We start from the raw sequence: 115343 nt of genomic DNA on the forward strand, positions 1-115343 counted from the left end.
TGAGTCTTAATGAAGTGAAAGTAAAATCAATTTTGTATTACTTAATTTCCAATTTAAATTAAGTGAAATTGATTTTACTTGAATGAATTTTAGACTAATCATCCTAAATTTCTTAACGAAGAAATGCTTGCTCAGCCATCTCGAAGCTACACTTTATATAGATTATTCTTTACTCTTCACACACCGCTACCATCAAATAATATTTTTCATCCGCTTTAGGTTTTTCAATTATATCATCACGTTGACAAAATATTTCTACTTCCGTAAACGATGACAACAAATCACGAAACTCTTCTTCAGTATACTGACGATAATGATAAGGATTAGAACATTCTTCATCTCGTCCTTCTCCAAACGGAGTAGAGATAACTAAAGTACCATCCACTTTTAATAACTTTTTTAAATTATGAACAAATTGATAATCATCTTTTATATGCTCTACTGTTTCTATACTAATTATAGTATCAAACTTACCTAAGTTTTGAATTACTTGTTCATCAGTAGCCTCTCCCACAAAAAAGTTAGTTTGAGGATAATCATAAGTAACTCGAGCATATTCAATACTGCGAGCATCTATATCTACCCCCACTATTTCTTTAATCCCTTCTCCCATAGCTAATAAAACTTCTGCACCATATCCTACACCACAAGCGAAGTCTAAAACTCTTCCTTGAGCATATTTACTAGCAAATTTATAACGAGCTATATGTTCAATTAATAGCCCATTTTCAGGATGCATTTTTTTAGGAATTACTCTTTCTTCTGTTAATTCAAGATTCATTATTAATTTCCTTTCTTTCAGGCATTAATGCTTCAATAGTATAAATACACTTTGGATTCCATAATAACCAACTTGATATATTTTTATCCTCAACGGCTTTAATTTGAGCTTTGATTTCTTTCTGACTATAGATATGATATATAGAAAAATCCTGTAACCAAGGTCTAATCTTCTTCGTATTGGCTCCTAATTTTTCTTGAGCATCAGTTAAACTATTATAAATAATTTGATAAGGATTAGCAGCTGGGTCTTTTATTCCATAAATTCCTTCACTATAATGAGAAGGATACAACATCGGAGAAATATAATCTACTTCTTTAGCTATTTTCTTAATATCTTGACCAATTCCTAAATCATCATTAGCAGTGGTAGTTAAACCAAATAAATCAGCCGAAATAATAATATTATATCTATCTAAGTCTTGCTTAGCCTTTTTCAAGAAGGATACAATAGCTTCTACCCTCGATAATCTGGGGTCAGCCCTAAACACCAATTTACTATTATTACTTAAAGTAGGAAATCGAATATAATCAAATTGAATCTCATCTAATCCTAATCCAGCCATTTCTTGGGCAATATTTATATTATAATTCCAGACTTCTTCAGAATAAGGATTAGTCCATTTAGTACTATCAATAATACTAAATTTTTCTCCGGCATCAATAATATATTTTAAAGCATAATTACTATTTTGTAGAGCTAAGGCCCCATCCTTAAAAACTGCTATTCTACCTATCACATAGATACCTTGTTTTTGCCAATTACTAATTAACGTCTTCAGTTCTTGGCTATTTAAATTATAAGAAAATTCTTTTAAAGGTGCTGAAGCAAACGGAGTATAACCATTAATATCTTTAAGGTCAATAACAATCGAATTTAAACTACTCTCATTAATTGCTTTAATTATTCTCTTACGCTTTTTAGGATGACTTAAAGTCCAAAAATTAATATAAATTCCTTTTACATTTTTAGAGTATTCTTTCTGAAGTGATTTTAATCGCTTATAATCCAAACTATAGCTAGGCGATTTAAGATACATATCCTCTATTGTTAAATGACTTTTTACACCAAGATTTTCAGCAGCTAAAATTTTGAATCCCCATAGAAAATTCAGGATCAATAATCCTAATAATAAAATTATCTTTTTTCGATTCATTTTATCCCCCTCTTTAACAAGAGTACTTATATTATATCCTATCTGTATGGGGATTATTAGACTTAATTATTGTAAAAAAAGAAAAATGGAGGAATAACTCCTCCATTTTTGCATCTATTTTTCTGGTCTTAAATGTGGGAATAAAATAACTTCTCTAATTGATTGAGAATTTGTCAATAACATAATTAAGCGATCAATACCAATTCCTAATCCGCCTGCTGGAGGCATTCCATATTCTAAAGCTCGTAAGAAATCTTCATCCATCCGATGTGCTTCATCATCACCAGCTTCTCGTTGATCCATTTGTGCTTCAAATCTTTCTCTTTGATCAATTGGATCATTTAATTCTGAAAATGCATTAGCAATTTCATTACCAGCGATAAATAATTCAAATCTATCAGTGAAGTCTGGATTATCCGGATTTCTACGTGCTAATGGAGATACTTCAACTGGATATTGAGTAATAAAAGTAGGCTGAATTAATTGATCTTCTACAAATTCTTCAAAGAACTCATTAATAATAACTCCTAACTCATCTTCTTCTTCATATTCTACACTTTTTTCATCTGCAATTTCTTTAGCTTCTGCAACATCATCAATAGTACTGAAATCAACGTCTGCATATTCATCTATAGCTTCAACCATAGTTAAGGTCTTCCAATTGCTTAGATCAATATCATAGTCTCCGTACTCAATTTCTAATGTATCTAATGCTTCTTCAGCGACATCTTTAATTAAATTCTCAGTGATTTCCATAATATCTTTATAATCAGCATAAGCTTGATATAGCTCTAAAGAAGTAAATTCAGGATTATGCTTAGTAGATAACCCTTCATTTCTCATATTCTTTCCAACTTCAAAAACTTTTTCAAATCCACCAACAAGTAGTCTTTTTAAATAAAGCTCAGGGGCAATCCGCATATATAGCTCTGTATCTAGAGCATTATGATGAGTAACAAATGGTCTAGCCTCAGCTCCACCAGGAATTTCATGCATTAAAGGAGTTTGTACTTCTAGAAAACCTTGGTCTTCTAAATTTCTCCTAATACTATGTAATACCTTACTGCGGATTTCAAAAGTTTTCTTAACATCATCATTTACAATTAAATCAACATATCTCTGCCGATATCGTTTTTCAACATCTTTTAAACCATGCCATTTTTCAGGTAACGGACGTAATGACTTAGCAAGAATATCAAAGTCTTCTACCTGAATAGTTATTTCACCTTCTCCGCTTGTAAAAACTAATCCCTCAATTCCAATTTGATCTCCTATATCTAAATCATCAAAAATTTCAAATCCTTCTTCTCCTACATTAGATGCTTTAACATACAGTTGCACTTCACCTGACATATCTTTTAAATCAGCAAAAATAGATTTACCATGGTTTCTCACAGCCATAATTCTCCCTGCTGCTTTAACCATCACACTATCTTCTCTTAATTGATCATAATTATCTATTACTTCTTGGGTACTATGCTCTTTATTAAAATCTGTACCGTAAGGAGCAACTCCCTCTTCTTTTAACTCTTCCAAATTTTTACGACGATCTTTCATTAATTCATTCATTTCTGTATTTTCATTTGTCATTTCACTGATACCTCCATATTAATACTATTTTCTAATACCTAAAATTTTATACTCTACTTCCCCCGCCGGAACTTCTATAGTTACAACTTCACCAACACTATGACCTAACAAACCTTTACCAATTGGAGATTTATTAGAAATTTTACCTTCATCAGGATCAGATTCTGTCTGTCCTACAATTTCATACTCTACTTTCTCATCAAATTCTTCATCATGTAATGTTACAGTAGTCCCAACATTAACTTCAGTTGTATCAATACTATCTTCATCTATTACTTCAGCATGCTTTAATTTTTCTTCTAATTCTCTAATTCGACCTTCGATAAAAGCCTGTTCGTTCTTAGCATCTTCATACTCCGAATTCTCACTAATATCTCCTAACTCCCTAGCTTCCTTAATTCGCTGTGAAATTTCTTTCCTTCTTGGCCCTCTTAAATGATGTAGTTCATCCTTTAACTTTTTTAATCCTTCTTCAGAAACAAGAACTTTTTCTTCTTCCATATTTAAAACCCCTTTTCTTTATTATAATATCCCACTTTCAATTTATATAAATTTTATATATTTTAAAATCAGCTAGTACATCATTATAATTAAATTTGCAAATTTTGTCAAGCTTAAGTTACTTAAATTGTTCTCTATATCCCTGCAAAATAGCAGTCATTTCTTCCAAACTTTCTGCATGATTTACCTTTTCTTTTACAACAGTACAATTTCTTAATCCTTTTAAATACCAGGCAGCATGTTTTCTCATTTCTCTAACCCCAACGTATTCTCCTTTATATTCTACTAATTTTTTTAAATGATTTATTGCTGTTGTGATTTTTTGTTCTGGCTGAGGTGGAGATATAATTTCACCACTATTCAAATAATGAGCTACTCGCTTAAAGATCCAAGGGTTACCTTTAGCTCCTCGAGCAATCATGATTCCATCGCAATTAGTTAGCTCTAACATTTTCTCTGCATCTTCCGGGCCAAAAACATCACCATTACCGAAGACTGGTATCTTTAATGCTGCTTTCACCTTTTTTATAATCTCCCAATCTGCTTGGCCCTGATAAAATTCTTCCCTAGTCCGACCATGAACTGCCAAAGCTTGTGCACCATTTTCTTCAGCAATCTTAGCTACTTCAACTGCATTACGCTGGTCTTCATCCCAACCTGCCCTTATTTTCACAGTAACATGTGTATCCACTGCTTGGTCCATTGCAGCAACAATCTCACCTAACAGCTCCGGACGCTTCATCAACGCAGAACCATAACCACTACTAACAATTTTAGGCGCCGGACAACCAACATTCAAATCTATTATTTCCGGTTGTGCCTCATTCTCAACTATTTTAGCAGCTTCAGCCAAATCTTCTGGAGCATCCCCAAATAATTGTAGAGCAACTGGCCGCTCATCATCAGCTATTGTTAATAACTGTTTAGTTTTATCATTTCCATGGATCAATCCTTTAGCACTTACCATTTCTGTATAGACCAACCCACAGCCCTGTTCTTTAACTAAACGCCGATAGGGCAAATCAGTAACCCCAGCCATCGGAGCTAAAGCAACCGGCGGTTCAACTTTCACATCTCCTATTTTTAACAACCCTATCACCTCACTTTACTAATTGATAATAACCAATGGATAATTGAAAATTAGAATTCAAAAACATAAATTCAAAATTTAGACTTGGCAGTGCCAAGTCTCTACATACAATATTGGAAATCTATTGCTGTACTTATTGTTATTATTTTAACTTTTCTTCACTCTTCACTCTTCACTCTTCACTAATTACTATACTTTATCTAATTTCGTTCTGATATAATTCTTAATCCTTCTAATGTTAAAAACTGATGGTTAATATTTATTTCTTCTGTCGCAGGACTAATTAAATCAGACAAACCACCTGTAGCAACAACTTTAGCTTCTGGGGCAAACTCTTCTTTCATACGTTTAACTATTCCATTCACTAAATCTATGTAACCATATATAATTCCAGATTGTAAACTATCATGAGTATTTTTCCCTATCACATTTTCAGGTACTGCTAATTCTATTTTAGGTAATTTAGCAGCTTGAGAAAATAATGCCTCAGCTGAAATATTAATTCCAGGGGCGATAGAACCACCTAAATAAGCTCCATCTTCTGAAACAGCACAGAAAGTAGTTGCTGTCCCGAAGTCAACTATTACAAGTGGCCCATCATAAAGTTCATAGGCAGCAATAGCATTAACAATTCTATCTGCTCCAACCTCTTTAGGATTATCAACTCGAATTTCCATTCCAGTTTTAACACCTGGACCTACTATTAAAGGTTCCAAACCAAAATAACGTACTGCAACTTCTTCTAATATATTAATTACAGGTGGTACTACAGAAGAAATAATCATCTTATCTACTTCTTCCAACTCTAAATCTTCACTAGAAAATAAATTAAGTAATAAGATCCCGTACTCATCAATTGTTTTCTGTTTATCAGTCGAAATACGCCAATCAACTATTAATTCTTCTCCTTCATATAATCCTAGTACAGTATTTGTATTCCCAACATCAACTGTTAATAACATATTTTCACCGTCCTCTTCAGTTAAACTAATTTTGATGCCTCAGCGAGACATCACCTGAATAAACCTTTTTCTCTTGACCATCCACTTCTAAAATCAAAGCACCATCTTCAGCTATATCGATAGCAATACCTGAGATTTTATTTCTTGCACTGCTAACTACTACTTTTTTACCAATTGTATAGGCATATTTCTTCCACTCTTCTAACAAAGCATTAAAATCATTAATTTGCCGGTAACTCTCTTCAATAAACTTTAATAAATACTGAACAAATTTAATTCTATCTATCTTCTGCCCTAACTCGTGATAAAGTGTAGTTGCTCTATCTTGCACTTCAACTGGCAGATTCTTTTTATCAATATTAGCATTAATACCAAGACCAACAATTAAATAATTAATTTGGTCTAATTCAGCCCCCATCTCTGTTAAAATACCACTTACTTTAGCCCCATTCAACAGTACATCATTAGGCCACTTTATTTTAGGATCTAAATTAGTTAATTCAGCAATAGTTTTAGCTAAAGCAAGAGATGATAAATAAGTAGCCCTTGTAGCTAATACAGGTTTTAAATCTGGTCTCAAAATACACGATAACCAGATTCCACCTTTAGGACTAGAAAATTTACGGCCAACTCTTCCCTTAGCAGCAACTTGTTTTTCTGCTATCACAACAGTACCTTCTTTAGCATTATTCTCTGCTTGTTCTTTAGCTAATTGATTAGTCGAATCAACTTCATCATACTGAATTATATTTTGCCCCATAAATTCAGTATCTAATCCTAAATCTATTTCTTCTGGTAATAGAATATCCGCTGATTCTACTAAACGATAACCTAATTTAGAAGAAGACTCTATCTTATACCCCGCTTCTTTAAAATAATTAATATACTTCCAAATACTTGTCCGTGAAACCCCTAACTGCTTACTTAATTCTTGACCAGATAAATAATCAGCAGAATTTTTATGTAACAATTCTAAAACTTTAGTCCGCCGTAGTAATTTTTTTCTCATAAAATCCCCTTCTTTATTTAACTATTATTCTACAACACTTAATATCATATAATATCCTCTAGCAAAAATAAAATTTTATCACAAAATATATCTAAAATCATAATAAGGCTAACGAAAGTTCGCTAGCCTTAAAAATTATTATTTAGTCAACCTCAACAATTATAAACTACTAATGTCGGCTCTTTTTAAAGCTTTAACTACAGCTACTGTGATTAAAGATCCTACAATAATTTCTGGTAAACCATGAGTAACTGCAGTCACCCAAAATGTTTCAACATTAGGTAGATAACCTCGCCATAAAGCTAAAGATAAAACCCCAATTGTATTAGTAACAGTTCCTATAATTGCTGCAAAAATCACTGAACCCATTTTAGTAATCATATCTTTAGTCCATAAATAACTATATGCTGCTGTAATTCCAATTAATATCCGTGGTAAAATTGCTACTAAAGGATCACTAAAAAACGCCGCTCCCCTAATAAAACTTGCTAAGCCAAAAATTAATCCAATCAATGCTCCAACAATTGGCCCCTCGATAACTGCTCCAATAATTACTGGAATATGCATAATTGTAGCTGACCCTGCTGCAGTAGGCACTGGAATAAAACCTAAGGGAGTAAAACTCAACATAATTGCTATTCCGCCTAAAATCCCCACAATCGCTAGATCTCTTGTTTCAAAATTCATTTTTTATCCCCCTTACATAAGCTCATTATTATCATTAACCATTACAATTTTTGGATTTAGCTGCTTAGCTTTCTTATCATCAAAGCAACTATAAGAAATAATAATTACTTCATCCCCTATTTCAGCCTTTCTAGCTGCCGCTCCATTGAGACAAATCACACCTGAACCTCTTTCGCCTGCAATAACATAAGTTTCTAATCTTTGCCCATTATTATTGTTAACCACCTGCACTTTTTCATTAGGCAAAATATCTGCTGCTTCTAACAAATCTTGGTCAATAGTAATACTTCCAACATAATCTAAATTAGCTTCAGTAACCACCGCACGATGGATTTTAGATTTATGCATTATTCTTTTCATCACTAAACCTCCAGCATTAAATTATCTATCAATCTTGTCTGACCAATATAAACTGCTAAAGCAATTAATACTGAACCTTTAATTTCACTTAGATTTTTTAAAGAATTCTGTTTTACAATCTCTATATAATCTATATTATCTGTCTCCTCTTTAATTAAAGAGCTTATTTTTTCTTTAACTACTTCTACTCTTCTTTCTCCTTCATTAATTATTTCTTCTGCTAATTCTAAAGCTCGATATAATACTGTTGCAGATTCTCTTTCTTCATCATTTAAATACTGATTACGAGAACTTACTGCTAAGCCATCAGCTTCTCGTACAATAGGAATAGTTCTAATCTCTACAGCAAAATTTAATTCTGCCACTAGCTTCTTTACTACTAAAACTTGTTGAGCATCTTTTTGGCCAAAATAAGCCCGGTCAGGATTAATAATATTAAATAATTTACTAACAATTGTACAAATTCCTTCGAAAAAGCCAGGTCTAGAAGAAGCACATAAATTTTCAGTAATTCCTTCTATCTTAACTACAGTTCCATGGTCAGGATTATATATTTCATCTACACTAGGAGCAAAAACAGCATCTGCCCCGCCAGTTTCAGCTAGTTTAGTATCTCTCTTTAAATCACGCGGGTATTCTTCGTAATCCTCTCCGACTCCAAATTGAGTTGGATTCACAAAAATACTAACTATTACTAAATCATTTTCTTGTCTTGCTTTTTCCACCAAGGCTAAATGTCCTTGATGCAAATAACCCATTGTCGGCACAAACCCAATACTACCTTCTTCTTTATTTATAAATTCTCTCATCCCAGTGATTGTTTTATAAATTTTAATTGTAATTCATCCCCTTTATAAATTCAAGTTTGCTTATTTAGGAAATTTTACCTTAAGAAAAACTTTCCCCTGCAGTAGGGAATTCCCCTTGTTCTACATCCTGCTTATATGTTTTAATAGCCTTCTTCACTTTTTCACCTAAATTATCATATTCTCTTACAAACTTAGGTACAAACTGATTATTAATTCCTAACATATCATGAACTACTAATACTTGCCCATCACAACTTCTACCTGCTCCAATTCCAATCACCGGAATAGATAATTGATTTGTTACTTTAGCAGCTAAGTCTCTGGAAATACACTCTAAGACTAAAGCAAATACTCCAGCTTCTTCTAAAGCTAAAGCATCTGCAATTAATTTCTCTGCTGCAGCATCAGTTTGGCCCTGAACTTTAAATCCTCCAAATTGATGCACCGATTGAGGAGTTAATCCCAAATGTCCCATCACTGGGATTCCAGCTCTAATCACTGCTGCAATTTCATCAACTATTTCTCTTCCTCCCTCTAATTTAACTGCTTCTGCTTTAGCAGTTTTAATTAACTGCCCCGCATTCTTTACTGTTTGTGCTATATTTCCTGTTTTATAAGTCATGAACGGTAAATCAGCTACCAATAATGCATTTTCTCTACCTCTAGCAACTGCCTGAGTATGATAAATCATATCATCTAGAGTAACTTCTAAAGTGGTATCATAACCTAAAACCACCATCCCTAATGAATCTCCTACTAAAATAACATCTATTTCTGCTTCATCTATTAGTTTAGCAAATTGATAGTCATAAGCTGTTAGCATAGTAATCTTTTGATTATTATCCTTTTTATTTTGCAAACTATTAATATTAACTTTACTCTGCAATCTTTTCACTCCATCATTCTTCACTAATCGCTTAAAAAACAAAAAATCCTTCCCCAATCGGAAAGGACTACAAAGCTAACTAGACATAGTTAACCTTAATAATTTCTCTCGTCTCAGTCCAAATTGTGGATCTAAGCGAATAGTATTTGATTTGTTTTTTATTATACTATTTCAAGTAACAAATTGCAAGAAATGATAATTTAAAGAATACCTCCTGCAGCCTTTAAGCCACAGAAGGTAGTTCCTATTAGAATAAACCAGTTATTTTTCCATTTTTATCAATATCTATCTCTTCAGCTGAAGGTTTTTTAGGTAAACCAGGCATTGTTAGCACATCCCCCGTGAGAGCCACTAAAAAACCAGCCCCAGCTGAAACATTAATTTCTCTTACTGTTACTTCAAATCCAGTTGGGCGTCCTTTTAAGTTTGGATCATCGGACAAAGAAGCTGGGGTTTTAGCCATACAAACCGGCATATCATCAAATCCAGCTGCTGCCAATTTTTCTATGTCTTTTTGCGCTCCGCTAGTAAAAGTAATACTATCAGCACCATATATTTCTGTAGCAATAGTTTCTATTTTATCAGCAATCGAATCTTCTACATCATATAATAATTCAAAATCATTAGGCTGGTCAATAATCTCTAATACTTCTTCGGCTAATTCTAAACCACCAGCTCCACCTTTGGCCCATACTTGTGATAAAGCAACTTTTACTCCTCGCTCTTCACAATATTCTCTAATCATTTCAATTTCAGCTTCAGTATCACTATCAAATTCATTAATCGCAACTACCATTGGAGCTCCAAACTTCTGCACATTTTCAATATGTTTACCTAAATTCTCTAATCCAGCCTCTAAAGCCTCTAAATTTTCTTCAGTTAGATTATCTTTACTAGCACCACCATGCATCTTTAAAGCTCTAGCTGTAGCTACTAATACTACAGCATCAGGTGTTAAATCAGCAAACCTACACTTAATATTAAAGAATTTTTCTGCTCCTAAATCAGCTCCAAATCCAGCTTCTGTAACTACATAATCAGAAGTATGTAAAGCTAATTTAGTTGCCATAATACTGTTACAACCATGAGCAATATTAGCAAATGGTCCTCCATGAATAAAAGCTGGAGTATTTTCTAGAGTTTGCACTAAATTAGGTTTAATTGCATCCTTTAATAAAGCAGCCATTGCTCCTTCTACCCCTAAATCTTTAGCTGTAATTGCTTGGTCATCATTCGTGTAAGCTACTATGATAGAACCTAATCGTTCTTTTAAATCAAGAATATCTTCAGCCAAACATAAAATAGCCATTACTTCTGATGCTACAGTAATCATATAGCCATCTTCTCTTGTCTGGCCGTTCTTGCTTCCTCCTAACCCTACAACTATATTTCTTAAAGCTCGATCATTCATATCAACTACTCTTTTTAATAATACTTGACTTGGATCAATCTCTAATTCATTACCCTGCTTAATATGATTATCAATAGTAGCAGCTAATAAATTATGAGCAATTCCAATGGCATGAATATCCCCAGTAAAATGTAAATTAATATCTTCCATTGGTACTACCTGAGAATAGCCTCCACCAGCTGCTCCACCTTTAATTCCCATACAAGGTCCTAAGGAAGGCTCTCTTAATGCCACGGCAGTCTGCTTATCTAATTGATTCAGCGCTTGTCCCAATCCTACTGTAGTAGTTGATTTACCTTCTCCAGCAGGAGTAGGATTAATCGCTGTAGTTAAAATTAATTTTCCTGCTTCATTCTCTTCCAATAACCGTTGATAAGTTTCTAATTTAATTTTTGCCTTATAATCTCCATATAATTCAATATCATCTGCACTAAGATTTAAATCTTTAGCCACATCTTTAATTGAATCCATTTCTGTTTCTTGAGCAATTTGAATATCCTCTTTCATTATATGTAACCCCCTATTTTATAATTAAGATTTGGCACTGCCAAATCTATATATATTATATTCTTGACCTTTTCTTTAAACTATATTCTTAATTTCAATATTAGCAATTAGTTTTGTAATTTGAGCTTTTAACTACCCACTGACCACTAATTTCTAATAAAAAAAACCGCCTGAGCAAATAGTACTATCAATACTATCTGCCCAGGCGGTCGGCTAAAATACAGCACTATACTCCATTATGGTTGATTCCATATTGCTCCGCCAGTTGTATAGTACCTTATATTTTATTTATTCTTCTTTCTTAGATTCATCTTCTGCAACATCAGCTACTGAAGTTTCTTCTTTTGCCTCTAACTCTGCAGTTTCATTTTCTTCACTTGAAGAATCTTCTACTGTTGTTTCTTTATCAGCAGTATCTTCTTCAGATGAAGATTCAGCTACAAAAGTTCTATCTTTGTCTTTTTCTTCATCATCTTCCTCATCATAAAAGTCAGGCTTGTAATGAGTGATGATTTCTTTAATATCATCTTTTTCTAATGTTTCCTGCTCTTTTAATCGAGCCACCATCTCTTCAACCATCTCTTTATTATGATCTAAGATATCCATAGCTCGTTCATAAGCAGATTCTACAATATGCTTAATTTCTGTATCAATATCTGAAGCTACTTCTTCACTATAATTTCTACTTCTAGAAATATCTCGACCTAAGAAGACTTGGTCATTATTCTTCTGACCTAAAGTTAATGGTCCAAGCTTTTCACTCATTCCATATTCAGTAACCATACTGCGAGCTATTTTAGTAGCTCTTTCTAGGTCATTTTGAGCGCCTGTACTAATATCTTCTAAGAAGATTTTCTCGGCTACTCTACCACCTAATAAGGTAGTGATTTTATCTCTTAATTCTTCTTTAGTAATAAAGTCTTTATCTTCTTCCGGTAGATTAATTGTAAATCCACCAGCACGACCACGAGGAATAATCGTTACTTTATGCGTAGGGTCTGAGTGTTCTAAAAGCTCTCCTAATAAAGCATGACCAGTCTCATGATAAGAAACTATATTCTTTTCTTTTTCATTAATTACTTTACTTTCCCTTTTTGGTCCAGCAATTACTCGGTCAACTGCATCATCGAATTCTAACATAGAAATATATTCTTTGTCTCGTCTAGCAGCTAAAATAGCTGCTTCATTAGCTAAGTTCTCCATATCAGCACCTGTAAAACCAGGAGTTCTACGTGCTAAAACCTCTACATCTACATCATCATCTAGAGGTTTGTCTTTAATATGGATTTCTAAGATTCCTTTTCGAGCTCTAAAATCAGGTTTATCAACAATAACTTGTCTATCAAAACGTCCAGGACGCAGTAATGCTGGATCTAATACATCAGGTCGGTTAGTAGCAGCCATTAAGATGATACCTTCATTAGGCTCAAAACCATCCATTTCAACTAATAGCTGGTTTAAAGTCTGTTCACGTTCATCATGACCTCCACCTACACCGGCACCTCTTTGACGACCTACAGCATCTAACTCATCAATAAATATAATACAAGGTGAATTTTTCTTACCTTGTTCAAATAGGTCTCTTACTCTTGACGCACCAACACCAACAAACATTTCAACAAAATCAGAACCGCTGATAAAGAAGAAAGGAACTCCTGCTTCTCCTGCAACGGCCTTAGCCATTAAAGTTTTTCCGGTTCCTGGAGGACCTAGTAGCAAAACTCCTTTTGGAATTTCAGCTCCTACTTTTGTAAATTTCTCTGGGTTCTTTAAGAATTCTACTACTTCTGTTAATTCTTCTTTCACTTCTTCATAATTAGCAACATCATCAAATGTCACCTGGTTTTCTTCATCTTCTTCATGCATTTTAGCTTTATTTTTCCCAAACGACATCATTTTATTGCCGCCACCTTGCATTTTGTTCATAATAAACATTAAGGCAGCAATTAAAATAACAGTAGGTAATAAATAAGCAAATAATCCAGTCCACCATGGTGGTTCTGGCTCAGGTTTAGTCTCAATTTGCACTCCATTATTTGTTAAAAGTGTTTCTATTTTGTCTATTGTTCCGGGGATATCTATTTTAAACTGTTGACCAGTCGTTGTAGTCCCCTCAACTACAGTTTGACCTACAATTGTAACTTTTTTTACCTTATTTGTCTCCACTCGATCAATAAATTGACTATAGTTTAACTGTTGCTGTGTTTGATTTGGCCCAATTACATATTGAGCTATTAAAACACCTACAGCAATAATAATTAAATAAAATCCAATACTTTTAGAGAATTTTTTCAACTAATAAGCCTCCTTCCTAATATTCTATTTGCAGTTATTTGCAAATTATTAGCAACTTTGCAGGTTAATATTATATCACACTTTATTAATTGTAGCAAATATACTCTTATTCCTGATATAATTCTGGCTTAGGGACAAAAATATATGGAATATTACGATATTTTTCTTGATAATCTAAACCATAACCTACTACAAATTTATTTGGAATCTCAAACCCATTCCAATCTACTTTTACTTGTTTCTCAGTTCTTCGTTCAGGTTTATCTAACAAAGTACAAATTTTAATACTAGCTGGGTCTCTAGTTTCTAACATTTTAATTACATGCTGTAAAGTTAATCCAGTATCAATTATATCTTCTACAATCAATACATCTTTTCCTTCAATACTTTCTTCTAAATCTTTAATAATTCTTACATCCCCAGTAGTCTCAGTACCCCCCTCATAACTAGTTACATCCATAAAATCAAGTACTACTGGCAAATTAACTTCACGAGCTAAATCAGCCATAAAAATAAAAGCCCCTCTTAAAACACAAACCATAATAATATCATCACTTTTGCTATATTCTTTAGTAATTTTTGCTCCTAATTCTTTAATTCTAGACTGTAATTCTGCTTCATCAATTAGTATCTCTTTTGTAATTTCTTCAACCACAATTTAGTCCTCCTTTAAATTCTTAATTTCTATCATTAAAATTTCATCTGTTTTATTTGTTACTTTATATTTCTCATCAATTCTTAATTGACTAACCCAAAATATATCTCCTGTTGCAGTTGTAAAAATAGGAATCTTATCTCGTTTATTCCGCTTTATCTTCTCGTCAATAAAAAAATCTTTAAGTTTTTTAGTTCCTGACATTCCTAAGGGTTGAAATAAATCACCATCTTTTCTTTGCCGAACCTCAAATTCAAAACCTACCTTATTTAAATCAAAAAAAGATTTATTAATTTGATCCAATTCTTGACGCCAAGGATAACTTGAATTTAATACTTTAGAATTTATTACAATATTCAAGTCAGAAATTTCTTTTTCTTCCCCTACCTGCAATCGATAAGAAAATGATTCTACCTTATTTTCTGCAGTGCCCAACATAAAAATAATCTGTTGATAACTTAATTTTACTAAAACCCCTTGGGGTAATTTCTTCTGAGTGCCAGTTCCTCCATTTTTAATCAATTGCAATATTTCTTCAACATTATAAAAATAAAGATCTTTATAACTTTCAGTTAATCTTTTATAAATTTCTCTAATTATCCTTCGCTGCAAAGCAAAATGTACATTCAAGAATTCATCTTTGGCAAGTATTAGTCTATTATTAGAACTATGAATTATAATATTTGTTAATTTTTCTCTAGCTTTAACTACTAAAAAGTCATTTTCCGCCCTAAAAACTTGACCCATTTGATTTAAATTATTAATTAAATTTTCATTATACTCCTCTATTAATTGAGGTAACAAATTCAATCTGACTTTATTTCTAAAACAGATCTCTTGTTGATTTGTCTCATCAATTCTCCATTTCAAATCATGATTAAAACAATATTGCTTTAACTCTTCTTTTTTTACTTCAATCAACGGTCTAATAATTTTTTCTTGGTCAGGTTTAATTCCACCCAATCCTTTTAAACCTGCTCCCCGCAAAAACTTCATCAAAATAGTCTCTGCTTGGTCATTAGCATGGTGAGCTACCGCTAACTTATCAAAATTTAAATCATCTAATAAATTAAAGAAAAAATCATATCTAACTTGTCGAGCAGCATTTTCTAACGAAAGATTATTTTCTTGTTGATAGTTTTTCACATCACGAGATATAGAAGTAATAGGAACATTCAATTGAGTCGCAATCTTTTCCACAAACTTAGCATCAGCAGCTGAATCTGCACCTCTTAATTGATGGTCAAGATGAGCAATATGTAACTCTAAGTCGTAATCAGTTGCTAATTTTTTTAATATATGTATTAAAGCTACTGAATCTAATCCACCCGATACCCCTACTAAAACTTTATCTCCAGTATCTAGTAATTGATACTTAGTGATCGTATCCTTAACTACCTCTAGTAATTTCATACTATCTAGCTCCTCTTAAATTCATCTAACAGGATTATTCCCCCTTCTTTTTTATTGTTTATTTGTATTATATCTTAACATTTATCTACCCTAATTACAAGTACCGTCATATCATCATTATTATTACTATTTTGTTGTGCTTTTTGTAAAATATATTGAGCTAAAGAATTAGGGTCATCAATTAAATTGTTTTTCAATAATTTAATAATCCATTCCTCTTTAATCATTAAATTTTCTGCACTTTCTAATATCCCATCAGTAATCATAATTATAAAATCTCCATCATGTAATTGAAGTTGCGTCGGTTCTACTTCAATTTGATTCAAAATACCAATCGGTAAACTAGTCGATTTAACCATATTAATCTCTTGTCCTCGTTTAATAAAGCTAGAAACTGAACCTACTTTCGAAAATTCAGCTTTAGCAGTTACTAGGTCAATACTTAGCAAATGTCTCTTCTGCCGATCTAATTCCTAAAATTGAATTAATAGTTTTTAAAGCAGATTCATAATCCAAACCAGACTGCAGCATATTTTTCAATAATGTTACTGCTCCTTTACTCTCTTTAAAAGCTTTAGAACCAACTCCCATTCCATCACTTAAAATAGCAATGAATTTATCTTCCTTTAATTTAAAAAATGTATGATTATCACCAGAAATATCTTTTTGAGAACTAGCAGTAGCTACTCCCTCTACAAAACAGTATTTAGGCCCTGGAGCTAACTGACAAATACAGCTTGGCTCATCTAACTCCAACCCACATTCGCTCCATACTAAATCTAAATCATGACCTAATTTATTATTAAGTAGCGGTAACATCTTATTAATACAATCTCGCCCTCCATTACAACTTCTCTTCCTAATAGTAAACTCTAATTTTTCATTATTATAATTAGTAACTGAAATATCCTTTATCACTAATCCAGCATCTTTTAAAATAGTATGAGTTTTAGTCTTTAGGTTTTGCTCCGGATGAATATCAATTGTTAATTCATTTGATAGATCATCAATAATTTTTGCCATTCCTGATAACTGCTCTAATAAAATTTTCTTATTATCTTTTAATTTAGATTCCCAATAAGAATTCAACTCATACATTCTAACAAACTGATTAATAGCAGCAGTCAACTTTATTTTCCTAAAACAACTGCCCGGCATTACTTTTTCTAAATCTTTAATTTTAACTTCTCCTCTATTTTCTGCAATAGCTAATAATTCAAACATTCCTTGGTAAGTATCATAAAAAGATTGATACCAACAAGATTGATAAAGATCACATTTCTTACATACTTTATCTGTAATCAAATCTAAAAAAACTCCAATATTTTTTTCTTCTTCTTTTTTAGTAGTAGCAACTTCAGTAAACGCGATAGATAATTCATTAAATAAATGAGAGAATCTTTTAATCCGTTGATTAATAAATGAATTCAATTTTCTATCTTCAAGAGTATAATCAAAGTTATTTTGATTTTCAAAAATATCAAAATAAGAAATCATATTTTTTGGAGTTAGCAGTAAAAATAATGAGGCTAGTACACTTTCTTTGACTAATGCAATAATATATCCAGGTTCTATTAAAAATATTACATAAATCAAATTACTGATAATAAATCCTAAACTAACCCCTAATTTATTCTGCTTTTTAAAACTACCAGCTAACAAACCTGCTAAAGCATAATTACCTACTAACGGCATCATTTCTAAATGAGAGAAACTATAAAATATCCCTGTCAAAACTCCAGCACTTGTAGCTGTAGTAACTCCTCCAGTTAAAGCTACTAACATAATCAAATAAGAACTAAGCACCCTTAGCAAATTAATCCCCCACAAATTTTCAATTGCTAGGTCCCCTAAAAACAAACTAAATAGTAGTCCAATCGAGATTAAAGCAATTAAAAAGGTATCACTTTTATCACTTAAATATCCAAACATTTCAGAAGCCATTCTTAACAATAATAATACTAATAAAAAAACTAATAAAAATTCTGCTAGCAATAAAATAGTATTAATTTTAACAAAAAAATAAATTTTAAGTGCTTTGAATATTAAAAAAACCCCGCCTACTATTAAAGAATAATTAATTATCTTAATTTCTTTGGATAAATAATTAATTGTAACAAACCATAAACATAAACTAGTTAATAAATAATTAGAGCCACCCCAACCTAAATAACTTAGATACCCTCCATTAACTGCTACAAAAATTAAAGCTAATTTCTTTTGTGATACAAGTCCTTTATTACTAAAATAAAGAAAAATAGCAAAATAACTAATCCCAAAGGGCATTAGATTATTTAAAATGCTTCCTCTACCTAATAACCATCCTAAAATAACTAAGGCAATGCTAATCATTACTACACTATTAATAATTGTAGAAGAATTATTATTTTTCTCACCTTCTAATTGATTTTGCCGCTGATAAATAGGTAAATCTAATCCTTTCATTCTAAACTACTCCCTTCTATTTACAAAAAATGTAATCTAAGTTATATTATATACTACTCCAACAATAAGATTTGTCAAAAAAAGAAGAGAGCCGTAACTAATTTTTAGACAATTATCTATATAAAGTTGCACTTTCAGTGCAACTTTATAGTGACGAGTAAAAAGAAATCAGTAATGAGTAAAAACCTTAAAGTCAAAACCTCAAAACCCATTTAAATTCCTTTGAAATGAAAGGTTTTGAACTTAATTTTGACTTTGTTTTTGATTTTCTACTCATCACTCTTTTCTCATTACTTGTTACTATAAAGCTTCACTTACAAAGTGAAGCTTTATATAGATAATACAAAAAATAAAATAGACACCTATTAAAATAGGTGTCTAATAATAAATATGGTAGCGGCGGAGGGGATCGAACCCCCGACTCTGCGGGTATGAACCGCATGCTCTAGCCAGCTGAGCTACGCCGCCTCACTATATATTTATTATGGTTGCGGGGATCGGATTCGAACCGATGACCTCCGGGTTATGAGCCCGACGAGCTACCAACTGCTCTACCCCGCGCTAATATTAAATTCTTAATTTGAATAAAAATGGTGCCGGAGGTCGGATTCGAACCGACACGGGTATGAAAGCCCACCGGATTTTAAGTCCGATGCGTCTGCCAATTCCGCCACTCCGGCAATTTATTTTTGGTCCCTATCTCTCAAGCGACATTTAGTATTATATTATAAGACCCCCGTTTCGTCAATCTCAAAAAATGGTCATATAGTCTATTAAAATAAATTAGATGGCAAATACTATTAAATACTCTCTGTAAAACCTTTATTTAAGATTATTATAGATTATTCCTTCTAAGATGCCAAAATCACTAACTTTTAGTTCTTTAAGACTACATTTTTCCATTATAGTCAATAATATAATTATTCCGGGAATTATTATATCTGCTCTATCCTCAGATAAGCCAGATATATTCTTGCGGTCTCTTAGCGATAAATTCTTTAATTTTTTTAAAATTTTCTCTATTTTGCTGATGCTTAGTTGATAATTTTGAATTTTATGCGGTTGATAGTCTTCTAAGCCTTGATCTATAGCAGCCAAAGTAGTAATCGTACCACCAACTCCAATTATCATTTCAGCTGTAGTATCGCTTAAGATTTTTTTAACTTGTTTTTGCGCTTCAAAATTCATAGCCTCTAAATTTTGTCCCAGACTCTCTTTAAGCCTCACAGCTCCTAAATTGATGCTATGATACTCAGTTACACCAGCTTCGGTACCAAACACAAACTCTGTACTTCCTCCACCAATATCAACTGCTAACATATTATCTTCAGTCTTGTTTAAACCATTAGTAATTCCTAAATAAGATAACTTTGCCTCTTCTGAACCATTAATCACATCAATTTCAATTTCACTTTCTTCTTTAGCTTTACTAAGAAATTCATTCTTATTATCAGCATCCCTAATTGCACTAGTAGCTACTGCCCTATAATCAGCCTGATAATCTTCAAGCATTTTTTTATACTCTGTTAATACTTCTACTGCTCTCTGTTGAGCTTCAGAATTAATTACTCCATTATTAATACCTTCACCAAGGCGAGGTGTCCTTAATTCATTGACTAGCTTATTTAATTTTCCTTCATTAAATTCAGCAATTAATAATCTGATTGAATTAGTACCAATATCAATAGCAGCAAAATTCATCATTATCCCTCCAATTGACATTTTTCTTTACATTGTTCTGGATTCAATTCAACATACTCATTTTTCAATAATTGTTCAGTTAATCTACCAACAGGATTATTTTGATTTACTAAATAATGAGCATAATGGGTATGGAGACATTTAATACCTTCAAAATCCATAATCCCCCCTACTCCTGATTCTTTAATCACTCGATACTGCCCCTGATTTTCACCCTGCAATTCATTTAATTCTTCATCAGTTAATAGGCCAACTCGATAATTAGCATAATCTTCATGGGCCTTTATCAATTCTTCTTGCAACTGTGCATCTGCATCGATTTTTTCTTTTATTCTAGTCACATAACCCTGGTCTTCTAGTTGAGCTATTCGATAATTCAATTCAGGACAAGTAAGCCAAAAAGTAGTTGGAAAAATACCATCACTATCTTCTAAAATTGGAGCAGTCACAATTACTTGAGGAAATCCTGCCGCACATCTAACAGGAATATCAACTATATTCCTCGGCTCACGGTCTAATTGTTTTTTTAAAATTTCTTTTTCTTCTTTATCTATCATCTGTATAACCCTCACCTTCTTTTATAAATTAACAATGAAAAAGTAAAAGAGAAAAATTTAAAACAGAACAAAAAGCACAATCAAAAAATAAGCAACTTCATAATGGTCCATTCTCTGCTCCTGCTATTAAAGTAAAACTATCATTAGATGCCTGAGCAAGTTACACTTTACATAGATTAAATACTAAAAGCACCTCCAAGTAAGGAGGTGCTTATCGTTCAGCCATATATATTTATTAACGACCTGTTTTATTCTCTAAGTTCTGTTGTAAATCTTGTTGTCGTTCTTTACTTTCTTTCATAAAATCAGACATCATATCATCAAAAGATTTCTTAGGGGCCTTAGTAAATTTAGCCTTTTTCTTATCTTTAGACAATTGTTTAATAGACAAACCAATCTTGCCGTCATCATCAATAGAAATAACTTTTACTTTTACTGTTTCACCTTCTGACAAATAGTTACTAACCTCTTTAACATAAGTATCAGCCACCTCAGAAATGTGAACTAGTCCCGTTTCACCTCCATCTAATTCAACAAATGCACCAAAATTAGTAATCCCAGTCACTTTACCTTCTACAATGTTACCCACATCAATTGACATACTTAAAAAATTCCTCCTCATAGAATTTTATAGTTACATGAATTGCTTACATTATACTATATCTACTATTATGTGTCAACTAAACTAAAAATCTTTAGACAACGCAATTCTTTTACGTTGTTTATCGATTTCTAGTATTTTCACTTTAATTATATCACCAATTGCTACAAAATCCAAGGGATCTTTAACATATTCTTCACTTAATTCAGAAATATGGACTAATCCATCCTCTTTAACACCAATATCCACAAAGGCTCCAAAGTCTACTACATTTTTTACAGTACCATAAACAATTTGTCCTGGTTCCAAATCATCCATTTCTAATATATCGTCTCTAAAAATAGGTTTTGGCAGATCTTCTCTAGGGTCTCGACCTGGTTTTAATAAAGCATCTTTGATATCTTTTAAAGTCGGATAACCTGCTTCTAAATTTTGAGCTAATTTTTTTATATCTAAACTTTTTAATTGTTTTTTCAAATCCATCATTTCATCATCAGACTGCAAAGAATTAATATCATGTCCAATTTTATTCAATAATTTTTTAGCTAAATCATAAGATTCAGGATGAATTGGAGTCTTATCTAAAAGATTTAAACCATCTCTGATCCTTAAAAAACCCGCAGCTTGAGTAAAAGTCTTTGGTCCCACACCATAAACATCTTTTACTTCTTGCCGGTCTTTAAATTTACCATTCTCGCTTCGATAATCTACAATTTTTTGGGCTACCGAAGAAGATAAACCTGCTACATGTTCTAATAATGACTTAGAGGCTGTATTAAGATCTACCCCTACATAGTTAACTACTGATTCTACAACTGTCTCTAAAGCTTCATTAAGATCTGAAGACGAAATATCATGTTGATACATACCTATCCCTAAATGTTCTGGCTCTATTTTAACTAGTTCTGCTAACGGGTCCTGCAAACGCCGCCCAATTGAGACCGCCCCCCGCATTGCCACATCTAAATCTGGAAATTCTTCTCTTGCTACAGCAGAAGCTGAGTAGATTGATGCTCCTGCTTCATCTACAATAACATACTCTAATTTTTGCTCTACTTCAGAAATTAACTCTGCTAACAGTTTTTCTGTCTCCCGGCAAGCAGTACCATTTCCAATACAAGCTATATTAATATTATACTCTCCTATCAATTGTTCTAGTTCTTCTTTAGCAGTCTTCCATCCTTCTTGAGAATTATGAGGATAAATTACAGTAGTATCTAATACATCACCAACTTGATCAATAGCAGCCACTTTACATCCCGTTCTAAAACCTGGGTCTATCGCTACAACTTTTTTATCAGGCAGTGGTGACTGCAGCAATAGATTATTCAAATTCTCAGCAAAAACATCAATTGCATGTTCTTCAGCTTCCTCAGTTAGTTTACTCCTCACTTCTCTTTCAATAGCCGGGAACAGTAATCTATCATAACCATCTTGAATAGCTTTTTTAATCTGTTTTGTAAATTTAAATTCAGCTGCAATAAATCTATTTTCTAATCTAGAAATTATTTTTCCATCTTTAGTTTTTACTTTAACCTGCAGCACATCTTCGGCTTCTCCACGATTAATCGCTAAGGTTTGATGGGGCTTAACTTTATCAATAGAACTTTGATAATCATAATAAACATCATAATCTGTACTTTCTTCAACTTTAGCTTTCGTAACTAACTTCCCATCTCTAAAAGTTATTTTCCGAGCTAACTTTCTACTTTGTGGATCATGGGCCACTTTAGCAGCAATTATATCACGAGCTCCTGCTAGTACATCTTCTACTGTTTCTATCTCTTCTTCAGGGTTTAAAAACTTTTGAGCAAACTCCTGCAGTGAATCTATATTTTGCTCTTGATTTAATAAAAACTCTGCTACCGGCTTTAAACCTTTCTTTTTAGCTTTATTAGCCCGAGTTCTTCTCTTTTGTTTGTAAGGGCGATATAAATCCTCTACTTCTTGTAATTTAGTAGCCTGTTCTATCTTGTCCTCTAATTCTGTAGTCAATTTATCTTGTTCAGCAATAGCATTAATAACTGTCTCTTTCCTATCTTCTAATTCTTTTAAATATTCAAATCTATCTTTCAATTCTCTTAATTGTACTTCATCTAATTTCCCCGTTACTTCTTTTCTATATCTAGCAATAAAAGGGATTGTATTCCCATCTTCTAATAAATCTATAGTCCTTTTTACTTGTCCAATTTCTAAATTTAATTCTGAAGCTAATTGTTCTGTAAAATCTAAACTCAATTTTTTACCCCCCAGTTTATTCTTCCACTATAACATATAAAAGTTCATCTTCTTTTACTAATCCTAATTCTTTTCTAGCTATCTCTTCAATTGATTGATTAGAATTAATATACTGAACCTTTTCCTCTAATTTTTTAGTTTCTTTATTTAATTCTGCAATTTGTCCATCTAATTTATTCATTTTTCTCTCTAATTTTTCAACTTTTTTATGACCTTGATACAAATTACTAAAAATATTAAATATGAATAGCACTATTATTCCTAAAACAACAAGTGTAATCACTCGCTTAACAGTTTTTTTAGTATCAACTTGAGACTTTTTAGGCATAAATAAAACCTCACTTTCAAGTGGTAAATAATTTTTTTAGCAATTACTTCAATTTAGTTATTATTAACTTAACATAGCCTAGAATTTTTAAAAATATTTTTTTTATTTTATAATAAACCTTTAAACTAGAATCAGTCATAATCATTATATTTTTAACAGCAATTTTACTAATACTAAAATAATAAATTATATTTCCTACAATGACCCCTAAAAAAATATACCATCTTACTTGACCACCATTTAATTGTATCAATCGCACAAAAACAATAAAAGTAAAAATAAGAAAAATAAGAAAATCAAATAAATTGCTTAAATAGACCGAAAAAATCATTTTTCTTTTTAAAACTCTATAAAAATCAAATATAAGACCAATTATGCCTCCTACTAATATCATATTCAAAAAGGTAAAAAATTGCAAATATGAAAAAGAAATTATTCTCATCCCCTCTGATTTTACTTAAATAATCGCTTGAAAAATCCATTAGCTTTAAAAACTTTATCATATTTTAACTCTCTTACATGCCCCTTTATAATCAACTCTTTGCTATCTAAATCCAGATGTTTCATTTTTAAATCTGAACCATCAATAATTAAATTACCTAAATTAGTTTCTAATCTGACCTTATTTTCATCAAAATCAATTACCTCTTCCACCCCTGTTAATTCTAATAACCCTCTATCCACCAATTTTAACTCTTGCTCTTCATTATCCCTCATTTAACTCCCCCCTAAGAGGTCAAAGCTCAATTCAGATCTATTATTTTTTATCATTGATCTTATTTTTTCGCTGTTCTTAATACTCTTCACTTCTTTACTATTTAATCTTTACTGTTTTCACTGCTTTTTCTCTTTTCTCTTTTCTCTTTTCTCTTTTCTCTTTTCTCTTTTCTCTTTTCTCTTTACTCTTCACTCTTCACTGTTTACTCTTCACTATTCTTACTTCATATATATGTTTTTTATCAAAAACTATACCTTATATTCTCTCAAATTAAAAAAAGGACCTCAATTGAGGTCCTTTACTTTATCTACATATATTTTATATAATCGCTTCTTCTGTTTCAGCATCAAAGATATGCATCTTATTCATATCAAAAGCAAATTCCATTTCATCTCCTACTTCAGCACCACTATTTACATCTACAACTGCTACAATACTTTCTTCTGCTCCTACATCAAGATATAAGTTGATTTCAGAACCCATAGGTTCTACTACTTCTACTTGAGCATCAATTAAATTATCAGCATCATATTCATCATCATCATGAACAGCAGGGTCAAGAATGTTCTCAGGACGGATACCTAAAGCTACTTCTTTATCAATATAAGTCTGTAAATCTTTCATAGTTTTAGCCATATCATCAGGAATAGTTACTTCAAAGTCTCCTTTTCCAACTAAGACTAAGTCGTTTCCTTTTTCTTTGATAGTAGCTTTTAAGAAGTTCATAGCTGGACTACCAATAAATCCACCTACAAACATATTATTTGGTTCACTGTATAAGCTAATTGGATCATCAATTTGCTGGACAATACCGTCTTTTAGTACAACAATTCTATCTGCTAATGTCATAGCCTCTACTTGGTCGTGTGTAACATAAATAGTAGTAGTCTGTAATCTTTCATGTAACTTACTTAATTCTGCTCTCATCTGAACTCTTAATTTCGCATCTAAGTTAGATAATGGCTCATCCATCAAGAACACTTTTGGTTCTCGAACAATTGCTCGTCCCATAGCTACACGCTGTCTCTGACCACCAGATAATTCTTTAGGTTTTCTATCTAATAATGGTTCAATATCTAAAATCTTTGCTGCTTCTGTAACCCGCTCATCAATTATGTCTGGATCAAACTTTCTTAATTTTAAACCGAATGCCATATTATCATATACATTCATATGTGGATATAAAGCATAATTCTGGAATACCATTGCAATATCTCTATCTTTAGGTGCTACATCGTTTACTAAATTATCACCAATATATAACTCACCACTAGTAATTTCTTCTAAACCTGCAATCATTCTTAAAGTAGTTGATTTTCCACAACCAGATGGACCAACTAATACTACAAATTCTTTATCTTTAATATCAACATTTGCATCTTCTACTGCCAATACGTCTCCTTCTTCATTACTGTGATACACCTTAGTAATATCATTTAAAGTTACCTTAGCCATTAAAATAGCCTCCTTTAAGATTTTAAGTTGATTCTCTAATTATTAATTCACTCTCTAAAATTTCAATTTCTTCTTTTATTTCTTCTTCATTAATTAAATTTAACAATTTTTTAGCCGATCGTTCTCCTAATTCATACATCGGTCTTGTAACTGTAGTCAAAGGTGGGTCAATTACAGAAGTCACCACCGTATCATCAAAACCAACAACAGCAATATCTTGAGGAATAAAATAACCTCCCAATTTAATAGCTTCTACAACTCCAGCAGCCATTAGTTCATCAGCTGCGAAGATAGCTCGCGGAGGTTCTTCTAATTCCATTAACTCTAAAAAACCTTGATAGCCACCTTCTCGCGACCAAGACTTATGTATAACTAAATCTTGGTCATACTCTATATCTCTATTTTTTAAAGCCCGCTTATAACCTTGTAATCTATTCTGTGCCTGCCAACTATTATTAGGGCCAAGTAATAAAGCAATTCTGTCATGACCTTTATCTAGCAAATGTTCTGTTGCCTTTAAAGCACCAATAGTATCATCAATAATTACTGAAGGAAGTGGTACTTCTTCTACAAGACGATTAGCTAACACTATAGGATAATCTGTCAATCCTAATTTAACAATCTGATTATTAACTAATCCCCCACCTAGAAAAATCATCCCAGCTACTTTGTTACTCTGCAGCCAATTCATATAATTGACTTCTTGCTCTTTATCATCGTCTGTATTACAGACTATAACCTGATAACCTTGACTAGTAGCATAGTCCTGTACCCCTCGCGCAACATCAGAGTAAAAAAGACTAGCAATATCAGGCAATAACAAACCAATTACATTAGTCTCTTGTTTAGCTAAATTTTGTGCTAAACGATTGGGTTGGAAATTGTTTTTTTTAGCAACTTTTAGTATTTCTTTTCTTGTTTCTTGCCCTACTCCCTCTTTATTATTAATAGCTCGGGAGACAGTTGATTCAGAAACTCCAACAATTTCAGCAATGTCTTTCATTGTAATAGTCATACTGGATTGTTAACTCCTCAAACAATTCCACTCAAGTTTACTCAAGCGCTTGAGTAAAATTAAAAATTAATAACACACTCCTGTGTGTTAGATCTTATATTAAATTATATTTATTATATTCTACTACGAGTATAACAAACTTATTCTTAAAAATCAAGAAAAAATAAAAAATAGGCTGAGCTGTTTGCTATGAGCTATTAGCTTTGGGCTAAATTAAAAATCTGAAATACAGATTCAATTCTTTAAGCTACAATGAATTTTTTAATCATAAAAAAAAGCTAGCTCGGAACCGAGCTAGCTTTAATCAACTCTATTCTACTAAATTCATTACAGATTCTTTTACTTTTTCTAGTTTGTTTTCAGCAGCTTCTTCACTATCTCCCACTACAGAGAAGTAAAATTTAATTTTAGGTTCTGTACCAGAAGGTCTTACTGTTACTAAAGTTTTATCTTCTAATTCAAATTGTAATACGTTAGACTCAGGTAAGTCAAGTTTACTTTCTGCACCTGTTTCTAAATTATAACTTGCACCTACTAAATAATCCTTTTTAACAACAACTTTTTGACCATTAATTTCTTGAGGACTATTTTCTCTTAAATCTGCTAACATAGCATTGATCTTTTCTTGTCCTGACTTACCAGGCATTCTAATTGCCTCTAAATCAGCTTTATAATAGCCATATTCTTCATACATTCTCATTAACTCTTCATAAATAGAGCTATCCTGAGACTTATAATGAGCAGCCATCTCTGCAATTAACATCGTAGAAACTATTGCATCTTTATCTCGAGCATGAGTTCCATATAAGTAACCATAACTTTCTTCGAAGCCAAAGATATATTCTTTATCATATTTACCAGCTTTAAACTCTTTAATCTTTTCGCCAATATATTTAAATCCAGTTAAGGTATTCATTACATCTAAATTATACTTTTCAGCAATTGGATTAATCATTTCTGTAGTAACTATTGTTTTAATCACTGTTCCATTTTCTGGGATTTCTTCTAGGGAATTTACAATATACTCTGTTAATAAAACCCCTACTTGATTCCCATTTAAGAAAGTCCATTCATTATTGTCATCTTTGACTGCAATACCTACCCGGTCTGAATCTGGATCAGTAGCCATAATTAATTCAGCGCCTTTTTCATCAGCTAATTCTATTCCTAATTCAAATACATCTGGCTCTTCAGGATTCGGATATCCTACAGTAGAGAAATCTTCGTCTGGTTCTTCTTGTTCAGGAACAACATGAACATTCTTAAAGCCTAATTCTTCTAACACTCTTTGCACCATAACACTTCCTGTCCCATGCAAAGGAGTGTAAACAATATCAAGTTCTTCAGTTACTTCTTTAATTGAATCTCCATTTAATGATAGGTCTTTTAAAGTCTTAACATATTTATCATCTAAACTAGAATCAATAATTTCAAATAATCCTTCTTCTTTAGCTTTATCTTTAGATATAGTTTTTACTTCATCGAAACTAGCAATCTCATTGACCTCAGAAATAATACCTTCATCATGCGGTGGCACTACTTGCGCTCCATCATCCCAATATACTTTATAACCATTATATTCAGGTGGGTTATGGCTAGCCGTCACCATAATTCCAGCAGTAGTTCCTAGTTCTCTTACAGCATAAGAAAGTTCAGGGGTTGGTCTCAAATCATCAAATAAATAAGCTTTAATTCCATTTGCAGCCAACACTAAAGCAGCTTCAGTAGCAAATTTTCTAGATTTGCGGCGATTATCATGAGAAATTGCTACTCCTTTTCCTTTATCACCATTCTCTGCAATATAATTAGCCAAACCTTGAGTAGCCTTACGGATAGTATATTTATTTACACGGTTAGTTCCTGCACCAATAATTCCCCTCATACCACCTGTTCCAAAGTCTAAATCAGTGTAAAATCTCTCTTCAATTTCTTCTTCATCATCAGCAATTGCTTTTAATTCTTCTTTAGTTGCCGCATCAAAATAATCATTTGACAGCCATTCTTGATATTTTTCTTTATAATCCATTTTTATCCCCCCATTAAATAAGTATTCATTCCTAAATTTAAGTAAGTATTCACTTCCCACAAATAAAATAATTCATTTATAGCCTAAATAAAGAGATTAAAACATTTAATTTACATTACAAACAAATAGAGGTGGTTACTATTATTTTCTCATATTTATCTATAATAGTCAAAATAAATTAGTCATTAATCTGGATCCAGATTAATGACTAATTATCCTAATAAATCTTTTCTATCTTAACCTCCTTAAAATAATGATTAATTATTTCTTTAGGTTTTTTCCCTTCTTGGCCAATTTATAAGCTCCCCATTGGCTTAAGCCAACTCCATGTCCATATCCCTGACCTTTAAAAACAAATCCATCACCTTTCTTAGTGATTGTTTCTACTTTAGTTGATTTCAATTTATCGGGACCAACAGCCATTCTAAAATCCGCTCCATGCATCTCTGTAGTTCCCTGATCATGATTTATTTCCAATTTCTTAATCCGACCTGTTTGGTCCCGATCCTTAATCTTTAGTTCTTGAATTTGCTCAGCAGTTACTCCTTTACTCTGCAGAGCATTCTTTAACTCCGCAGTAGAGATGCTAAGTTCCCAATTTTGAATATCTGCTGGAGCTTCATCGTCAGGGGATTGAACAGATTTAATATATTTAGGTTCTGCTTTTTTATAGTTTAATCCTACTTTAGCACTAGTTGTTTCACCACCAGCACTAGAATGAAACCAAGCTTTAATATATTCTCCATTATAGGTCACCACTTGACCTTTGGTCATTTCCACCGCCGACCTAATCTCATCTGTAATATTTTCCGGCTTATAAGCTTGTGCTTCTTCATGCTGAGCACTAATTGTATTATCAGCTGTATCTTCGATTTTTCTTAAAGCAAAAGTTCGGGCCTTAATTGCTTGAGCTCCATAAGCATTTTCCGGCCAATCTTTTTTCATTTCTCCTGCTACAACTCCTGCTACATACTCTTCTAATTTCATCTCTTTAGTCTGACCATTTTCTAATTCTACTCTAATAGTTGGCTCGTCTTCTAATTTATCGCCCTCTTGAGCCCCTTTCATCTTACTCTCTTGTTTTTGACTACAACCTAACAAACCCACAATTATAAAAACTATTAAGATGAATAAACTATAATTCTTTTTTAATCTCATAATTTTCCCCCTTCATCCTTTTGTACTTTCTGCTAAATCAATTATTAATATTATACCCAAACTTAGTATTATTATTGCATTAAAGCTAAACAAAAAAGAAAAAGCAGCTTATAACTGCTTGAAATATAGGCAACAGTATTGCTAATAAAAAAAAGGCCAACACCACATAGACCACCCTCAAGTAGTCTAAATGATGTTGACCTACATTCGACTGGTATAGTCATACCCCTCTACTGTCTGCCAACTAGATATTTATTTTTATAAACTCTATTTTAAAATCATTAAATAATTTCTTACTCTTCAAAATCATTGTCTCCATTATATCGAGATCAAATAAACTTGTCAACACTTCTTAAAAAGAAGAGAAACAGCTTAATTTTTAATCAATATTTCATCTTCTAGTTCTATCCCTTTTGTCTGAATCACACCACTAGCCAACTCTATCACCTGCTCAGATTCAACTACAAAGGGAGAAATTCGATTAGGCTTTAAATTTTCAATTAGTTCTAAAACTTGTCCGTGCCCATCAATAAAGACCAAATCAATTGTAAAACTCATAAAAAAAGTATGAACTATCTGACAAGGTTTAATAATTAAACCTTCATTTTCTTTTAGTTCTTTATGTCTTAACAAACCAACTAAACGCTGCCAAAATGTATTAGCTACTCTTACTTCATTAACTATTATATTATTTTTACTAGCATTAATTACTTTCATAACCCCCAACTCCTTAATTCATCCCTGAAAAAGAATTCATGATTTTAATCACAGCTGGTCCTAATAGAACAATAAAAATAGTGGGAAAGATGAATAAAATTAGAGGTAATAACATTTTCACTGGTGCCTTCATAGCAGTAGCTTCAGCTCGCTGCCTTCTCCGCTGTCTAATTTGGTCTGACTGCACTCTCAGGACTTTTCCGATACTAACTCCTAATTTATCAGCTTGGACAATAGAAGTAATAAATTTAGTTAAATCATCTACATTAGTTCTTTTTCCTAAATCTCGCATGGCATCACGACGAGGCTTACCCATTCTAATTTCTTGTAGTAATCTCTCAAATTCTTCGCTAATTGGCCCTGAAACTTTATCTACTACTTTTACCAATGCCGCATCAAAACCTAAACCAGCTTCTACACTAACAGTTAACAAATCTAATACATCTGGCAAACTCCTTTGAATCTGAGATTGTCGTTCTGAAATCTTTTTACCGAGTAAGAATATAGGAATTATCAAAGCAGAAATAGCTGTCAATAAAGAAAAAGTGAAAAGGACTTTAGCTTCTGCCCCTAAAAAAAATAAAGTAATAAATAATCCTCCGGGTAAAATTAATATCAAACTACCCTGTAAGGCTAAAAACTCTTTCACTCCTAAACCAAGAGGATTACCAGCTAAAATTAATCGTCGCCGCAAATTATCTTTAATTCCAGACGGGGTAAATTTAATAAAGAAAGTAGATACTTTTTCCACAACAGGTTTGAGTACTCGTTCCCAAAATGATTCGTCTAATTCTTCTTCTCTGAGCCGTTTTTCATCTTCACTTCCTGTATACTTTTTTAATCTATCATCAACTGTCTCATCTTCTTTAAATAAATACATAATAGCCAATACAAATATAGTCACCATAACTCCTAAAGAAGCTGCTATGACAAACATAATTACCACCTCCAGCAAAATAGAAGCTCTCAACTATTCACACTTTTATTTCAATAATTTTTTTAATCAAGAAAATTCCTATCAACTGCGAAGAAACTCCCATTATCAGCATTGCTCTTCCTAAATTACTAGTAAACAATGGAGTCATATAATCAGGATTAATTACAAATAATAAAGCTCCTAATCCAATTGGCAGCAAAGCTACAATAAACCCTGAAGCACGACCTTGAGCAGTTAAAGTTTTAATCTCCCCTTGAATCCTAATTCTTTCTCTAATTGTATCAGAGATACTATCTAAAATTTCTGATAAATCACCTCCTACTTGCCGCTGAATCAGCACAGCCGTGACTACTAAATCCAAATCATCACTATCAATTCGATCTGTTAAATCTCTCAGCGCTTCTTGCGGAGAAGCCCCTAAATTCATCTTCTTTAATACCAGTTCAAATTCTTCCGAAATAGGTGCTTCCATCTCTTTAGTAACCATTTCTAAAGCTTGAAAAAAACTATATCCTGCTTTTAATGAATTAGAAATAATAGTTAAAGAATCATTAATTTGATCATTAAATTTATCTATGCGCTTTTTCTGACTATATTTTAAATAAAAATAAGGAAATATTAATCCAAGTAATAACATTACTCCAGTTAATACTATATTTTTAAGTAGCAAAATTCCTATTACAGCAATTAATAATAAAATCATTATAATTGAAATTATAAATTCAGAAGCTTTAAATGGCAAACTAGATTTATCTAACTCTTTATCTAAGCTATTAGTTACAGAAAAAGAAGTGAAAAATTGATTTAACCGTAACATTAACCTACTGTTATTATCCTCATTTTCATCTTCTGTAGTAGAGACCCTTTCTAAAGCAATAGTTTCTCTATCATCATCTAAATACTTATCTAAACGATTATTAATTACATCTTGTTCAGAAGTTAATAAACTATAAATTCCTATAATCAGAAAAGTTACAGTTAAAAATACTAATAGCATAACTACATATATCATAGCTGATGCCCCCCCTTTTAGCAAAACCACTACTTTAATAAGACATAAATAAATCTGACGGCAAATCAAGACCTGATTCTTTAAAACGATCCATAAACTTAGGTCGAATACCAGTTGCTTTGAATTCTCCTATCACATTACCTTCTTCATCCCGTCCTTGTTTTTCAAAAACAAATAAATCTTGTAAAGTAATAACTTCCCCCTCCATGCCTTGTACCTCAGTTATTTTAACTACTTTTCTGCTACCATCCTTAAGTCGCGTTTGCTGTACAATCAAATCTACAGCAGAAGAAATTTGGTCTCGGATAGCTTGGACTGGCAATTCCATTCCAGCCATCATAACCATTGTTTCCAATCGAGATAACATATCTCGCGGGCTATTAGCGTGACCAGTAGTTAAAGACCCATCATGACCAGTATTCATCGCTTGTAACATATCAAGAGCCTCACCACCTCTTACCTCCCCCACTACTATTCGATCTGGACGCATCCGCAGGGAGTTTTTAACTAATTCACGCATTGTAACTGCACCTTTGCCTTCTACATTAGGTGGACGAGTTTCTAAAGAAACTACATGGTCCTGGGCCAACTGCAGCTCAGCAGCATCTTCAATTGTAATAATTCTTTCATCCCCCGGAATAAATGATGATAACACATTCAAAGTAGTTGTCTTACCAGAGCCAGTACCACCAGAAACGACTACATTTAATCGCACTTCTACACAAGCCTCTAAAAATTGGGCCATTTCATCAGTTAAGGTACCAAAACCAACTAAATCATCTACTGTAAAAGGATCTTCAGAAAATTTTCGAATCGTAATTGTAGGACCATTCAACGCTAAAGGAGGGATAATAGCATTCACCCGCGAACCATCAGGCAATCGAGCATCAACCATAGGACTACTCTCATCAATCCGACGCCCTAAAGGAGATACTATCTTTTCAATAATATGAATTACATGTTCATCATCTCTAAATTTAACATCTGTTAAAACTAAGCGACCATTTTTCTCTACATAAACTTGATCTGGTCCATTAACCATCACCTCTGAAACATCGGGATCTTCTAACAAACCATTAATCGGTCCAAAACCAATAATTTCATCAATGATATCCTTAATGACTTGTCTCTGTTCTCCAGGAGAAATAGCTACATCTTGCTCTTCAATTACTTCTTGCGCCGTCTGTTTAATATCTCGCTTTAACTCTTCATTATCTGCCTGTTCTTCTGGATCAGAAAAAATATCAAAATCAAGCTTTTCAATTAAACGATTATGGACATTAGTCTTTAATTCACGATGAGGGTCTGTATCTACAGTAGTGGTTTTTTTAGCTTTAGACTTAGTCTTAGCTTTGCTTTTATCTTCTTTCCGTTCTTCTTCTTTTTTAGAATCACTATCTTTATTCTGTGATAAGCGATCTTTTAAAGACATAACTCATCCCCACCTTAAAATCATTTTAATAATTTTGTTATTTTATCTAGCCAACCTTCTTTTCCCGCAGCTTTATTATTTTCATCTCCTGTTACTAAATTGGCTAATTTAATTATTTGCCGAGCTAGGTCAGACTGTGGTTTAGAAACTACAAATGGTTGCCCAGTATTAATAGAATTAACAGTCATTTCCCCATGACTTGGAATCTTTAAATCAACATCATAGCCTAAAGTTTTTTCTAAATCTTCAATATTAATTCCTATTTTTTCAGAATAACGATTTAAAATTAACTTAATACTATCTTTAGGATAATCTAATTCTTCCATTACTTCTAAAGATAGTTTTACATTTTTAATTGTAGATAAGTCTAACATAGCAATTAGTAGAATTAAATCTGAATTATCTAAAGCAGTCAATACTGGTTCAGAAAAAGACTGTGGAGTATCAATAATAATATAGTTAAATTTTTCTTTTAAAATATCTATTAAAGCTTCAAATTCTTGCCCCCCAATCATTTCTGCTTCCTCGGGGCGCAAGGGAGAATTTAAAACATGCAACCCATTATCATAACTCAATAAATAATCATCTATATTGTCAGGTGTTAAACTTGCTAATTCCTTAACTGCATCAGCGATAGTTATTTTGGGGCTTAGGTCTAATAAAACATCAGCATCTCCAAATTGTAAGTCTAAATCAACTAACACAACATCTAAATCTTTTTGCTGCTGTAAAACAACAGCTAAATTAGTTGCTAGTAGTGTCTTGCCTACTCCCCCTTTACTACTAAAGACAGATACAACTTTTTCTTGGCGCCCCTGTCTTTCAAGAAGGCTTTGCTCTTTTTTAGCATCTAATTCATACACTTGTTTAATTACATTAATTAATTCATCATCACTAAAAGGCTTAATTAAGTATTCTCGAGCCCCAACCATCATTGCTTTACGTAAATAATTCTGTTCTTCTTGTACTGACATCATAATAATTGAAGACTCTGGAACTTCTCGATTAATAATTTCAGTAGCTTTAATCCCTTTTATTTTAGGCATATTAATATCCATTAAAATAATATCAGGCTTTAACTTTTTGGCCTTCTCAATTACATCTTTTCCATCAACCGCTTCAGCAATAACTACTATATTTTGCTCTAATTCTATTAATTTGCGTACATTCTCCCTTGTTTCAGCCACATCATCAGCCAATAAAACTTCTATTTTTTCAGCCACTAACAACTCACCTCTCTTTCCCTCACCACTACTTATTTATTAGTTCCTTTATTTCTTGATTTTAAATTGAACTCTAATTTTTTCTTCTTTTTAAATACATTATCAACATCCATCAAATCTTTTGCTCCTTGATCTAATTTTATAATTCTAGGCGTCACTAAAACCAACAGTTCTGATCTCCGCTCTTGATATGCTTTACTTTTAAATAAAGACCCTAAAATAGGTATCTCACCTAAAACAGGAATCTTTTTAATTGTTTCTGATTTGTAACTTTGGATTAAACCACCAATAGCTACTGTAGCTCCATCTGGAATCACTACTTTCGTATTAACTTCACTACTTTTAATTGCTGGCAATTGACCATTACCATAATCCACTGCATTGGCCCAATCCAATCTACTGACTTGTGGATGTAGAGCAGTATCTAATTTTCCGTTTCTTGTGACTTGAGGATTGATTGTTAACTTAACTCCATATTGACGCCAGGTTACAGTCTGTTTCCCTTCTGCATCAGTAGTCACAATTGGAATTTCTCCACCTACAATAAATTTAGCTTCTTCTCCGCTTTTAGTCACTAATTTAGGTTTAGCTAATAATTTAGCATCTCCTTGGTCTATTAAAGCCTGTAATTTACTTTAAATTTTACTAATTCTCTCAAAAGAACCTATACCAAATTTAGTTCCCTGTGGTAAATTTTCATCAAAAACTGCAGTTCCTGACTCTAACTTAGTTCCCGCTTGAGCGCCAACACCATACCAATCAATTCCTAATTGATTATCAACTGTTTTATCAACTTCAAATACTTGTGCCTCTAATAGCACCTGCAGTGAATTTTCTACTTGGATATGATTTACCACTTGTTCACCAAATACTTTAGCTATCTCTTCCACGCGTTGACTCTTATTTCGATTATCAAGTTTTCCACTTAATAAAATAGTATCATTCACTTTAGCTACTTGTACTGTTTTATAATTAATTAACTGTCGCAAACGATTTAAGACAGTAGATTGTTCTTTAGTAATTTTCACTTTATAAAGTTTAAGTCCTTTTTGGTCCCAAATATGAACTGTTGTTGCTCCAGGACTACGACCATTAATCAATAACTCTTGATTAGAAATCGCAATTACATCAGCAATTTTAGGATTCCCAACTGCTACTCGACCTAAATTATCTATTTTAACTAGTTGAGATTCCCCATTAGGAATTTCCAATCTCTTAACTTCTTTAGCATAACTTATAGTTCCAATTGTAACAACAAAACACACTAATAATCCAACTGTGAGGAGGCGATTATTATTTCTCATTCCTGTCCCTCCTTTTCCTTGATCAATATATCTTCATAGACCTTTTTAGTCCCTCTAATAATCTCGACCTTCTTACTTATTTCTTCTTTTTTTGTCTGCTCTTCTTTTTCTTTTATTACCGTCTTTTTATCCTGCTCAGTACTCTCTTGCTCTGTTGTTTCTGTTTCTTCTGCATCAGAATTATCTGCTGTAGCTTCTTCTTTACGTCCTAATAGTTTATTTAAACTAAAACCAGTACTTCCACTTTTTATTTGATTCTTAGGAGAACGTAAAGCTAATCTAATTTCACCTTCTCTATCAGCTAAAGCTAATCTTTCTGCTTCTTCAAGTCCCACTGCTAAAGTAACACTCTTTTTAACTTCTGGCTTCATTCCTTGATTAGTTGTCATATCTTGAGCCACAGCTAAAACTTTTACATTCTGCAACACCGCCTTAGCTACTGCATTATCTGCATCAGAAAAGACTGCTACTACATCTACATAATCTCCAGGCATTAAAAATCCTGCCACTCCAATTACTTCATTAACTGCTACAGTTACAGCTCTTTTTTTAGGACCTAAGTTAAGAGCTAACATTGAATTCGTCTCTTCCTTACTATATAAGCGAGACTTTAAAACTTGTTCTCCGGCAACAATTTTAGCAGAAGCATAGCGCCCTTTAACTTTATCTACAGATTTAAAAGCTTCGAAATGAGCTTGCTTCTCAGGTATCTCTTTTTCATTTAACATTTCAGCAGTTATCTTTTGACGCGGGTTAATATTTTCTTTAGCCACTACTACTGCTACAACTTTTTTTGCTTCTTGTTCTTGAAGATCTGGAGTACCTAACATCGTATAGACTAATACTGAAGTAATCAAGCCTAAAATAATAGCTATTGCAACTACTACTTTTGCTTTCATAAAATACCATCTCCTTCATCCCAAGCAATATCTACTTTTAATCTATTAACTTTACTTTACGCAAGCCGAAATTTTGACCATCGGACCCCATTTCAGCAGAATCAGCTAACCATTTAATAAATCGTCCCTCTACATATGAATTTCCTTGTTCCTTATCCATTCCTTCTAAAAAGAAAGCAGCAAAACCTACAACTTCAGAGGTACTACGTCCATTACCTAAGTCATCAATAACTGGTACATAGAGTAAGCGAGGACAGTCAGGCTTAACTGTGTCATAACTGCACCCCGGCACATGGTTACACTGATCAACTCGGTATTCGACTCCTTTTCTAGTCGGACCAGACATATTACCCGGTTCAGTTGTAACCTCATCCCCTACTTTTAATTGGCTATCATAACCGTGTTTAATATTATCTTCATAATTTTTAGCTCCCGTTCCATCTAAAGCTAAAGCACCAAAATTACCATTTAACCCCTGCGCATTAGCTGGATCTCCTGCACCATACTTCAAATAATAGCTTTCACCATAAACGAAATTCTGTTGAACTATACCAAAGGGGACTATTCCAGTTACTGCGTTGACCTGACTGATTTGAGCTTTAGACGTACTCGTTATTTCTACTTCTTCAATTCCAATTGCAGGAGCAAAATTCATAGCAACATTTTCTTTTCCTGTAGCTTCAATCTGATTACTAGCAATTACATTAATAGTCACTTGTCCACTATCTAAACCATTATTAGCTGCATACTCTTGAGCTATATCTTCAGCAGCTAGGGGATCATCTGGTAACTCCTGCACCCCAGATAGGACTACAGCATCTAATGTGTTAACTAATTCAATTCTTTCTAAATAAAGCATTCCTACATCAACTACTAAAGCTAGTAGAACTAAAAAGATAAGCATTAAAAAAGCAACTAACACAATTACAGTTCCCTTTTCTTCATTCACTCTGTTCATACTTTCACCTTCCTGCCCATCCTATTCTACTCTCATTACCATTGTACTACTAATGGGAAACGGATCTGGTAATAAATTCGTTATTAAAGGGACAAAGAGATCAACTCCATATTCTACTTCTACTGTCAAGGAGTCACCACTAGAACGATTTGACTGACTAGGAGTAATATTAATATTTAAACGATTAACATCAAAATTACTAGGTGCTACTGCATTATTAACAGCAGAAACAATTTGACTATCATTATTTTCAATAGCACCCACCCTTGCTCCTACTCGAGCAGCATTAGCAATCACCAAATAAGAATGAAAAATACGACCAAATTCTACTATGCCAAATAAAACCAGCAATAACACTGGTAATACCAGTGCTAATTCAACCATTGCCTGCGCTGTCTCATCTTTAGCTAATTTAATAAACATTTTCTAACACCCCATCATATGGGCCACATGTTTAATTCACTTAACAACAAAGAACACCAAGTTCCAATTACAATTGCTACTCCATAAGGAAAAGAGTTAACATTTTTTTGTTGCTCTAAGTTTTCTAAGGGAATTCGATAAACAAGTTTATTAAATAAACTTGTTATCTGCTCTAATTTATTTTCTTTTAATAAAATCAATACAGAAATTAACCCTCCAACTATCGCAACAACTAATGAATTAATAAATATAAATCCAGGTCCTTTAACTGCTCCAATAGCAGCTATTAATTTAACATCTCCGGCTCCTAAACCTCTAACAATAAAAGGGATTAAAAATAAAAACAAAGCTAATAAAAAACCACTAATACTTGTTAATAGTCCTGAAAAACCTGTTAAATAAATATTAATAATCAGTCCAACTACTAGTAACATTATAATAAAATAATTAGGTATAATTCCTTCTTTAATATCAAAGTATAAAGGCACAAGCAAAATTAAAGCCAGCATTAAATCTAACATTTTTTAACCTCTTTCATAAAATTAATTTTCTTGTTCTAGACTTAAAGCCCTACCTGATTTCACTCAAGTAGGGCTTTAAGTTTAATCATCGCCGTATTAACTTAGCCATATATTATATATTAACTTCCTCCACCACTGCCACTAATTGCATCCTTAATATCTGTGAAAATATTGCTAAGTTCGTCTCCCATGGTAGTCAAAATAGTAATTACAGCCACTGCAACCAAAGCTAATATTAAGCCATACTCTACCATACTTTGTCCTTCTTCTTCATGAATTAATCTTTTTAAAACTTCCAACATACTTTTCACCTCCCAGGTACATTTTAAACCTGATTTTTATTTAGGTTTTTAAAGGGATTTCAAGAATAACTTTAGTCCCTTCTTTGGCTTGAGATACAAAATTAACAGAACCACCTAATAACTCTGCTCTTTCTTTCATACTAAATAACCCAAATGATTCTTGCTGAGCAGAATCTTCAAGAGCTTCTTCAACATCAAAGCCTTGTCCATAATCCTTAATTACTACATTAGCAATTTTAGGTCTTAATTCTAATTTGACATCTACAGTATTAGTTTTAGCATGTTGATGAGCATTATTTAAAGCCTCTTGAATAATGCGATAAATCGCTACTTCAAATGATGACTTCAATTCTGTTTTATTAGCTAAAATTTTGAATTCTATCTCTAAACCTGTTTTTTCTTGGAAATCCTCAATATATTTCTTTAACGCCGGAACTAAACCCAAATCATCTAAACTCATCGGTCTTAAATCAAAAATTATTTTCCTGACATCTTGCAAACTTTTCTTAACTGAACTTTTAAGGTCTTTAACCTCTTTTTTGGCTTCTTCTACATCTTTTTCTACTACTTTATCAAAATATTCTAACTTAAATACAACATTAGCTAGTAATTGCGCTGGACCATCATGGATTTCTCTAGCCACTCTTTTTCGTTCTTTTTCCTGCGCTTTAATAATTTGAATTCCCATGTGCTCTTTTTGCTTTAATTCTTTAAATTGTGAACCTAATTCTTGTAAATCATCAGTTAAATAATTTTTTATAATTCCAATTTGGGAAATTAAGTTTTCTGCTTTATCTACTGTTCCTTCTAATTTTTTGAGCCTTCTTTCCAAATCATCCCGCTTTTGCCGCAGCCTTTTCTCCTTCTCACGCAACAGAGATAACTCCAATTGAGTATCTTTAGCATTTTCATAAGCTTCTTTAATATCAACTTCACTATAATTACTGATATCGTTACTTACTTCCATTAAATGTTGTCTAGCTTCTCTATCATCTTTTTCTAATTGATCCACCTTTTCAATTACTTCAATTGTCTGCTCTCTAATTTCTTCCAAATCTTCTTTAGTCGCCTCATATTCATTCCTAGCTGCTTCAGCAATAGAAAAAACCTCATGTTGACTGTTCTCAATACCTTCCATCATTTTTTCAATTACTTCATCTAAAGAAAAATCTTCTAATTGTTTATACATATTTTTTTCTCCATTTAAACCTAAATTAAATAGTATTGTTAATTTTCTGACATTTCAACAAGATTAATAAATCCCAGAAGAAACTAACTTTTTTATAGTTTATTCTGGGATTTTAACTCAATTTCTATACTTAAATTGTACTAATAATAGTGAAAAAAGTCAATTTAAAATTTATTCTAATAGATAAAATCGAATTAAATCTAAATCTGGTTTTTTAAGCTCTTATTTCTTAAAAAATCCCATGATAAAATCCTTCAGCCACCTAAAGATGCGAACAAAAATATTAGCTTTTTCTACATTTTTAGTAGCTACTAATTCAACTTCTCCTAATGGATTTTCAGGGTCATCTTCATGTACAAAAACTATCTTACCAGCCTTATCTCCTTTTTTAACTGGAGCTTCTAACTTATCTGTTACCTCTACTCTACGCTTAACTAATTCTTTTGTGCCCCGTTTAATTACTGCTGAAAAACCTTGAGCAGTTGCTACTGGAACTTCTAATTGCTTACCACCTTTAACTGCTACTTGACTAATTTTATTTTGCGGGCCAATTAAATTAGCTTTATAAAATGCTTTAAATCCATAATCTAGCAATTCAGCACTCTGCTCTACTCTAGCATTTTGACTATCTGTTTTCATCACCACACTAATTAATCTCCGTTCACCACGTTGAGCAGTACCAGCCAAACAATACTCAGCTTTTTCTGTCCACCCTGTCTTCAAACCGTCAGCTCCTGGATAATGTCCAACCAGATTATTTGTTGTATAAATTCTTAATGATTCATTTTTAATATAGTCTACACGATTAGAAGACCACTCTAATAATTTCGGATAAGTTTGAATTAATTCTCGAGCCATAACTGCTATATCATGAGCACTAGTATAATGTTCCCCATGTTCAACCGGCAAACCAGTTGTATTGACAAAATGAGTATGTTCTAAACCTAAATCCTTAGCCCTACGATTCATCATCCGCACAAAGTTTTGTTCTGTACCACCTATATGCTCAGCTACTGCTACACAAGCATCATTAGCTGAAGGTAAGACTACTGCTTTTAATAGATCTTTTAACGGATAAGTTTCTCCTTCGGCTAACCAAGCTTGAGAACCTCCCATTGATTCAGCAAAAGAACTAACCTCAACTTGATCATCTAAACTAGCTTTCCCCTCTTCAATTGCTTCTGCAGTTAACAATAAAGTCATAATTTTAGTAATACTAGCTGGAGGCAATTCTAAATTTTCATTCTTTCTAAATAAAATTTGTCCAGTTTCAAACTCCATCAGTATTGCAGACTTAGCCTCTACATCAAAACCTTGACTTTGTGCAAATACAACATTAGTTGAAAATAATATTAAGACGATTAATAATAAACTTATATTTCTTTTCAAATTAAGCATTTTTATCTTCACCCTCCTGTAATTCTTTAGCTTCACGCCACCATTGCTCCATCTGCTCTAATGAAATTTTATCTAATGCTTTTTCTATTTCTTGGGCTTGGTCTGTGATATATTTAAACCGCTGTTTAAACTTATTAATAGTTTCTCTTAAATTTGTTTCAGCATCAACCTCTAAAAATCTAGCTGCATTAACTACAGCAAATAATAGATCTCCTAATTCCTCCTGAGCAGCCTGGGATTGACCTGTCTCAATTTCTACTTTCAATTCTTCTAATTCTTCCTCAATTTTAGCTACAGCACCCTCAATTTCAGGCCAATCAAAACCAACTTCTGCTGCTTTAGCTTGTACTTTCTGAGCCTGTAATAAGGCCGGGAATTCACTAGGCACTTCTGTTAAAATTGATTTATGAGATTGCTCTGATTTTTCCCTGTCTTTAATCTGCCGCCAGTTTTCCATAACTTCCTTAGCAGTTTCTACTTCTTCTTCTCCAAAAACATGGGGATGACGGCGAATCATTTTTTCTACAATTTGAGTAATCACTTCATAAATATCAAAGTGTCCTTCTTCACTCCCAATCTGGGCCAAAAATACTACTTGCAGCAATAAGTCACCTAACTCTTCAGCTAACCCAAAGTAATCATCTGATTCTATCCTCTCAACTACTTCATAACTTTCTTCAATTAAATGTTTTTTCAAGGAATCATAATCCTGTTTTTGATCCCAAGGGCAGCCTTGATCACTACGCAATATTTCCATAATTTCTACTAATTTATTAAGTTGAGTTGGATTAGATTCATCGGCTGGAATATAAACCGTAGTTAAATGATCTAAATAATCTAAGCGATCTAATTTATAAAGCGGCACCTCTTCTATAATTTCTTCATCTGCTACTCCTATACCTCTAAGAACTTTAATATTAAATTCATCACGATACACCTTCATCAACTCTAACTTTATTTCTGAAGCCACACTCTTATTATAAACTTGACTAATAATCGTTGCAACTCCTGGTTCTAAATCACGGCTACGGAAATTTAAACCATCTAAAACTTTGACTCCTTCAATCGGGTCTAAATTCAACTTAGCAAAAATAGCATCTAAAAAACTGGGTCCAGCAATAATTTCATATTCATCATCCTCTAAGCGAGCAATAATCTGTTGCACGGAATCTTCAGCTACAAGAGGATGACCCGGTACAGCATAAACAAGGTCTTGCTCTGACATTAAATCTATAACATTACTGGCTATTTCTTCATAAATAGCAGCAAATTGTTCTTTACTTTCATAAAGTTCATCAAAAGATTCAAAATTAACCCCTTCTGCTTTTAAATCATCTACAGCGGGATGATGAGCTGTTCTTAAATATAAATTTTCAGCCTCTTTCAAAGTTCGATAAGCTCGCAAAGTTAACAAATCCAAATCACCAGCACCTAATCCTACTATCTTTAACATATCTATCCCCTCACTAAACCTAGTTTAACTAATACATCAGCTAACTGATTTCCTACTTTAGGAATCAATCGCAAATCTTCTTCCTTTAAACCACCCGTCACTAACAATAATAAAAAATAACTAATTACTCCTGCCAAAACTGCTGCTAAAGTGCTAGTTAGCAGTCCTACTAACTTATTTAAGCGATAATAAACAAGTAACACAAATCCAGACATCACTCCACCACTAATAGTGGGTAATAATAATAACTCTTTATAATCAAACTCTGGTTTTGTAATCTTAAAAACAGAAATTATATTTAAAACTGCTGCTAAAGTAAATCCAGCTAATGTCCCTAAAGCTGCGCCTCGAATACCTAAGGCTGGATTAGCAGTTAAAAAATAATTTAATACTGCATTTAATAATGCTCCAAAGAATAAATTCCGCGCTGGCAATTTAGGTTGGTCAAAACCTTGTAAGATACTTGCAGTCATCTGCTGCAAACTAACTGCTACTACACCTAATGCCACATAACGCAAAGATAAAGCAGCATTAGCATTGTCAAAAATCATTACGCACAAAGGTCTAGCTAAAATGAATAATCCCATAGACGCAGGCAAAGAGACATAAATAGCTAATTTAAAAGCTTTACGAATCCTCCGCTTAGCTAGCTTATCTTTATCTAAAGTATAAGCTTCAGAAATAGCAGGTACTAAATTAACTGCTAAAGAAGTAGCAACTACTGTAGGAAAACGCACTAAAGTCATAGCCATACCATTAAATTGTCCATATAGACTAGTCGCCACTTCATGACCAACACCTGCTACCTTTAAACGCCTAGTAATCATTGAAGCATCAATAAATCTCATCAAAGGCAAAATCAAAGCCCCAATTGTCACTGGAAAAGCTAGAGAAAAGATTCTATTCATCACTTTTTTAAAATCAGGAAAATTTTCTGGACTAGTTTCTTGGGCTGGAGAGTTATTTTTTTGATAGCGATAATATATAATTAAAATAATTATTAATCCACCTATTGCCCCCCAAAGAGCACCAGAAGCAGCTCCAGCAGCTGCAAATTCTACTCCATATGGTAAAAGGAAATAAGCTAGAGCAATCATGGTAGTCATTCTAATTAATTGTTCTACTACTTGAGAAATTGCTGTTGGCATCATATTTCTACGCCCTTGAAAATAACCACGATAACTAGCCATAATAGAAACAAGAAATATAGCTGGAGCAATAGCTATAATTGAATAATAAACATCAATATCATCTAAACCATAACGAGCTATCGGTTTAGCTAATAAAATTAATACTATGGTAGCAAGTAATCCAAATACAAAGTTGATCTTTAAAGCAGATTTAAAAATATAATCCCCTACTGCAGCCTTATCTTCTGCTCTTTTTTCTGAGACTAACTTAGAAATAGCTACAGGAATTCCTACAATTGCTACAGTTAAAATCATAGTATAAATCGGATATACTTTCTCATATAATCCCAAACCTAAATCTCCGATAGTTCGCGATAATACTATTTTATAGATTAAACCTAGAAATTTACTAATAAAAGCTGCTGCAGCTAAAATAAAAGTTCCTTTCAATAATGTATCTTTCTTTTCGCCCACAAGTCTGCCCCCTTAAAAAACACTTCAATTAATAATTTTATCAAAAAAGAAAAAAATATTCTACCCTTTTTTATTAATAAAAAAATGGCAAGCTTTTAACTGTGAACTATGAGTCAATAATGAAGATTTATCTCTCACATAATGAGCGGTGGGCATTATGCCCACCACTTGTCTTATTTATCCATTTGCTTAGCTAAAAATCCAGCAGCTGTATTGGCTAATTTTTCTTCCAGCTGTTCCATTTGTGCTCTTTCTTGTTGCGAAGCTAAAACTACCGCTCCAATAGCCTCTTCAGCAACAATAATTGGTGCTAACACTTGAGCAAAAAATTTACTGTCCTCTTCATCATAAATCCCTTCACAAAATATATTATCAGTTTCTTGATTAATAATTTTAATTTCTTGCTCATCAATCACTTTACGGGCCATATCACTAATTGGCTTATCGATAAATTTGCTCTCTTTTGTTCCTGACACAGCTACTACTGCATCATTATCTAAAATACAAGCAATATGACCTGTGACCTCCGTTAGAGAATCTACATACTCCTGTCCAAATTCTCCTAATTCACCAATAGGAGAATATTTTTTTAAAATCACTTCTCCATCACGGTCTACAAAAATTTCTAGTGGTTCTCCTTCTCTAATGCGCATTGTTCGTCTGATTTCCTTAGGAATTACTACTCTACCTAAATCATCTATACGTCTTACTACTCCTGTGGCTTTCATATTTTATTAGTTAATATCCAGAAGAATATTAACTAATTAACCACCTCCTTAAGAATAAATTAAATTACTATCTTGTTCATTATTAGTATATAGTTAATTTAAAAAATTTATTCTTAGGATAGCAATTAATGGCTTCAAAGAAAGCAATTATTCTTTTAAAAATTTCAATAATCTAATTATTAACCTTAGTTTAGCATTATCTGTCAGATTAGAAGTAATAATCTTAATAGTCGGTGGTTTATCAGCAGAAAATTTAACGCGCTTAAATTCAGAGCCTAATTCTAAGACCTGTTCTCCAGAGAGAGAATGCTGCTCTGAAAACTTAATCATAATCGCCTGTTTCTTTTCTTTAATTTTAGTAATTGCTAATTGTGCTGCATAAACTTCAATTTTAGCTACTTCTAGTAAATTACTCACAGGTTCAACTAAGGCTCCAAAACGATCTTCTAATTCTTCTTCTAACTCTGTAGCTTCCTCTAAACTAGAAACTTTTTTCATCTTTTTATAGACTTCAATTTTCTGCTTAGAATCAGGCACATAGTCTTCAGGGATAAAGGCATTAACTTCTAATTCTACTGCAATATCTTCCTCTTCTTCTACCCCTTCATTCTTTAATCTATTAACTGCTTTTTCTAAGAGCTTACAATACAATGAGAAACCTATTGCTTCAATATGACCATGCTGTTCAGGGCCAAGAATATTTCCTGCCCCACGAATCTCCATATCCCGCATAGCAATTTTAAAACCGGAACCTAGATTAGTAAACTCCTTAATAGCCTTTAATCTTTTTTCAGCCACTTCTGACAATACTTTATCCTGTTTGTATAATAAATAAGCATAAGCTATCTGACTACTTCTTCCTACTCTACCTCGCAATTGATACAATTGAGCTAAACCCATCTTATCTGCCTGATCAATAATAATAGTATTAGCATTAGCAATATCCATTCCATTTTCTATAATAGTAGTACAGACCAATACATCATATTGACCATCTAAAAAGCTCATCATTAATCTTTCTAGCTCTTTTTCTCTCATTTGTCCATGGGCCACTGCTACTTCAGCTTCAGGAAGCAAATTCTTAATTTTAGCAGCTACTTTTTTAATATCTTTAACTCGATTATGAACATAATAAGCTTGACCGCCTCTTTTTATTTCCCGCTGCAGGGCTTCTTTAATTAATTCATCCTCCTCTTCTCCTACATAAGTTCGAATTGGATAACGATTCTCCGGCGGTGTCTCAATTAAACTAATATCTCTAATCCCTACTAAAGACATATGTAAGGTTCGTGGAATTGGAGTAGCTGTTAAAGTTAATACATCAACATTCTCTTTTAACTCTTTTAGCCGTTCTTTTTGCGCTACTCCAAAACGCTGTTCTTCATCAACTACTACTAAACCTAAATCTTTAAACTCAATATCTTTTGATAATAAACGATGGGTCCCAATTACTAAATCTACTGTACCTTCTTCTAATCCAGCACTTATTTCTTTCTGTTGACTAGCAGTTCTAAACCGGCTTAACATGCCTACATTAATCGGATAATCTGCAAAACGCTCCACTAAGTTATTGAAATGCTGCTGGGCCAAAATAGTTGTAGGCACTAAAAAGGCCACCTGTTTACCATCAATAATTGCTTTAAACATCGCTCTAATTGCTACTTCAGTCTTGCCATAACCTACATCTCCACAAATCAGTCTATCCATAGGCTGTTTAGATTCCATATCTTCTTTAACAGCTTCAATAGCTTTAAATTGATCAGGTGTTTCCTCATGAGGAAACGCCGCCTCAAACTTCTGTTGCCACTCACTATCTTCACTAAAAGCATAACCTTCTTTCATTTCTCTTTTAGCATATAAATCAAGTAACTCTTCAGCCATTTCCTCCACTGATTCTTTGGCCCTAGCCTTCGCTTTCTGCCATCTATCACTATCTAATTTATGCAAACGAGGTGTTTTGTCTTCTAAGGCTACATACTTTTGTATTAAATCAACTTGATCTGTAGGGACATATAACTTATCATCACCAGCATATAAGATTAATAAATAATCGCTATGATTACCATTAACCTCTAGGGTTTCAACACCTAAATATTGGCCAATTCCATGATTCTCATGAACTACATAATCTCCCTCTTTTAGATCAGTAAAGGAAGATATCTCTACCCCTTGTTCAATATTCTTAGTTCTCTTTCGTTTCCGTTTCATTTTCTTAAATAATTCATTTTCAGTATAGAGAATAAATTTGTCCTCTGGTAATATAAAACCATTACTTAAATTCATTGCCGTTAAAATAATATTACCAACTTTAATTTGGTCTTTAATTTCTGACACCACAACAGCTGGTAAATCTTCTTCTCTTAATCGTTTTTGTAATCTTTTAGCTTTGCTAATATTATCTAAACCAATTACAATTCGATAATCTTCAGCTAAATATTTTTTTATATGTTTAATAAACTTTTTAATTTTGCCATTAAATTTCTCTAGCTTACGAACAACTACTTCTTGATTAAAATCTAAATCAATCTTATCTAATTTTTTCTGTAGCGGCGATAGATAGAGTTTCAGATCTTTAGATTGGTAAATAACTTTATTAAAATCTAAAAAATGTTCCTGATAACCTTTTAAGGTATCTCCTGAATTAATTAAAGTATTAATCGTTTCATATATATCTCGACTAAATTCAATTGCCTGCTGTTCTACCCGCGGCCAATTATCAAATACAACTGTCCCCTTAAAATAATCAAATAAACTATTAGCATTATAAAAATATTTTAGATACTGTCTCATAGTGGGAAAGATTATTCCCTCCGTTAATCTTTCTATATCATAGTTCACTTGCTCTTTTAATTTATCAGCTGCCTTAGAAGAAAGATCCTGTATTGTATCTTGTAAATCTTTTCTAATCTCTTGAATTGATGCTAAAAAATTATCTTGAGGCAAGATGAATTCTGTAGCGGGAGGAATAATTACTTGCTCTAATCTTTCTTCAGAACGTTGATCAACAATACTAAATTTCCTAATAGAATCAATCTCATCCCCAAATAGTTCAATTCTGACAGCCTTATCAGCAATAGGAGAGAAAAAATCAATAATCCCGCCGCGAATACTAAACTGTCCTTTATTTTGCACTTGAGTTACCCTCTCATAACCCATCTGTACTAACTGAGTACTGAATTTTTCAGAGGCTAATTGATCATTTAAACTCAATTCTATTCTATATTGACTATAAAGTTCACAGGGAATAACCAGCTCTAACAAAGCCTGAATGGGAGCTAAAATAATTTGGCCCCTAGCATTACATATACTCTCTAACGTTTGTAATCTTTCTACCTTAACTGCCTCCTCAATTTCTAAAGCTTCATGGGGGAAAATTTCAAACCTCGGAAAAAGAGAAATTTTATCTTCAGCAGTAATCCGGACTAAATCTTCATACAACTCGTCTGCCTTAGTAGAATTAGAAGTGACTACTAATACATTCTCTTTAGTCTGATCTGATATATTAGCTATTGCAAACGATTTACTACTATCTTCTAATCCTATTAATTGTCCACTATCAACATCAGCTTCAGATGACACCTGCGGTATTTTTAAGATATTAGTTAAACTATTGCCCATTTTCAATCTACTCCTTAAACATCAATATAATCTTAATATTTCATAAGAAAAAAGGTCTCAGGTTAACCTAAGACCTCTTATTATTCAGTGGATTTCTTTCATATATATTAATTCTTCCCAATTATACTGTTCTAAACATTGATTACAAGTTAAATTAATATAAACTTCTTCTTCCTTGACATCAATTATATCTTTTTTTTCCTCCTCAGTCAAGATATTGAACCCTAAAGCCTGCTCATCAAAGGAAGCTAATTCCAAATAATCAATTACCTTTCCACATTCAGAACATCTATAGATTAATTTCATAATTTACCCTCCTGATTGAATAATTCCAGACTGTATGAACTAAAGCTGCTATTACTATCGCTATTATTAGATTATTACTTGATGTCCAACAATAAAAAGTTAAGCTCCCCAATAATAAATGGGTTAACACAGCTAATACTACTGCTAACTTATTACTGTGAAAAAAATCAAACCCAGCTTCTAAAACACCAAAAATCAGATGAGTCATAACTAAATTGGCCCCTAAATAATAAGCAAAACCACTTTTAAATATTTCTTCTCCTATCGGAACTAAATAAACAATAGTCCAATCCCCTAACTTAGAGAATAGAAATCTATTGAAAAGAAAAGCTAACATTGATGCTATCAATCCTGCTAATATACTAATCATGTTTTTCTCCCGTTTTATTAATATTATTAACCAATTTAAATTTTATATACAAAAAATAAGAAAATGAGCTAACGCCCATTTAGTAATTAGTAATGAGAAAAGAGTAAAGAGTAAAATCAAAATCTAAGACACAAAAAATAAGAAAAGTCGCCTAGTCGGCGACTGAATTATGTTAGCTCAAATTTAATTGTATTTATTCATTGCTTTATCAAGATTATCAGCTATAAATAGTTCAGCTGCTTTAACTCCTTTGGTCAAAGTATCATCAATTTCATCTCTTTCATCCGCACTAAACTTACTTAATACATAATCTTTAACTGATCTATGCTCAGGCCTTCCAATACCAATTCTAACCCGGGCAAAATTTTTAGCACCAAGGCGATTAATTACAGACCTCAAACCATTATGCCCACCATGACCACCTTTAGGTTTTATCTTTAATTGACCAATCTCTAAATCTAAATCATCATAAATAACTAAAATATCATTCATATCTAAATTATAATAATCAGCTAATGGTTGTACTGCAGCACCACTTTTATTCATGAAGGTTTGCGGTTTAGCTAAAATAACTTTTTCACCTTTAATTCTTTCTTTAGCCACTACTGACTTTTTTTCTTCTTTACTTAATCTAGCATTATATTTATCCGCTAATCTATCGACTACCATAAAACCAGCATTATGTTTTGTATCTTTATATTTACGACCTGGATTACCTAAACCTACTATCAATTTCATACATTTACCCCCTATTAATAAAAAAAGGCGTAATCAACTAAGATTACGCCTTTACTCTATCAGTTATCCTTGAAACTCTTCTTCTCCTTCTTCTCCTTCTTCTAGTTCTTCTTCTCCTTCTTCTGGCTCTTCGCCGATAACTTCTGGTTCTTCTAATTCTTCTTCTTCCTCTTCTTCTTCCTCATCTAATTCATCAGGAAGAACAACAGTAGCTACTGTTTCACTAGCATCAACTCTAACATCAATATCCTCACCAACATCTAAATCAGATACATCAACAGAATCTCCAATACCTAATTCTGATACATCTACCTCAATCTTTTCTGGAATATCAGTTGGTAGACATTCAATCTCAACTTCACGTAAAATCTGATTTAATAAGCCACCTTCTCTTTCACCTTCTGCTTGTCCGACAACTTCAACAGGAACATCAACAATAATGTCTTCATCAAGAGCGATTTGATAGAGATCAATATGTAATAGATCTCTTGTAATTACATCTCTCTGTACTTCTTTAACCATTACTGGTTGAGTGCTTCCATCATCTAAAGTCAAGTCAATAATTGCATTACCACCTAATACATCTTCAACTTCCGTCGCTTCAGCTTTAACACTAACTGTTTCTCTGTCACGACCATATAAAACACCAGGCACTATGCCTTGTTCTCTTAGTTGTTTTACACTTGCTTTACCATTTCCTTCTCTTACTTCAGCATCAAGTTCTAAACGCTGTTGCATCATACCCTCTCCTTTTTAAAAAATTGTTCTCATAATTTAAATTATAACATCTTTACTTCGAAGTATCAATCCACTTAGTCAAATAATACACTTACTGATAATGCTTCATAAATTCTCTCAATTGCAGAAGCAATTAATGGTGCTACAGATAAGGTTGTAAGTTTATCTATTTTTTTCTCTTCTGGTAATGGAATAGTATCTGTAACAACTAACTCTTTAATTGGAGATTCCTCGATCCTATCAATTGCTGGTCCAGAAAACAATGGATGAGTACAAGTAGCATAAATATCTCGCGCTCCCTCTTCAGCCATTGCATGAGCTGCTTGAGTAATTGTCCCAGCAGTATCGATCATATCATCAACTAAAATAACATTTTGCCCTTTAATCTCTCCAATAATATTCATTACTTCAGAAACATTAGCTTTAGGTCGTCTCTTATCAATAATAGCAATAGAAGTATTTAACTTTTCGGAGAAATCTCTAGCTCTTTTGACCCCTCCAATATCAGGAGCAACTACAATAGTATTTTCTAATTCTTTTTCCACAAAGTAATTACTTAACAATGGAGCTCCAAATAAATTGTCAACTGGTAAGTCAAAGAAACCTTGGATTTGACGAGCATGTAAATCAATAGCAACCACTCTATCTGCTCCAGATTTACTTAATAAATTAGCTACTAATTTTGCTGTAATTGGATCTCTAGCTTTAGCTTTTCTATCCTGACGGGCATAACCATAATAAGGTGTTACAGCTGTTATTTCTCCCGCAGATGCTCTTTTTAAAGCATCAATTATAATTAATAGTTCCATCAAATTTTCATTTACAGGAGGACATGTCGGTTGAATAACAAATACATGGTCCCCTCTTACACTCTCATCAATTTCAACACCAATTTCTCCATCACTAAACCTATTAATTGTAGTATTAACCAAATCAATATTTAAACTATCAGCAATTTTTTCAGCTAATTCTGGGTTTGAATTACCAGTGATTACTTTTAAGCTCTCCCCCTGTGTTCCCATTAAATATTAACCTCCTAATAATGATAAAATAAATTATTTGTCTTTATCTCTTGCTTTAGCTGGAACACCAATTACTACTTCATTTTCTGCCACATTTTTTGTTACAACTGCTCCTGCACCTGTACAAGAACCTTTAGCTAATTTTAGTGGAGCGATCAAAGTAGAATTACTGCCAATAAAGCAATTATCAGCTATTTTAGTCTGATGCTTATTTTCTCCATCATAATTAGCTGTAATAGTACCTGCGCCAACATTGGTATTCTCACCAATCTCTGTATCACCAATATAACTCAAATGTGGAACTTTTGAACCATCACCTACAGTAGACTTTTTAATTTCTACAAAATCTCCTACTTTAGCTTCTTTGCCAATTGTAGTACCTGGTCTAATATAAGCATAAGGGCCAACTACAGTTCCAGACTGAACTTCGCTTTCTTTAATTGTAGAATGTTCTATTTCTACTCCTTCACCAATTGTAGAATCAATGATTCTACTCTGAGGACCAATTACAACATCAGAAGCAATTTTAGTATCTCCCTCTAAAAAAGTTCCAGGATAAATAATAGTATCCCTAGCAATTTGAACAGTACTATCAATGTAAGTATTATCAGGGTCAATAATAGTAACTCCATTAGCCATATGCTTTTCGCAAGTTCTAGCACGCAGTGTTTTTTCTGCTTCAGCTAAATGAGACCGAGTATTGACACCAATAGTTTCACGAGTTGAATTAGCAGTTACACCTGCTACAAAATGTCCAGCCCTAGCTAGAATACCAATTACATCAGTTAAATAATATTCTCCTTGAGCGTTATCAGTATCTAAATCATCTATAGCAGACCACAGTAATTGACTATCAAAACAGCAAATACCAGTATTAATCTCTTGAATCTCTGCTTGGGTAGGAGTAGTATCTTTATCTTCAACAATCTTTTTCACTGACCCATTTTCATCCCTAACAATTCTACCATAACCACTAGGATTTTCTAATTTAGTCGTTAAGATCGAAGCTGCAGCATCTTCTTGCTGATGCTGTTCTACTAATTCTGATAGAGTATCTTCAGTTAATAATGGCGTATCTCCATATAATACTAAAACAGTACCAGAAAAGTCAGCTAATTTCTCCTGAGTTTGCATTACAGCATGACCAGTTCCTAACTGTTCTTCTTGAGTAACAAAATCTAAGTTACTACCAGTAATACTACTTTCTACCTTATCAGCCTTATAACCAACAACTACTACATTATGTACAGGAGATAATCCTGCTGCAGTATCAACTATATGCTGCGCCATACTTTTTCCTGCTACTTGATGCAGTACTTTTGGTAGTTCAGATTTCATTCTAGTACCTTTACCAGCAGCTAAAGTAATAACCGCTAAATCAGTCATTTACATCCTCCTTCAACAAAATTGAATTAAAACTAATCTCTTTTTGAGCCTTCTCTTTAACAACTTTATCTATAGTTAACTCCGATTTTACTTGCGGTAATTTACCTGTCATAAAATATTCTCGGGCATAAATAGGGTAAATAGCATCTTTTAAACCATATTCTACAAACAAATCTAAATCACGATAAGCATTAAACAATCCAATTGTATCATCATAAAATATATTAGTAATTATATCATCTAAACTAGCTCCGCGAATGATATTTTCTAAATTACTTTTTTTAACCATATCTAAAGTGTCATCATAATTATGCAGTGCAGGTAAATCTTTTCTATAATTATCTTCTAAAACTCTAATATCACAACTAAAGTCATGCCCGACAAATATATCCGGATCATACTGAGCAATTAAATCTTCTAAATGTTTAATTCCTGTTTGAATATCAACAGCAGGTGCTAAATCAGAATTAGTAAATATAATTCCAACTTCCCATTCATCTGCCTCTTTATAAGCATATTGAATGGAGTCTAAATCACTCTGCAAATATTCAGTATCAACACACATTATGGATTGGGCTTCAGGATATGAGCTTAGCTCTTTACTAAATTGAGGATTAGTCAGTTCTTCATAAGTTTCATCTAAACTTTTTAATTGTTCTAATATCTTGGATTCTTGGTTATTAATTCCAATAACATCTGCAATTTTCTGCATCGAACTCTGCTTAAAACTATTTTTAGTTGGAAATTCCTGCAGAACTCTCTTCAATCTCTTTCCTCTACCTAAAATAACAGCTAATTTATGTTCGTACAACTCAGTTTGATATAATTCATCACGATCAAGATAAATCTTCATACTTGCCCCATCCCTAATTAAATATTTTTATAAAAACAGGCAATTTTATACACAATCACAGCTATTTTAACAAACAGTATATCTGCTGTCAAGATAATGTCAAATATATAATTTAATATCTTAATTATTTATCATTTTCACCTTTATTATTTTTTAATATTTTTACTAATTGAGCCCGATTAGAAACTGGATAGAGAGAAGATAGCCCTTTTTCTGATCCACGATTAAATTTATCTAAGGGACGACCATCATAAGCACTTTCTACAGCTTTCTTAGCTTCTTCAGTTTTTTTAGATTTTTTAGCTTGGTCCTCTTCGGCAGTTCCTAGCTGTTTTTTTATCCCTGCTATTTTCATACCTTCAGCCAGTAAGTTTTTAATTTTTTTCAACTTCTCAATATCATTTTCTGAATAAATTCTTTGATTCCCTTCTGTACGAGCTGGTTTAATCAATTCAGCTTCTTCATAATATCTAATCTGCCGACCAGATAAATCAGTTTCTTCTTTAACAGCACCTATTGAATAAATTGGAGTATCTGGATCTATATCAACCATGTTTTATCACTCCTTTTCTTCTACTTGGTTTTGATTTATTATTAGACAGACTTGGCACTGCCAAGCCTCTACTTTCACTCTTAACTGTTCACTGTTCACTCTTTACTTTTTTATAAATTTATAACCCAATCGCTAGGGTCAACGATAATTTCTTCCTCTTCTTCATTAATCTTTTCTAAAACAGCTAATGAAGTATAATCATCAACTAACTTTTGCGTTGGATTAGCAGTTTTGATTAAAACTCCTATATCTAATACTTCTGCTTTAAATTCTCCCATTAAATCAAGCATTCCCTTAGCTGTACCACCAGCTTTCATAAAATCATCAATAATTATAACTTTAGACTCTTCTGGTAAAGCACGACGAGATAGAGACATTGTTTCAATTTTCTTTGAAGATCCAGTAATATAATTAATACTAACCACAGAACCTTCAGTGACCTTACTATCTTTTCTAATACTTACTAGCGGTAAATTCAAAGCCCGAGCAGTCATTAAAGCAATAGGAATTCCTTTAGTCTCCATCGTAATAATATATTCAGCATCTAAATCAGCAAATTTAGTCGCAAAAATCTCTCCTATTTCAGACATTAATTTAGGATCAAAGATCAAATCTGTCATATAAACATATCCCCCTGCTAAAATTCTATCAGGGTCAGATAGTTGATTACATAAATTTATAATAGTTTCCCGAATATCCTTATTTCCTTTATAAGGAATAAAACGAACTCCACCAGCTGCTCCAGAAACAGTTTCTATCTTGCCCATCTTCTCTTGTTCAAAAACATCTTTAATAATTGCTAAATCCTCACTAATAGTTGATTTAGCAGCATCAAATCGTTCAGTAAATTGATTTAAAGAAATCAATTTATAAGGCTTATCTGATAAAAATTTAGTAATTGCTACAATCCTTGAACTGCGACGCATCTTCATCTTAAACCCTCCTTCAAAAAAACTACAAAAAACTAATAAATCTATATTAAAATAATTCTACTCCTGTATTAACTGTAGTAGCACTAACTATTTTATAGTTAGTATCTAATTTCTGCTTTAAACTTGCGGCAGCTTCTTGAGCTTTAGACTTACTATTGACAAATCCTAAAATAGTAGGTCCACTACCCGACATTAGAACTCGGTCTGTTTCAGCAGCAACAATTTTTTTAATTTCTTCTATTTTAGGATAACGATTAATCGCCACTAATTCAAGTAAATTTTCTAAATTAGATAAAATATCTCGATAATCATCTCTTTTTAAAGCCATCATTAATTTTTCTACTTGGGGATGGCAATTAATTTCAGCTAAATTCAAATTCTTATAAATTTCAGCCGTCGACACTTCAAAAGGAGGATTAACAACTACTAAATCTAATTTAGGGTCAAGCTCTAATTTTTCTAATTCTGTTCCTGTTCCTGTAGCTAATTGAGTTCCTCCAGCTAAGCAAAAGGGAATATCAGAACCCAATTCAGCACCTCTCTTCTCTAATTCACTAGTATTAAGACCTAACCCCCATAATTTATTAACTGCTACTAGTGTAGCAGCAGCATTGCTACTGCCTCCCGCTAATCCTGCTGCAACAGGAATGTTTTTTTCTACTTTGACCTTTAATCCACTTTCTACAGCAAATTCATCCCTTAATAATGATGCTGCTTGATAGATTAAATTTTTTTCTCCACTTGGAACTCCTGGATGTTTACATTCAATATTAATCCCTGAGTCAATTTTAGTAAAAAAAAGTTTATCATATAAATCAATAGTTTGCATTATCATTTCCACTTGATGATAATCATTTTCGTATTTACCTAGTACATCTAACAATAAATTTATTTTAGCGTATGACTTTAACTGTAGTTTATCTGCCATTAATCTCACCTCTAATTAACATATTCATTACTTTATTTATTCATTCAAATTAAAAATCCTTTATATTAAAGAGAAATAATTGAATTATTATTAAGCTTTAAATATCAAAACAACTAATTAATCGGCATATTTGACCTATTAGACTCTTCTGATAATACCGTAGTTAAATTTTCTAAAATAGACCTCGTTACAAAAACAGGAATTTCAAATACAAAAGCTGCAGCAACAGTAAATAATAATCCTAACATAAGTTCAGAATCTTTTTTTATCATTGGAGTTAGTCTCTCTAATGCAATCACTGGTAGTTGATCTACTCCATCAAATATTACTAAATTATTTTCAGTCGTAAAAACTGCTGGTTGATGGGACTTAATTTGATGTTTTAAAACTAAATTCTCCGGATTTAAACTGCAATAAATTATCTCTTTTTCTTCGCAGTGATTCAATAATTTAAGATTAGATCTTTGGTCAATATTAATTGCTATTAAATTACTATTTAATTCATTTAACTTTAGCAGCGAATTAGCAAAAGTTAAATCTTGCTCAGAACTTAACTCTGTTATAATCAGCAATTCACTCTCGCGATATGGTAAATCCTGTTCTGTTAAATCCTGCTGCATAATACCATGAACAATTATCTCAACTTCTTTATTTTGTAATAATAAACTTAAGTTATAACTTCTTTGGGAAATTCCTTCCTGATTATGAATAACATTATTAACTGCAATTCCAGTTTTGAGTCCTACCTTTTGTAAAATACTATCAACTAAACTTACAATTACCTCATGATTATTACCTACTACTGTAATGATTGGTATCCTTGCTGGAGCATAATAATCTATTAATTCTCGACTCATTTTTTCTAAATCAATCAGTTTTCGATATTGACTTAAGTCAGGGGTGATCTCTATATCACTAATCTCACCCCAATTCTCTACTGGCATTGTAATATCATCTGTCCACACAGATATTTCTGCGAGATTCAAATTATATATTTGGGTTAACTTCTCAATTAACTCTTTACTCTCTTTAGTTAATTGAGATAGTCTGTTGACTTTTCTAGAACTGCCAACTTCTAATACAGCTTTCAGTTGCTGATTAACTACTAATAATTTATAATTTTTTTCTACTTTTAATGGATTATCAACTTTAATTTCTAAACTATCTAATAAGCTATTAATTATAGCTGGTCTTTTTAAACTAGAAAAAACTCCTGATGATTTTTCTGTTACCAATCCCTTAAATAGAACACTATATCTACCATAACCTAATTGGAATAAATCATGCTCTGGGTCTAATTTTAAAATAGGGATTTGATTTTCCCTAGCAACTTTCATTAATAACTTAGCATTATTAGAAAAAGAATAATCAATATTATTATTTTTTAACCCCTTCACTTCTTTCATAACCTCACTCCTTAATTAATTAGTTCCTAAATTATTATAACCATATTTTGGATAATTATTCTTGGCAAGAACTTCTTAAACTAGCAGTGAATATATTAAATACAGGGGTGAATAAAAATGGCTAATAAAATATTAATTATTTTAGAACAAAAACAGTTGCATTTTTATAACAATGGTCAATTAGATAGGAGCTTTTCAGTAGCAGTCGGTAAACAGAACACACCTACTCCTACAGGAAACTTTTCTATCATTAATAAAATTAAGAATCCTTATAATCCCACTTTAGGAACTAGATGGCTGCAGTTCACATCTAGAATGCACGGTATTCATGGCACTAATCAACCTCATTTGATTGGTCAAGCAGTATCAAAGGGCTGTGTTAGAATGTATAATCGAGACGTAGAATATATCTTCCCGCAAGTATCGATCGGTACTACTGTCCAAATTAAAACAACTACTGCACAAGAAAATGTTGAATATTTTATCTATACAGTTCAAGTTAATGATAGCCTTTATCACTTAGCCCGTAAATTTGAAACCACTATTGCTAATATCATAAAAATTAATAACTTAGAAAACAAAAATTTAATTTATCCTGGTCAACAGTTAAAAATTCCTTTGTAAAAAATAAAAAAATCGCCTAATGGCGATTAGTATTACTTATTTAATAAATTAAAAGGCTGTAGGAAATCCTACAGCCTTAAAAATTAGCCTTTACAATCTCCAATTATTTTACGTGGAATTATTATCTTTTGCCCCACTTCAATATAATCAGGATTAGCAATATTATTATACTGTGCTAAAGCTTCAATTGTTGTTTTATAGCGGCAAGCAATCTTATATAGAGTATCTCCCGGCTGTACAATATAGACAATCTTAGCTGGCTGTTCACAATCCGGCTCATCAACTACTGAAGAAACCTCAATTATATCAGTTATAATTTCTAGTTCTTTTAAATCAGTTACTCTAATATCCTTTTGTAGAGTAATTGATAATCTAACTTGGTCTACTGCTACTTTACGACCCGTCACTCTCTTAACTTTTACATCTACATCACATTTCATCCCTGGCTTTGCCCCAGGTACATTAATATATTTAGTGTAATTGATAGTGTTATGGAAATAATGAACTGGATTAATATTATCATCTATAGTTTGATTTGCTATATACATAACACCAGTATTATAAGTTCCGAAGATTTTCACTTCATTTTCTTCAGCTTCACAATCAAAAGCTAAATAATTAATATCTGCTTCTAAAATACCACCCGTCTTAATTTCAGGTTTCTCTGGCGGTACATCAGCAGTAGCAGTAAATGTATGCGTAATAGTCTTATCTTCAATAATCTCATCTACGCGAAGCAACTCTGTTTCAATTTCAATCTTCTTACAATCAACACCTGTAACAACTGTAATATCTTTCAATTCAGTAACTGTAATATTAATCTGCACCATAGCATCGACTTCTATTTGCTGTCCTCCATTAGTAGAGCTTAATTCATAAGTCCAATCTTTAAGAGTTAAATCTACATAAACTTGATTATCTTCTGACAATTCAGGAACTGTAATATTTTCAGTAATTTCAAATGTTCCCGTTGCTACATGAACAGGTTGATCACTACCTCCAGCAACATAAAGTACTCGTACTTGAAATTCACCTTTTACTGTAACTACATCTCCATTAATTTCAGGTTCTTTAGTTTTTATAATAGCTCCATCTACCTTTAAAACTCGCTCTACTTCTTCATCAATTTCTAAAATATTATCTCTAGATTGACGATGATAAGATTCTTCTGAAACTATATCTTCTACTAGCAAATTTTCTGTCATAATTGAACTAGGATCAAGCCCTTCAATACCAGTGATTATTTCAAATTCTTTATGGTCAATTACTTTCACAGTCACTTTAATAGTTAACTCAACCATAACTTGGTCTAAAGCAGTATCACTAGCCATAGCTTCATAATCAACTTTAACAAAATCAACATTTACCTCTACATCCATACCCGGTTCAGCATCTAAAATAGTAATTGTTTTAGTTAAGTCACTAAGATTAATATATTCACCTGTATCAGCACTACTAAAATAATGCACCGGCTGTGGAGGATCCTGTTCAGCAGCAACATAAGTAACTCCTAAACTAATTTGGCCCCCATTATTATTATCAAATTCAATTATTCCATCTTCTCCTACTGTAGCTGATACTGGAGCAGTCAACTCAGGTGTTACATCTAATACACGTTCAATAAATGGTTTATTGCTAGGTACATTAAGAGTTGTACTCACAGTTTCTACTATTGAACCTTCACCTACAACATATTTGACCTTAACCTTTTCTTTCGTCACATGAATTCCCAAACTTTTTCCCCCTTTCTAAGCAAAAAAACATTCTTATTTATACTATATGCAAGCTAAACAAAAAATGTTCATAATTTTATCTAAAACATCTTAAAAAAACTCCATTTAAATCTTATTTTGATTAGTGTGAAGTAGTTGATAATAGACTAGGGCCTATTCAACTCTAAGTAAATATGTCGTTTTACAAAGTTTAATATCTTAATTTATTAAAAAGACATATCTGAAATTATAATTTCAGATATGTCTTTAGCGTTTAAATGAGTTTTGGAATTAACCTAAATAAAACTCAGAATTAGCATTAACTTTATTTCTACTAATTTCTTGACTTCCTGCAGTAATGATACCTTCTACTGTCTCTTCAGTAAATTGACCACTTCCCACTAAATCGCTAATATCAAATAACGCTATCATTTCTTGCCGACTTGGATTAGCTACCTTTTCCGCTCTTACCCCTTGCCCCGAAATAGTATCCCCAGGCTTACTAACACCAAAAAATTTAACATCTTTAGCTTGCAGAGGACAATTATTAATTTTAACCGCCAAATATCCTGGAATTTGATTGGTATTCTCTTCAGGCAAATGACCAATACCTATTTTGGCTTCAGCTTGTTCTATCCCTACACTATAATCTTTGACATTACTTTGACCCTCTCTTGATAGTTTCACTAACATCCCCCTCTAATAGAAGTATTATAATTTATAAATCTTTGCAAATTAATTGCCTATATTATTTTAAAAAGTAATTAAACTTTATCCTACTTCTTATCATATGTAACTAATAAAATAAATATAATAAAAAAATTAAACTGCTTGCAATTCTTTCTCACTCTTTTCTTTTAGCACTTTATTATTTGGGGGCTCAGTATTCACTTTAGAATCATTATCACTTCGCTTAATATCTTTTTTATTTTTCTTTTCATTATTGATTACCTTAATAGCAGCAATTTTATTAATTTTAATCTTAATTAAATCATTATTTTCATCTAATAAAATTATAAAATCATGATAAACCCTAAATAAATTACCTTTTAACTCACAACAATTACTACCAGATTGAATTAAAACAGTTATTAAATCTAAAGTTTCAGCATGCTCTCTTAAATCAGATTTGAAATTTCTTTTTACTTTTTTCTTTTGAGGACTACTTTCACTTTTGCTTTTCTTTACTTTAGTTTGTAGTTGATTAATTTTATCTTCCCTAGCTTCTAATTGCTCCTGTAAATCACTTAAGATATTCAAAATCTCTTCTGCTTCTTCATTAGTAATAACTATCTCTTGGTCATTTAAATCAGATTTTGAAAAATCATTTAATGAGGGAGTAGGTGGATTAGACTTTTGTTTGCTATAAGTTAATAATTCAGTAGCTACATCCACAAAGCTTTCTAAAAAATGCTCTTCAACTTGATTACTACTCATAATTCCCCCTCCAATAAGAAAATTAATAACTGAGGAGAAAAAATAAACCTCCTCAGTTATTATCTAAATTAGCAACAACAATTTTTCTTAATAACTGCTGCTATAGCATCAACAGGAATGAATATTTTATTTTTATCATCTAATAAAGTAATAATTCCACATTTTTTATTTACATCACAAACCATTCCTTCTTGCTTACAACAGCAAAAACAGTCATCACACTCACCGCCAGATTTTAAAATTATGATCACTGTTTCACATTCAAATTCTTCTAACAAATCTAAAATACCATCTTCACAGCCACAACCACAGCTCTCGTTTCGTACTTGAATTTCTTCATCCATATAAATGGCCCTCCTCTCTATTTCTTAGCTATTATATAATATGACTAATCACATAAAACTGTTAATAGATATCAAAAAAACAAAAGCCGCCTTACGGCGACTTAACTTCAAAAACTAATCTCTAAAGCATTAATTACATTTTTAATATTATTACATACACTGCTTTTTTCTGACCCTGCAAATAATAGTCCCACTGCTTGGTTACGGCGATCAACCACTAAAGCTCCGCTATCTCCAGGTTGTGAAAAAGGTTCAATGATTATTTGGTCAGTAAATAAAGCTGTATCATCTTCAGATAATTGCACATTTATAGTAGCATTAACCGCCTTTACTTTAGCAGTTGTAATCCCACTAGTTCGACCACTCTTTTTAACTTTCATACCTGGCTGTGCCTGAGAAATATCAGTCACTAATCCAATCCCTAATATTTCTTCTGTAATCAAATCTTCTGATTTTGGTTTAGCTACAGCACAATCTACTTTATTCTCTAAAATAATTGGTTTTACTCGATATGGCAAGTTGAAAACAGAACCTAAGCCGCCCACTACTTTTTCTACTCCAGCAATAAAGGGACAATTATTAGCTCGTTGATCATAAACAGGAATGAATCTCTCTAAATGAGCAATTATACTATTATCTTTTTCTCCCCCATCATAACTTCCCGGCTGTAAAATTGCATCTCCTCTTTGGGCCCGACCATCTTTTCCATCACTAATATTTGCTAAAACATGATTATTGGATAAGATTAGTTTTTCTTGAGTTCGCTTATCTTTAACTACAGCCCCAAATGTACCTGCTGTAATTTTATAATGACCTATACTAACACCTGGCTGAGCTGGACGAAGTTCAGTAGTTCTAACCTGGTCTCCAGCAGCTAAGAGTTCAACTTTTCCAACCTCTATAACATCTGTTTGCTGTTCTTCAATATTCTGCGGTACAATATGTTCTTGAGCCAATTCTTCTTCACTTAACTTCTTCTCTACTAATACTACTATACTCTCTTCATCAGTTAATTTATTTTGAACTTGTTTATAGCCACATCCTACTCCCACAACATTATCTAACTCAAATATTTTTTCTTTATATTTCTCTATTATTTGTTTGATTTTTTCCACTTTATCCCTCCTTCCACTTACTGCAGTATATTCAATCACTACTCCAGTTCGTGAAAGGAAAGCAACAAAAAATTAAAAAACCCCTCGCAAGGAGGAGTTAAACGCTAATGCAGCCAATTCTCATATTATTTTCTTTAATTTTTACTTCAACAGTTTCAGTTAGTACATCAGCATAACTATATGACATTCTACGTGGGGTTTGATCATCGTTTACTTTAACTACGAATACATTGGGATAAGTTTCTAATAAGATGCCCTCTTTTTCAATAATTTTTCTGCGCCCTTGATTCGCTTTTAATTCCACTTCTTTACCTACAAAAGAATCGAGATCACTTTTGATTTGGGTGAGAATATTATTTCCCATTTCAGCCCACCTTTCATTTCAAATTACTTTGTCTCATTATATCACAACGATATTACTATGTCAAGATATGAATTATACCAAAAACAAATTAAGATGTCAATAACTATTTATGGAATAGTTCATATATTTTATTACTTAAAGTAGCAAATTGTTCTAAACTTAATTTTTCTGCCCTTCTTCTTGAATCGATAGCAACAGATTCTAAAGCTTCATCTACTAAATCACGACTTAAATTTATATTTGCTGCTTTACTCAAAGAATTTCTAATTGTTTTGCGTCGCTGTTGAAACCCTGCATTAACAATTTTAAAGAAAAACTCTTCTGAAACTACTTCTACTGGTGCTTCTTCTAATACATCTAAAGAAACTACAGAGGAATGAACTTTAGGTTGAGGAATAAAAACATCAGGTGGTACATCAAATAATATCTCAGCTGTAGTATGAAACTGAATCCCAATTGATAAAACTCCATAATCCTTACCTCCAGGGTCAGCAACCATTCTTTCTGCAACTTCTCTTTGTACCATAAATACTATCTGCTCTACATTGAATCCTTCTTCTAATAACCTCATCACAATTGGCGTCGTAATATAGTATGGTAGATTTGCTACAATTTTATACTCACCATCTACCAAGTCATCAAAATCAACTTCTAAAGCATCGTCAAAAACAACTTCTATATTATTATATTCATCTAAAGTTTCTTCTAGAACTTCTTCTAATCTCTGGTCTACTTCTACTGCTACTACTTTAGCTGCTTTCTCTGCTAATTTTTGTGTTAAACTCCCAATCCCCGGGCCAATTTCGATAACAGTATCTTCTTCATTAACATTAGCTAAATCAACAATCTTATCTAAAATATTATTATCAATTAAAAAATTCTGTCCTAAACTTTTTTTCAATTCTAAATTATGTCGTCTCAATAATTCCTTCGTTTTACTTGGCTTTGCAATATCCATTATTAACTCTCACCTCTAGTCACTTTTTCTAAGGCAGTTATTAATTCCTGCCTAGTAATTCCATAATTATTTAATCTATTTAAAAACTGTTTAGCATTAGCATACCCAATCCCTAACTCTTGTCCCAACTTTTTTCTCAATTTTTTAGAACCAGGAGCTCCTAAGAGACCTAATTCAATTAGATTCTGTTTTTTAAACTCTTTTCTCTGCTTTTGATAACTGACTTTAGCTTTAGATAAAGCTTCTCTAATTGATTCCGGCTTGGCATTTTCTATACCAATATCATCATTTTCAATAGCTTGAGCTTGTGATAAATAAGCATCCTTACAACCAGAAATATTCTTCTTTATTTGTTTGCGAATTAAATTACCTGCATGATCAGGGTCAGTAAAAATTATTACCCCTTTATTTTGCTGAGCTAATTTTATTTGTTCTAATACTTCATCACTTAAAGAAAATCCTTGCGTTACTATCAGTTCAGCATCTACAGCTCGTTTAACAGCTTCTAAATCATCTCTACCTTCTACTACAATCACTTCCTTAATCAAAGTACCACCTTAACCTTTTTTTACTGTCTGTATTCTAACCATTTTTATTGTATCTTATAATCTAATAAAAAACAAGCAATATAAAGCTTCACTTTACAGTGAAGCTTTATAGCTAGAAGTAAGTAGCTAGGAGCTAGTAGTTAAAAACATAAAATCAAATTCAAAGCTGTGGACTGTTTTATGGTTTTGAATTTACTACTAGCTACTAGCTTTTATCTACTAGCTAGTGGCACTGAAAGTGCCACTTTATATAGAAAAAACCACAGGCTCTCGCCCATGGCTTCCTCAGTTACTATAATATTATTTATCCTTTCACACTTCCTAATGTTAATCCTCCTACCAAATAACTAGATAAAATCAAAAACATAATAACTACAGGAATCATAATCATAATCGATCCCGCTGCAAAAGTTGACCACTCTGTATTAAAGCGACTTGATAAATTTAGTATTCCCCGCGGTAAGGTATACATATCAGGGTCCTGCATCAACGCTTTAGCTATCATAATCTCATTCCAAGAACTCATAAATGAGAATAAAGCAGTAATTACAAGACCAGGACTAGCTAGCGGAAGTATAACTTTATAAAAAGCTTGAAATTGATTTAATCCATCAACCAAAGCTGCCTCCTCTAAAGTATCGGGGATCGTCTCATAATAACCCCGCATCTGCCACACACATAAAGGTAACACAAAAGTAGTATAAGCTATAATCAACCCTAAATGACTATTGGTTAAATTAATTTTTCGCAATAGTAAAAACATAGGTAACAATAACATAGTCGACGGAAACATCTGCACAATTAAAAAGAAAATTAACCCTGGTTTACGACCAGGAAATCTTTTTTTGGCAAATGCATAACCTGCAGTAGCTGCTAAAGTTACTCCTAATACCACAGTAAAAAAAGAGACAATTAAACTATTTTTTAACCAAATTAAAAAAGGTTCTTCGAAAATCAACTGCATATAAGCCGAAAAAGTAGCACCATCAGGAATAATTTCTAAACTAGTGCTGTATAAAATATCATCAGGTCTGATTGATATTCCAAATACCCGTAAGGCCGGATAAACAGCTATAATAGCTGAGACAATTAAAATTAAATGAATTAACGTACGTTTGATTATTCCATCTCTTCTAACAGACATTTTAAATCCCCCTTAATGACTTTCGTTTTGTTTAATAAATACTGTACTAAATCCTAATAAGATAAGAAAAATGATTACTGAAAATGCAGCTGCATAACCTAATCTAAAGTATCCAAAGGCTGCTTTATAGACATAAGTTACTAAAATATCTATCTTTTCAGTTAACTTCTTAAATGATAATAAATAAATTACATTCAAGTTATTAAATGTCATAATAACCCCTAAAATAACCGCCGGCATCATCACTGGCTTTAATAAAGGCAATGTAATATGCTTAACTTGTTGAAATCCAGAAGCACCATCTATTTCAGCAGCTTCATAATAATTAGGATCAATACTCTGTAATCCTCCTAAAGCAATCATCATCATAAAGGGAATTCCTACCCATACATTAACAATAATAGCAGCCATAAAACCAGTAGTAGGATTACTTAACCAGGCAATAGGTTCATAGGTAAAATCAAAAATTTGGCTTAAGCGTTCTAATAAAATATTTACTGCGCCATAATTATAGTTAAACATTCCCTTCCAAACTAAGACTGAAATATACTGGGGGATTGCCCAAGGTAAAATCAAAAGTGCCCGATAAATTCCTTTAAATATCATATCTCGGTCTAATAAAATAGCAAAAAATATTCCAAAAGTCACATGACAAAAAACATTAACTATAGTCCAAATTAAAGTCCTTAGCAAAACTGTCCAAAATGTACTTTGGGTTAACACTTCGACAAAATTATTTAACCCAATATAATGTAATTTACCTTCTCTTAAAAAATCAATTAACGTACTTCTACTTAAATTAGTAAAAGCTAAATTGAAATTGTAAAGAAATGGATAAATGATTACAAGAGCTACTATAATAAAAGCCGGCATTAACATTAGATAAGAAAATCCATTTCGCTTTAAAAATTTCCGAAGTGAAAAGTCTAGTAAACTATTTTTTTGAATATCTGCTTTCGTTGGTTGACTCATATAAGTTCCTCCTTTACAAAATAAACTTATGGAGATAATTATCTCCATAAGTTTATTACCTATAACTTTTTATTTGATACTCTCCATTTTTTCTTCGGCATTCTGCTGCATTTTAGCTGGAGCTTTTGTCGGGTCTAAGTTTCCTGCCATCACACTTTCTAATACTGGACGAACTCCATCCCAAATCGCTCTCATTTCTGGGACTATCGGCATTGGTTTACCTACTTTTAATTGTTCAGCAGATCCTCTCATAATTGGGTCATCTTGAATAACTGGTAATTGATATACCTTTTTATTACTAGGTAGCGTCTTATGATTTTCCACCATAGCCTTTTGTGTTTTCTGACTAGTCATATATTTAATGAATTTCATAATAGCAATTTGTTTTTCTTTAGAGCGTTCAGAAATCATAATATAACCAGAACCACTTGTTAATGGATGGGCAAATTCTCCACTTTTCTGGAATTTAGGTAAGCGAGCAATTCCTAAATCTACTGCTTCAGCTTCAACATAAGAACTAAAAGACCAATCTCCATTAATAATAAAGGCAGCTTTACCTTGTTTAAATAAACTATCTGCTAAACTATAACCACATTCTTTAGGCACAATTTTATGTTCAAACTTTAAGTCATGAACAAATGTTAATGCATCTTTAGCTGCTTCATTATTTAGAGTAGGATTATAATTTTTATCAAACATCCAGCCACCATATCCAGTATAGAAAGGCATCCAATTAAATGGTTCATTAAGATTATATACTAAACCATATTGTTCAGGAGTACCATCTCCATTACTATCTTCAGTTTTATCTTTAGCTATTGAAACTAATTCTTCCCAAGTATTAGGAACTTTATTGACTATATTTTTATTGTATAATAAAGTTAGGTGATTACCCATTGTATCAGGAACACCGTAAACTTTATTATTTAAAGTCATACCTGGTAAAGCATTATCTAAATACATATTCTTCATTTCAGAACTCATTAAATCACCAATTGATTGGGCAATTCCCATTTCAGAGAAAGGTCCAATATGATCAAATGGGCTTAATATAACATCAGGTCCAGCTCCCCCCATATAACCAGTTAAAGTACTTTCTCTCAAATCTTCTACACCCATATGAGTTCTTTCAATATTCACATTTGGATATTTAGCTTCAAATTTATCAATATATTCATCCAAAGTTTCGTCTATACTTGGTGGATGCTTTTCCCAAAATTTAATCTTGAGTGATTTCTTAACTTCTTTTAAATCATAACCAGCTCCAGCAGTTTTCACATTCTGTTCTTGAGTTTCTTTTTCTTCAACTTGTTGCTCTTGTTTAGCCTCTTTTTCATTTTGAACTACTTCTTTGTCGTTTTTACTATCAATAACATCTCTTTGCTCATCTTTTGGCATATCAATTGATTCTACATGTTTACTTAAATCTTGAATCACCTTTTGAGCTTTATCATTAGACATACAACCTTTAGTCGCAAAACCAAATCCAAAAGATAATAATGAAAAGACCAAAATAAGTATCACTGTCTTACTAAAATTTTCTTCCATCCTTTTATCCCCCCTGAAATTTAATTTATAATGCCCTTATCTCCTTATTACTATTATAAAAATCTATTTTTTTACAATATTCCTAATAAAATGATTTCTAGATCTTTTGGATAATTCCTTCTTTAATTTACTTTTTTTTATATTTTTTGAAATTATAAATATCTATACCAATTAAAACTCCCTTATCTTAAATTTAACATCTAAGTCTGTAGCTATTTTTTTACACTTTTCTACATCTACCCCCGGATAAGTGACAACTGAAACTTGAACTTCAGAAATATATTTTTTAGCTTCTTTTATAAAATCAATTACTGCTTCAAACGCTTTTCTCCCATACTTTGATTGAGCAACTTCTTGATATTGTTCTGCAGTAGAAGCATTTAAACTAATTGACATAGTTGCAATTAGTTCTTCTAGTTCAGGCAAAATATTTCTTTGATATACTAGATTGGCTAGACCATTTGTATTGATTCGCAAAGGAATCTCAGGATAATTATCCTTTAACCAAGCAGCTACTTTTTTAACAGCATTCAAACGCATTAGAGGCTCACCAAAACCACAAAAGACTATTTCTTTATAATCTTCAGGATTTTCAAGGTCATTAATAACTTCTTGCACACTTGGTTCTTTGTCTAACCATAATTTGTAACCACCTAAACCATCTTTAAATTTTCGGACACAAAATTTACAATCATTATTACATTGATTAGTTAAATTGATATATAATTTAGAACCTAACGGATAAGTAATTGCCATTTTTATCTCCCCCTATTTTATATTGTACTAGCTAAGATAAAAAAATAAGGTGCCAATTTATAAAAAATTAGCACCTTAGATTAAAACTAACTTAAGTCAAACAATTGTTCTGCATTTTTAGTTGTGATTTCGGCGACTTCTGAAACTGACATATTTTTAATTTCTGCCATCTTTTCAGCTACTTCTTTAACATACTTTGACTCATTACGTTGGCCCCGATGTGGTTCAGGAGTTAAGTACGGAGCATCAGTTTCTAAAATTATTCTCTCTAACGGTAGTTTTTTAACCATCTTTTGCATACTAGTTGTACTATTAAAAGTAATTAAACCACCAAAGGAAAGATAAAAATCTAACTCAAAAACTTCTTTGGCAGTAGGTAGATCATATCCATAACAATGCATCACCCCAGTTAAATCCGCAGCATGTTCTTCTAAAATTCTCAAACTATCTTCCTTAGCATCACGGCTGTGAATTACAACAGGTAATCCAAGTTCTTTAGCTAATTTCAACTGTTCTTTAAAGACTTCCTGCTGCCGCTGACGTGGTGAATTATCATAATGATAATCTAAACCAATCTCTCCAATTGCTATTACTTTGTCGTTTTTAGCCAATTCTTTTAGCTCATCATAACATTCTTGATTAAAATCTGCAGCATCATGAGGGTGCATCCCTACACTAGCATAGATGAAATCATAATCTTTGGCTAACTGCACCGAATTGCGACTAGATTCCATATCTGCACCCACATTAATTATCTTTTTTATACCCACATCATAAGCATTTTGAATTACTTGGTCACGATCTTCATCAAAACGATCAAAATCTAAATGAGCATGTGTATCTATTAGCATCTATCTCACCTCGCTATACAATTTATAATTACTCTTAACTAACTTCCGCTCCATTAGCAATAGAGTCTTGAACAGTAGTTAACTTCATATTACCTTCATCATCAGAAGCTGCTAAAATCATACCATTAGACTTCACACCAAAGATTTCAGCTGGCTTCATATTAGCAACAATCACAATCTGTTCTCCAATAATTTCATCAGGCTGATAATGCTTAGAAATACCTGCTACCAATTGCCGCTGCTCATCTCCTAAATCAACCTGTAATTTTAATAGTTTATTACTATCTTCAATCTTCTCTGCTTCAATAATTTCAGCCACTCTTAAGTCTACTTCACCAAAGTCATCAAATGTAATATAATCTTCGCTCATTTCATCTTCCTCCTCATTATTATCTCCTGTATTATCAGTATCTGATTCATCTAACTTTTCATAGTATTCTTCAACATCTATGCGAGGGAAAATCGGCTCACCATCTTGCACTTCAGTACCTGCTTTTAATCCCCCTTTAGTTTTAGCATCTTCCCAAGTCTGCTCACTTAATTCTGCTTCAATTCCTAACTGTTCCCACATTTTAGCAGGTGCTTCTGGTAAGAAAGAAGTTAAAGCAATTGCAATCCTTCTTAAGTTATCTAATAAGTTATACAGTACAGTACCTAGCTCATCTCTCTTATCTTCATCCTTAGCTAACACCCAAGGTGTAGTCTGGTCAATATATTTATTAGTTCTACGCACTAAAGTCCACAGTTCTTCTAAGGCATTACTAAACTGTAAATCTTCCATATTTTCTTCTACAGCTTGAAAACTTTCCTGCGCTACTTGCTCTAAGTCTGCATCATATTCAGTTTCTACCTTATTAGCAGGAATTTCTCCATCAAAATACTTATCAACCATAGCAACAGTTCGGTTTAGTAAGTTACCTAGATCATTAGCTAAATCAGAGTTTATTCTTCTAATAAATGATTCAGTAGAATAAGAACCATCGGTACCAAATGCAATCTCTCTTAATAGATAATATCTTACTGCATCGACACCAAAGTCTTCAATTAATTTCTTAGGATCAATTACATTACCCTTTGACTTAGACATCTTACCGCCTTCAACTAATAAAAATCCGTGACCAAAGACTCTATCCGGTAGTTCTAAATCTGCTGCCATCAAAATTGCCGGCCAAATAACAGTATGGAAGCGTAAAATATCTTTGCCTACAATGTGTACATCTCCCGGCCAATAATCATTGAATTTATCTTCATTCCTACGGTATTCAATGCCTGTTAGATAACTAATTAAGGCATCAAACCACACATAGACTACATGATCATCATCAATTGGAACCGGCACACCCCAATCGAAACTAGTTCGCGAAATACATAAATCTTCTAAGCCGTCTTCAATAAAATTAATCATTTCACTCCGTCTCTTATCTGGTTGGATAAAATCAGGATTATTTTCTAAAAATTCTAGTAACTGGTCTTCATACTTAGACATCTTAAAGAAATAACTTTCTTCTTCCATCCATTCTACAGGACGATTACAATCTGGACAATTACCGTCTTCATCTAGTTCTCTTTCTTTCCAAAAAGTTTCACACGGCGTACAATAATATCCTTCATACTTATCCTTATAGATATCTCCTTTATCATAGATTTTCTTAAATATCTGCTGTACATCTTTTTTGTGCTCATCACTAGTAGTTCGCACAAATTCAGTATAGTCTACTTCTAAATCAGACCATAAATCTTTAAATGTATCAACAATATCATTAATGTATTCTAATGGCTCTTGTCCGTGCTCTTGAGCAGCTTTCTGTAACTTCTGACCGTGTTCATCAGAACCTGTAATTAATTCTGATTCATAGCCCTGCAGTTCTTTAAACTTAGCAATCGTATCCGCTGCAGTAGTTGTATACGTATGACCAATATGCAGTTCATCATTTGGATAATAAATCGGCGTTGTGACATAAAAAGTATCTTTGTTACTCATTAAAAAACCCCCTGTTTATAATTTAGCTTTTAGTATTAAGATATCATCTCTCAGCTATATAAAAAACCTCTCAATCCCAAAGCCAGGGACGAGAGGTTTGAATTCGCGGTACCACCCTAGTTGCTGTAAACACAGCCACTCTAAGCTAATAACGATAGCTACTCGAGGCAACCTACTAACTTTCAATCACCCAGCTCCAAGACCATCTTTAGCCTACTCCCTGTCCTGGTTCTCAATTGCTCCAGTTTCCTGTAAACAGTTTGTATACCTACTCTTCTCTTCACAGCTTTTAAATTATATAGTATTGTTACATTTATCAAGTATTATTTGACACTACAACTTAAAATATACAAGATACTATTAACTTTGTCAAGGAAGAGGTTTGAAAATAATACTCTAACAAAAAAATAAAAAGATTAATTAATTAATTTGATTTCTAAATTCTTTCTACTTCTAGCAACTTATTATCCCACTTCTTTCTGCTTTACACACTTAGCCCCCACAAACACTAACACTATCTTTTTCAAATTTTCTCTTTCCCTTAGTTCATTTGCCTGCTTATATTTTAATATCTGTTCTTTAGCTTCTTCGAATTTAGCTTGAACTACAGACTCACCTTGGTCATCATAGTCACTTTTCTTTATATATTTCAATTCAATTATTGCCTCATAATCTGGCTCTATTCCACTTCGTTCTAATAAGGCTATATCAATATAGCCATCTTCTACTTCATACTCACTTTTAACATAGTAAACTCGACTCAACATTAAATAACTAAGCATTGTTAACTTAACATATTTCTCATCAAAATCTATATAATCTCGATTAGATAAACGCTGTAAAGTTTCTTCTACAATATTTACAAAGTCACTTATTTCTCCTTCTAAAGCTAACTGCACTATACTCTTTTTAATATCAACAGTTTCAATTTCATAATCTGCATCATCTTTAATTATCTTAGCAAAAAAATCAAAATAAAGCTCTTTAACTACATAATTAGGTACTCTTAAATTAACTAAATTCAATACTGCACTATCAATAGTTAAAAAACCTAAATAAAATAATAATGATAGAAAGTCCTCAGCAGTAAACTCCTTAGCCAGACTAAATTCTCTAGTAATTGAAGTCTGCTGTAATTCTTCATTCAAGATTCCATCTAATATTTTATAATTTCTTTCCTTGTTCTTTAATGTAAATAGTTCTCTCATTTTAGCATAATCACTAGAAATATTAGTATCAATTAAATCACTCGGCTCTTTGTTCTCCTTTAAATAGCTTTTGAAATAATAGAGTACCATATCACTATTAAATAATCTTTCTTCTGCATCCTGATTAAACAAATAACCATTATAATATCTTTTTAGTTTTTTCATTAGTTCTTCTTTATCAACATCTTCAGCAATTAACTTATCAATTAAAGACTTAACTTCTTCTGTAGTAAAGCCCATCATTTCATTTAAGCCGCGGTCACGACTTACATTAGACGCAATATTAAAACCACTAGTTAAACTATCAAGAGTTATTGGACTGACTCCTGTAGCAAAAATTCGATCCACTATTCCATCTGCTGTCCCCTGCTTTAAAACTTCATACCATTTGCGGACAAACCCTGTCTTACTAATTGTTTCTTCAAAGGTATCAACTTGAAAACTTAATAGTTCATTCGCAAAATGATCATATTCATCTATTAATACATAAATTTTTTTATCAATTTCAAATTTTACTTTCTTTAAAAATGAAGAAAAAATTATTGAAGGCATTTTAGCCTCTCTATATTTCAAGTCAAGGTTATATTTATCTATAAATTCATCTAATCCCTCACGTACATTCTGAGTAAATCCTTCTAGTAAATCAGATTTAGTAACAGTATTGATCCCTGAAAAATCAAAACTCAAGACATAATAACTATTAGATAAATCTGTCGGATTATTTCCTATATATAAATCTCCAAATAATTCATTGAAATCATCTTGATTATTACAATCATAGTAATGCTCTAATGTAGATACAAATAAACTTTTTCCAAATCTACGCGGTCTTAAGAAGAATATATATGGTTCTCCATAACTTTCTATCTTTTCTATATATTTTGTTTTATCCATATAAATATAATTATCTTTTCTTAACTTTTTAAAATTACTAACTCCATATGGAATTTTAGCCATCTTAGCTCCCTCCTGACAATTATTATTATATCCAAAATCAAAGAAAAGAACAAACTAATTAAATCATTCTAAAGTGAAATTAATTATATAATTACAAAAACAGATTAAGCCCAAAATGACCTAATCTGTTTTCACTATTTACTATTTATTTTGATTATACAAACTGTATTCATAATTCTCCTTACTAATTAATCTCCATCAATCATATCCCCTAATCCACCTAGCATAGATCCTTCTCCCTGTCTCTGTCCGCCAGTCTTAGGTGCGTTAGCAATAATCCGGTCCGCTAAGCGAGAGAACGGTAAACTTTGTAAATAAACTGTCCCTGTCCCGCGTAAAGTTGCTAAAAACAAACCTTCTCCGCCAAAGAACATTGATTTCAAATTCCCAGCTCGTTCAATATTATAATCAATTCCCTCGGTAAAACCAACTAAACAACCAGTGTCTACTTTTAGAGTTTCATTTTCTAGTTCTTTCTTAACTACCGTTCCACCCGCATGAATAAAAGATAACCCATCGCCTTGTAAACTTTGTAAAATAAATCCTTCACCACCGAAAAATCCAGATCCAATTTTCTTATTTAATGTAATATCAACCTTAGTCCCTAAAGCAGCACACAAGAAAGCATCTTTTTGGCAAGTGAATTTATTGCCCGGCAACTCTGCTAAATCAAGTGGTACTATAGTCCCTGGATAAGGTGCTGCAAAAGCTATCTTTTTCTTACCTTGGCCCTGATTAGTAAAATGTGTCATAAACAATGATTCACCTGTCAACATTCGTTTACCTGCTCCAAATATCTTCCCCATAAAGCCTCCATCAGTCTCAGAACCATCACCCATTTTCGCTTCAAAACTAATTCCTTGGTCCATCCAATTCATCGTTCCCGCTTCTGCAATTACAGTTTCTCCCGGGTCTAATTCTACTTCAACAGTTTGAATATCATCCCCTAATAATTCGTAATCAATTTCATGGCTTCTCATTTTTTATACCCCCTTATTTAATTTATAATTGAAAATTGATAATAGATAATTAACATCAACACCAAAATCAAATTCAAATTCAGAACATAAAATCACATATAATTATTCATTTGCAATATTATTATCGGTAATGCAACATTTAGACTTGGCGATGCCATAATAAACCTCAAACCTAGACTTGGCAATGCCAAGTCTCTACATACAATAACTGAAATTAACTGCCAAAATTATTATTGCTCTTTTTTTACTTAATCATTAATTATATCTATATATTATTCTTTTTCCTTATATATTCTTCCTCTATGAGTCTTAAAGAGCAAGACTCTTCGTGGCCCTTAATTGCTCTTTTTTTACTTAGTCATTAATTATATCTATATATTATTCTTTTTCCTTATATATTCTTCCTCCCAATGGTGACTCTTCTGCTACCAACTTTCCTTTGTCTACAAATTTATCTAACTGCTCTTTTAATTCACTACGATCCAGACTACCTTCTAAGTTATCATTAATATCAACGAGTTTATGCAGTACTTCCTCTTCACCAATCGGTAGAAATTCTGCTATCGCTTCATAAATTTTTTCATCCTGCTCTTGACTCTTTTCTTCTAACTCCTCAAATGGATTTTTTCGGTGAGGACTAGTAGTTTTAGCAACTCTAATTCTAACTGACATTGTCCGCCCAAAAATAGCTGAAGATATAAATGCATCTCCTGAACGTAAATAAGGTAAACGTTTTGCTTCATCAGGGGTTAAATCAGTCTCTTGTTTGATTGTATCAATATCTGTAGCTCTAACTGTTCTAAAAACAAATTTAGAATTCAACTGGGCCGTAACTGTTTCATCTAATAAAGTTGGTCGTTGGGTAGCTAAAATTAAAAAGACTCCATATTTTCTCCCCTCTTGTGATATTTCTTTAATAATCTTATTTGCTGGCGCATCATAGCCTTTAGGAGCAAAATTATGAGCTTCATCTGTAGCTACTACAAAAGGAGGAAAATATTCAGCCGTATCCTGACGATACTGGGCATCCTTATAATCACGTCGTTTACGATATAAACTTCCTAAGACATAAGTTGCAAATACCTGCAGCAGCCAAATTGGGCCCTGCATTACCACTAATTTTCGATTTCGAATTCCTTCTTCAATCTGATCAATACTATGACTAAATAATCCTTCTCTTTCTAAGCGACCTAAACGCCAAACTAATCCACTAACAGTACTAGCTGGCAAATCCCCATAATCATCCAGTAAATTTCGATAATGTTTATACTCTTCTTGTTGAGTATTATTCAAATCTCCTGACTGAAGTTTTCTTTCAATTCTCTTCCTACCAATTTGTTGTGCTTCTTGTAAATCATTGATACGTCCCTTAAAACTTAATAGACTATCTTTAGATTGATGTAGTTTCTGCACTGCATTGACCATTGATTCACTCAAATCTTTAGAGGCAGACAATAAATCAATTAAATCTTTAGTAGATAAATCAGCAAAATTAACTCCTACATCATATCCTACCTGAAACAATTCACAATTATTCTCAAAATCATCTTGATACTCTTTATCTAATCCAGGATAATAATTACTAAAATCCATCTCAAAATGAGGGTCAAAAACGAGAGTTGGAATCTCTAATTTCATCATTTCTTCTAACATTACTCTCATCCCAAATGATTTTCCCGACCCTGAACCACCGATAATACCAATATGAGGATATTGATGCATAGCTTTAACCTTGAAATTAAAAGGTACCCCATCTTGGTCTTTGATTTCTTCTCCTTTTAATAAAGGAGCGATATCCTTTAAATTATCATCCATTTCTCCGGCTAATTCTTCAGTTCCTTTTATCACTCCTAAAACTAAACTATCTTCCGGTTCTTCTTTAATTAATAAATCTTTCACTTCACTAAATTTAGGTGTTTCAACATCTACTCCTGTACGAATAGGATAAGGTGCTTCTTCTAATAATCTAACTTTAGCAATATTAATTTCATCTTCTGAGATATTGTAACCAATACTTTCTAAAGATTCAATTACTCCCTTATCAACAAAGCTATCCTTCACAGAGAGAGGAATAAAGCGATTATATGACTGCGTTTCAATCACTTCCCCTAATGGATTACCTAAAGATTGATCTAAAATTTTAAGCATCTCATTAATCCGAAATTTATGTTCTTTAGAAGCAACGTATACTTCTTGTTGATTTGTTAAACCGACTACTTGCATTTTTTAAACACTCCTTCATCTATATATAATTTAATATTAAGGTCAAGTTTAAGGTTAAGTAAAACAATGAACCAATTAAAATCAAAACCAAAATGCACAATCAAAAAAAGTTGGTACAGTTCCTGCCCCACTCTAAAAGTACGACTGCATTTGTGGGAGATAAAATTATTTCGCAGCGACTTTAAATCTAGTTTGCTAATGAGTCTTAACGAAGTAAAAAAGAAGTAGATTTTGTACTGCTTAATTTCTTTTAATTAAGCTAAATTTACTTCTTTTTTACGAGTTTAGACGAATCAAACTAAATTTAGGAGCGAAGAAACAATTTTATCTCCCACCCGCAAGTACCACTTAATAAATTCGATCACTCCGCTTTGAATGAAACAACTTTTGCTTTAAATCAGCATCAATATAATTATCAACCATTGCATCTAACATTTTATTACTAATCCGTACTTCATTATCTACTATATCTAACCAGATTGGTATACCACGACTATCTTGGGGAGTTAAAGCATACACAACTCTGGCCACAAAATCAAGCTCAGTTTGTTGCTCTTTTAGCATATCTAATCCAATTACCCCTGGATCCCGTGAAGAACGAAAAAAAGATTTTTTAAAGCCATGGGTTAAAGTTATATCATCTATTTTCATTATTTCTCTTTGCTTTAATAAGCCAAATAACAATTCACGATCATACATATTCTGCATTTTTTCAGGCAAAAAATCTTTTAAATTTTCACTAATTTTATGAGTTCCTATCTCTTCAATCACTCCTACTAATAAAACCTTTTCCTGCAAAGCTAACTCTACTAACTGTTCCCAACTTTCCTCAGCTTGGAATTTATAACGCGACAGCGAACCATCCATCATAATTAATTTAGGCTGCCATTTTCTGATACTCTCTTGAGCTACTTTAATTTCTAAATCAGCTAACAATGAAGAAGTTATTTTTCCAGCTACTTCTTGAGCATTATCTGATTCTTCTTTTTTCATTTTCTTAAAAACTTTATCCCGGTCACTCTCAATTAACGGACTAAATACTGTATGATTTACAACCTCATCCTCACTTTTAATAGTATTTTTAGCCAAACCCTGCAGCACACTTAAATAATGAGGATAAATTTTGCCCAAAGTATTAATCGAACCGTCGACTCCAATAATTGAACCTGATTGAGTCCACTGCTGTAATTCTTCTTGTTCTAAATCATTTAATATCTTAAATTGACCTAATTCATCTTTAATCAATTGGCGTAATTTAGATTCATCAATCTCTGATTTATAATCATATTTTTCCTTTAGATATTGGTTACAATCCTGCAATGATTCTTTTAATTCAGATGTTATTTCTAACATTCTATCACCTCATGCTTTATAAATTCTCTAAAATAAAAATCTTTCCTGCATGACACAGTTTCATTTTTTTCTAATTCATAGTAATTATTCATTCAAAATAATACTTTTTATTAAATACGACATTATAAGCGGAAAAAGAACTATTTAGAGATGTCGAAAAAAGTTTTTTTATAAAAAAATATTCTATCTGTTGACTTCAATTGCAATTTATGGTATTATTTAATTACAAAATATGTTTGTGGTTCTATTAAAATCAATTTAGGCAGTTGAAGCAGTTACAAAATAATAATGTAAAATTATTCAAATCAAGGTAAAAAGCTTTTTGATTTGTTGCCTAAATATAGGGCATCCTATATTTAGGAGGTGATAGAATGAAATATTTTAAAAGCTATAAAAAATTAATCAAAAATATTAAAAAGGAAGGTGGTGAAAATCCTGCTTATAGCAAAGACTATGCATATTCTAGATACAGGAAAAGGTTGTTGGAAATCGCTTAATAATTATAACCTAATAAGAAGAATCAATGTTCAAATAGCTTATATAGGGCAAAGCACCACGTAGAGAAAGGACTTTGCCTAGAATGTAAATTTAGGGACAAGGTAACACCTGTATCTTTCTAGTACCTTGATATTGTAGATATTAAGGGCAGCAGGGAAGATTATAATCAAGCGATTATACCTAACACAATCTAATCCTGTATGATTGTGGTCTATGTATAGTTTTGCATAGATTTTTATAAGCAGGGAATATATATGAAATCAACAGGTATTGTAAGAAAAGTGGACGAGCTTGGTCGAGTAGTTATTCCAGTGGAGTTGAGAAGAACATTGAATATTGAAACTAAGGATGCTTTAGAAATTTATGTCGATGAAGAGAAGATAATCTTCAAGAAATACCAGCCAGCTTGTATTTTCTGTGGTGATGCTGAAGATGTTATCAATTTCAAAGGAAAAAATATCTGTCCTAGTTGTTTAGACGATATTTCTGAAACTGCTCACGAAGATGCTGATGAAGCAGAAAGTGCTTAAACAAAAAAACATTATGGCTGAAATATAAAAAGCAGGTCCTAATTTCTTAGGAACCTGCTTTTTATTTATTGACTCTTATTTTAGTTGCAATCTGATAAACTTCACTTTTAGGTAAACCTCTTTTAGTAGCAACAATTTTTATTGCCTCTTTTTTAGTTGCTCCCTCTTTCATTTCTAACTTTACATGGTCTAAAATAGATAAATCATGCCAATTAACACCTGAGTCATCTTTGCTACCACCTTTAAGAACAATCACAAATTCTCCTTTAGGCAATTCGGTCTTAAAATAGGATAATAACTCTCTAATTGAACCGCTCTTTTTTTCTTCAAATTTTTTTGTTAACTCCCTACAGACTGCTGCATCTCTATCACCTAAAACATCAAGAATATCACGCAATGACTTTACTAAGCGCTTAGGAGATTCATAAAAAATCATAGTCCGTTCTTCATTCTCCAACTGCTGAAGATATTTCTTTCGCTCCCCTTTTTTACGCGGTAAAAAACCTTCAAAAGTAAATTTATCAGTTGGCAAACCAGAAACTACTAAAGCACTAGTCATAGCAGTTGGCCCGGGAACTGGTATCACCTCTATTTTCTGCTCTCTAAAGAAATTAACTAATTCATAACCAGGGTCAGAGATAGTAGGCATTCCAGCATCAGAAACTAATGCTATCTCCACTCCATTTTTAATCTTAGACAATAATTGCTTTTTCTTCTGAGTTGAATTATGTTCATGATAACTAGTTAACTTAGTATCAATCTCATAGTAATTAAGTAACTTTTGCGTTCTTCTTGTATCTTCTGCTGCTATTAAATCAACTTCCTCTAAAATTTCTAATGCACGTAACGTAATATCCTTTAAATTACCAATAGGAGTACCACAAATGTATAGTTTGCCCTTACTCATCTTTATCATCCTTAATTAGTTCGATTTTTTGTTTGCGAGTCAGTTGTTTAATTTTATATTCTCTTTTTTGAGCTGAGCTACGACTTTTAAATTGTTCTTGATAACAAAGTTCTACTGGCGTTCTACCTCTAGTATACTTAGCTCCTTGTCCTTGATTATGTTCTGCAATCCTTCTTTCAATATCAGTCGTATACCCTGTATACAGAGTATCATCTGCACATTCTACAATATATACATAGTGACTCATTGTCTATTCCTCCACATTATAAATCTCATTTATTTCTGTAGTATAATTACCTTCGTGGTCATAAATAAATAAAGGCGGAAGAACTTCTAAATTAGTTCCTCCACCTTTCTTAGCTTCTACTAATACTAAATCTGCTGGGCTATCAATAGTGGAATGAACCATTCTCATTCTTTTGCAGGTTAAATTATATTTTTCCATTAATGACATTAACTCATTCAAACGTTGAATACGATATACATAAGCAACTTTCCCACCATATTTAACAAGTTGATTACTTGTTTTAACTACATCTTCTAGCTTAGATTTCAATTCATGCCGAGCAATAGCAATACTCTCTTTAGGACTTACCTGACCGCTATTCTCTTTTAAATAAGGCGGATTACTTACAATATAATCAAAAGTTTCCGTTCCAAAATGATCTAGTGCATCTTTTAAATCTAATTCTAAAAAATCAAGTTCTTCTATTAATCCATTATAACGAGCACTTCTTTTAGCCATGTCGATCATTTGAGGTTGAATATCAATCCCACAAATCTTATTTAATTCATACTTTGCTTGCATCAAATGAGGAATTATACCTGTGCCTGTACCTAAATCTAGTACTTCAGATCCTGAGCTAGGGTTAATAAAATTAGCCAATAAAACGGCATCCAGAGAAAAGCAAAAATGGTCTGGATGCTGAATTAACTCTAAATTATCAATTAATAAATCATCAATTCTTTCTCCACTCTTTAATTCTATTTTTTCTGCTTTAACTTGTTTTTTCTTCATCATTTTCTTCTAAAACTCCCATACAGAATAGGCAATCCCCTTCTCTACTTTCCCCAAAATTGAAATGACAAACATGAAATCCTTCATTATAAAGTTGCTCTAAATTATCATGGTCTTCAATTTGTAATTCTTCCCTAACTTCCTCATTTTGATTCTCAAATAATAATTTCTTTAAATTATTATTTTCTTCTTTTAAATCTTTATTTTCTTTATATAAATCATAAACGGTATCTTTAATCTTCTGAAAGTCATTATTCATGCCCTGCAGTTGTTCCTGAAAATGAGCTAATAATCCAATAATCTCTTCCACCATAACCCCTCCACTACTAATTATTCATCATTTTTAGTTGTTAATTCCACGTTTTTAGCTTTAACTTCTAACTCCTCTTCTTTATCTTGCTCATCACTAACATCTACTTTTAAAGTTCGCTTCACAATATTCAAATCAGTCACTTCTCCCTGACCATAGTCTGTTTCTACTTCTTGCCCTATATTAGGCATTTCTTCTTTAGCGTTGCGATAATTCTGCACTTCATATTTTAAACAACACATTAAGCGCCCACAAATACCAGAAATCTTATTAGGATTTAAAGCTAAATCCTGTTCTTTAGCTAAATTAATAGAAATTGGATCAAAATCACATAAGAAAGTTTTACAGCATAATTCTCGCCCACAAGGGCCAATTCCTCCTAGCATCTTAGCCTCATCTCTAACTCCAATCTGTCTTAACTCAATCCGAGTTTTAAAGATAGCTGCTAAGTCTTTCACTAACTCTCTAAAATCAACTCTACCATCAGCAGTAAAATAAAATAATAATTTCCCTTTATCTAAAGTATACTCTGAACCGACTAAATTCATCGGTAAACCATGTTCGTCTATTTTATCTAAACAAATATCAAAAGCCTCATCAGCTTCTTCTTCATTCTTTTCAGCTTTACGCAAATCTTTCTGTGTCGCTCGTCGCTTTATATCTTTTAATGGTGAATCAAGTTCAGATTCATCAATTTCTTTTGAATCTATTACAACTTCACCAATTTGAATTCCTCTAATCGTCTCTGCTACTACTTGGTCACCGACAGACAAATTCTCTCCAGCCGGTTTAAAATAATATACTTTATGAACTGGTTTAAATCTAACTCCTACTACATTAGTCATTTTATAATTAGAACCTCCTTACCCGCTTCAATTTCAACAACATAACCTCTAATGATAAACGCAAATTAACATTATAATTTTTGATCAATTCATTACTATTTTCTAGAACCTCTATTATTTTTTCAATTTCTTTTGCTTCAAATTCTACTAAGTTATGCTTTAATTCATCTAAATAATCAGCATTAATAATTTTATCCTCTTGCCCTAAATCAAGCAATAATAGATCACGATACCAAGTAATCATTACTTCTAAAATTTGATTAATTTCATCTTTATAATTTAATAAGTCCTGTACTTTTTCAAACAACTGTACCTTATCTATATTAGGAAAATTAACTAAAAATTCAATTACATCTTCTCTTCTTTCTAACTGTTCCTCATCTTCAATCAACTGACAGGCATAATCATAACGTCCATCAGCTAAAGAAGCAATTAATTGTCCTTTAGCAGCTGTCAAATCATAGTCTTCAATTAAATTTTCCTTAATTAAATCATAAGGAATTCTCTTAAACCTAACTAATTGACAGCGTGATATAGTAGTTGCTAATAATTGATTCAAATTATTAGTCAACAAGATTATTATAGCATAAGAAGGGGGTTCTTCTAAAGTTTTTAATAATGAATTAGCAGCTGATAATGTCATATCTTCAGCTTGATAGATGATATATACTTTCTTCTTACTTTCATAAGGCTTATACATGATTTCTTGCTGTAATTCTCTAATCTGCTCAATTTTAATTGAAGCACCTTCGGCTTTAATCTCTTTAATATCAGGATGATTATCATTATTAGCCTTACGACATGATAAACACTCATCACAAGCATCATCCACCTGGTTATGACAATTAGCTGCTTTAGCAAATTCAAAAGCAGTCGTACCTTTTCCTACCCCTTGCTTACCTGTAAATATATAAGCATGACTCAATCTATCTTTATTTAGAGCATTTTGCAAAATAGTAATTACTGTTTCTTGACCTAGCACATTATCAAAAGACATCTCGATACTCCTTTCGCTCTATCTATACAAATCAACCAACATACCTCGTACTTCATCTAATTTATCCAAAATATCCAACTGTGGTTTTTGGTCTTCTACAATCATTTTAGTTACATCTTCTAACGAACTATCAATAGATTTAACCAAACTCTGCACCTTCCCCTGAGTGGGACTATAATCATCTTCCACTTGATACATTTTTTCCACAGCTTCTTCCACAAAATTTTGCACCATATTTTTATATTTTAATAATTCACTAAAAGTCCTATGCTTTGCTAATTTATCTCCCTGTTGGTCAATCATCGTTAATAAATCATCTAATTTTGCTTTTATCTTTTCACCATGAACCTGTTTTAATTCCTGCAAAAATGATTTTTCAACTTCTTTTGTCTTAGCAGACTGTTCTGCACCACTAACTTTAGTATTTACCTTATTTTGCGGTTTATTATCAACTTTTATTCTGGGCATACTATCGACCTCTCTTTTAGAATCTGTTTTATTTGCCCAAAAACTTCTTTCTTAGCTTTATTTCCATCTACTACTGCAATCCGTTCTTCCTGCTCGGCCAACTCTAAATAACCCTTTCTAACCTGCTGATGAAATTCAATTTTTTCTGCTTCAATACGGTCACCAGCCTCATTAGTTTTAGCTGTTGTCTCCTTGGCCCGCTGTAGTGAAACAGCAGGATCAAGATCTAATAAAAGAGTTAAATCTGGTGTTAAATTATCCGTAGCTATGCTATTTAACTTTTTTACTACTGAACTATCAAGCTCACGAGCAAATCCTTGATAAGCCCAAGTAGCATCAATATATCTATCACTAATCACAATCTTTCCATCCTTTAAATTAGGAATTATCACTTCTTGCACATGTTGAGCTCTATCAGCAAGATAAAGCATCAATTCAGCTTTAGGTACTAATTTATCATATTTAGGATCTAATAATATCTGTCTTATTTTGTTACCAACTTCTGTATCACCTGGTTCATAAGTCATTATAACTTGATATCCCAAGTCCTGCAAATAATTTTTAACTAATTGTAATTGTGTCGATTTACCTGAACCCTCTACACCTTCTAACGTAATAAATTTACCATGCATAAATTTTCCTCCAACTAATTTTATAATCTTATTTTATGTTCTTCTAGATAGTAATAAAAAATTCCTTTACTAAAACAAAATAATTAAGTCCAAGATTCAAAATTAAACTCTGATTCATACTTTAATTTTTACTTAGCCTTATACTCATACTTAATAAAAAAAGACCCCCACAAGGAGGGCCAAATAACAATTGCTTTTAATTATCTGCACTATAGTTAGGAGATTCTTTAGTAATATTTACATCATGCGGATGACTTTCTTTTAATCCTGCATTAGTAATTCTCACTAATTCTGCTTCAGTTCTTAATTTTTCAATATCTGCTGTGCCACAATATCCCATTCCTGATCGTAATCCACCTACTAATTGGTATAAAGTATCAGACAGTTCACCTTTATAAGCTACTCGACCTTCAATACCTTCAGGAACCAATTTCTTCTTCTCTTCTTGGAAATAACGATCTTTACTTCCTTCCTGCATGGCACCAACAGAACCCATACCACGATAGACCTTATAACTTCTTCCTTTATAAATCACTTTCTCACCAGGTGCCTCTTCAGTTCCTGCTAATAAACTACCTAACATCACAGTATTAGCACCAGCAGCAATAGCCTTTACAACATCACCAGAATACTTAATACCACCATCAGCAATCACTGGTACATCAGATTCAGCAGCCGCTTGAGCACAATCATAAACAGCAGTTATCTGCGGCACTCCAACTCCAGCTACCACTCGAGTTGTACAAATAGAACCAGGGCCAACTCCAACTTTAACTGCATCTGCTCCAGCTTCAATTAGAGCTTTTGTAGCTTCACCAGTGGCAACATTACCCGCTACAATATCTAATTCAGGATATTTTTCCTTAACATTACTAACTCTATCAATTACTTTCTGCGAATGACCATGAGCCGTATCAATTACTAGAACATCTACTTCTGATTCTACTAATGCTTCAATTCGCTCCCAACTTTTATCTCCTAATCCTACTGCTGCACCAACTAATAATCTACCCTGTTCGTCTTTAGCAGCATTAGGATATTCTTCTGCTTTTTCAATATCCTTAATAGTAATTAAGCCTTTTAGTTTATTGTTTTCATCAACTAAAGGTAACTTTTCAATCTTATTAGCTTGTAAAATTTCTTTAGCTTCTTCTAAAGTAGTTCCTACAGAACCAGTAATTAAATTATCAGAAGTCATTATATTACTGATCTCTTGTTGATAGTCCTTTTCAAATATTAAATCACGATTAGTTAAGATTCCAACTAAAGTCATATTATCATCAACTATTGGCACCCCAGAAATATGATAGCGAGACATTAATTCTTCAGCTTCATAAACCTTATTATCTGGATTTAAATAAAACGGGTTAACAATTACTCCATTTTCAGATCTTTTTACCTTATCTACTTCTTCTGCTTGTTCTTCAGGAGACATATTCTTATGAATAATTCCCATGCCGCCTTCTCGAGCCATAGTAATTGCTAATTCTGCTTCAGTAACTGTATCCATTGCTGCACTTAAAACCGGAATGTTCAAATCAATATTTCTTGTCAAAGCCGTAGAAGTATCAACTTCCTTAGGTAATACATTCGAATGAGCTGGTCTTAATAATACATCGTCAAAAGTTAAACCTTCTTTTACAACTTTATCCATTTTATCACTCCTTATTATTAATATTTGTAAACTACTACAGAGATAAAACTCGATTTATATTAAAATTATATCTATTCCCTACTCTCTACTAAACTATAATTTTAATTTTTAATCTATAAAAAATAACCTTACTTATAACCAGGGGATAAAATAAATTGCAAAAAATGTAATTAATCTGGGTATAGTAAGGCTTAATAATAGAAATTCCGTAGTCAAATGGTTTAAGGCCATTTGGTAGAAACTCTCGAGCCGGATCCCCGAAGTTATACGAAAAAATATTCAATTATGATTTTCTTAAGTTTATCAAGTATCTTAATTAATGTCAAGAATAAGTGATTAATAGGATTACCTCAAAATTAATCATCTTGAATTAAGTTTTGAATTACTTTTACAGCTTTTTCTGCATCAGGGGCATAAGCATCAGCACCTATCTCTTTCCATAAATCTACTTGCACATTAAAAGGATATCCCCCCACTATAATTTTAGTTTCAATTTTTTCATTGGACCTTAACTCTTCAATTAATAAAACAGCTTCTTCTAAATAATTTCCCATTGTTACAGAAATACAAACTACATCTGCCTCTTTTTCAACTACAGTTTCTATGATATCTTCTTTCGGAGTATTAGCTCCACTATGAAAAGTATCCCAACCTTCCATCTCTAATAAATCTGCTATCATCCTAACTCCTAACTCATGTAATTCATTACCTACACAAGTAGTTACTGCTTTATAACCAGTTTCTTCTGAATTTAAAATATATGGATATAGCCGAGCCATAATTAATTGAGTTACAGAAGTACAATAATGTTCAGTAGCTACATTTATTTCATTTAACTGCCACAGTCTTCCGATTTCTTTTTGCACAGGTTCAAAAACATGTAGATAAATATCCTTAACTCCTAATCCTTCTTCTATAGCATTTTTAATTAGTTGATATGCCTCTTCTCTATCAGCAGTTAACAGAACATCTAAATAGTCAACTGCTAAATCATAATACGGTTTTCTTTGCCGTAAAAAACTCTGCTGCTTAGTTTCCTTTACATTCAATTATTTTAAAGCAGCATCAATATATTCTTTCATGATCTCTACTTCTTCTTCTTTAAATTTTTGAGTTGCAATATCTATTAAAACATCTAAATCTTTCTTCAAATTATTAATAGAGTAGGAACGACTAGTAAATAATTCTGCAGCCCAATTTATATAATCACTAAATAACTCTATACTCCCTACTTTCATAGTCTCAGCTAAATAAATAATACATTCATCAATATTCGGTAATGATTCATCAGAACGAATCTCCCCTCTAATAGTATTATACTTTTTACTCAAATCATCTTTAGCTGCTATGATTTTTTTACTCACTATAGAAGAGTCATTAGTCATTATTATCACCACCTTTAGTTTCTAAGTATTTTTTAATATTAAACAAGTTATATCATCCTGAAAATTATCATTAGTAATAAAAGATTTTAGGTCTTCTTCTATTAAATCTAATAATTTTTGTGGACTTAATTCTTTATTAGCTAAAAGAAGATCTTTTACTCTTTCTTTCCCATAGCGACCAGTTTCATTTTCTTCTTCAATCAATCCATCAGATGTAGCAAATAAAGTAGTACCAGGCAATAACTTTATAGTTGAAGTCGAAAAATCATAAACTGATACAGGAATAGACTTAGAAATTGGCAAACCATGTACTTTTAAATCATTAATTTTACCTTGAGAAGAAATCAAACAAGGAGTAATATGAAACCCGCCATTACTGAAAGTGATCTCTTTTGTTTCTTTATCTAATAAAAAGAAAGAAACACAGAAAAAATAGTCATCAGGAAATGCTTCACCACGATAACTATAATTAATATACTCTAATAATTCCACAAGTGAAATATTATTTTTATTATCTAATAAATAATTATTAATTGTTTCACGTAAAAACACATTTAACAATGCCCCATCTAATCCATGACCTGCAACATCAATTAAATAAAACAAAACTTCATCCTCTAATTCAATAAAATTATAAAAGTCACCACCTAATTCATGAGCTGAAGAATAATAAGTCCCAAAAGAAAGACCAGATATTTCAGGTGAATCATTTGGAAAAAAAGATTCATGCAATTTTGCAGCCTTAGCTAATTCTTCATCTAATCTCTTTTGTGTCTGCTGCAATTTATCATTTTTCGCCTCCAATTTTTTAGAATAAAATTCTAATTCTTTATTTTTTTTTAGTTAGTTTACGCTGTAAATTAACTAATTCATTATTTAATTTACTCATATCTTCATAAGATTTAACATTAGATTTATTATCAAAATCAATTTCTTGGCTAATTACATTTTTCCCATCTAACAGTCTTTTTTTAATCAACTCTCGAATATAATTAATATATTTATTATTTACTTTTGCCATTTCTTCATAATAAAGCAAAATACTTTCTACATTATCAACTGCTAAGATTAATAACTTTTCCTCTTCTATTTTTATACCATGAAATTCCATTGGTAAAACTTTATTTTTTAAATCAACATTTAACTCCCAATCAAAAACAATTTCTTCAGTTTTAATCTTTTTCATAAAATTTAACCCTTTTTCATAAGTTCCCTCTTTCACAAGAAAAGAAAAAAACCCACCTTTATTTAAATTCACCACATCTAAGGTATTATATATAACCTCAGTAATATAGCCTTCTAAATTACACTTTATAATAAATCCTCCGTTTTTTTCTACATTCTCTATCCCCAACATAAAATACTTCACCTCCTTAAAACTTTAAATATATTTCAAATTTTTAACACGTAGCTATTATATTAAATTAAACAAAAAGAAATTTTTTCCTTTTTTATTAGAGACAAAATAAAAAAAGCTACCCTGCCGTCAGGGTAGCTTTTTTTATATGATTTATTATTTATTTTTTTATTTATTTATTCTTCTTCAGCTTCGCCGCACTTCTTCAAGATTTCATTCCATCTTTTATCAACATGCTCTTGAATTTCTTCAATCATATGCTTATTCTTAGGCTTGAATAAGTGCTTAAATCGACCTTGTCGTTCTAACCAATCAGTAATTGGCTTCTTTTCTTTTGGCTTATAGTTTAGAGTCCACTCGCCATCTTCAACTTCAAATAGCGGCCAGAAACAAGTATCAGCAGCTACTTTAGTAATTTCAATACTTTCTTCTGTCTTACTTCTCCAACCACGTGGACAAGTAGCTAACACGTTAATGAAAGCTGGTCCATCTACTTCAAAAGCCTTCTTAGCCTTTCTAATTAAATCATTAGGCTTAAATGGAGAAGCTTGAGCAACATAAGGAATTCCATGAGCAGCTACAATATCAGTCATTTCTTTTCGATATTGTTCCTTACCTGGAACTTCTTCACCGGCTGGAGAAGTAGTAGTACTTGCTCCTTTAGGTGTAGCACTAGAACGTTGGATCCCTGTATTCATATACGCTCCATTATCATAACAGACATATACCATATCATGGCCACGCTCTAAAGCTCCTGATAAAGATTGAAAACCAATATCATATGTTCCACCGTCTCCACCAAAAGCAATAAAGTCTTTATCTTCATCTGCTTCTTTTAACTTGCCTTGTTTTTTAAGAGAACGATGAGCAGCTTCAGCTCCACTAATTGTTGCAGCTACATTTTCAAATGCGTTATGAATAAAGGAATCTTCCCAAGCAGTATAAGGGTAAATAGTAGTAGAAACCTCTAAACAACCAGTTGCTGCACCAACAACAGCTGGATTATCACTAGCATTCATGATCAAACGTGTTACAGTTCCTGCACCACAACCAGAACACAATCTATGTCCACCACTTAATCTATCTTCACCTTTAGCAATATCTTTTAAACTCATCATTTCCACCTCCTATTCTCTTACACCAAGATGTTGTACTCGGTCTTCAACAGTATTAGTTTCAACGATTTCTTCTAAGTCTTTATATACAGATTCAATTTCTTCTACTTTAAGATCTCTACCACCTAGACCATAGATATAGTTCACTGCTTCAACATCAGCACCCATATCATATAGAGCAGCTCTTACATCAGCAAATACAGGGCCACCAGTTGTAGAGAATGTTTCCGCTCTATCCATAACAGCTACTGCTTCAAGATCAGCTAAAGCCTCAGCAATTTCTTCTGCTGGGAATGGACGATATAGTCTGATCTTTGATAGACCAGCTTTGACACCATTCTCTCTTAAATTATCAACAGCAGTTTTAGCAGTTCCTGTAGTAGAACCTAAAGCCACTACTGCAACTTCAGCATCATCTAATTTATATTCTTCAAATAATCCGTACTCTCGTCCAGATAATTCTTCATATTCTTCAGCAACTTCTAACACAACATCTTTTACATTTTCTGCAGCTACAGCCTGCTGCATTTTGTGTTCAAAATAGAAGTCTTGTAGATCTAATGGTCCTACAGTCACTGGATTTTCAGAATCTAATAGAGGATTTTCAGCATGATATTCCCCTACGAAGTCTTGTACATCTTCATCAGCTAATAGATTAAGATTTTCTACAGCATGACTGATGATAAATCCATCCATATTGACCATAGTAGGTAACATTACATCTTTATTCTCAGAAATTTTAACAGCTTGAATAGCATTATCATAAGCTTCTTGAGCATTTTCAGCATATAATTGAATCCATCCTGAATCACGAGCTCCCATTGCATCACTATGGTCACAGTGAATATTAATTGGACCACTTAAAGCTCGATTAACTACAGGCATTACAATTGGTAATCTAGTACCAGAAGCAATATAAAGAACCTCCCACATCAAAGCTAAACCATTAGCCGCTGTAGCAGTCATAGCTCTAGCACCAGAAGCAGAAGCACCTACAGTTGCACTCATAGCACTATGCTCACTTTCAGTAGGTACAAATTCAGTATCTACGTCCCCATCATTTACGAATTGAGAAAAAGTCTGCACAATTGCAGTCTGCGGGGTAATTGGATAAGCAGCAACAACATCTGGATTAATTTGTCTCATTGCTTGAGACATTACTTCATTACCAGTTAAGGCAACTTGTTCTGACATTTTATCTCCTCCTTTCAAATCTTTGCGTTATTCTTGTTCCATAGCAATAGCATCTACTGGACATTCATGCGCACAAACACCGCATCCTTTACAATGGTCGTAATCAACACCAACAATTTCTTCATCTTCCGTCTCAATAGAAGAATCAGGACAAAATGCCCAACATCTAAAACAATTAATACATGTATCAAGATCAATAACCGGTCTTTGAGTTCTCCAACCGCCAGTTTCATATCTTTTGGCATTACCGGACTCTAAAATTAATCCACCTTCAGGAATTTCTTTATATCCATCTCCAGGTTTAACCATTAATTAGCCACCTCCTGATAGGCTCGTTTAATAGCAGCCAAGTTCTTTTCAATAACTTCTGGCTTATGAGCAAATTTCTTCTCTAATTCAGTTTCAATACCTGCTAAGAATTTATCGAATTCGATTAGACCAGTAGCTTTCATTAAACCACCTAACATTGGAGTATTAGGGAAAGGTCTTCCAATTTCCTTTTCTGCTACTCCATAAGCATCTACTGTCCAAACATCACCTTCAAAGTCTAATTTTTCTTTTATAGTTTTAGCATCTTCTTTACTATTAACCACAATCGTTCCATCTGCAGGAACACCTTCAGTTATATCAACAACATCTAATAGTGTCGGGTCTAAAACTGCTACAATACTAGGTTCTGTCACCTGACAATGTAGAGTGATCTCATCTTCAGAAATTCTGTTGTAGGCTAAAACAGGAGCCCCCATTCTTTCTGGACCATACTCAGGAAAAGCCTGAATATTTTTACCACTTTTAGCTGCAACTTTTCCTAATAAGATAGAAGCAGTCTTTCCACCTTGTCCACCACGACCATGCCATCTAACTTCAGTTAAGCTTGCCATCTATGTTCCTCCTTTCACAAAATAAGATTTTAAGTGACTGTGCCTAAGAAAATACTTTAAATTAAATTTAAATTGATTAAACTATATAGTCACTACAAACTACATTCTGTATTATAACAATAATTCCTCCAAATTTCTAGTAAGTTTTAATTTTCAGACTTTTTGACTAATTTTGTCATTAGTTGATGTTTATTCTCGTTCTTGTTGTTTCATTTTTAGTAAGTATTGATACTTTCTTTCAGCAGCCCCTAATAAATAAATTGCATAATCAACCAATTCAGGGTCAGAAACTAAATCAAAATATTTTCTAGCTTCTTGCCACTCTTCTTTAGCCCTTTCAATCTTTTCTTCTAATTGTAACTCGTTAAATTCTTCAGGCTCTTTAAATTCTAACCTATGATAATTAATAATAATCCCCCCTATTTAAAACAGAACAAACTCAATGATATAATCTATGTTTATTAGTTTATTATTAGCTTATCCAATCAATTACAAAAAATTCGTGCTAAGAAGTAAAAAATGGGCTAACACCGATTTAGTGAATAGTAATTAGTGATGAGTAAAGAGCAAAAAGAGAAAAGATTAAGAGTAAGAAGAAAACCTAAACATGACAAGCTTTAAAAAATTAGTAGATTTTTTAATAAACAATAATTATCAAATTATAAACAAGCACTTAGTTCAGCAAAAAATAACAAAGTAGCGGGGAAAGCCCCGCTACTTGATTAAATCTCAATTTTAAATTATTACTCTTCTGTTGCTTCTTCAGAATAATCCATTGCTGCATAACGCTGATACATTCTCCAACGATATTGAGCCTGCTTTTTATTTTCCTCTAATAATTTTTCAGCTTGCTCTGGATTAATCTTAGTTAACTGTGAATAACGTTTTTCAGTCATTAAGAAGTCATGATACTTATCCCAATCAGGATCTTTAGAATCAAGTTGTAATGGATTCTCTCCTTTTTCAGCTAAGGAAGGATCATATCTGAATATTGGCCAATATCCACATTCTTCAGCCATTTCAGCTTGCTCTTCTGCTTTTGTCAATCCACCCTTAACACCATGACTGATACATGGAGAATAAGCAATTACAAGGGAAGGTCCATCATGAGCTTCAGCTTCAATCATAGCTTTTAATACTTGTGATTGACTAGCACCATGAGCTACTTGAGCTACATATACATGACCATAAGCCATTGCCATTGCAGCTAAATCTTTCTTATTACCACCTTTACCAGAAGCAGTAAACTTAGCAATAGAACCAGATTGAGCAGCTTTAGAGGATTGACCTCCTGTATTAGAATAAACTTGCGTATCTACTACTAAGATATTAACATCTTCATCACTAGCAATTACATGATCTAGGCCGCCGTAACCAATATCATAAGCCCATCCATCGCCACCAATCATCCAATTAGACTGCTTAATAAGATGATCTTTAACTTCTAATATCTGCTTAGCATCTGCACAAGATGTATTTTCTAAAGCAGTAACTAACTGAGCTTTTATTTCTTTACTCTTAGCACCACTATTTCTATTCTTCATCCATTTTTGATATAGATCTTTTAATTCATCTTCTACATCATCAATAGTTTCATTCATGATATTTTCAATACGATCTCTGATTGTTTCAGAAGCAATACGCATTCCGAAACCAAACTCAGCATTATCTTCAAATAATGAGTTGGCCCAAGCTGGTCCACGTCCATTATCATTTTTAGTAAATGGAGTTGATGGATAAGAACCACCATAGATTGAAGAACATCCTGTTGCATTAGCAATTGTCATTCTATCACCAAATAACTGCGTCACTAATTTAACATAAGGAGTTTCTCCACAACCAGCACAAGCTCCTGAAAATTCAAATAATGGCTTAGCGAACTGTGAACCTTTAACATTTGAAATTGACATTTTATCATCTTTATAAGTTACTTCATTGAACATATATTCTGCTTTTTCATCTTCATTAGCATCAAGAGATTCTTTAATTGGAACCATTTCTAATGCTTTTTCTGGTGCAGGACAAACATTTTCACAAACTCCACACCCAGTACAATCTAAAGTTGAAACTTGTAATCTATATTCTAATCCATCTAATCCTTTACCAAGCGGCTTAATAGTTGTAGTACCTTCTGGAGCATTAGCCACTTCTTCTTCATCCATTAAGAATGGTCTAATTACCGCATGAGGACAAGCAAAAGAACATTGATTACATTGAATACAATTATCCGGCTGCCATTCAGGAACAAAATTAGCAATGCCCCGCTTTTCATAAGCAGCAGTACCATTAACCATTGTTCCATCTTCATATCCTTCAAATGCTGAAACTGGTAAATCATAACCTTCAATTGCATTAATTGGATCAGCAATATTTTTAACAAAATCAGGACGATCTTCATCTGCAGAAGTTTCTTCTTCTACTTCTAAATCTGCCCAAGCAGAATCAACTTCAATTTCTTCTAAACCTTCAGCACCTTTCTCAATTGCTTCCCAGTTCATCTCAACAATTTCTTGCCCTTTACGTCCGTATGCTTTCTCAGCATAATCTTTCATTAATTCTTGTGCTTCATCATAAGGCATAATCTGTTCATTTAACTTAAAGAAAGCAGACTGGATAATAGTATTTGTCCGATGACCTAAGCCAATTTCTTGAGCTAAAGTAAGCGCATCAATAATATAGAACTTAGCATCTTTTTTAGCTAACTTTTTCTTCACACTATTAGGCATTTCTTCTACAATTTCTTCTGCCTCAGAAACTGTATTTAATAAGAAAGTTCCACCTTCACTCAATCCACTTAGCATATCATACTTACCTAAGTAAGAATCAGTAGAACAAGCTACGAAATCTGGATTAGATACTAAATAAGTAGAGCGTACTGGTTCTGGGCCAAATCTCAAGTTAGACCGAGTTACTCCACCAGACTTCTTAGAGTCATAAGCAAAATATCCCTGTGCATATAGGTCAGTATTGTCACCAATAATCTTAATTGTATTCTTATTAGCACCAACAGTACCATCTGAACCTAAACCATAGAATAATGCTGCTGTAACATCATCAGATAATACATTAACATCTTCTTCAACTTCTAAAGATAAATTAGTTACATCATCTTCAATACCAATTGTGAAGTTATCTTTAGCTTCTCCCACTAAATTATCATAAACAGCAATAATTTGAGCCGGATTAGTATCTTTAGAAGATAATCCATAACGTCCACCAATTACTAATGGCGCATCTTCTTTATTAGCAAAGACTGACTGTACATCTAAGTATAATGGTTCTCCCGTAGAACCAGCTTCTTTTGTTCTATCTAAAGCAGCAATTCTTTCTACTGTTTCTGGTAATTGATCAAGGAAGTATTTAGCACTAAATGGACGATATAAATGAACCGTCATCAAACCTACTTTTCTTCCCTGCTCATTTAAGTAATCAACTGTTTCTTCAATAGCTTCAGTAACTGAACCCATTGCTACAATAACATCCGTTGCATCTTCTGCACCATAATAAACAAATGGAGCATACTCTCGACCAGTTTCTTCAGAAATTTCCTCCATATATTCCGCTACAATATCAGGTAACTGATCATAATATTTATTCTGAACTTCTTTAGCCTGGAAATAAACATCATCATTTTGCGCTGAACCACGCGTTACTGGATCTTCAGGATTTAGAGCATTATCTCTAAAGTCCTGCACAGCATCTCTATCTAATAACCGATCATATACTTCATAATCCATCATTTCAACTTTTTGAATTTCATGAGAAGTACGAAAACCATCAAAATAATGGATGAATGGTACTCTGCCTTCAATAGCAGATAAGTGAGCAACTCCACCTAAGTCCATAACTTCTTGGACTGAGCCACTAGCTAACATAGCACAACCAGTTTGACGTGCAGCCATTACATCTTGGTGGTCACCAAAGATAGATAATGCTTGAGAAGCAATTGATCTTGCCGCTACATGAACAACACCTGGTAATAATTCACCTGCTATCTTATACAAGTTAGGAACTTTTAATAATAAACCCTGTGATGCAGTATAAGTAGTAGTCAATGCTCCGGCCTGCAAAGAACCATGTACTGTAGCAGCAGCTCCTGCTTCTGACTGCATTTCAACTACATTAACCGGCATTCCAAATAAGTTTTCTTTTCCTTCTGAAGCCCATAAATCAACATACTCTGCCATCGGAGATGATGGTGTGATAGGATAAATACCAGCTACTTCAGTAAACGCATAAGAAGTATACGCAGCAGCTTGGTTTCCATCCATAGTTTTCATTTTTTTCGTCATAAATTAATTTTCCTCCCATTTTTTAGAATAAAACCTGATTAAAATAAAGTGTAATAATTCTAGTATACTAAAGGGATTGATAGTAGTCAAATAACATAATTTTCAGACAATTATTTTTTAAACCATAAAAAGGTAAAAACTCAGCTACCTCAATGAGGCAGCTGAGTTTGAAAGATCATTTATTCAATTTCTTGTCGCCCTTCTAAGGCTTTAGATAAAGTAACTTCATCAGCATATTCTAAATCTCCGCCAACGGGCAGTCCATGAGCTATTCTAGTTACCTTAATTCCTAAAGGCTTCATCAACTGCGAAATATAGGCAGCAGTAGCCTCTCCTTCTACATTAGGGTCAGTTGCTAGAATAATCTCTTCTACCTCATCTTCTCTTACTCGCGGCAGTAAATCTTTTATCTCTATATCATCGGGCCCTACTCCATCAATTGGAGAAATAGCACCATGTAAAACATGATAGAGGCCATTATATTCCCCGGTTTTTTCCATAGCTACAATATCTTTAACACTTTCTACTACACAAACTAATTGTTCATTTCGCTTTGGATCATTACAAATATGACACGGATCATTCTGTGTTAAATTATGACATTTAGAACAATAAGTTAAATTCTCTTGCACTTCTGAAATAGAATTAGCTAAATTATTAACTTCAGCTTGATCCATTTCTATAATATAAAAAGCTAATCGCTGTGCAGTTTTTTTACCAATCCCAGGTAATTTAGTTAATTGACCTATTAATTGTGCTAAAGGCCTAGCATAATAGTCCATCGGCAAAACTCCTTACATACCAGGGATATTCATTCCACCTGTCAATTGTCCCATTTCTTGTTCCATCATATCTTTGGCTTTGTTCATAGCTTCATTAGTAGCAGCTAGAACTAAGTCTTCTAACATTTCAATATCATCTGGGTCTAAAACCTCAGGATCAATATCAATATCTACTACTTCTTGACCACCATTAACAACTACTGTTACTACGCCACCACCAGCAGAAGCCTCTACAGTTTCATTCTTTAATTCTTCCTGCTTCTGTTCCATTTTACTCTGCATCTTTTGAGCCTGCTTCATCATTTTTTGCATATCCATAATTATCTTCCCCTTTCAATAAATTGATTAAATTTATTTTTGGTCTAGCTTTTCTACCTTTACAACTTGACCAGAGAACAATTCTAATGCTTCCTTAACTAAAGGATGATCTCTAACTTTTTCTTCTTCACTTTTCTCTTGTTGCTTATTATTATCAGCAACAATACATTCAATCCGCAAGCTAACTCCTAAAAGCTTTTTTAGCGCTTTCTCAACCACCTGTTTTTTATTTTCAATTTGATTTTTATGAAACTCATGCTTAAATGCCAACAGCAGTTTATTATTCTCTATTTTAAATGGTTTTGCATCTCTTAAAAAAGCTGCTAGTTTCATATCCTGTTTCTTTAAGTAGTCTAAAAATTCATTCCACTGACTCTTAATTTGATCGATTTCTACATCTTCTGGTGCATCTAAATCAGCTACTTTAGAGTCTTTATGTTCATGTTCTGTATGATTTTGCGATTTTTCATCATTCTGTTTAGGAGTAGTGGAGTTAGCTTGCTTCGCTTGTTGAGAAGTTGACTTGCTGCTTTGCTGCACCTGCTGCTGTTTTTTATTTTTTTCTTCATCTTTAGCTTGGTCTTGTTGCTGAGATACTATTTGACCATTAGCAACTTGCTCTTCTAATTTAGTTAAACGATTCAAAATAGTATCCATTGATTTATCTGTTTCACTTTTAACTAATTTTATAATTCCCATTTCCAAAATCAAACGTTGTTGGGTTGTTTGTTTTAAATCATAACTCATTTCGTTTAAAATTTCAATCCAACGCAGTATTTGACCAACTAATAAATCACCAACTAAGGATTTTAGTTCTTCTTTTTCATCTGCACCTACTTCAATTAATTTATTAGTATCTGTACACTCTTTCAATAACAGTAAATTACGAAAATGATGAATTAAATCATCTACAAACTGAGAGATATTTTTTCCTTGTCCAATAATATCACTCACTAAATTTAATGCTTCTTCTACATCATGGTCAATCATGATTTTAGTTAGTCCAATTAAAATATCCCGATCTACCATTCCTAATACTGCACTAACATCATCTATTGTAATTTCTGATCCAGCATAAGAAATAGTCTGATCTAAAATACTAATGGCATCTCTCATTCCCCCGCCAGCATTTCTAGCAATTGCTGACATGGCTTTGTGGGAAATTTCTACTTCTTCTTGTTCAGAAATATATGATAAACGTTCAATAATATCATTAATAGATAAACGACCAAAATCAAATCTTTGACAGCGTGATAAAATAGTAGATAGTAACTTATTAGGTTCTGTTGTAGCTAAAATAAAAATAACATATTCCGGTGGTTCCTCTAAGGTCTTTAATAAAGCATTAAAAGCCTCAGTAGTTAACATATGTACTTCATCAATAATATATACTTTATAATTACCTTCGGTCGGAGAAAATTTAACCTTTTCCCGTAACTCTCTAATTTCATTAATCCCCCGATTAGAGGCAGCATCAATTTCTAATACATCAATCGAATTATTATTAGTTATTTTATTACAAGCAGAACATTCACCACAAATATCTACTGTTGGTCCATCTTCACAATTTAGTGCTTTGGCTAAAATTTTGGCAGTACTTGTTTTACCAGTCCCCCGGGGCCCACAAAATAAATAAGCATGAGCAATCCGGTCTAATTTAATTGCATTCTTTAAGGTTTTAACTACATTATCTTGGCCCACAATATCAGAAAAAGTCTGGGGTCGCCATTTACGATACAAAGATACATAAGCCATATAAAATAGGACCTCCAATCAAATCATAATATTTTACAATTGCTAGTTTATCGAAAAAAATCAAAAAAACTCAAGTTAAATTAAGTATTTCATATATTTATTCAAAATTATTTATAAATAAAAAACTATAGTTATATAGTAAATGGCCGTGCATCTACTCTCACCTATTTCTCCCAAGCGTTACCTAAACAGTTAGCTCGAACCAGGTAACCCTACGGCACATGAGGACACTTGCTTACCGCTGCTTCCTTCCGGACCTGACGGGGTTCGTAAGGCCTCATTGCGTAGGACCCGATCGTCAACACCACTTATCTAGGCCAGACCTTAAAAGAAATAGGCTAAAGTAGACTTCAACCCTGCTAAGCGGATTGCAGGTTATAGGGCACCGCTACCACCCCGTTTAGCACGACCAAATTTATATAAAGGCAAATTGCCTTTATTCCAATATTAAATTAAACTGCACATTCTATTTTAACATTAAATAATCACTTAGTCAACACCATACAAAATTTTCCTATCAAAACTTTAATTTTAAATGGCGGAGAGGGAGGGATTTGAACCCTCGAAGGGCGTTAACCCTTACTCGCTTTCCAGGCGAGCTCCTTAAACCGGACTCGGACACCTCTCCACAATAAATTCAGTTTACAATTTACAGTTTATATTTAACAGTTAAAAACAAAAGCTTAAAAACAAATAAAATATAAGTTTAAGTCTAAGTTTAAGTTTAAGTAAAATTAAAACTCAATCTTAAAACTTTATTTAACAACTTAAGCTCATACTTAAACTTAAGATTCTCTTAATTTCACAAAGAAATCTTTCATCAACTGCTTACAATCAGCAGCTAAAACACCAGATTCTACTTCTAATCTATGATTTAATCTATCATTATTAGTTAAATTGAATACACTACCTGCTGCACCACTTTTAGGTTCTGGAGCACCAAATACTAATCTCTCTACACGAGATTCTACTAAAGCTCCAGCACACATGACACAAGGTTCAATAGTTACATACATTGTACAATCTAACAACCGCCAACCACCTAACTTTTCTACAGCTTGATCGATTGCTAAAATTTCTGCATGCGCAGTAGGGTCTTGATTACTTTCTTTTAAATTATGAGCCTTAGCTATTATTTCACTATCTTTAACAATAATAGCTCCAATTGGCACTTCTTCTTTAGCGAATGCTTTTTGGGCTTCTTCTAAAGCAATTTCCATATATTGTTCATCATTTTCACTCACAATTATTCACCATCATCTTAATAAATATTTAGTTTAAAACAACTGCTCAATCAACCCTGCCCTTAAGACTATATAATATTTACAAGAGATTGTCAAGTAAAATTTCGATTAAATACTTATTTTCTACAATTAGATAGCAATAATTCCTTATTTTATCGATAATCTTCTAAATTAATTACTTTATTATTATTTTCAACCACTGCTTCTTGTGCTTCCAGTTCCTTAACAAACTTTTCTAAATCATGTTTGATAGCTGGTTTTCCCTCAGCTTCATCTTCTTCTACTAACTGGTCTAAATAGTCTAATAATTCATCTGCTTCTTCATCACTTAAATCACTAATATTAATCAAATCCACTTCAGGATTGACTAAGCGATATAATTCCTGTTGATATTTAGGCAAAGTTTTCAAAAACTCAGTCTTATAATCCTCCTCTTTCATATTGATCAGATTTAGCTCTTTTTCTTCTTCCTCTGATAATTTCTCTTTAATTTTGCCATCTATTAATTGATTCAAAAACGTTTTAGCTTCCACTAATTCATCAATACTCCAATTTCCTACTATTTCATGTTTAAAAATACCTTGGTCTTCATCTTCTAAATGCATAATTGCCTTAGTAATTGACAAATCATCATCTAAATTTAAATCTTTGATATCCATAGTTAAGCCCCCTTATAATAAGCTATAAGTATTGATTCCATATTAAAAACTAAATTCCTTTTTAATAATTAACTTAAATACAAAAATTAATAATACCTGCCTAAACGGCAGGTTAATAAAAAAATATATAATAATATGGCGTGCCCGGGAGGATTCGAACCTCCAACCCCCTGATTCGTAGTCAGATACTCTATCCAGTTGAGCTACGGGCACAAGTAAATGGCGGAGAGAGAGGGATTCGAACCCTCGCTAGGACAATATGTCCTACTACAGGTTTAGCAAACCCGCCCCTTCAGCCAACTTGGGTATCTCTCCACAATATAAAATTAAAATGGCGGAGGGGGTGGGATTCGAACCCACGGTACGTCGGAACGCACAGCAGATTTCAAGTCTGCCACCATCAACCGGACTCGGACACCCCTCCGAATGTGACTCACTTAAAGATTATATATATTATACGGACAAATGTCAAGGATAAATAGTCTTTTTATCTAATTTATTTCGTTATTCTTCTTTAACTTTAAAAGATAATCGCAGTAATCCTTCAGTTAAATGTTCATTTTCTACTTGAATATTAGGCGGTGTCTTTAAATCTACTGGGGAAAAATTCCAAATGCCTTTGATCCCAGCTTTAATCATTTGATTAGCAACTTCTTGGGCTGAACTAGCTGGCACTGTAATTACTCCAATATTAATATCATTTTCAGCAATATAATCTTTTAACTCGACAACATCTTTAACAACTAAACCATTAATTTCTAATCCAATCAATTTAGGATTAGTATCAAAAATAGCTGATAAATAAAATCCTCTTTTTTCAAAATCTCTCGAATTGACTAAAGCTTGACCAATATTACCGACTCCTACTAATACCATATTACTTTTCTGTTGAATGCCCATTACTTCAGCTAAAGAATTATACAGTTTTTTTACATTATAACCATAACCCTGCTGACCAAAATTACCAAAATAGTTCAAATCCTGCCGCAACTGTGGAGCTGAAACTCCTACAATTTCCCCTAACTGCTGCGAAGAAATTTTTTCTCTTCCTTCATTTAATAATTCTTCTAAATAGCGATGATATTTAGGTAATCTCTTGATTACTGCAGCAGGAACCATAATTGATTCATCAGTTTCTTTTGTCATCCTCATCTCCCCCTCACAATCTGTGAAATTGCTCATGCCCTATTTCTTTAATTAGTTTTTGTACTTCTTTGTTTTCAACGGCTTCATTAACTTCTGCTTCTGCACCAAATTGATTGATGGCTTGAGTTGTTTTTTCTACATTCATTAACGTTGCTGGCCCCCCAGCACAACCACCTTCACAGCCCATACCTTCTATAAAACATCCTTTATATTGCCCTGCTTGAGCTAAATTTAGAGTCTGCACACACTCTTTTAATCCTTCAGCTTGAGTTTTATTAATTTCTTGCTCTGAATCCAATTTAGCAGCTGATCCCATAACTGCCTTAACTAATCCACCACTACGACCAAAAGTTCTCCCAGCATCAGAAACAGAGTCCTGTCTATTATATTCTTCAAGATCAAGCAAATTAATTCCTGCACCGACAAAAATAGATCCTAATTCTTCAAACGTAAGAACCCCAGCAACTTCTTCATAAGCAGCACCTTCATCTTTTTTAGCAATACAAGGGCCAATGAACACTACATTACTATCAGGTTGTTGCTCTTTTAACACTTTAGCAATAGCTACCATAGGAGAGACAAGACTAGAAGAATTCTCTTCTAATTGCGGAAAATGATTCTTGATTAAACTCAAAAATGAAGGACAGCAAGAAGTAGTTAAATAATCTTGTTCTTCAGGTATTTTAGATACTAATTCTTTTGTTTCTTCACTAGCTACTATATCTGCACCTACAGCCACTTCACGAACCTCGTCAAACCCTAACTCAATTAATCCTTTTTTTATTTGTCCAGAAGTCACCTGCGGGCCAAATTGTCCTACAAAAGATGGAGCTAAGACAGCAATAGTTTTCTCTTCTTTAATCCTTTTTATTACTTGTATGATTTGCGATTTATAAGTAATTGCTCCAAAAGGACAACTCTCGATACAAGAACCACAGGCAACACATTTATCCTGGTCAATCTCAGCTTGACGGTCATTGTCAGCTTTAATTGCTTCAACCTCACAAGCAGTTTCACAAGGACGACTCAACTCTAAAATGGCATTATAGGGACAAGCTTGTTTACATAAACCACATTCAATACACTTTTCTTGATCTATATAGGCTTTATTTTGCACTGTAACAATAGCATCTTGGGGGCAGGCATTAATACAGTTGTGGTCGACACAATTTCTGCAGGCATCACTAACCCGATACTTATCTAAAGGACAGCGATCACAAGCAATATCTAGTACATCAACTACTGGTTTTTCTATTTCATCTAAATTCCAAGCCTCCCCTACTAGTTCTTCCAAATTATCTTCTTGATTATTCGGCTGCAATCCTAAAGCAGATTTGATGCGGTCATTCACAATAGCTCTTTCTTTATGGACACAGCATCTATACCCTAAACCTTCTTCCGGAATTATTTCTTTAGGCAAATTATTTATTTTTTCTCTAATAGTTCCCTCTAATGCTAACTCAGCTACCTTACTAAACACTTTTCTCCTTAGTTTTGTTATTCCAGATACCTCTTGACTCATAATTCAACCCTCCAATTTAAATTTATATACTTTATTTCTTGCTAGACTGTTTACTTTTCACTATTTCAATCAATTCTTGCGGTGTTGCAGGAGCATAGACTTCACCAGCTACTTCTACTGCTGGAGCTTGATTACAATTATCTAAACAATTGACTGCTTCAATTTTTAATTCCACTTCATGTTTGCTTTTATATTTTTCCAAAGCAGAAACTAGATTTTGTGCTCCCATCAAATGACATGGAGTTCCTATACAAACTTTAACCTTCATTTTTTCCCCCCTCTTTATTAAAACCACTTTAGATTAATTTCTTTCCCTTTATCATTTAATTTAGCTACTAACTTTTTAATAATCTGATTTCTAATTGACATTTCTTCTGGTAATTTCAAACTTTGATGGGCTGAATTAACTGCCTGACCAACTAACAGATTAACATCATCACTAGTCAATAATAATTCAGCTAATTTAGTAGCACCATCTTTTTTATCCGGCAGATCTTCTTCACTTTCAGCTTCTTCTAATCTTTCTAAAGTTTTATTAAGTGTCAATAATCCTTCCGTTACTAAATCAATTCCTTCAATTTCTGAAGTAGGAGGCACATCTTGGTCATAATACTCTAACTTCACTTCTAACTCCTTATCTAATTCTCGAGCCACAATTTGAGCAGTTGTACCGCCACAAACTACTTTTTTATCCCCTTGCTCAATCAACTTTTGGACTACTTGATTATCTTTAGCTTCATCTTTAGGTGGACCAGTAAATAAAGTTACTGCTCTTTCTTCTCTAAATTGGGCAATAACTGCTGTAGTATCATCACCAGGTTCCATACAATAATAAGCTTCAGATAAATCAACAATTTTTTGGGCAAGTTCAGGAGTAGTGCCATATTTATCTAGATACTGCTTTAAATAATCATTAATCCCTGACCAACCTAAACCAAAATTAAGTAATCCCTCTATACCAGCATGAACTACTCCATCACTCACTAACATAACCATATCTCCTTCTTCTAATTTAAAATTTGCTTCTCTAACTTCTTTATCTCCTACTTGACGCTCACTCATTTCTAATTGAGAAACTTGACCACTATTATTAATAAAAAAGGAAGGGGGATTATCTATTTCAACTAAATAGCAACTACCATCATTAAAAATTTGTAACACAGATAAGGTAGAATAAGCTAGTTGACGTTCTTTACAAACTGGTAAAGTTTTAGTGATTGTTTCTACTGCTTCATCAATAGAAATACCATTTTCTAAAAGTTTACTCGCAATTTTAGTAGTTAAATTAGCTAGAATATTAGCTTTAACTCCACTCCCTAAACCATCAGATAAAACTATAATAGTGGATTGTTCATTACTAACTACTTCTACATTATCCCCACATAATTCCTCTCCTTTTTTAGATACATTAGCAACTTTTGTATCTACCTGCATGATTAAACCCCCTCTTCTTTCATCAACTCTCTTAGTTCATGTAAAATAACTTTAGTTTCTGAAGTTGATTCACCTAATAAACTAGCAATTTCTTGGGCTACCTTCATCTGTTTATTAATCACCTGATTAGCTTTTTCTAATGTTTCTTCTTTCATTTCAGCCACTTTCTCTTTTTGTCTTTCTCGATCTGTAACATCAGTTAAAATTCCAACTACCAATTCATAGTCTGCTAAAGGTAAAATAGATTTCTCTACAACTACATCATACTGCTCATATTCTACTTTTTTCTGAGAAATACGGCGTTTGTCTTCCCAAACTTTAATAAAGTCTTCAGGGTCTATATAGCGTTCTAATTTATTTCCAATTGGATATTCCTTGCGAAAATTAAACAATTCATTAGCTTTAGGATTGAACTTTTGAATTATCATATCTTTATCAACTACAATAATTGCATTAGGAGAAGATTTAACTATAATATCTGCTAACGACTCTAATTTTCCTTTCATATAAGGAATACACATTTTATTTTCAGCATAACCTTGATAAACTGCTATAGCTTTTTCTCGACACGTATCATAACCACAACCTCCGCAGTCTAATTCATCCTCGGGATTAAATTTACCTAATTGTGATAAAATAGACCTGATTTGATTTTCACTCGGCATCTCCTCTGTTTCTTTTTTATTTTTATAATCACGTTTTAAATTAATTTCTATCTTATCACTGTCTATTTTTCTCTCAGCCCTCTCTTCAGTTTTTAAAGCTTTAGTATAATTAATTATTTTTTCTTTGCGGGCATGTACGCCTGATTCTGAAGATAATCCCGGTCCATTAATACAACCTCCTGAACAAATCATTGCTTCAACAAATTGAGGTTCTATCTCTCCGGCTAAAATATCTTCAAAAGTATTTTTACACTCATCTAAACCTGAAACTGTTATTATTTCACTATTAAAAGTAGATTCAATATCTGCAGCTTTTAAAACTCCACTTTGAACAGGAAAAGAAGCAGCCCAAGAGGATAATTCATCATCAAAACTGCTACTTTTTAATTGCTGCAAATTTATATTATGTTTTGCAAACAATTCTTCTAATTGATTAAAAGTAATAGCTAAATCTACTTCTTCTGCAACCTGCCAAGTTACTTCATCTAATTTAGCTATACAGGGGCCAATAAATACAACTTCTGCATCATCATATTTATTTTGAATTAACTTACCATGAGCCACCATTGGTGATACACTATCTGCCAAATAAGAAATTAAATCTGGATAATGTTTTTCTATTAAATTAACTACTGCTGGACAGCAGGCTGAAATTACCGGCTTCCTTCGCTGTTCTAATAACTTCTGATAGTAATCAGCTATCTTTTCAGCCCCTACAGCAGTCTCTTCTACAGCACTAAATCCTAACTTTTTTAGTCCAGCTACTATTTGAGCAGGACCAGCATCAAATGCTGCTACAAAAGAAGGCGCTAAACTAGCTACTAATTTATTATTATTTAATTTCTGCTCTAAACTAGTTAACTGATTACTAACTTCCTTTGCATTTTGGGGGCAAACATCAATACATTGTCCACAATAAATACATTTTTCCTCTACTACTTCTGCTTGACCGTTTTTAATCCCAATTGCTTTTAAAGAACAATTTCTTACACAACGGTGACAATCTTCACAATCTGACTCACTTAAAGCTATAATTCCCATTATTGCTCCCCCTTTAATTGTTGGTAAAAAATTTCTTCAATATTATTCGGACTAACATTCTTGACAATTTGATTATCAAATTCAACAATTACTCCTTCAGTACACTGCCCACAGCAAAAAGAGGCTCCTAATTCAATTTCTGCTTCAAGATGATTCTTTTTTAATAATCTTTTTAATTTCTCTACAATTCTAGGTGCTCCTTTCAAATGACAGCTGCTACCAACACACACTGTAATCTTTCTCATAACTATCAACCTCTTTTGTGATTTTTTTAACAATAACCGCTAAAAAAATATTATCTACTCTTTGTTAATATAATATCATAGTTCTTTAATTCCTACAATCATAATCTCAAAGCAGAACTATTTAAAATTTTCTCACAATTAAAATATATTAAATTTCAAAAAATAAAAAAACATCCCGCTAGGGATATTTATTAAATGGCGGAGAGAGAGGGATTCGAACCCTCGCTAGGACAGTATGTCCTACTACAGGTTTAGCAAACCCGCCCCTTCAGCCAACTTGGGTATCTCTCCACAATATAAAATTAAAATGGCGGAGGGGGTGGGATTCGAACCCACGGTGCGTCGGAACGCACAGCAGATTTCAAGTCTGCCACCATAACCCGGACTCGGACACCCCTCCATGTAAACAGTCCACTGACTATTATATACCCCAACGATAGATTTGTCAAGAAATTTTAAAATTTAATTTCAACGACCAGTAAGATTATAAATTGTATCAAAATAAGCCCCAATTACAAGGATTAATTTTAATTAATATTAGTCCCCATAATTTCTTGACAATCGGGGTTTATCTATATATAATTCCTAAGTAGAAATAGTAAAAAAATAATTTTTAAAAAACTCTTGTGGAGGGGTTATCTAATGATTGATGACAATCTCGAAGAGGACATTGTAGAATGGATTCAAGACAAAGTTGAAGAAAGAGATGCTGATGGCGTAGTAATTGGACTTAGCGGTGGAATTGATTCTTCTGTAGCTGGTGCTTTAGGTAAGAAAGCATTTCCAGAAAACAGTTTAGGAGTTCTACTTCCTGCTGACGGAACAATTACTAAAGATGTTGAATATGCCAATATGATAGCTGATGAATTTGACCTAGATACAATTAAAGTTAACATGGAAGATGCTAACAACGCACTTGTAGATACATTTGAAAGTATTGATATCGAAAAGACTGAACGAAAACATTGGCCGCAGACTCAAATTCCTACACCAGATCCAGCATCACAAAATATTCAAACTCGACTAAGAATGATGACTCTTTACTATATTGCTGAAAAGAAAAACTATTTAGTATTAGGAACTAGTAATAAGAGTGAAATCCTTGCTGGTTATTATACATTACATGGTGATGGAGCTACTGACTTGCGTCCAATGGGCGATTTATATAAAACAGAAGTTTGGGAATTAGCTGAACAGCTTGGTGTACCGCAAGAAATTATTGATCGTCCTCCAACTGGCGGCTGCCGTGGAGACGAAACTGACCGAGACGAAAAAGAATTTGGTCTTGATTATGAAACATTAGATGCAATTCATGAAACAATTCATGAAGGTGGCGACTTAACTCAGTTCGATCAAGATGATGTTAATCGTGCTGTAGAATTATTTGCTGCTGCAAGAGATAAAGAACAAACTCCAACGTTTACAGTATAACTTATATACTATATACAAAGACTCCCAGTCATCTGACTGGGAGTCTTCTTTATTAAAAAATTATACTTTTTAGATTTTGATTTACTCTTTTAACTTGTTACTCTTTTCTCATCACTTGTCACTGAATAGGCTATAGCCTATTCTCTACTTTTGATAAGTTATTTTTTCTCTACCGCCCATATAATTTTTCAAGACTTCTGGAATTACAATCTCTCCATCTTCAGTCTGATAATTTTCCATAATTGCAGCAACTGTTCTACCAATTGCTAAGCCTGAACCATTTAAAGTATGAACATGCTTGGTATTAGCTTCAGGTTCTGGGCGATACTTAATTTCAGCTCTTCGAGCTTGGAATGATTTAAAATTACTGCAAGAAGACACCTCACGATAAGTATCATAACTAGGCATCCACACTTCTAAATCATACTTCTTAGCAGCAGTAAATCCTAAATCTCCTGTACACATATCCATGACTCGATATGGTAATTCTAACTTTTGCAAAATAGTCTCTGCATTCTCAACTAGCTTTTCAAATTCTTCTTTAGACTTTTCTGGCTCAACAAATTTAACCATCTCTACTTTATTGAACTGATGTTGTCTAATAATTCCTCGTGTATCTCTACCATGCGCTCCAGCTTCAGCTCTAAAACAAGCACTATAAGCAACATGATGAATCGGAAGATCTTCTTTATCTAAAATTTCTTCTCGATACATATTAGTAATTGGTACTTCAGCAGTAGGAATTAAATAATAATCCGTATCTTCTACCTTATACGAATCTTCAGCGAATTTAGGTAGCTGCCCTGTACCGTACATACTTTTTTCATGGACCATAAACGGTGGAAAAACCTCTTCATAACCATGCTCTTTCGTATGCACATCAATCATGAAATCAATCAAAGCGCGCTCTAACTTAGCTGCAGCACGTTTTAAAAAGGTAAATCTAGCTCCTGATACTTTAGCACCTTTCTCAAAATCTAAAATATCTAAATTAACACCTAAATCCCAATGAGCCTGAGGGGAAAAATCAAACTCTCTAGGTTCCCCCCAAGTCTTAACACATACATTATCAGATTCATCTTCTCCTAATGGAACATCATCCTGGGGAATGTTAGGTAACTGCAGCATGATTTCCTCTAAACGCTGATTATATTTTTTTACTTGCTCATCTAACTCTTTAATCTCATCAGCTACTGTCTGCATCCGGTCAATAATTTCTTGGGCCTCTTCATCTTTACCTTCCCGCTTTAATTCACCTATCTTTTGAGAAGATTCATTTCGTTCCTGCTTTAATTGCTCTACCTTTTGAATTAATTCTCTTCTTTTGTGGTCTACATCTTCAAATTCATCTATTGGCGCTGAAGTTCCTTTCTTCTCTAGAGCATCTTTAACTACATCAATATTATCTCTCACAAATCCTAAATCTAACATGATTCTCCTCCTTTATTACCTACAAACTCAACAAACTAAAGTCATTCATACCTTCTATTTCTAATAATTTATTCTTTAATTCTTCATCAAGTTGCTGGTCAATATTAATTACCATAATTGCTTTTCCTCCAGCTTGATTACGACCTAACTGCATACTAGCAATATTAACATCATTACTTCCTAATAATGTACCTACTTCTCCTACAATACCAGGCTGGTCTTGATGGTCAGTTACTAGCATATTACCCTGCGGAAGAATATCTACATCATAACCATTAATATCTACAATTCTTAATTCATCTTGATGGAATACAGTTCCTGATAATTCTCGTGTTTCTTCTCCATCATTAATTTTTATAGTAATTAAATTAGCAAACTCCTCAGTAGTAGTACTTGTAGTTTCAGCAATTTGAATACCTCTTTTTTCTGCAAATACTTCAGCATTAACTAAGTTTAGTTTCTCTTCTACTACTGGATCTAATAATCCTTTTAAAATAGCTGGAGTAACTAATTCTACTTCTTTATTAGCAATATCACCTTGATAAACAACTTCTATTTTTTCGATTCTACCGCCAGTCCAACCAGCATAAAATCCACCTAACTTTTCAGCTAACTTAATATACGGTTGTACTTCTTTAAGCTCTTCTGGCTGTAGTCGTGGTACATTCAATGGAGTCCTTGGCAATTCACCATTAAAGACCATTAGGGCCTGTTTAGCAGCTTCAATTGCTACATTATCCATAGCTGCTACGGTAGTTCCACCTAAGTGAGGTGCTAAAATAACTTCTTCTACATCAATCAAATTATAATCTTTTCCTGGTGGCTCTTCTTCGTGCACATCTAGTCCTGCTCCTGCTACTTTACCATTCTTTACAGCTTCTTCTAAATCAAATCTATCTACACACCCACCACGAGCAGCATTAATGATATAAACTCCATCTTTCATTTTAGCAAAAGTATCTTCATTAAGTAAATGTTTAGTTTCATCTGTTAATGGCGTGTGAATCGTTACATAATCAGAGCGTTCATATAACTCATCCTTGCTCACTAATTCTACTCCTAATCTTTCCCCTCTTTCTTCTGGAATATAAGGGTCATTAGCTATAACTTCCATATTAAAGGCCTGCGCTCTTTTAGCTACAGCTCCTCCAACTCGACCTAAACCAATAATTCCTAATGTTTTTTGATTTAATTCTACTCCTTGATATTTGCCGCGGTCCCAAATGCCTTCATTTAGAGCATTATTGGCCTGCACAGTATTTCTTGAAGTTGCTAACATTAAGGCCATTGCCTGTTCTGCAGCAGAAATAGTATTTTCTCCTGGAGTATTTAAAACGATAATCCCTTCTTGAGAAGCAGCATCAATATCAATATTATCATAACCAGAACCTGCTCGAGCAATCACCTCTAAATTTTCTGCTTTACCTAATACTTCTTCATTTAGTGGAGTCATACTTCGCAACACAATACCATTATATTTAGGGATTTCTTCTAATAATTCTTCATAAGATAATTCAGTGTTATACGTCACTTCAACACCATTTTCTTTTAATAATTCTCTTCCTGCTTCTGAAACCGGATCACTTACTAATACTTTTTTAGTCATTATTTTCTCTCCTCCTCGAATACTTTTTGGGCTGCTTCTAAACCAGTACCTAATTCAACATCATATCCTTCTTCTTTTAAAACCATTTCAATAGCTGAAACAGTAGATAAAGCATCTGTTCTACTAACATTTCCTAAATGACCAATTCTAAACACTTTCCCTTTTAAATGTCCTTTACTACCAGTCACATAAACATTATAATCTTCTTTTAATTTACTACTTAAAGCTGAGAACTCTACTTCTTCCGGCAATTTGATAGCACTAACTGTCTTAGAAGCTATCTCATCATCAACAAATGGTTCTAATCCAATTGCCCGCATTGCTTCTCTAATTGCCTTAGCAACTACCTTATGTCTATTAAATACGTTCTCTAATCCTTCTTCTTTAATCTCTTGCAGTACTTCTCTGAGCACATATAGTACTGATAATGCTGGCGTAGATGGTGTTTGAGAATCACGGTCATAACGATCTTTAGCACGGTTGAAGTCCCAATAAAAGGCTGGTAGATCAGAATCTTCAGTTGCTGCTAATGCTTTATCACTCACACTAACTAAACATAATCCTGGTGGAGTCATCAATGCTTTTTGCGAAGAAGTAACTACTACGTCTGCTCCCCATTCATCTGTCTTTAATTCAATTCCTCCTAAGGAACTAACTGCATCAACTAACAATAAAGCATTATACTTTTCAGCTAATTCACCAATTGGCTGAGGATGATTAATTACCCCAGTAGAAGTTTCATTATGTGTCATCAAAATTGCTTCATAATCTTCAGCAGCTAATTTCTCTTCTACTACTTCAGGGTCTACTGCAGTCCCCCATTCAAAGTCAATTCTATCTACTTCTACTCCGTATCTTTCAGCAATTGTAGCATATCTTTCTCCAAAAGCACCTGTACATAATGATAATACCTTATCACCTTCAGATAGAGTATTAGCAATTGAAGCTTCTAATCCTCCTGTTCCAGAACACGTTAAAATTAATACATCATTAGTAGTCTGAAACACATACTTTAATCCCTCTGTCACTTCCTCAATCAACTCGTCACATTCTGCCTCCCGGTGACCAATTATTTCATCTGCTCCTGCTCTTCTAGCGGATGCAGGAATAGGTGTTGGCCCAGGTAACATCAAAGTTCTTTTTTCTTTCATTTTCTTACCCCCTTCTCAATTCTCAACTCAAACTACTTACTACAAATAAAAAACTCTCCTCCTTCACAATCTAAACAAAGATTGCTAGGGACGAGAGAATTACTTGCTCGCGTTGCCACCCTAATTGATCAATTGACCCACTCAATTAGTAATGATAACGGTATTAAACCGGAATGGCTTAAATCACCACCCACTCCTAGGCGGATTCAATCTTCCATTATATCGACTCTCAGCAACCGTCGACTCTCTTAAATAATGAGAAAATTTACTCTTCCTATTCATCGTGTTTAGAGTTTATTTGATTTTAATGTTAATCATTTTTCTTAAGTTAATTATATATGATGGGATACTTAAATTCAAGTTACATTTTTAACTTTTATTAGTATTGAAGTTTTAAATTATCTAAATTAGTCTTCTCTCTTTGCTGAATTAACTGCTGATACATTATCTG

Annotated in this window: 113 protein-coding genes, 9 tRNA genes, 1 other RNA gene, 2 riboswitches and 2 other annotated features (1 of these 127 running past the window's edge); of the genes, 4 read left to right on the forward strand and 119 right to left on the reverse strand. The window is 32.8% G+C overall.

The genetic code is table 11. The features are described 5' to 3' along the window. Positions 1 to 169: 169 nt before the first annotated feature. The 60 genes from JOC47_RS09890 to JOC47_RS10180 all read right to left on the reverse strand — a co-directional run bounded on the left by JOC47_RS09890 (position 170) and on the right by JOC47_RS10180 (position 59304). The gene (locus tag JOC47_RS09890; RefSeq protein ID WP_239551089.1) at positions 170 to 781 is read right to left on the reverse strand and encodes a class I SAM-dependent methyltransferase; all 612 of its coding nucleotides are present in this window, start codon (positions 779 to 781) and stop codon (positions 170 to 172) included. Next, positions 771 to 1937, reverse strand: a complete 1167-nt coding sequence (locus JOC47_RS09895; protein ID WP_204701923.1) for a putative glycoside hydrolase — start codon at positions 1935 to 1937, stop codon at positions 771 to 773. The genes JOC47_RS09890 and JOC47_RS09895 overlap by 11 nt, the downstream gene beginning before the upstream one ends. 114 nt (positions 1938 to 2051) lie before the next feature. Beyond that, entirely contained in the window at positions 2052 to 3527 is a 1476-nt protein-coding gene (gene lysS, locus JOC47_RS09900; protein ID WP_204701924.1) for a lysine--tRNA ligase, read from the reverse strand. 24 nt (positions 3528 to 3551) lie between these two features. Next, entirely contained in the window at positions 3552 to 4028 is a 477-nt protein-coding gene (gene greA / locus JOC47_RS09905; RefSeq protein ID WP_204701925.1) for a transcription elongation factor GreA, read from the reverse strand. 118 nt (positions 4029 to 4146) lie between these two features. After that, entirely contained in the window at positions 4147 to 5118 is a 972-nt protein-coding gene (gene dusB, locus JOC47_RS09910) for a tRNA dihydrouridine synthase DusB (RefSeq protein WP_239551091.1), read from the reverse strand. Between the two features lie 200 nt (positions 5119 to 5318). After that, positions 5319 to 6080, reverse strand: a complete 762-nt coding sequence (locus JOC47_RS09915; protein ID WP_204701926.1) for a type III pantothenate kinase — start codon at positions 6078 to 6080, stop codon at positions 5319 to 5321. Between the two features lie 25 nt (positions 6081 to 6105). Then, the gene (locus JOC47_RS09920; RefSeq protein ID WP_204701927.1) at positions 6106 to 7089 is read right to left on the reverse strand and encodes a biotin--[acetyl-CoA-carboxylase] ligase; all 984 of its coding nucleotides are present in this window, start codon (positions 7087 to 7089) and stop codon (positions 6106 to 6108) included. Between the two features lie 159 nt (positions 7090 to 7248). Continuing rightward, positions 7249 to 7776, reverse strand: coding sequence for an ECF transporter S component (locus JOC47_RS09925; RefSeq protein ID WP_204701928.1), 528 nt, complete (start codon positions 7774 to 7776; stop codon positions 7249 to 7251). Between the two features lie 12 nt (positions 7777 to 7788). Continuing rightward, positions 7789 to 8136, reverse strand: coding sequence for an aspartate 1-decarboxylase (gene panD / locus JOC47_RS09930; RefSeq protein WP_204701929.1), 348 nt, complete (start codon positions 8134 to 8136; stop codon positions 7789 to 7791). A gap of 2 nt (positions 8137 to 8138) precedes the next feature. Beyond that, positions 8139 to 8972, reverse strand: a complete 834-nt coding sequence (gene panC / locus JOC47_RS09935) for a pantoate--beta-alanine ligase (protein ID WP_204702022.1) — start codon at positions 8970 to 8972, stop codon at positions 8139 to 8141. Positions 8973 to 9024: 52 nt separating this feature from the next. After that, positions 9025 to 9873 (reverse strand): 3-methyl-2-oxobutanoate hydroxymethyltransferase, encoded by an 849-nt coding sequence (gene panB, locus JOC47_RS09940; protein WP_369127965.1) that lies wholly within the window; start codon positions 9871 to 9873, stop codon positions 9025 to 9027. A gap of 205 nt (positions 9874 to 10078) precedes the next feature. Next, complete coding sequence (locus tag JOC47_RS09945; protein WP_204701930.1) at positions 10079 to 11749, reverse strand: formate--tetrahydrofolate ligase; 1671 nt, start codon at positions 11747 to 11749, stop codon at positions 10079 to 10081. Positions 11750 to 11941: 192 nt separating this feature from the next. Further along, positions 11942 to 12028: riboswitch (ZMP/ZTP riboswitch) on the reverse strand. 9 nt (positions 12029 to 12037) lie between these two features. Next, on the reverse strand, positions 12038 to 14044 hold the full coding sequence (gene ftsH, locus JOC47_RS09950) for an ATP-dependent zinc metalloprotease FtsH (RefSeq protein WP_204701931.1): 2007 nt from the start codon (positions 14042 to 14044) through the stop codon (positions 12038 to 12040). Between the two features lie 106 nt (positions 14045 to 14150). Continuing rightward, complete coding sequence (gene hpt, locus JOC47_RS09955) at positions 14151 to 14699, reverse strand: hypoxanthine phosphoribosyltransferase (RefSeq protein ID WP_204701932.1); 549 nt, start codon at positions 14697 to 14699, stop codon at positions 14151 to 14153. Positions 14700 to 14702: 3 nt separating this feature from the next. After that, the gene (tilS, locus tag JOC47_RS09960) at positions 14703 to 16112 is read right to left on the reverse strand and encodes a tRNA lysidine(34) synthetase TilS (RefSeq protein WP_204701933.1); all 1410 of its coding nucleotides are present in this window, start codon (positions 16110 to 16112) and stop codon (positions 14703 to 14705) included. Between the two features lie 74 nt (positions 16113 to 16186). Continuing rightward, positions 16187 to 16561 (reverse strand): SpoIIE family protein phosphatase, encoded by a 375-nt coding sequence (locus tag JOC47_RS15490; RefSeq protein WP_239551095.1) that lies wholly within the window; start codon positions 16559 to 16561, stop codon positions 16187 to 16189. After that, positions 16548 to 18557, reverse strand: coding sequence for a stage II sporulation protein E (locus tag JOC47_RS09965; RefSeq protein ID WP_239551097.1), 2010 nt, complete (start codon positions 18555 to 18557; stop codon positions 16548 to 16550). The genes JOC47_RS15490 and JOC47_RS09965 overlap by 14 nt, the downstream gene beginning before the upstream one ends. A 391-nt stretch (positions 18558 to 18948) precedes the next feature. Beyond that, positions 18949 to 19025 (reverse strand) — tRNA-Met (locus JOC47_RS09970). Between the two features lie 17 nt (positions 19026 to 19042). Next, positions 19043 to 19118: transfer RNA gene (locus JOC47_RS09975), tRNA-Met, on the reverse strand. 30 nt (positions 19119 to 19148) lie between these two features. Further along, positions 19149 to 19237 (reverse strand) — tRNA-Leu (locus tag JOC47_RS09980). Positions 19238 to 19379: 142 nt separating this feature from the next. Next, positions 19380 to 20258, reverse strand: coding sequence for a Ppx/GppA phosphatase family protein (locus JOC47_RS09985; RefSeq protein WP_204701934.1), 879 nt, complete (start codon positions 20256 to 20258; stop codon positions 19380 to 19382). A gap of 2 nt (positions 20259 to 20260) precedes the next feature. Beyond that, positions 20261 to 20815 (reverse strand): DUF501 domain-containing protein, encoded by a 555-nt coding sequence (locus JOC47_RS09990; protein WP_204701935.1) that lies wholly within the window; start codon positions 20813 to 20815, stop codon positions 20261 to 20263. 235 nt (positions 20816 to 21050) lie between these two features. Beyond that, positions 21051 to 21416: a S1 RNA-binding domain-containing protein gene (locus tag JOC47_RS09995; protein WP_204701936.1), complete on the reverse strand. Its 366-nt coding sequence runs from the start codon at positions 21414 to 21416 to the stop codon at positions 21051 to 21053. An 84-nt stretch (positions 21417 to 21500) separates the two neighbouring features. Further along, positions 21501 to 23654 carry a Tex family protein gene (locus JOC47_RS10000; RefSeq protein ID WP_204701937.1) on the reverse strand — a complete coding sequence of 718 codons (2154 nt, stop codon included), beginning with the start codon at positions 23652 to 23654 and terminating at the stop codon, positions 21501 to 21503. Positions 23655 to 23670: 16 nt separating this feature from the next. Then, a complete protein-coding gene (locus JOC47_RS10005) occupies positions 23671 to 23982 on the reverse strand; it encodes an FtsB family cell division protein (RefSeq protein WP_204701938.1) in 312 nt (103 codons plus the stop codon). 43 nt (positions 23983 to 24025) lie between these two features. Then, positions 24026 to 24424, reverse strand: coding sequence for a spore cortex biosynthesis protein YabQ (gene yabQ / locus JOC47_RS15970; protein ID WP_204701939.1), 399 nt, complete (start codon positions 24422 to 24424; stop codon positions 24026 to 24028). Between the two features lie 11 nt (positions 24425 to 24435). Continuing rightward, positions 24436 to 24699: a sporulation protein YabP gene (yabP, locus tag JOC47_RS10015; RefSeq protein ID WP_204701940.1), complete on the reverse strand. Its 264-nt coding sequence runs from the start codon at positions 24697 to 24699 to the stop codon at positions 24436 to 24438. A 319-nt stretch (positions 24700 to 25018) separates the two neighbouring features. Next, entirely contained in the window at positions 25019 to 26155 is a 1137-nt protein-coding gene (locus JOC47_RS10020; RefSeq protein WP_204701941.1) for an ABC transporter ATP-binding protein, read from the reverse strand. Positions 26156 to 26177: 22 nt separating this feature from the next. Then, complete coding sequence (locus JOC47_RS10025; RefSeq protein ID WP_204701942.1) at positions 26178 to 27170, reverse strand: LacI family DNA-binding transcriptional regulator; 993 nt, start codon at positions 27168 to 27170, stop codon at positions 26178 to 26180. Between the two features lie 310 nt (positions 27171 to 27480). Then, positions 27481 to 29196 carry a phospho-sugar mutase gene (locus tag JOC47_RS10030; RefSeq protein ID WP_204701943.1) on the reverse strand — a complete coding sequence of 572 codons (1716 nt, stop codon included), beginning with the start codon at positions 29194 to 29196 and terminating at the stop codon, positions 27481 to 27483. A gap of 261 nt (positions 29197 to 29457) precedes the next feature. Continuing rightward, positions 29458 to 30354, reverse strand: coding sequence for a SpoIID/LytB domain-containing protein (locus JOC47_RS10035; RefSeq protein ID WP_239551099.1), 897 nt, complete (start codon positions 30352 to 30354; stop codon positions 29458 to 29460). 372 nt (positions 30355 to 30726) lie between these two features. Next, complete coding sequence (locus tag JOC47_RS10040; protein WP_204701944.1) at positions 30727 to 31071, reverse strand: DUF192 domain-containing protein; 345 nt, start codon at positions 31069 to 31071, stop codon at positions 30727 to 30729. 13 nt (positions 31072 to 31084) lie between these two features. Continuing rightward, positions 31085 to 32008 carry a type II secretion system F family protein gene (locus JOC47_RS10045; RefSeq protein ID WP_204701945.1) on the reverse strand — a complete coding sequence of 308 codons (924 nt, stop codon included), beginning with the start codon at positions 32006 to 32008 and terminating at the stop codon, positions 31085 to 31087. 37 nt (positions 32009 to 32045) lie between these two features. After that, a complete protein-coding gene (locus JOC47_RS10050) occupies positions 32046 to 33020 on the reverse strand; it encodes a type II secretion system F family protein (RefSeq protein WP_204701946.1) in 975 nt (324 codons plus the stop codon). A 34-nt stretch (positions 33021 to 33054) separates the two neighbouring features. After that, positions 33055 to 34452, reverse strand: a complete 1398-nt coding sequence (locus JOC47_RS10055) for a TadA family conjugal transfer-associated ATPase (protein ID WP_204701947.1) — start codon at positions 34450 to 34452, stop codon at positions 33055 to 33057. 20 nt (positions 34453 to 34472) lie between these two features. Then, positions 34473 to 35675: a response regulator gene (locus tag JOC47_RS10060; protein WP_204701948.1), complete on the reverse strand. Its 1203-nt coding sequence runs from the start codon at positions 35673 to 35675 to the stop codon at positions 34473 to 34475. A 32-nt stretch (positions 35676 to 35707) separates the two neighbouring features. Beyond that, the gene (locus JOC47_RS10065; protein ID WP_204702024.1) at positions 35708 to 36292 is read right to left on the reverse strand and encodes a secretin GspD/PilQ domain-containing protein; all 585 of its coding nucleotides are present in this window, start codon (positions 36290 to 36292) and stop codon (positions 35708 to 35710) included. 18 nt (positions 36293 to 36310) lie between these two features. Next, the gene (locus JOC47_RS10070; RefSeq protein WP_204701949.1) at positions 36311 to 36979 is read right to left on the reverse strand and encodes a pilus assembly protein N-terminal domain-containing protein; all 669 of its coding nucleotides are present in this window, start codon (positions 36977 to 36979) and stop codon (positions 36311 to 36313) included. Then, on the reverse strand, positions 36976 to 37878 hold the full coding sequence (gene cpaB / locus JOC47_RS10075) for a Flp pilus assembly protein CpaB (RefSeq protein WP_204701950.1): 903 nt from the start codon (positions 37876 to 37878) through the stop codon (positions 36976 to 36978). The genes JOC47_RS10070 and cpaB overlap by 4 nt, the downstream gene beginning before the upstream one ends. 37 nt (positions 37879 to 37915) lie before the next feature. Further along, positions 37916 to 38836, reverse strand: a complete 921-nt coding sequence (locus JOC47_RS10080; protein ID WP_204701951.1) for a pilus assembly protein TadG-related protein — start codon at positions 38834 to 38836, stop codon at positions 37916 to 37918. 21 nt (positions 38837 to 38857) lie between these two features. Further along, positions 38858 to 39259, reverse strand: a complete 402-nt coding sequence (locus JOC47_RS10085) for a TadE/TadG family type IV pilus assembly protein (RefSeq protein WP_204701952.1) — start codon at positions 39257 to 39259, stop codon at positions 38858 to 38860. A gap of 14 nt (positions 39260 to 39273) precedes the next feature. Next, complete coding sequence (locus JOC47_RS10090; RefSeq protein WP_204701953.1) at positions 39274 to 39780, reverse strand: A24 family peptidase; 507 nt, start codon at positions 39778 to 39780, stop codon at positions 39274 to 39276. A 119-nt stretch (positions 39781 to 39899) separates the two neighbouring features. Further along, positions 39900 to 40082, reverse strand: a complete 183-nt coding sequence (locus JOC47_RS10095) for a Flp family type IVb pilin (protein WP_204701954.1) — start codon at positions 40080 to 40082, stop codon at positions 39900 to 39902. A gap of 40 nt (positions 40083 to 40122) precedes the next feature. Beyond that, positions 40123 to 41271, reverse strand: a complete 1149-nt coding sequence (locus JOC47_RS10100) for a sensor histidine kinase (protein WP_204701955.1) — start codon at positions 41269 to 41271, stop codon at positions 40123 to 40125. 222 nt (positions 41272 to 41493) lie between these two features. Continuing rightward, entirely contained in the window at positions 41494 to 42669 is a 1176-nt protein-coding gene (locus JOC47_RS10105) for a D-alanyl-D-alanine carboxypeptidase family protein (protein WP_204701956.1), read from the reverse strand. After that, a complete protein-coding gene (gene yabN, locus JOC47_RS10110) occupies positions 42662 to 44122 on the reverse strand; it encodes a bifunctional methyltransferase/pyrophosphohydrolase YabN (protein WP_204701957.1) in 1461 nt (486 codons plus the stop codon). Before yabN ends, JOC47_RS10105 begins: the two co-directional genes overlap by 8 nt. A gap of 2 nt (positions 44123 to 44124) precedes the next feature. Then, entirely contained in the window at positions 44125 to 45726 is a 1602-nt protein-coding gene (locus JOC47_RS10115; RefSeq protein WP_204701958.1) for an oligosaccharide flippase family protein, read from the reverse strand. Positions 45727 to 45899: 173 nt separating this feature from the next. Continuing rightward, complete coding sequence (gene spoVT, locus JOC47_RS10120) at positions 45900 to 46454, reverse strand: stage V sporulation protein T (protein ID WP_204701959.1); 555 nt, start codon at positions 46452 to 46454, stop codon at positions 45900 to 45902. A gap of 147 nt (positions 46455 to 46601) precedes the next feature. After that, the gene (mfd, locus tag JOC47_RS10125; protein WP_204701960.1) at positions 46602 to 50072 is read right to left on the reverse strand and encodes a transcription-repair coupling factor; all 3471 of its coding nucleotides are present in this window, start codon (positions 50070 to 50072) and stop codon (positions 46602 to 46604) included. 84 nt (positions 50073 to 50156) lie between these two features. Continuing rightward, complete coding sequence (locus JOC47_RS10130) at positions 50157 to 50378, reverse strand: anti-sigma-F factor Fin (RefSeq protein ID WP_204701961.1); 222 nt, start codon at positions 50376 to 50378, stop codon at positions 50157 to 50159. Further along, positions 50362 to 50748, reverse strand: coding sequence for a hypothetical protein (locus JOC47_RS10135; RefSeq protein WP_204701962.1), 387 nt, complete (start codon positions 50746 to 50748; stop codon positions 50362 to 50364). The genes JOC47_RS10130 and JOC47_RS10135 overlap by 17 nt, the downstream gene beginning before the upstream one ends. Positions 50749 to 50931: 183 nt before the next feature. Beyond that, positions 50932 to 51486 carry an aminoacyl-tRNA hydrolase gene (gene pth, locus JOC47_RS10140; RefSeq protein WP_204701963.1) on the reverse strand — a complete coding sequence of 185 codons (555 nt, stop codon included), beginning with the start codon at positions 51484 to 51486 and terminating at the stop codon, positions 50932 to 50934. 63 nt (positions 51487 to 51549) lie between these two features. After that, positions 51550 to 52224 (reverse strand): 50S ribosomal protein L25, encoded by a 675-nt coding sequence (locus JOC47_RS10145; protein ID WP_204701964.1) that lies wholly within the window; start codon positions 52222 to 52224, stop codon positions 51550 to 51552. A gap of 74 nt (positions 52225 to 52298) precedes the next feature. Next, complete coding sequence (locus JOC47_RS10150; RefSeq protein WP_204701965.1) at positions 52299 to 53246, reverse strand: ribose-phosphate diphosphokinase; 948 nt, start codon at positions 53244 to 53246, stop codon at positions 52299 to 52301. A gap of 33 nt (positions 53247 to 53279) precedes the next feature. Then, entirely contained in the window at positions 53280 to 54632 is a 1353-nt protein-coding gene (gene glmU, locus JOC47_RS10155; RefSeq protein WP_204701966.1) for a bifunctional UDP-N-acetylglucosamine diphosphorylase/glucosamine-1-phosphate N-acetyltransferase GlmU, read from the reverse strand. Next, positions 54625 to 55485, reverse strand: coding sequence for a hypothetical protein (locus JOC47_RS10160; RefSeq protein WP_204701967.1), 861 nt, complete (start codon positions 55483 to 55485; stop codon positions 54625 to 54627). The genes glmU and JOC47_RS10160 overlap by 8 nt, the downstream gene beginning before the upstream one ends. A 124-nt stretch (positions 55486 to 55609) precedes the next feature. Beyond that, positions 55610 to 56038: a helix-turn-helix domain-containing protein gene (locus tag JOC47_RS10165; protein ID WP_204701968.1), complete on the reverse strand. Its 429-nt coding sequence runs from the start codon at positions 56036 to 56038 to the stop codon at positions 55610 to 55612. Positions 56039 to 56148: 110 nt separating this feature from the next. Next, positions 56149 to 56970, reverse strand: a complete 822-nt coding sequence (purR, locus tag JOC47_RS10170; RefSeq protein WP_204701969.1) for a pur operon repressor — start codon at positions 56968 to 56970, stop codon at positions 56149 to 56151. A gap of 46 nt (positions 56971 to 57016) precedes the next feature. Continuing rightward, positions 57017 to 57898 carry a 4-(cytidine 5'-diphospho)-2-C-methyl-D-erythritol kinase gene (gene ispE, locus JOC47_RS10175; RefSeq protein WP_204701970.1) on the reverse strand — a complete coding sequence of 294 codons (882 nt, stop codon included), beginning with the start codon at positions 57896 to 57898 and terminating at the stop codon, positions 57017 to 57019. A 113-nt stretch (positions 57899 to 58011) separates the two neighbouring features. Beyond that, on the reverse strand, positions 58012 to 59304 hold the full coding sequence (locus JOC47_RS10180) for a hypothetical protein (RefSeq protein ID WP_204701971.1): 1293 nt from the start codon (positions 59302 to 59304) through the stop codon (positions 58012 to 58014). 117 nt (positions 59305 to 59421) lie between these two features. On the opposite strand from JOC47_RS10180, the gene JOC47_RS10185 reads away from it, so the two are divergent. Next, entirely contained in the window at positions 59422 to 59928 is a 507-nt protein-coding gene (locus tag JOC47_RS10185; protein ID WP_204701972.1) for a L,D-transpeptidase family protein, read from the forward strand. Between the two features lie 83 nt (positions 59929 to 60011). Here JOC47_RS10185 and JOC47_RS10190 read toward each other — a convergent pair whose 3' ends face one another. The 18 genes from JOC47_RS10190 to JOC47_RS10275 form a co-directional block, all read right to left on the reverse strand. Then, positions 60012 to 61661, reverse strand: coding sequence for a DUF3794 and LysM peptidoglycan-binding domain-containing protein (locus tag JOC47_RS10190; protein WP_204701973.1), 1650 nt, complete (start codon positions 61659 to 61661; stop codon positions 60012 to 60014). 270 nt (positions 61662 to 61931) lie between these two features. Further along, complete coding sequence (locus JOC47_RS10195) at positions 61932 to 62327, reverse strand: hypothetical protein (RefSeq protein WP_204701974.1); 396 nt, start codon at positions 62325 to 62327, stop codon at positions 61932 to 61934. 135 nt (positions 62328 to 62462) lie between these two features. Beyond that, positions 62463 to 63077, reverse strand: a complete 615-nt coding sequence (locus JOC47_RS10200) for a hypothetical protein (RefSeq protein ID WP_204701975.1) — start codon at positions 63075 to 63077, stop codon at positions 62463 to 62465. 68 nt (positions 63078 to 63145) lie between these two features. Further along, positions 63146 to 63421 carry a hypothetical protein gene (locus JOC47_RS10205; RefSeq protein ID WP_239551101.1) on the reverse strand — a complete coding sequence of 92 codons (276 nt, stop codon included), beginning with the start codon at positions 63419 to 63421 and terminating at the stop codon, positions 63146 to 63148. 107 nt (positions 63422 to 63528) lie between these two features. Further along, positions 63529 to 64536, reverse strand: a complete 1008-nt coding sequence (locus JOC47_RS10210) for a chymotrypsin family serine protease (protein ID WP_204701976.1) — start codon at positions 64534 to 64536, stop codon at positions 63529 to 63531. Between the two features lie 97 nt (positions 64537 to 64633). Beyond that, positions 64634 to 64900 carry a Veg family protein gene (locus JOC47_RS10215; RefSeq protein ID WP_204701977.1) on the reverse strand — a complete coding sequence of 89 codons (267 nt, stop codon included), beginning with the start codon at positions 64898 to 64900 and terminating at the stop codon, positions 64634 to 64636. A 103-nt stretch (positions 64901 to 65003) separates the two neighbouring features. Continuing rightward, the gene (rsmA, locus tag JOC47_RS10220) at positions 65004 to 65858 is read right to left on the reverse strand and encodes a 16S rRNA (adenine(1518)-N(6)/adenine(1519)-N(6))-dimethyltransferase RsmA (protein WP_239551102.1); all 855 of its coding nucleotides are present in this window, start codon (positions 65856 to 65858) and stop codon (positions 65004 to 65006) included. A 2-nt stretch (positions 65859 to 65860) separates the two neighbouring features. After that, the gene (gene rnmV / locus JOC47_RS10225; protein WP_204701978.1) at positions 65861 to 66406 is read right to left on the reverse strand and encodes a ribonuclease M5; all 546 of its coding nucleotides are present in this window, start codon (positions 66404 to 66406) and stop codon (positions 65861 to 65863) included. A gap of 304 nt (positions 66407 to 66710) precedes the next feature. Next, positions 66711 to 67550 (reverse strand): sugar ABC transporter permease, encoded by an 840-nt coding sequence (locus JOC47_RS10230; protein ID WP_204701979.1) that lies wholly within the window; start codon positions 67548 to 67550, stop codon positions 66711 to 66713. A 12-nt stretch (positions 67551 to 67562) separates the two neighbouring features. Further along, entirely contained in the window at positions 67563 to 68522 is a 960-nt protein-coding gene (locus tag JOC47_RS10235) for a carbohydrate ABC transporter permease (protein WP_204701980.1), read from the reverse strand. Positions 68523 to 68591: 69 nt separating this feature from the next. After that, positions 68592 to 70070 carry an extracellular solute-binding protein gene (locus JOC47_RS10240; RefSeq protein ID WP_239551104.1) on the reverse strand — a complete coding sequence of 493 codons (1479 nt, stop codon included), beginning with the start codon at positions 70068 to 70070 and terminating at the stop codon, positions 68592 to 68594. Positions 70071 to 70241: 171 nt separating this feature from the next. Continuing rightward, complete coding sequence (locus JOC47_RS10245) at positions 70242 to 70826, reverse strand: TatD family nuclease-associated radical SAM protein (RefSeq protein ID WP_204701981.1); 585 nt, start codon at positions 70824 to 70826, stop codon at positions 70242 to 70244. Between the two features lie 86 nt (positions 70827 to 70912). Further along, positions 70913 to 71677 (reverse strand): TatD family hydrolase, encoded by a 765-nt coding sequence (locus JOC47_RS10250; RefSeq protein WP_204701982.1) that lies wholly within the window; start codon positions 71675 to 71677, stop codon positions 70913 to 70915. A gap of 34 nt (positions 71678 to 71711) precedes the next feature. Next, positions 71712 to 73658: a methionine--tRNA ligase gene (gene metG, locus JOC47_RS10255; protein ID WP_204701983.1), complete on the reverse strand. Its 1947-nt coding sequence runs from the start codon at positions 73656 to 73658 to the stop codon at positions 71712 to 71714. An 81-nt stretch (positions 73659 to 73739) separates the two neighbouring features. Then, positions 73740 to 73951 (reverse strand) — a binding site (T-box leader). Positions 73952 to 74122: 171 nt separating this feature from the next. Further along, complete coding sequence (locus tag JOC47_RS10260; protein ID WP_204701984.1) at positions 74123 to 75823, reverse strand: ATP-binding protein; 1701 nt, start codon at positions 75821 to 75823, stop codon at positions 74123 to 74125. A 188-nt stretch (positions 75824 to 76011) separates the two neighbouring features. Continuing rightward, positions 76012 to 76803, reverse strand: a complete 792-nt coding sequence (locus JOC47_RS10265; RefSeq protein WP_204701985.1) for a TIGR00266 family protein — start codon at positions 76801 to 76803, stop codon at positions 76012 to 76014. A gap of 378 nt (positions 76804 to 77181) precedes the next feature. Continuing rightward, a complete protein-coding gene (locus JOC47_RS10270; protein WP_204701986.1) occupies positions 77182 to 79026 on the reverse strand; it encodes an ATP-binding protein in 1845 nt (614 codons plus the stop codon). 348 nt (positions 79027 to 79374) lie between these two features. After that, positions 79375 to 80379 carry a DNA double-strand break repair nuclease NurA gene (locus tag JOC47_RS10275; RefSeq protein ID WP_204701987.1) on the reverse strand — a complete coding sequence of 335 codons (1005 nt, stop codon included), beginning with the start codon at positions 80377 to 80379 and terminating at the stop codon, positions 79375 to 79377. A gap of 371 nt (positions 80380 to 80750) precedes the next feature. Here JOC47_RS10275 and JOC47_RS15740 point away from each other — a divergent pair, with 371 nt between their 5' ends. Beyond that, entirely contained in the window at positions 80751 to 80876 is a 126-nt protein-coding gene (locus JOC47_RS15740) for a hypothetical protein (RefSeq protein WP_275579412.1), read from the forward strand. Positions 80877 to 81131: 255 nt separating this feature from the next. Continuing rightward, positions 81132 to 81407 carry an AbrB/MazE/SpoVT family DNA-binding domain-containing protein gene (locus JOC47_RS10280; protein WP_239551106.1) on the forward strand — a complete coding sequence of 92 codons (276 nt, stop codon included), beginning with the start codon at positions 81132 to 81134 and terminating at the stop codon, positions 81405 to 81407. A gap of 61 nt (positions 81408 to 81468) precedes the next feature. On the opposite strand, the gene rsmI is transcribed toward JOC47_RS10280, so the two are convergent. The 37 genes from rsmI to JOC47_RS10465 form a co-directional block, all read right to left on the reverse strand. Then, positions 81469 to 82314, reverse strand: a complete 846-nt coding sequence (rsmI, locus tag JOC47_RS10285) for a 16S rRNA (cytidine(1402)-2'-O)-methyltransferase (RefSeq protein WP_204701988.1) — start codon at positions 82312 to 82314, stop codon at positions 81469 to 81471. Continuing rightward, positions 82307 to 82561 carry a GIY-YIG nuclease family protein gene (locus JOC47_RS10290; RefSeq protein ID WP_204701989.1) on the reverse strand — a complete coding sequence of 85 codons (255 nt, stop codon included), beginning with the start codon at positions 82559 to 82561 and terminating at the stop codon, positions 82307 to 82309. The genes rsmI and JOC47_RS10290 overlap by 8 nt, the downstream gene beginning before the upstream one ends. A gap of 3 nt (positions 82562 to 82564) precedes the next feature. Then, a complete protein-coding gene (locus tag JOC47_RS10295) occupies positions 82565 to 83335 on the reverse strand; it encodes a tRNA1(Val) (adenine(37)-N6)-methyltransferase (RefSeq protein ID WP_239551108.1) in 771 nt (256 codons plus the stop codon). Beyond that, positions 83313 to 83645 (reverse strand): initiation-control protein YabA, encoded by a 333-nt coding sequence (locus JOC47_RS10300; RefSeq protein ID WP_239551110.1) that lies wholly within the window; start codon positions 83643 to 83645, stop codon positions 83313 to 83315. The genes JOC47_RS10295 and JOC47_RS10300 overlap by 23 nt, the downstream gene beginning before the upstream one ends. 17 nt (positions 83646 to 83662) lie before the next feature. After that, positions 83663 to 84487, reverse strand: coding sequence for a PSP1 domain-containing protein (locus tag JOC47_RS10305; protein WP_204701991.1), 825 nt, complete (start codon positions 84485 to 84487; stop codon positions 83663 to 83665). A gap of 7 nt (positions 84488 to 84494) precedes the next feature. Continuing rightward, positions 84495 to 85484, reverse strand: coding sequence for a DNA polymerase III subunit delta' (holB, locus tag JOC47_RS10310; RefSeq protein WP_204701992.1), 990 nt, complete (start codon positions 85482 to 85484; stop codon positions 84495 to 84497). Positions 85485 to 85502: 18 nt separating this feature from the next. Next, positions 85503 to 85952 carry a YaaR family protein gene (locus JOC47_RS10315; RefSeq protein WP_239551112.1) on the reverse strand — a complete coding sequence of 150 codons (450 nt, stop codon included), beginning with the start codon at positions 85950 to 85952 and terminating at the stop codon, positions 85503 to 85505. Continuing rightward, positions 85940 to 86584 carry a dTMP kinase gene (tmk, locus tag JOC47_RS10320; RefSeq protein ID WP_204701993.1) on the reverse strand — a complete coding sequence of 215 codons (645 nt, stop codon included), beginning with the start codon at positions 86582 to 86584 and terminating at the stop codon, positions 85940 to 85942. The genes JOC47_RS10315 and tmk overlap by 13 nt, the downstream gene beginning before the upstream one ends. A 196-nt stretch (positions 86585 to 86780) precedes the next feature. Further along, positions 86781 to 88238 carry an IMP dehydrogenase gene (gene guaB / locus JOC47_RS10325; RefSeq protein WP_204701994.1) on the reverse strand — a complete coding sequence of 486 codons (1458 nt, stop codon included), beginning with the start codon at positions 88236 to 88238 and terminating at the stop codon, positions 86781 to 86783. Positions 88239 to 88427: 189 nt separating this feature from the next. Beyond that, a riboswitch (purine riboswitch) is annotated at positions 88428 to 88529 on the reverse strand. Positions 88530 to 88594: 65 nt separating this feature from the next. Beyond that, a complete protein-coding gene (locus JOC47_RS10330) occupies positions 88595 to 89287 on the reverse strand; it encodes a cobalamin B12-binding domain-containing protein (RefSeq protein WP_204701995.1) in 693 nt (230 codons plus the stop codon). Then, positions 89288 to 89623 (reverse strand): hypothetical protein, encoded by a 336-nt coding sequence (locus JOC47_RS10335; RefSeq protein WP_204701996.1) that lies wholly within the window; start codon positions 89621 to 89623, stop codon positions 89288 to 89290. A 21-nt stretch (positions 89624 to 89644) separates the two neighbouring features. After that, positions 89645 to 90406 (reverse strand): PP2C family protein-serine/threonine phosphatase, encoded by a 762-nt coding sequence (locus JOC47_RS10340; RefSeq protein WP_204701997.1) that lies wholly within the window; start codon positions 90404 to 90406, stop codon positions 89645 to 89647. Positions 90407 to 90452: 46 nt separating this feature from the next. Further along, a complete protein-coding gene (locus JOC47_RS10345) occupies positions 90453 to 90980 on the reverse strand; it encodes a hypothetical protein (protein WP_204701998.1) in 528 nt (175 codons plus the stop codon). Between the two features lie 176 nt (positions 90981 to 91156). Further along, positions 91157 to 92095, reverse strand: a complete 939-nt coding sequence (locus JOC47_RS10350) for a thiamine pyrophosphate-dependent enzyme (RefSeq protein ID WP_204701999.1) — start codon at positions 92093 to 92095, stop codon at positions 91157 to 91159. A 12-nt stretch (positions 92096 to 92107) separates the two neighbouring features. After that, positions 92108 to 93289: a pyruvate ferredoxin oxidoreductase gene (porA, locus tag JOC47_RS10355; protein ID WP_204702000.1), complete on the reverse strand. Its 1182-nt coding sequence runs from the start codon at positions 93287 to 93289 to the stop codon at positions 92108 to 92110. Positions 93290 to 93316: 27 nt separating this feature from the next. Beyond that, the gene (locus JOC47_RS10360) at positions 93317 to 93598 is read right to left on the reverse strand and encodes a 4Fe-4S dicluster-binding protein (protein WP_204702001.1); all 282 of its coding nucleotides are present in this window, start codon (positions 93596 to 93598) and stop codon (positions 93317 to 93319) included. Then, positions 93598 to 94170, reverse strand: a complete 573-nt coding sequence (locus tag JOC47_RS10365) for a 2-oxoacid:acceptor oxidoreductase family protein (protein ID WP_204702002.1) — start codon at positions 94168 to 94170, stop codon at positions 93598 to 93600. Before JOC47_RS10365 ends, JOC47_RS10360 begins: the two co-directional genes overlap by 1 nt. Before the next feature lie 189 nt (positions 94171 to 94359). Continuing rightward, positions 94360 to 94593 (reverse strand): DUF2508 family protein, encoded by a 234-nt coding sequence (locus JOC47_RS15495; RefSeq protein WP_338035344.1) that lies wholly within the window; start codon positions 94591 to 94593, stop codon positions 94360 to 94362. Positions 94594 to 94913: 320 nt separating this feature from the next. Then, complete coding sequence (nifJ, locus tag JOC47_RS10375) at positions 94914 to 98462, reverse strand: pyruvate:ferredoxin (flavodoxin) oxidoreductase (RefSeq protein WP_204702003.1); 3549 nt, start codon at positions 98460 to 98462, stop codon at positions 94914 to 94916. 179 nt (positions 98463 to 98641) lie between these two features. Next, positions 98642 to 99244, reverse strand: a complete 603-nt coding sequence (gene recR / locus JOC47_RS10380; RefSeq protein ID WP_204702004.1) for a recombination mediator RecR — start codon at positions 99242 to 99244, stop codon at positions 98642 to 98644. Between the two features lie 12 nt (positions 99245 to 99256). Then, complete coding sequence (locus tag JOC47_RS10385; RefSeq protein WP_204702005.1) at positions 99257 to 99562, reverse strand: YbaB/EbfC family nucleoid-associated protein; 306 nt, start codon at positions 99560 to 99562, stop codon at positions 99257 to 99259. 33 nt (positions 99563 to 99595) lie between these two features. Further along, on the reverse strand, positions 99596 to 101317 hold the full coding sequence (dnaX, locus tag JOC47_RS10390; RefSeq protein WP_204702006.1) for a DNA polymerase III subunit gamma/tau: 1722 nt from the start codon (positions 101315 to 101317) through the stop codon (positions 99596 to 99598). 146 nt (positions 101318 to 101463) lie between these two features. Continuing rightward, an RNA gene (ffs, locus tag JOC47_RS10395) (signal recognition particle sRNA large type) lies at positions 101464 to 101726 on the reverse strand. Positions 101727 to 101853: 127 nt separating this feature from the next. After that, positions 101854 to 101945: transfer RNA gene (locus JOC47_RS10400), tRNA-Ser, on the reverse strand. 157 nt (positions 101946 to 102102) lie between these two features. Beyond that, positions 102103 to 102561, reverse strand: a complete 459-nt coding sequence (gene tadA / locus JOC47_RS10405; protein WP_204702007.1) for a tRNA adenosine(34) deaminase TadA — start codon at positions 102559 to 102561, stop codon at positions 102103 to 102105. Between the two features lie 152 nt (positions 102562 to 102713). Further along, positions 102714 to 103220, reverse strand: coding sequence for a hypothetical protein (locus tag JOC47_RS10410; protein WP_204702008.1), 507 nt, complete (start codon positions 103218 to 103220; stop codon positions 102714 to 102716). Between the two features lie 136 nt (positions 103221 to 103356). Then, positions 103357 to 103433, reverse strand: a tRNA-Arg gene (locus JOC47_RS10415). Positions 103434 to 103440: 7 nt separating this feature from the next. After that, positions 103441 to 103535 (reverse strand) — tRNA-Ser (locus JOC47_RS10420). A gap of 17 nt (positions 103536 to 103552) precedes the next feature. Beyond that, positions 103553 to 103644: transfer RNA gene (locus JOC47_RS10425), tRNA-Ser, on the reverse strand. Between the two features lie 80 nt (positions 103645 to 103724). After that, a complete protein-coding gene (locus tag JOC47_RS10430) occupies positions 103725 to 104366 on the reverse strand; it encodes a redox-sensing transcriptional repressor Rex (RefSeq protein WP_204702009.1) in 642 nt (213 codons plus the stop codon). A 13-nt stretch (positions 104367 to 104379) separates the two neighbouring features. Continuing rightward, the gene (locus JOC47_RS10435; protein WP_204702010.1) at positions 104380 to 105888 is read right to left on the reverse strand and encodes a 4Fe-4S dicluster domain-containing protein; all 1509 of its coding nucleotides are present in this window, start codon (positions 105886 to 105888) and stop codon (positions 104380 to 104382) included. A 31-nt stretch (positions 105889 to 105919) separates the two neighbouring features. After that, positions 105920 to 106156, reverse strand: coding sequence for an NAD(P)H-dependent oxidoreductase subunit E (locus tag JOC47_RS10440; protein ID WP_204702011.1), 237 nt, complete (start codon positions 106154 to 106156; stop codon positions 105920 to 105922). A gap of 17 nt (positions 106157 to 106173) precedes the next feature. After that, the gene (locus tag JOC47_RS10445; RefSeq protein ID WP_204702012.1) at positions 106174 to 107322 is read right to left on the reverse strand and encodes a SpoIIE family protein phosphatase; all 1149 of its coding nucleotides are present in this window, start codon (positions 107320 to 107322) and stop codon (positions 106174 to 106176) included. 2 nt (positions 107323 to 107324) lie between these two features. After that, entirely contained in the window at positions 107325 to 109028 is a 1704-nt protein-coding gene (locus tag JOC47_RS10450; RefSeq protein WP_204702013.1) for a [Fe-Fe] hydrogenase large subunit C-terminal domain-containing protein, read from the reverse strand. After that, positions 109028 to 109273: a (2Fe-2S) ferredoxin domain-containing protein gene (locus JOC47_RS10455; RefSeq protein ID WP_204702014.1), complete on the reverse strand. Its 246-nt coding sequence runs from the start codon at positions 109271 to 109273 to the stop codon at positions 109028 to 109030. The genes JOC47_RS10450 and JOC47_RS10455 overlap by 1 nt, the downstream gene beginning before the upstream one ends. Positions 109274 to 109469: 196 nt before the next feature. Then, positions 109470 to 109564, reverse strand: a tRNA-Ser gene (locus JOC47_RS10460). A 17-nt stretch (positions 109565 to 109581) separates the two neighbouring features. Next, positions 109582 to 109673 (reverse strand) — tRNA-Ser (locus JOC47_RS10465). 242 nt (positions 109674 to 109915) lie between these two features. On the opposite strand from JOC47_RS10465, the gene nadE reads away from it, so the two are divergent. Continuing rightward, positions 109916 to 110704 (forward strand): NAD(+) synthase, encoded by a 789-nt coding sequence (gene nadE / locus JOC47_RS10470; RefSeq protein ID WP_204702015.1) that lies wholly within the window; start codon positions 109916 to 109918, stop codon positions 110702 to 110704. Positions 110705 to 110848: 144 nt separating this feature from the next. On the opposite strand, the gene serS is transcribed toward nadE, so the two are convergent. From serS to sppA, 4 genes are all read right to left on the reverse strand, one after another. Continuing rightward, positions 110849 to 112135 carry a serine--tRNA ligase gene (gene serS / locus JOC47_RS10475; protein ID WP_204702016.1) on the reverse strand — a complete coding sequence of 429 codons (1287 nt, stop codon included), beginning with the start codon at positions 112133 to 112135 and terminating at the stop codon, positions 110849 to 110851. 19 nt (positions 112136 to 112154) lie between these two features. Further along, a complete protein-coding gene (serA, locus tag JOC47_RS10480) occupies positions 112155 to 113741 on the reverse strand; it encodes a phosphoglycerate dehydrogenase (protein WP_204702017.1) in 1587 nt (528 codons plus the stop codon). Then, complete coding sequence (locus tag JOC47_RS10485) at positions 113741 to 114892, reverse strand: pyridoxal-phosphate-dependent aminotransferase family protein (RefSeq protein ID WP_204702018.1); 1152 nt, start codon at positions 114890 to 114892, stop codon at positions 113741 to 113743. Before JOC47_RS10485 ends, serA begins: the two co-directional genes overlap by 1 nt. An 83-nt stretch (positions 114893 to 114975) precedes the next feature. After that, positions 114976 to 115183 (reverse strand) — a binding site (T-box leader). Positions 115184 to 115271: 88 nt separating this feature from the next. Beyond that, on the reverse strand, positions 115272 to 115343 hold the final stretch of the coding sequence (sppA, locus tag JOC47_RS10490) for a signal peptide peptidase SppA (protein WP_204702019.1). The gene runs 945 nt beyond the window's last position; the window shows 72 of its 1017 coding nt (coding positions 946–1017); its start codon lies off the right edge, out of view — the gene reads right to left on this strand; the stop codon is at positions 115272 to 115274.

The organism is Halanaerobacter jeridensis, assembly GCF_016908315.1.
GTDB lineage: Bacteria > Bacillota > Halanaerobiia > Halobacteroidales > Halobacteroidaceae > Halanaerobacter > Halanaerobacter jeridensis.

Coding starts and splice junctions, on each gene's coding strand:
- JOC47_RS09890 (WP_239551089.1), bottom strand. CDS start 781: ATGAATCTTGAATTAACAGAAGAAAGAGTAATTCCTAAAAAAATGCAT.
- JOC47_RS09895 (WP_204701923.1), bottom strand. CDS start 1,937: ATGAATCGAAAAAAGATAATTTTATTATTAGGATTATTGATCCTGAAT.
- lysS (WP_204701924.1), bottom strand. CDS start 3,527: ATGACAAATGAAAATACAGAAATGAATGAATTAATGAAAGATCGTCGT.
- greA (WP_204701925.1), bottom strand. CDS start 4,028: ATGGAAGAAGAAAAAGTTCTTGTTTCTGAAGAAGGATTAAAAAAGTTA.
- JOC47_RS09915 (WP_204701926.1), bottom strand. CDS start 6,080: ATGTTATTAACAGTTGATGTTGGGAATACAAATACTGTACTAGGATTA.
- JOC47_RS09920 (WP_204701927.1), bottom strand. CDS start 7,089: ATGAGAAAAAAATTACTACGGCGGACTAAAGTTTTAGAATTGTTACAT.
- JOC47_RS09925 (WP_204701928.1), bottom strand. CDS start 7,776: ATGAATTTTGAAACAAGAGATCTAGCGATTGTGGGGATTTTAGGCGGA.
- panD (WP_204701929.1), bottom strand. CDS start 8,136: ATGAAAAGAATAATGCATAAATCTAAAATCCATCGTGCGGTGGTTACT.
- JOC47_RS09945 (WP_204701930.1), bottom strand. CDS start 11,749: ATGAAAGAGGATATTCAAATTGCTCAAGAAACAGAAATGGATTCAATT.
- tilS (WP_204701933.1), bottom strand. CDS start 16,112: ATGAAATTACTAGAGGTAGTTAAGGATACGATCACTAAGTATCAATTA.
- JOC47_RS09965 (WP_239551097.1), bottom strand. CDS start 18,557: ATGAAAGGATTAGATTTACCTATTTATCAGCGGCAAAATCAATTAGAA.
- JOC47_RS09985 (WP_204701934.1), bottom strand. CDS start 20,258: ATGAATTTTGCTGCTATTGATATTGGTACTAATTCAATCAGATTATTA.
- JOC47_RS09990 (WP_204701935.1), bottom strand. CDS start 20,815: ATGATAGATAAAGAAGAAAAAGAAATTTTAAAAAAACAATTAGACCGT.
- JOC47_RS09995 (WP_204701936.1), bottom strand. CDS start 21,416: ATGTCAATTGATGTGGGTAACATTGTAGAAGGTAAAGTGACTGGGATT.
- JOC47_RS10005 (WP_204701938.1), bottom strand. CDS start 23,982: ATGCCTAAAAAGTCTCAAGTTGATACTAAAAAAACTGTTAAGCGAGTG.
- yabQ (WP_204701939.1), bottom strand. CDS start 24,424: ATGAGAATAATTTCTTTTTCATATTTGCAATTTTTTACCTTTTTGAAT.
- yabP (WP_204701940.1), bottom strand. CDS start 24,699: ATGAGGGATAATGAAGAGCAAGAGTTAAAATTGGTGGATAGAGGGTTA.
- JOC47_RS10020 (WP_204701941.1), bottom strand. CDS start 26,155: ATGGCTAAGGTAACTTTAAATGATATTACTAAGGTGTATCACAGTAAT.
- JOC47_RS10025 (WP_204701942.1), bottom strand. CDS start 27,170: ATGACTATTACAATGAAAGACATTGCTGAAATTGTTGGAGTTTCTGAA.
- JOC47_RS10030 (WP_204701943.1), bottom strand. CDS start 29,196: ATGGATTATAAAGAAAAATATCAAGAATGGCTGTCAAATGATTATTTT.
- JOC47_RS10035 (WP_239551099.1), bottom strand. CDS start 30,354: ATGAGATTAAAAAAGAATTATAGTTTATTCATCTTAATAGTTTTTATA.
- JOC47_RS10040 (WP_204701944.1), bottom strand. CDS start 31,071: ATGAAAGTAATTAATGCTAGTAAAAATAATATAATAGTTAATGAAGTA.
- JOC47_RS10045 (WP_204701945.1), bottom strand. CDS start 32,008: ATGTTTGTCATAGCAGCTTCTTTAGGAGTTATGGTGACTATATTTGTA.
- JOC47_RS10050 (WP_204701946.1), bottom strand. CDS start 33,020: ATGATATATGTAGTTATGCTATTAGTATTTTTAACTGTAACTTTTCTG.
- JOC47_RS10055 (WP_204701947.1), bottom strand. CDS start 34,452: ATGTCTTTAAAAGATCGCTTATCACAGAATAAAGATAGTGATTCTAAA.
- JOC47_RS10070 (WP_204701949.1), bottom strand. CDS start 36,979: ATGAGAAATAATAATCGCCTCCTCACAGTTGGATTATTAGTGTGTTTT.
- cpaB (WP_204701950.1), bottom strand. CDS start 37,878: ATGAAAGCAAAAGTAGTAGTTGCAATAGCTATTATTTTAGGCTTGATT.
- JOC47_RS10080 (WP_204701951.1), bottom strand. CDS start 38,836: ATGAACAGAGTGAATGAAGAAAAGGGAACTGTAATTGTGTTAGTTGCT.
- JOC47_RS10085 (WP_204701952.1), bottom strand. CDS start 39,259: ATGTTTATTAAATTAGCTAAAGATGAGACAGCGCAGGCAATGGTTGAA.
- JOC47_RS10090 (WP_204701953.1), bottom strand. CDS start 39,780: ATGTTAGATTTAATGCTGGCTTTAATTTTGCTTGTGCCTTTATACTTT.
- JOC47_RS10095 (WP_204701954.1), bottom strand. CDS start 40,082: ATGTTGGAAGTTTTAAAAAGATTAATTCATGAAGAAGAAGGACAAAGT.
- JOC47_RS10100 (WP_204701955.1), bottom strand. CDS start 41,271: ATGTATAAACAATTAGAAGATTTTTCTTTAGATGAAGTAATTGAAAAA.
- JOC47_RS10105 (WP_204701956.1), bottom strand. CDS start 42,669: ATGCTTAATTTGAAAAGAAATATAAGTTTATTATTAATCGTCTTAATA.
- yabN (WP_204701957.1), bottom strand. CDS start 44,122: ATGTTAAAGATAGTAGGATTAGGTGCTGGTGATTTGGATTTGTTAACT.
- spoVT (WP_204701959.1), bottom strand. CDS start 46,454: ATGAAAGCCACAGGAGTAGTAAGACGTATAGATGATTTAGGTAGAGTA.
- mfd (WP_204701960.1), bottom strand. CDS start 50,072: ATGGGCAATAGTTTAACTAATATCTTAAAAATACCGCAGGTGTCATCT.
- JOC47_RS10130 (WP_204701961.1), bottom strand. CDS start 50,378: ATGAAATTAATCTATAGATGTTCTGAATGTGGAAAGGTAATTGATTAT.
- JOC47_RS10135 (WP_204701962.1), bottom strand. CDS start 50,748: ATGATTAGTATATTAGCAGGATTGATAGCATCAATGTTAGCTTTTCTT.
- pth (WP_204701963.1), bottom strand. CDS start 51,486: ATGAAATTGATAGTAGGTTTAGGTAATCCAGGTCGTAAATATAAAGAT.
- JOC47_RS10145 (WP_204701964.1), bottom strand. CDS start 52,224: ATGCAACAGCGTTTAGAACTTGATGCTGAAGTAAGAGAAGGAAATGGT.
- JOC47_RS10150 (WP_204701965.1), bottom strand. CDS start 53,246: ATGGGAACACAGGGGGAGAGCTTAAAAGTAATCACTGGTAATTCAAAC.
- glmU (WP_204701966.1), bottom strand. CDS start 54,632: ATGACTGATTTAGCGGTTATTACTTTAGCTGCTGGTAAAGGTACTAGA.
- JOC47_RS10160 (WP_204701967.1), bottom strand. CDS start 55,485: ATGAAGATTTATCTTGATCGTGATGAATTATATCAAACTGAGTTGTAC.
- JOC47_RS10165 (WP_204701968.1), bottom strand. CDS start 56,038: ATGGTTGATATAGATCCAGATACTCCAATTTATTCAATAGGTGCTGTT.
- purR (WP_204701969.1), bottom strand. CDS start 56,970: ATGAAGATGCGTCGCAGTTCAAGGATTGTAGCAATTACTAAATTTTTA.
- ispE (WP_204701970.1), bottom strand. CDS start 57,898: ATGGCAGATAAACTACAGTTAAAGTCATACGCTAAAATAAATTTATTG.
- JOC47_RS10180 (WP_204701971.1), bottom strand. CDS start 59,304: ATGAAAGAAGTGAAGGGGTTAAAAAATAATAATATTGATTATTCTTTT.
- JOC47_RS10185 (WP_204701972.1), top strand. CDS start 59,422: ATGGCTAATAAAATATTAATTATTTTAGAACAAAAACAGTTGCATTTT.
- JOC47_RS10200 (WP_204701975.1), bottom strand. CDS start 63,077: ATGAGTAGTAATCAAGTTGAAGAGCATTTTTTAGAAAGCTTTGTGGAT.
- JOC47_RS10205 (WP_239551101.1), bottom strand. CDS start 63,421: ATGGATGAAGAAATTCAAGTACGAAACGAGAGCTGTGGTTGTGGCTGT.
- JOC47_RS10215 (WP_204701977.1), bottom strand. CDS start 64,900: ATGGGAAATAATATTCTCACCCAAATCAAAAGTGATCTCGATTCTTTT.
- rsmA (WP_239551102.1), bottom strand. CDS start 65,858: ATGGATATTGCAAAGCCAAGTAAAACGAAGGAATTATTGAGACGACAT.
- JOC47_RS10230 (WP_204701979.1), bottom strand. CDS start 67,550: ATGTCTGTTAGAAGAGATGGAATAATCAAACGTACGTTAATTCATTTA.
- JOC47_RS10235 (WP_204701980.1), bottom strand. CDS start 68,522: ATGAGTCAACCAACGAAAGCAGATATTCAAAAAAATAGTTTACTAGAC.
- JOC47_RS10240 (WP_239551104.1), bottom strand. CDS start 70,070: ATGGAAGAAAATTTTAGTAAGACAGTGATACTTATTTTGGTCTTTTCA.
- JOC47_RS10245 (WP_204701981.1), bottom strand. CDS start 70,826: ATGGCAATTACTTATCCGTTAGGTTCTAAATTATATATCAATTTAACT.
- JOC47_RS10250 (WP_204701982.1), bottom strand. CDS start 71,677: ATGCTAATAGATACACATGCTCATTTAGATTTTGATCGTTTTGATGAA.
- metG (WP_204701983.1), bottom strand. CDS start 73,658: ATGAGTAACAAAGATACTTTTTATGTCACAACGCCGATTTATTATCCA.
- JOC47_RS10260 (WP_204701984.1), bottom strand. CDS start 75,823: ATGGCTAAAATTCCATATGGAGTTAGTAATTTTAAAAAGTTAAGAAAA.
- JOC47_RS10265 (WP_204701985.1), bottom strand. CDS start 76,803: ATGAGAAGCCATGAAATTGATTACGAATTATTAGGGGATGATATTCAA.
- JOC47_RS10270 (WP_204701986.1), bottom strand. CDS start 79,026: ATGCAAGTAGTCGGTTTAACAAATCAACAAGAAGTATACGTTGCTTCT.
- JOC47_RS10275 (WP_204701987.1), bottom strand. CDS start 80,379: ATGTTAGAAATAACATCTGAATTAAAAGAATCATTGCAGGATTGTAAC.
- JOC47_RS15740 (WP_275579412.1), top strand. CDS start 80,751: ATGAAATATTTTAAAAGCTATAAAAAATTAATCAAAAATATTAAAAAG.
- JOC47_RS10280 (WP_239551106.1), top strand. CDS start 81,132: ATGAAATCAACAGGTATTGTAAGAAAAGTGGACGAGCTTGGTCGAGTA.
- rsmI (WP_204701988.1), bottom strand. CDS start 82,314: ATGAGTAAGGGCAAACTATACATTTGTGGTACTCCTATTGGTAATTTA.
- JOC47_RS10290 (WP_204701989.1), bottom strand. CDS start 82,561: ATGAGTCACTATGTATATATTGTAGAATGTGCAGATGATACTCTGTAT.
- JOC47_RS10295 (WP_239551108.1), bottom strand. CDS start 83,335: ATGATGAAGAAAAAACAAGTTAAAGCAGAAAAAATAGAATTAAAGAGT.
- JOC47_RS10300 (WP_239551110.1), bottom strand. CDS start 83,645: ATGGTGGAAGAGATTATTGGATTATTAGCTCATTTTCAGGAACAACTG.
- JOC47_RS10305 (WP_204701991.1), bottom strand. CDS start 84,487: ATGACTAATGTAGTAGGAGTTAGATTTAAACCAGTTCATAAAGTATAT.
- holB (WP_204701992.1), bottom strand. CDS start 85,484: ATGTCTTTTGATAATGTGCTAGGTCAAGAAACAGTAATTACTATTTTG.
- JOC47_RS10315 (WP_239551112.1), bottom strand. CDS start 85,952: ATGCCCAGAATAAAAGTTGATAATAAACCGCAAAATAAGGTAAATACT.
- tmk (WP_204701993.1), bottom strand. CDS start 86,584: ATGCATGGTAAATTTATTACGTTAGAAGGTGTAGAGGGTTCAGGTAAA.
- guaB (WP_204701994.1), bottom strand. CDS start 88,238: ATGGATAAAGTTGTAAAAGAAGGTTTAACTTTTGACGATGTATTATTA.
- JOC47_RS10335 (WP_204701996.1), bottom strand. CDS start 89,623: ATGACTAATGACTCTTCTATAGTGAGTAAAAAAATCATAGCAGCTAAA.
- JOC47_RS10345 (WP_204701998.1), bottom strand. CDS start 90,980: ATGTTGGGGATAGAGAATGTAGAAAAAAACGGAGGATTTATTATAAAG.
- JOC47_RS10350 (WP_204701999.1), bottom strand. CDS start 92,095: ATGAGTTTAAAAGATATTGCTAAAGGTGAAGATAGATTAAGTGGTGGA.
- porA (WP_204702000.1), bottom strand. CDS start 93,289: ATGTCAGAACAAGTTGCCTTAACTGGTAATGAAGTAATGTCTCAAGCA.
- JOC47_RS10360 (WP_204702001.1), bottom strand. CDS start 93,598: ATGGTTAAACCTGGAGATGGATATAAAGAAATTCCTGAAGGTGGATTA.
- JOC47_RS10365 (WP_204702002.1), bottom strand. CDS start 94,170: ATGGCAAGCTTAACTGAAGTTAGATGGCATGGTCGTGGTGGACAAGGT.
- nifJ (WP_204702003.1), bottom strand. CDS start 98,462: ATGACGAAAAAAATGAAAACTATGGATGGAAACCAAGCTGCTGCGTAT.
- recR (WP_204702004.1), bottom strand. CDS start 99,244: ATGGACTATTATGCTAGGCCTTTAGCACAATTAATAGGTCAATTAACT.
- JOC47_RS10385 (WP_204702005.1), bottom strand. CDS start 99,562: ATGGATATGCAAAAAATGATGAAGCAGGCTCAAAAGATGCAGAGTAAA.
- dnaX (WP_204702006.1), bottom strand. CDS start 101,317: ATGGCTTATGTATCTTTGTATCGTAAATGGCGACCCCAGACTTTTTCT.
- JOC47_RS10410 (WP_204702008.1), bottom strand. CDS start 103,220: ATGGATATCAAAGATTTAAATTTAGATGATGATTTGTCAATTACTAAG.
- JOC47_RS10430 (WP_204702009.1), bottom strand. CDS start 104,366: ATGACAAAAGAAACTGATGAATCAATTATGGTTCCTGCTGCAGTAATC.
- JOC47_RS10435 (WP_204702010.1), bottom strand. CDS start 105,888: ATGAGTCAAGAGGTATCTGGAATAACAAAACTAAGGAGAAAAGTGTTT.
- JOC47_RS10440 (WP_204702011.1), bottom strand. CDS start 106,156: ATGAAGGTTAAAGTTTGTATAGGAACTCCATGTCATTTGATGGGAGCA.
- JOC47_RS10445 (WP_204702012.1), bottom strand. CDS start 107,322: ATGCAGGTAGATACAAAAGTTGCTAATGTATCTAAAAAAGGAGAGGAA.
- JOC47_RS10450 (WP_204702013.1), bottom strand. CDS start 109,028: ATGGGAATTATAGCTTTAAGTGAGTCAGATTGTGAAGATTGTCACCGT.
- JOC47_RS10455 (WP_204702014.1), bottom strand. CDS start 109,273: ATGAGAAAGATTACAGTGTGTGTTGGTAGCAGCTGTCATTTGAAAGGA.
- nadE (WP_204702015.1), top strand. CDS start 109,916: ATGATTGATGACAATCTCGAAGAGGACATTGTAGAATGGATTCAAGAC.
- serS (WP_204702016.1), bottom strand. CDS start 112,135: ATGTTAGATTTAGGATTTGTGAGAGATAATATTGATGTAGTTAAAGAT.
- serA (WP_204702017.1), bottom strand. CDS start 113,741: ATGACTAAAAAAGTATTAGTAAGTGATCCGGTTTCAGAAGCAGGAAGA.
- JOC47_RS10485 (WP_204702018.1), bottom strand. CDS start 114,892: ATGAAAGAAAAAAGAACTTTGATGTTACCTGGGCCAACACCTATTCCT.